Consider the following 115,343-nt stretch of genomic DNA (forward strand, 5'->3'; position numbering starts at 1 on the left):
GGCTGTGAAAGATGTGGAAGCCCAATCGTTAAACGGACATGTAGTTGTGACGACGACAGATCCGACGGCGGAAAAAATCAGTGCGAAAACAATGAGCGGATCGGTTGAAATCTACATTCCTTCCGATGCTGCCCTGTCTGGCGAAATCGTATCCAATATGGGTCGGCTGGATTTGCAGCTTAAAGATGTCAATCGGACTGTCGAACAGGAACAACTGTTGCAACGTGTTATCCGTTTTAAAAAGGATGTTGAAGGCAATACATCTCCACTTCACATTTTCGGGGAAGCGAAAACCGGAACTGTACTTGTTTGCTATAACGCGAAGCATGAATAAAATAGTGTAAATTCATAAAAATGACCGCTGCTACACCAAGGATAGGTGTGTCAGCGGCCGTTTTTATTAAATATGTTGAACAAATGGCACGCCTGTTGATTAACAGAAAGTAACCATTAAATAACTTGATTACACATTGTGCGCTATATGTATAGTATGTTTGGATTGCTTTGAATTGAACGACTTCCATACCATTACCGAGATGTCTTGATAAATAGGGATGCGACTTCGTCGCATCCCTATTTATTTTTTCGGTAATCGTATGGTGTCTGTTCATTCGTCGCTATCCAAAGACACGGCTACAAGAAGTGCCGAAGCTTTTTAGGAAGACAGAATAGCTAGCTTCTCACTTGGAGAGAAGCGGTCAAAGATACAATTTTGACCGCCAAAGCCTTCTTCTATAGTATCCCTATCTCCATTTTAAAGAAGTGCCACTTTCTTATAATGCAATACATATTATTTGCCGAAAAATAAGCAAAGAATGCAATGTACAACGTGCTAGAGTGCCCGAAATTACATTTTCGGGCACTTACAAACTTTATAGAAAGTCATCTAATCTATCCTTTTCTTTCAAAGTGACTGCATTTTTCACTTGAATATTGTAGGAACGCGGGAGGCATCCCCGAGCGCCGAAGCGGATTCAGTGGAATTCCCTCTTTCAACCTATATAGAAGAACATATGAAACTCCTATTTGCGGTGACGCCGTCATTCAAATGCAGTTATTTCTTCCCGCGGTAAATCCAGGCAGTTATCGCGAAGGCGATTGCTTTCGCACATTGTATCCGATACGTTTTTTTCATTAATAACAATGCCTCTTCCCGGTTTGTCATAAATCCGCATTCTAGTAAAACCGCGGGCATCCGGGTATCACGTAGGACAGCGTAATCCGCCTTCTTCACTCCGCGGTCAGTTCGGTTACAAGCTGAAACAAGGGAGTTTTGAATTAGGGCGGCGAGTGCATATGATTCTTTACTAGCCGTAGGATATATGAATGTTTCAATTCCATTGGCATTATTCCAATCGCCGCCGAATGCGTTTGCGTGGATGGATACAAATGCGTCCACTTTCATATTGTTGGCAAGTTTTGTCCGCGCTGCAAGTGGTACATCCTCTTGTTCTTTATGTGCGAAAATAACTGTAACTCCTTCTTCGATCAGGTATTGCTTAACAAGGTCGGCAACTGCACTGTTAAAGCTGAACTCACGCAGCGCTCCGTCTGGCGAACGTTTACCTGCGGTGTCCGGACCATGGCCGGCATCAATCATTATTTTGGTCAAATTTATCTCCTCCTTGCCCTTTATATAGTTTGAAAGAGTTGAGAAGTGGACAGTTTCGGTATGAGAAAAGTTTGTGGGTGGATAAATGAAAAATCTACAACGCCATTGATTTCCGTTCCGATTGGACGCTTTCCGCGGGCACGACCTCAGCGGCTTCCCTCTCTACCCTCAGTCTAGGGTCTTCGGCTTTTCCTGCAGATCCTGCTGTAGACGCCAATGTGCACTCCAATCAATTGGAATGCACAAGAAATCCAGTTTTTAATTGAAAATAATTATCCGTTTTATTTGTTTAATCACCATATATACAAGGAGTCACTGTTGATTGGAGAGGAAGGCGCCGACTCCTGTGGGATTAGCGGGACAGGTGAGACCCCGCAGTGGAGCGTAGCGACCGAGGAGGCTCACCGCCCGCCCCACGGAAAGCGTGCGCCTGGAGCGCAAATCAACATGATATAGCTATCATCATGAAACAAACAATTGTATGTACAAGTGAAAACTTAAAATAGGTTAGAAAAGTATCCTCTAACCTAAAATAGTACCCACAAAAACTCGACTCAATCACAGTTTCGGCACTAAATCATTTCATTTGAAAATAGGCGTGGTAAAATGAGGCATAGATGTTGGAATAGAGGAAGAGGGAGGCGCATCAAATGGCTTATGTAACAGTAAAAGATGTACAGGAAAAGTTTTTTCTTGAACTGAGCGCGGGCGGTAGAGGGATTGAGCGACAAATACATACAAGTGACATATCAAGACCGGGTCTGGAAATGGCCGGCTATTTCAATTACTATTTGGCGGACCGTGTACAACTGCTAGGTAAGACGGAATTGTCATTTTTTGCAAACCTGAACAAGGAAGAACGAACGGATCGAATGAAAAGACTTTGTTCGAAAAATACGCCAGCCATTATTGTAGCGCATGATATGGACGTGCCGATCGAATTAAAAGAGACGGCTGAAAATAGGGGGCTTACTGTATTCAGCACGGATATCCCGACTACACGATTTTCGGGTATGCTGACCAATTATCTCAGCGGCAGGCTTGCACCGATGACGGCAGTACACGGCGTACTTGTCGATGTTTATGGAATCGGAATACTGATCACGGGCAAGAGTGGCGTTGGGAAAAGTGAAACAGCGCTCGAACTTGTGAAAAGAGGCCACCGTCTCGTGGCGGATGACCTCGTTGAAATTAGACAGGTCGCTAAAAACGTGTTGATCGGGAACGCGCCGAAACTACTTGAACATATGCTTGAAATCCGTGGCGTCGGGATTGTCGACATGATGACTTTGTTCGGGGCGAGTGCTGTAAAGAGTGATAAACGAATATTGATCGTCATCGATCTTGAACTATGGGATCCGGATAAGATATATGATCGGCTTGGCATCGATGAAGAAAAGATGAAGATCGTCGATTCGGAACTGACAAAGCTCACCGTGCCAGTGCGTCCTGGCCGTAACTTATCTGTTATTATCGAAGTTGCAGCGATGGATTACCGTATGAAAAAGCTAGGCATCAATGCCGCGGAAGAATTTTCGAAAAAACTTGATGCGGAAATTTCTGGAAATCCAAATTAACTTATTGATGGAGAAAGGAAAGGTTGAGACATGTTGGAGTTATTGGCGATAAACCCGATTGCATTTTCACTTGGTCCATTCGAAGTCAGATGGTATGGAATCCTGATTGCATTTGGGATCATTCTCGCATTCTTTGTTGTTCAAAAAGAAATGGTGAAGCGCGGGATGCATCCCGATTTTTTAACGGATCTGCTCATTTGGGCTGTTCCTATTGCGATAATTAGTGCAAGAATCTATTATGTTATTTTCTCGTGGGATTATTATAAAAATCATCCGGGTCAGATCATACAAATTTGGGAGGGTGGCATCGCCATCCATGGTGCTTTGATCGGCGCCTTCATAACAACGTATGTTTACACGAAACGCCGTGGCGTTTCATTCTGGAAAGTAGTTGATATCGCGGCGGTCGGGCTTTTGATCGGTCAAATTATCGGCCGCTGGGGAAATTTCATGAATCAGGAAGCACACGGAGGACCGGTGTCGGAAAAATTCCTTGAAACGACAATCATTCCTGACTGGATCATGAATCAGATGACGATTGAAGGTGTAACCTATCATCCAACATTCCTCTATGAATCAATGTGGAACATCGTTGGACTAATCATTATTATCCTGTTGCGCAAAGTGAATTTGAAGCGCGGGGAAATGTTTCTCTTTTACCTTGTATGGTATTCAGCAGGACGTTTCTTCATCGAAGGGATGAGAACAGATAGCTTGTATGTCATCGGTGAACTTCGGGCGGCGCAGCTTGTATCGGTTATTACAATCGTCGTTGCACTAGCGGTTTTCATCGTCAGGAGATTTGTACAGAAAGTCGATGTGAACTATAAAGATAACTAAAGGGGTCGGGGGAATGGGGACGATTCAAAATGGATTGAAGGCGGGACTTCGGACGACGTGGACACTAGGGAAAATAATTTTTCCGATAACAATACTCGTTGTCATTTTGCAGCATACACCTGTGCTGCCGTGGCTGATCAAACTTGTTGCGCCGTTTATGGGGATATTCGGCCTGAGCGGTGAAGCTGCAATCCCGTTGGTACTTGGAAATGCACTGAATTTATATGCCGCGATAGCAGGTGTCTTATCGCTTGAAATGACTGTGAAAGAAGTATTTATCATTGCAGTCATGCTGTCGTTTTCACATAATATTTTCATTGAAACAGGCGTCGCACTGAAAGTCGGCGTTAAGTTGTGGATTGTTCTTGTCGTACGTTTCGGACTCGCGGCCATGTCGGGTATTATTATTAACTTGACGTGGAAAGGTGGAGGGGAGACGGCGCAATATGGCATGGCTCCGAAAGTTACAGATATACCGGACGGCTGGCTGGAAATCGGGTTGTTGGGTGTACAGAAGGCTTCATTCGGAGTGCTGCAGCTTGCCTTGATCGTCATTCCTCTGATGATTTTTGTCCAGTTTCTGAAGGACCGAAATTATTTGCAGAAGTTTTCGGAAAAACTGGCACCCTTCACGAAAGTGATCGGTGTGCAACCGAATGCATCGACAACACTTGTTTCCGGTCTTGTCATCGGACTTGCTTATGGTGCCGGCGTGATGATCCAGGCGGTGCAGGAAGACGGTGTGAGTAAAAAGGATGCAACGCTGTCCTTCATATTCCTCGTAGCCTGTCACGCAGTCATTGAAGATACTTTACTATTTATCCCGTTAGGCATCCCTATTCTGCCTTTGCTGATTATCCGGGTCGTCACAGCGTTCGTGTTGACGATCATTGTTGCGTATGTTTGGAGACGGGCTGAACAAAAGAAAGAGAAGGGAGTTCCAATTTCAGATGGCTAAACCAATTACTGCATTATTATTCGATTTTGATGGAACACTACTTGATACGAATGAATTGATCATCCAGACATTCCAGTACGTCCTGAATACTCACTACCCGGGAAAATATGAGCGAATCGATATCCTTCCATTCCTTGGACCGACACTACATGAAACATTCGATTCGGTTGATCCTGAAAAAACGGAGGAGCTCATCGAAGAGTATCGGGCGTGGAATAAATCAATGCATGATGAACTTTCAAGTGAATTTGACGGGGTTTCTGAGACTTTGAGATTGTTGAAGACGGCAGGCATGAAAATGGCGATCGTCTCTACAAAGAGAAAAGACATGGTAATGAGAGGTCTCGGACTTCTTGATGCGGAAGGCGTATTTGACGTTATCATCGGTATGGATGATGTATCGAAAACCAAACCGGATCCGGAACCGATTTTATTGGCGCTTGATCTTTTAGGGGTCAATGCGGATGAAGCCCTTATGATAGGGGACAATTATCATGATATCGTAGGCGGCCAAAACGCGGGCGTCCGCACGGCGGGAGTTGCATGGTCTGCTAAAGGGGAAGCTTTTTTACAGACATTCAATCCGGACTACATGTTGCAGCATATTTCTGATCTGCTGCAATTGGTCAATCGTGTGGAACAGTGAGACGTACTGAACGCCATCCCGCGCAAGGTGGGGCAAATTCGCTCTGGCATATTTACAAAACGGTCCCTTTTTTAAAAGTGGCAAAAAACTTTGCTGTTATCCAACTATCCAGATACACACCTTTCATCCCGATGAAAAACTTTCTGTTCCGGACTTTTTTGAAAATGGAAGTCGGTCAGAAAACATCTTTTGCCCTAATGGTAATGCCCGATGTCATGTTCCCCGAGCGGATAAAAGTAGGCGACAATTCAATCATCGGGTTCAATACGACGATTCTTGCGCATGAATATTTGATAGACGAATATCGAATTGGAGATGTCGTCATCGGAAAAAATGTGTTGATCGGCGCGAATACGACAATTCTTCCCGGCATAGAAATCGGTGACGGAGCCATTGTTTCAGCAGCTTCCCTCGTTAATCGCGATATCCCGCCTGGCGTATTTGCCGGCGGAAATCCTGTTAGAATCATCTTTACGCAAGAACAGATGAAAGAGCGGCAACAAAACTCCATTTTGGAGGGAAATAGTTGAAAACTGCTAGCATCCACATTACTTATGGTATAATAGGGAACAATACGGGAAGGAACGTACTTTGCGTTCCTTCTTATTTTTTCGGGGGAATATGATTGGATAAACTAAGTAAGAATCATGATAAAAATGTCATTTCGTTCAATCCGGACGGTGAATTTTATTATAATAAAGCACTTCAGGCGATGAAGCGTGATCGTTTTGAAGACGCACAAAGGTATTTGAAACGGGCAACAGAACTCAGCCCTGATAATCCAAGAATCCTTATGGAATATGGTGTACTTGTCATGGAAGAGGGACGTTTTGAAGAAGCGCATGAACTTCTTATGACAGCGAATTCACTCGATCCGTCAGAAGTTGAAATTATATTTTATTTGGCGGAAGTACATGCACATCTTGGTATGTTGCGTGATGCGAAAATGTATGCAGAAAAATATGTACTGCTAAGTCCGGATGGTCCTTTTGCTGATGATTCGATGGAAATCATTGATTTTGCAGAGCAGGAAGAATCGTTCAATGATGATGAAATGCCGGATGGGGAAGTGTATTTTCTCCAAGAAAAAGCACGCCGACTTATGGAGTCGGGTGATTTCAAAGCGGCGGTGGAATTACTTGAATCCATCATTGTCGATTATCCTGAATTTTGGGCGGCTTATAATAACTTGGCGCTCGCCTATTTTTACATCGGGCAGAACGGACGGGCTAGCGAGCTACTGCATGATGTATTAGACCGCAATAAAGGGAATATCCATGCCCTTTGCAATCTTGCGGTATTTTATTATTACGAGAAGAAGGAAGAAGAATTGGAATCCTTGCTTGCATTGCTCGTAAAAATCAAACCGTATCAAATTGAAAACCGTTATAAACTTGGCGCGACTTTCGCGCTTATCGGCAGACATAAGGAAGCCTATAACTGGTTGAGAAGTCTTCAGAAACGAGGGTTCGACGGAGATACGGGCTACTATTTCTGGCTTTCCCATTCCGCCTATTTTTCCGGACACGAGAAAGTGGCACGTGATGCATATGAGACACTAATCGAACTGGATCCGACGAAAGTCGGGTATGAGCCTTGGAAAGATGTCCAAGATAGCATCAAATCCGATTCACTTGAACAGGATCGGGAATTCCTGCTGAGCAAAATTACGAACACGTACAGAAGTGAACGGATGTTCGGCTTTTATCTACTAGGTAAGTCAGGTCATAAGCAGGAAATCATCTCACATCCTTCCTACATTGAAATTGAGAAATTAAGTACTTATGAACGTCTATTTCTGGCAAGTGGTCTCGATTATGAATTCATGCCGGAAACAAATTTTGATAAGTCTTTTATGCGGGCGCTTGAAACGACGGATTTGCTCTATAACAAATATTGTCCGTTGGATAAGCAAGCGACACATCTGTTTCAAATGTGGTTTACCATGTGCGAAACCGCACTTAGCCGTGACTATCCATTCCGAAATCCGGCGGCCCTTGCAGCTGCGGCTGACTACATGTTCCAGTCATCCCGTTACCCGGGCGTGACTAAAACTGCGATTGCCAAGGAGTTTGGGATAGGAGTGCCCACATTGACGAAGTATGTGGGAGAGTTGATTGAATATCTGCCGCAGTTCGATGCTTGAGGTTTAGACTTCGGGCTTGGCATCTTTCGCTTTTTCAAAAGATAAGAAGGTATAAGTTTTTGAACCTGGAGCAATGTCTAGCTCCAGCGCCTCTACCAAGGCGCTTGCGCTTTTCTTATAGGCAAAAAGGTTGAATGGAACTGGGGAATCTTATACGCTTTATTGTGTAAATGTTGTGGAGGAGGAAGTTCACATGACAACTGAAAAAATTTATGATGTCATAATTATTGGTGCCGGTCCTGCAGGGATGACGGCTGCTGTCTATACATCCCGTGGTAATCTTTCAACGCTGATGCTTGAGCGGGGGATTCCCGGTGGTCAAATGGCGAATACAGAAGAGATTGAAAACTATCCTGGATTTGAACATATATTAGGTCCGGATCTCTCTACAAAAATGTTCGATCACGCCAAAAAGTTTGGTGCAGAATATGCTTATGGTGACGTCACTGACGTCATTGACGGCGAAAGTTATAAGACAATTGTCGTCGGAGACAAACAATATAAAGCACGTGCGATCATTATTACGACAGGTGCTGAATACAAGAAGATGGGGATTCCGGGGGAAGCTGAACTTACTGGCCGCGGCGTCAGCTATTGTGCGGTTTGTGACGGTGCATTCTTCCGCAAGAAAGAACTTGTCGTTGTGGGCGGCGGCGACTCTGCCGTAGAAGAAGGAGCCTATTTAACACGTTTTGCGGATAAAGTGACGATTGTTCATCGCCGCGATGAATTGCGTGCACAAAAAATCCTTCAAGATCGTGCATTTGCAAACGACAAAATTGAATTCATCTGGAATTCATCCGTCAAAGAAGTAAATGCTGAAAACGGGAAAGTCGGTTCTGTGACACTTGTTTCAACTGTCGACGGTTCAGAAAGAGTATTTGAAACGAACGGTATGTTTGTCTACATTGGAATGGACCCGTTAACAGCTCCATTCGCCAAACTTGGTATTCTTGACGAGAACGGCTATGTCAAAACGAATGAAATCATGGAAACATCCGTGCCTGGTATTTATGCCGCAGGAGATGTGCGTGAGAAATTGTTGCGTCAAGTCGTGACGGCTACAGGAGACGGCAGTATTGCCGCACAGGCCGTACAGAAATACGTCGAGGAATTAATGGAGAAATTAAGCCAGAAAGCCTAATTGATTTTAATGTTACTTTAACGACATTGTAACAGGGATGCAACATCATTCTGTTATAGTTAACGTATCAATTGACCCCCCTTTTGATATAGCAAGCTTAAATAGGCAGTCTGCCGGTATATTCCGGCGGCCTGCCTTCTTTTTTTTGTCGTTTTACACTGATACGATGTATAATAGTAGTATGCGTTCAAGAAAAGTGGGGATGGTTACATGCAAAGAATTGTAAATTTACTTGTCGTTAAAGACAATCATGTTCTATTGTTAAAAAAACCTCGCCGTGGGTGGTATGTAGCTCCTGGGGGAAAGATGGATCCCGGTGAATCGATTTATGAAACGGCAGTCAGGGAGTTCACGGAGGAAACGGGTGCAAAGCCTGTTAAACCACAGTTAAAAGGAATTTATACGATGGTGATCACGGATGAATCTGGAGAAAGTGTAAAAGACGAGTGGATGCTACACACATTCACTGCCTTTGACTTGGACGGGACACCGTTTGAAACGACGATCGAGGGAGTGCTGGAATGGCATCCCGTCGAAAGCCTTCAAACACTTCCCATGGCGGAAGGGGACCGGACGAACTTGTTGTTTGCAGTTTCTGAGCTCGGTATCCAGTATGGAACGTTCTTTTACACCGAGGAATTTAAGCTGTTGAGAGAAGTAATCCAGAAATCTGTGGAAGGTGATGGGCAATGACGGAAATCGGGACGCCAAATAGTGATATTGAAATAGTGATCATTACAGGGATGTCTGGTGCGGGCAAGACGGTTGCGGTACAGAGCTTCGAAGATCTCGGGTTCTATTGCATCGATAATTTGCCGCCGGAACTGTTAGTCATGTTTTTGGATTTGATGATGAAATCGGGGAATCAGATGAAGCGGATAGCTGCTGTAATGGATACACGTGGAGGCGACCTGTTCGATTCGCTGATCGGTGCACTCGACAATCTATTGCAGATGAAAGGTGTTTCATCACGAATTCTGTTTCTTGATGCGGACGACGAGACGCTCGTTCGACGCTATAAGGAATCCAGACGGTCACATCCACTGTCCGCAGGCCGCCTGCCGTTAGCCGGCATAAAAAAAGAACGGCAACTACTGACTGAGATGAAAGGCCGTGCGCGTTCAATATTCAACACGTCAGGTTTAAAGCCAAGACAACTGCGTGAAAAAATAATGAACGAATTCTCCTCCAAGGACGATTTAGGCTTTACGTTAAACTTTCTCTCATTCGGGTTTAAACACGGAATGCCGATAGACGCAGACGTCGTATTTGATGTACGTTTCCTTCCGAACCCTTTTTATATCGACGATTTAAAACCGAAAACTGGACTCGAGAAAGAAGTATATGACTATGTACTGAAATGGAACGATACACAGGTACTCATTGAAAAATTAACGGATTTGTTCACGTTCCTGATTCCGCAATATAAAAATGAAGGAAAATCCCAAGTTGTCATTGCGTTCGGTTGTACCGGCGGCCAACACCGTTCTGTAACACTCGCCGAATTTTTCGGATCTCGATTCAAAGACGAGTACCGGACGTTCATCACCCATAGGGATATTGAAAAAAGAAAGGATTGACGCTATGCCGACATCGGAGAATATGAAAAAAGTCGTCGTTCTCGGTGGCGGAACCGGTTTGTCCACGTTACTACGGGGACTGAAGAGGTATTCTGTCGATTTGACTGCGATTGTAACCGTGGCCGATGACGGCGGCAGTTCGGGCAGGCTTCTCGATGAATATGACATTCCGCCCCCGGGAGATATCCGTAAAGTGATGGCAGCGCTTTCAGATGTTGAACCGCTAATTGAGGAGATGTTCGAATATCGCTTTTCAACGTCAGAGGATTTAAAAGGTCATTCACTGGGGAATCTGATGTTAGCGGCGATGACGGATATTACAGGCGATTTTGCCCGTGCTGTCGAGCAGATGAGCCGTGTACTGAACATCAAAGGGAAAGTTTTACCGGCCGCAAACCAGCGCATCACATTGCACGCGGAACTTGAAGACGGTACAATCGTGACAGGTGAATCGAAAATTCCTGTTTACGGACGTAAAATCCGGAAAGTTTATCTATCACCGCAAGAAGTCGAGCCTTTACCTGAAACGATTGAGGCGATCAATTCCGCTGATCTCATCATTATTGGTCCAGGCAGTTTATATACAAGCATCTTACCGGCACTACTCGTCCAATCAATTCGTAAAGCAGTACTATCATGCAAAGCGAAAAAGGTATATATTAGCAACTTGACGACGCAAGCGGGCGAAACATACCGCTATACGGCTTCGGAGCATGTGCAGGCATTATATGATCATGCCGGTCAACCATTCATCGATACCGTTTTGGTGAACGGAACAGAATTCCCCGAATTGCATAAAGGGGAAAAATTGACGGGGCCGCCTTGGCCGGTCGAAAATGATCTCGAAACGCTGCAAAAACTAGTACCGCAAATCGTAGTGAAAGACATTGGTTTGTTTTACAAAGGCAACATGATACATGACTCCGGAAAAGTGGCTAAATGGCTAATTGATTATATGCACAATGGGATAAAAACGGAACAGACGTGATCGTCGCCGAGAAAGGGGAAGAATCATGTCTTTTGCTTCAGAAACAAAGAAAGAAATGACACAGATAGAAGTGGAAGATTGTTGTATCAAAGCGGAAGTAGCAGCATTCATCAGGATGAATGGGGCGCTATCTTTCTCCAACAAGAAGTTGAGTCTTGACGTGCAAACGGAAAATGCGGCGATTGCCAGACGACTTTACTCAAACTTGAAACGGTTGTATCCATACAAAGTGGAGCTTCTTGTACGAAAAAAAATGCGCCTGAAGAAAAACAACGTATACATTTGCAGAATCCGGGGTGGCGCAAAAGCTCTACTCGAAGATCTGCTGATCCTGACGGGGACATTTCAATTTAAAAATGAGATTTCTAAGGAATTGGTCAAAACGAGATGTTGCCAACGCGCGTATTTGCGCGGGGCTTTTCTAGCCGGAGGTTCAGTGAACAACCCGGAAACATCTTCCTACCACCTTGAAATATTTTCGATATATAAAGAACATAGTGAGGCCCTCGTAGATCTGATGAATAAATATCATTTGAATGCAAAGTCGATTGAGCGGAAAAAAGGATATATCGCTTATCTGAAGGAAGCTGAGAAAATCTCGGATTTCATGAGTATTGTCGGTGCGCATAGATCGCTGATGAAATTTGAAGATGTGCGGATTATTCGCGATATGCGAAATAGCGTAAACCGGCTTGTAAATTGTGAAACAGCGAATTTGAATAAAACAATTGGGGCTGCACAGCGCCAAGTTGAGAATATAAAGTTCATTGAAAGAACAATCGGCCTCGCCGAATTGCCGGAAAGATTGCAAGAAATTGCAAGACTCCGGGTGGAAAACCAAGATATTACATTGAAGGAACTTGGTGAACTGGTGTCAGGCGGAACAGTTAGTAAATCCGGCGTGAACCATCGCCTACGAAAAATTGAAGAAATTGCGGAAAATCTCCGCAACGGAGGAGTCGGCAGCCGGTGAATCCGCTGTTGAACCATGAAAGGGGCTGGTACTGTTATGGCAGAACGAACAGTTGAAGTGAAAATGAAAACAGGATTGCAAGCACGGCAGGCAGCATTATTTGTCCAGGAGGCTAATCGTTTTATATCCGATCTTTTTCTAAAGAAGGATGATCGCCAAGTAAATGCGAAAAGTATTATGGGAATCATGAGTCTAGCCATCGCACGCGGCACGACCGTTACATTGATCGCAGAAGGAATTGACGAGGAACAGGCTCTCGAGTCACTCACAACTCTCGTCGGAACTGAAAATTAAGTGCAGTTTCACCGTTACCCCTGTCAAACGACAAGAGGTAACGGTTTTTTATATGGAAATGCTAGCCATAGGGAACCGTCCTGAAGTCATGGCAACCCGACAAAACCGTCACCTCACCTAAAATCTCGACAACAAAAAATATCCGCACGCTTAGTACTAAGCATGCGGATATTTTTACAGTACAAACCTTATACTGGGATATGCCCTCGGCGGGAGTCGAACCCACATTTCAAGCTTCGGAGGCTTGCGTGCTATCCATTGCACCACGAGGACGTTGAAGTACGATCTGCTTTCGCTACAGACAAGACTTAGTATACTAGCCCAGCTTCACAATTGCAATACTTTTTTTAAAAGCGTTATATTTGACCATCGTTGACCATACTATGTATGATAAAGTTACAGTTGAAACGAAATCATGTTTCAATAGACTTACAACTCTATCCAGTTTGAAGGAGGAAATGGAATGAATCTAATACCTACAGTAATTGAACAGACAAGCCGCGGTGAGCGTGCTTACGACATCTATTCCCGTCTATTGAAAGATCGTATTATCATGCTCGGAAGCGGAATCGATGACAACGTTGCGAACTCCATCGTTGCCCAACTTCTATTTTTAGAAGCTGAAGATCCGGAAAAAGATATTTCCATCTACATTAACAGCCCTGGCGGTAGTGTTACGGCTGGAATGGCAATATTCGATACGATGCAATTCATCAAACCTGACATCCAGACGATTTGTATCGGGATGGCTGCGTCAATGGGATCATTCCTGCTCGCTGCCGGTACGAAAGGAAAACGGTATGCACTTCCTAACGCGGAAGTTATGATCCACCAGCCACTCGGCGGTGCACAAGGGCAAGCGACGGAAATCGAAATTGCTGCCAAGCATATCCTATTCATTCGCGAAAAACTGAACTTGATTCTTTCCGAGCGAACTGGCCAACCGGTCGAAGTAATCGCGAAGGATACGGATCGCGACAATTTCATGACAGCTGAACGTGCAAAAGAATACGGTTTAATCGACCATATCATCACGCGCAGTGACATGAAAGCCGATACGAAATCTGAATCTAAATAATCAATATGAAAGCTGACCCCACTAGGATGGAGGTCGGCTTTTTTATTTTGGGATTAATTAAAACGCATTTGCTCCATATTATGATGAAACCTTTCCTAGGGTCATACAGTATATAGTACTGTAGCAAAAGTTTTAACATGTTGGTGAATAGGGTAATTGTAAGTAACTAACTAGTTAGGAGTGATGGCATGAAAAGGATTTTAGGACCTATTGCGGTAATTGTAATCATACTAGCGGTTTTAGCTATGATACTGGTTCCAAGCTATAACAAATTCGTTAATTTAGAGGAAGACGTGGACCAGGCGTATGCACAAGTTGAAAATCAGCTGCAACGCAGACTTGATCTGATACCGAACTTGGTGAATACGGTGAAAGGCTTTGCAAGTCATGAAAAAGGAATTATCAGTGACATTGCAGATTCCCGTGCAAGACTTGCCGGTGCAAAAGGACCTGTAGAACAAGCGGATGCAAACGCAGACTTATCGGGAGCACTCAGCCGTCTTTTAGTGGTAGTTGAAAATTACCCGGATTTAAAGGCGAATGAGAATTTTAGACAACTGATGGATGAACTTTCAGGGACTGAAAATCGACTCGGCGTTGCACGTAAAGATTATAACGACGTAGTAGCCAATTACAATAGACAAGTGAAAAGATTCCCGGGGAAAATCGTGGCATCCATTTTTGGTTATGATGAAAAGGAATACTTTAAAGCCGATGCAGCTGCAAATGAAGCGCCGAATGTCGATTTTGGAGATGACAAGGAATGATTCGCGCAGCTGTCCGCTTCCTGGCGACGGCATGTCTGATTGTTTGTACATCGTTAAACTCGGCGGTGTTTTCGGCTGATGCCGCTGTTCCGGTCATTCAGGATTCCGCGAATGTGTTATCTGCTGAGCAGAAAGCGGAACTTGAGCAATATGGGATTCAATTAAGTAATGCCACAACAGCGGAACTTGCGGTGTTGATCCTCCCGAGCATAGGTGATGAGCCGGTAGAGGAATATGCGGTAGAGAAGCTGAGGGAATTTCAATTAGGTACGAAGGGAAAAAATAATGGAGCATTACTGGTTGTCACAACCGAGAAAAATTCCAATGGTAAACGACATTTCTATCTATCGGTCGGATACGGGTTGGAAGGTGCTCTTCCGGACGGAAAAGTCGGGCGTATCATGGATGAAGTAGCTGTTCCTTATTTGGATGCGGAACAGCCTGATATGGCGATCATGGAAGCGTATAAATCATTCTACAATGAAATCGCGGCTGAATATGGCTGGGATGGTGCCGTTGCGCCTGTTTCAACATTCAGTTCCGGGTCGGGCGACTCAGGCTCCGGTATACCTTTCCCTATTATACTATTCATCGCCATTTATATTATATTCCGTATGATGAGTAACAAAGGAGGACGGGGAGGTGGCTCCGGCGGACGACGCGGCGGAGGGATGATTTTCTTCCCGGGTTCATTTGGCGGCGGAAGCGGTGGCGGTTCAGGAGGCGGTTTCGGAGGTTTCGGCGGTGGTGGTTCCGGTGGCGGAGGCGGTGCAGGCCGAAGCTGGTAAAGAGAAAATGATAACAGGCATTCTGTACGGACAACATCCTATGCAGAATGCCTGTTTTTCACGTATACTGAAGAAAATCTGGAAATGAAGAGGTGTTCGTATGCATGTGATATTTTATTCAAAGCCTGGTTGTCACCTTTGTGATGAAGCCGAAGCGATGATGAAACTTGTTCAAGAGGATCATCCCCTAACGTGGACACAAGTGAACATAGAAACGGATGATGAAAGCCACGAAAAGTATATGTTGATGATTCCGGTCATTGAAAAAGATGGAGAGCCGGTGTTGTACGGTTCAATCGGCTATATGGATATCATTGATTTATTCTGAAAACGAAGGTGTAATTGTTTGAAAAGAAAATGTGAAAAGGCTATACTGAACACAGGAATATTTTTTTGCCCTACATGGGACATATTGTGATTGTGTGGGACAATGTTTGTCCCTCTTAATTGAAGGGAGGCAACCATTGAACCTCATGATGGAAGCGCAAAGAAAACTTGTACCGGAAATGATGGAATTAATGCAGGAAAGATATCGGATATTGAAGTTTGTAAAAATGGCAGGTCCAATCGGGAGACGCCCGCTCGGTCAAATGACCGGTTTATCAGAGCGGGAAACACGAACGATGATGGATTTGCTAAGAGGACAAAATCTTATCCAGATTGCAAAAGAAGGTGCTTCAATCACAGTTGACGGTATGAATGTCTTACAGGCACTCGAAACGTCTATGGAAGATTGGTCAGGTCGTACGTCGATTGCGAAGAAAATGACGCAATTTCTCGGTATCCAATCAGTCAAAGTTGTTGCGGGTAACTGCGACAGCGATGATACGTCTAAAAACTTACTTGGAATGGAAGCGGCGAAACAGTTCTCAGCCAAAATCGGCAAAGGCAAGGTAGTCGCTGTTACCGGGGGAAGCACGATCGCTTCAATTCCCCCTCAAATCGAAAAGTTCAGTGACGCAAAAAATCTGCTGTTCATTGCCGCTAGGGGCGGAGTCGGTGACGTCATTGGATTGCAGGCGAATGTCATTGCTGCATCTTTCGCAGAGGCATCCGGCGGGACATATAGTACATTTTATTACCCTGAATCGTTAAGCGAGGAAGCACATGAGGCGTTTCGAAAAGAACCTTCCGTTTTGAAAATGCTTGAACTATACGAGGCGACAGATTGTGTGCTGCATGGAATAGGTGATGCCCAAACGATGGCAACCATGCGTAATACGCCGCCAGAAGAACAGCGTATGATCCGGGACCGTGGAGCAAAAGGCGAGGCATTTGGTTATTATTTCGACGAAAATGGAAACGTCGTCCACAGGCTAAGGACGGTCGGCATTCAAACTGAACATTTAGCAGAGATTCCGCTCATAATTTCAGTTGCAGGGGGAAGCGGGAAAGCGGAAGCAATCCTGGCCTATATGGCAAGTGCGCCAAAACAGACGATTTTAGTCACTGATGAAGGTGCTGCAACTGAAATGCTGAAAATGCTCGTTGCTAAATAAGCGTTTAAATGACTAACGCATTCCATTTCAGGGAATAAGGTTAAATGGAGATTATATTGAATGAGAAACTTACTATATAGGACGTACTAAGGAATTTCACAAAAATCCGTGCTATGTGATTGTTTGATGGTTCTCGTATGCTTTCCATTTAAGTAGCTGCAGTTGCTTGGAGTGCAAGCGCGAGACTCCTGCGGGAAAAGCGTTAGGTGAAGACCCCGCAGAAGCGTAGCGACGAGGAGGCTGAGGCAACGCCCGCGGAAAGCGAGTGCTGAAACGGAAAGCAACAGCCTTTGTCATTGGTTAAATTCTTAAATATGTACTATATATAAAATAAAAACAACTTGGAGGAATAGATTATGACAGTAAAAATTGCAATTAACGGATTCGGCCGTATTGGACGCATTGTTTTTCGTGAAGCATTGAAACAAGAGGAAATTGAAGTTGTGGCAGTGAATGATTTAACGGATGCTGCAATGCTTGCACATCTTCTGAAGTATGACTCTGTACACGGCGTATTTGACGCTGAGGTCAGCTCAGATAATGATCATCTTGTTGTCAACGGCAAAAAAGTGAGAGTGTATGCAGAGAAGGACCCAGCAGCACTTCCGTGGGGAGAATTAGAAGTCGATGTCGTCATCGATTCAACTGGCGTATTCCGCGACAAAGATGCATTGAGCAAGCATCTTGAAGCAGGCGCAAAAAAAGTGATCTTGTCTGCACCTGCAAAAGGCGAAATGACAACGCTTGTTATGGGTGTTAACCATGAGACGTATAATCCCGAAACAGATAATATCATCTCAAATGCGTCATGTACGACAAACTGTCTTGCACCGGTCGTAAAAGTGCTAAACGATCAATTCGGTGTAAAACGCGGCCTGATGACAACAGTCCATTCTTATACAAACGATCAGCATCTCCTGGACTTGCCGCATGAGGATTACAGACGTGCCCGTGCAGCTGCTGAATCAATGATCCCTACAACAACTGGTGCTGCATCCGCAGTGACAAAAGTTATTCCTGAATTGAAAGGGAAACTGGACGGCATGGCTGTGCGTGTGCCAACGCCAAACGTGTCACTTGTTGACTTTGTTGCTGAACTTGGGCAAGACGTGACGGTTGAAGAGGTAAATAGTGCATTCAAAAAGGCATCTGAGAATGAGATGAAAGGCTTCTTGGATTATAATGAAATTCCATTGGTATCAAAAGATTATAACGGAAACACTTCATCATCCACTGTAGATGGTCTTTCAACGATGGTCCTTGAAAATAACATGGTGAAAGTGATTTCTTGGTACGACAACGAATCGGCTTACTCCGCACGCTGTATCGATTTAGCGCTTTACATGTCTCAAAAAGGCTTGTAAACAGTTAAATATAGCCACAAACGATAAGACCCCTTATAATATAGTTGGGTTAGAGGAACGGGGATCCCGTTCCTCATTTTTTTTAATTACATGGAGGTGGCGGTTTTCATGGTGTCGAAAAAGACGATGAAAGATATGCAGCTCGAAGGCAAGCGGGTTTTTTGCCGGGTGGATTTCAATGTGCCGATGGAAGACGGGAAAGTAACGGATGATACAAGGATCCGTGCAGCAATCCCGACAATCGATTATATGGTGGGACAAGGTGCGAAAGTGATTCTTGCCAGCCATTTAGGTCGCCCAAAAGGTGAAGTGAATGAAGAAATGCGGCTTACTGTTGCAGGGGAAAAACTTGCGGAGCTAATTGGCAAGCCCGTGACAAAACTCGATTCTTCCATTGGGGAAGATGTGGAGAAAACCATTTCAACAATGAAAAACGGCAATATCGTTCTGCTTGAAAATGTCAGATTCCATGCAGGGGAAGAAAAGAATGATGCAGAACTGGCTAAGAGCTTTGCTGCACTTGCTGATGTGTTCGTCAATGACGCATTCGGCGCTGCACACCGTGCACATGCATCGACTGCTGGGATAGCGGAATACATACCGGCTGTATCCGGCCTCCTGCTCGAAAAAGAATTAGATATTCTAGGAAAAGCTTTATCGGAACCTGAGCGTCCATTTACAGCGATTATCGGGGGAGCCAAAGTGAAAGACAAAATTGGCGTCATTGATCATCTATTGGACAAAGTGGATAACCTGCTGATCGGAGGCGGGCTGTCGTATACATTTACAAAAGCGCAAGGACATGCAACCGGAAATTCTCTCCTAGAGGAAGATAAAATCGACCTTGCAAAATCATTCATTCAAAAAGCCAAAGAAAAAGGCGTTAATTTGTACTTACCGATCGACGTCATCATAGCGGATGAATTTTCCAAAGATGCGAATACGAAAACGGTGAACATCGATTCCATACCGGAAGGATGGATGGGTCTTGATATCGGACCAAAAACCGCTTCATTGTATGCAGATGTCATTAACGATTCGAAATTGATCATTTGGAACGGACCGATGGGTGTGTTTGAAATGGAGCCATATGCTGGGGGCACACAACAAGTCGCTAAAGCGATGGCTGAAACAAAAGCCTATACGGTCATTGGCGGAGGCGATTCAGCCGCCGCCGTCGAAAAATTTGGCGTAGCGGACAAAATGGATCATATATCTACCGGCGGAGGGGCTTCTCTTGAATTCATGGAAGGAAAAGACCTGCCGGGCGTCACTGCACTGAACGATAACTGATCGGAGGGAACTAGTTTGCGTAAACGAATTATTGCGGGTAACTGGAAAATGTATAAGACTGCCGAAGAAGCAAAAAGCTTCACTGAGGAAGTGAAAGGAAGAGTACCGGTTTCAGGAACATTGGAAGCGGTCATCTGTCCGCCTGCCCTTTACTTGTCGGAACTTGTACAGATGACAAAAGGATCGGCTCTCGGTATAGGCGCACAAACGATGCACGACACAAAAGAAGGCGCATTCACGGGTGAAGTCAGTCCGGCTATGCTCGCGGAAATCGGAGTAGGATACGTTGTCCTGGGGCATTCCGAGCGTCGCCAGTATTTTAATGAAACAGACGAATCCGTCAACAAAAAAGTCCACGCCGCGTTCGAATACAATCTAACACCGATCGTCTGCGTGGGAGAATCACTTGAAGAACGCGAAAGCGGTAAAACTGTCGAGTTAGTGGCGGGACAAGTGAAACAAGCATTCGAAGGCATCAGCGCTGATTCAGCGGAAAAAGCGGTCATTGCATATGAGCCGATCTGGGCGATCGGTACAGGGAAAACTGCAACTGCACAAGATGCGAATGAAGTGTGCGGTGCAATCCGCAAAACTATCGGTGAACTGTACAATGAAAAAGTGGCGGACCACATCCGCATTCAGTACGGAGGCAGTGTGAAACCGGATAATATCGAAGAGCTTCTTACGATGGAACACATCGACGGCGCGCTTGTCGGCGGCGCAAGTTTGGAACCTGAATCCTTCTTGAAATTGCTTGAGGCTGGTGCACATGAGTAAAAGTCCAGTAGCGCTTATCATACTTGACGGTTTCGGCCTGCGGGATGATAAGCTCGGAAATGCTGTTGCACAGGCGAATAAACCAAATTATGATTTGCTATGGAACAACTTCCCGCATTCAACGCTGACAGCATGCGGGGAAGCGGTCGGTCTTCCCGACGGACAGATGGGGAACTCCGAAGTGGGCCATCTGAATATCGGAGCCGGACGTATCGTCTATCAAAATTTGACCCGTATTAATAAATCAATCCGGGAAGCGGACTTTTTCGATAATGAAACCCTTTTGAGGGCAGTTGCTCATGCGAAAGAAAATGGCTCTGCACTCCATCTGATGGGTCTGCTGTCGGACGGCGGTGTACATAGTCATTATGAACATTTATTCGCACTTCTCCGCCTGGCAAAACTGAATGGACTCGACAAAGTGTACGTCCATGCTTTCTTGGACGGGCGGGATGTAAGTCCACAATCGGCGCTTGATTATATTGAAAAGACTGAAGAGGTTATGCGAGACCTCGGAGTCGGTAAGTTTGCGAGCGTATCGGGCCGTTACTATGCAATGGACCGGGATAAGCGCTGGGAGCGTCTAGAAAAGGTCTACGGTGCGGTTGTAGAAGGTAAAGCCCTTACGGCGGCAACACCGACGGCGGGCATCCTTGCATCGTATAAGCAAGGCGTTCATGATGAATTCGTTGTACCCTTCATCATTGAAGAACTTGGAAAGCCGGTTGCGACGATTGAAGACGGAGATGCTGTAGTGTTCTTTAATTTCCGTCCCGACCGTGCCATTCAGTTATCTAGCGCTTTAACGAATCGTACGTTTGACGAATTTGAAACTGGAACGAAAAAGTATGAAAACTTGAAGTTTGTGACGTTCACGCATTATAGTGACGAAATCGTTGCGGATGTTGTCTACAATAGTGAAAACTTGGATAATACGCTTGGCGAAGTCATTTCGCGGAACGGATTGACCCAACTCCGTATTGCGGAAACCGAAAAGTATCCGCATGTCACCTTCTTCATGAGTGGCGGACGGGAAGATGAATTCGACGGGGAAGAACGGATCTTGGTCGCCTCGCCGAAAGTTGCAACGTACGATTTGCAGCCGGAAATGAGTGCGTTTCAAGTGACAGAATCACTTATCGAAGGAATTGAAGCGGATCGCTTTGATGCAATCATCCTTAATTTCGCAAATCCCGATATGGTTGGCCATAGCGGAATGTTGGAACCGACGATCAAAGCGATTGAAACGGTCGATGTATGTTTAGGCAAGATTATCGATGCGATCCATGCCAAAGGCGGTTCAGCAATCGTCACGGCCGATCACGGCAATGCTGATGAAGTGACGACCCAGGACGGGGCACCAATGACTGCGCACACGACGAATCCTGTTCCGGTCATAATTACGAAACCGGGGATCGTGCTTCGTGAAGGCGGTATACTCGCGGACTTGGCACCAACAATGTTAAGATTGTTACAAATAGAACAACCGGCAGAAATGACCGGCACACCATTATTTTAAAAGGGGAGAATGACATGCCAATCATTACACTTATTCAGGCTAGAGAAGTACTTGATTCACGTGGAAATCCGACAGTTGAGGTTGAAGTGTTCACACAAAGCGGTGCATTCGGTCGGGCAATTGTTCCCTCCGGCGCTTCGACAGGTGAATATGAAGCGGTGGAATTACGTGATGGTGATGAAGATCGCTACCTCGGCAAAGGGGTTCTTCAAGCGGTTGACCATGTCAATGAGGTCATTTCGGAAGAATTGGAAGATGCATATTCAGTTCTCGATCAAGTAACGGTCGACAATGCACTGATTGAACTTGATGGAACTGATAATAAAGGGAAATTGGGTGCGAATGCAATTCTTGGTGTATCGATCGCCGTTGCACATGCTGCTGCCGATTATTTGGATATCCCCCTTTATCAATACTTGGGCGGTATTAACGCGAAACAATTGCCGGTACCGATGATGAATATTTTAAACGGCGGCGAGCATGCTGATAACAACGTCGATATTCAAGAGTTCATGGTTATGCCGGTCGGCGCGGATTCATTCCACGAAGGCCTTCGCATGGGTACTGAAATTTTCCATAGCTTGAAAGCTGTATTAAAAGCAAAAGGCATGAATACATCTGTTGGCGATGAAGGCGGATTCGCTCCGGATCTAGCTTCAAACGAAGAAGCGCTATCCATCATCCTCGAAGCAATTGAAAAAGCTGGCTATACGCCGGGTGAAGAAGTTCTTCTTGCAATGGACGTTGCGGCATCTGAATTTTACAATAAAGAAGATGGCACATACAATCTTGCTGGAGAAGGCATCGTTAAAACATCTGCTGAGATGGTTGATTGGTACGCGGAACTTTGCGATAAATATCCGATCATATCCATCGAAGACGGCTTGGATGAAAACGACTGGGCGGGTCACAAGCTTTTGACTGACCGCTTGGGCAAACAAGTACAACTTGTCGGTGATGACCTGTTCGTAACGAACACGGAGAAACTGGCACGCGGTATTGAAGAAGGCATTGGTAACTCAATCCTTATTAAAGTGAACCAAATCGGTACATTGACGGAAACGTTCGATGCGATTGAAATGGCGAAACGCGCTGGCTATACGGCTATCATCTCTCACCGTTCCGGTGAATCGGAAGATACGACAATTGCTGATATCGCAGTTGCAACAAATGCCGGCCAGATCAAGACAGGCGCTCCTTCACGCACGGACCGTGTTGCGAAATACAACCAACTGCTCCGTATTGAAGACCAGCTGGACGAGACGGCTTCTTACCTTGGCGTTAAGACATTCTATAACTTGAAAAAATAATGAGTGGAAGAAACCCGTTTCGGCGGGTTTTTTTCAATTTTTGCGAGGGAATTGGCGGGCAGTACGATGAATGGATTGTTGTTTGATGGCGGTTAACTCCTTTGATTATATAGACTTCTGTCTTAAAATTAGAACAATAGGTTGTAACGCCACCCTGTCTTTGGTAAAATAGAACTGTTGTGAAGTTCGAATCGGGAGGTGGAACAAAATGCATGCTTTGCTGATGACACTGCTCGTAATCGTAGCACTCTCATTGATCGTAGTCGTATTATTGCAATCTGGAAAAAGTGCAGGTCTATCAGGAGCCATCTCTGGTGGAGCTGAACAGCTATTCGGAAAACAAAAAGCGCGTGGACTTGACCTTGTACTTCAACGGGTTACTGTCGTACTTGCCGTTTTGTTTATCGTTTTGGCAATCGCCCTTGTGAAAGTATAACTTTTAGCTTGTGAAACTATAAATAGACTACTATCGCCTGACCTTCCGACTGGTCGGGCGTTTTTTATAAAAATGAGTCAATTTTATAATAGAAGTTTTTGTATTAAAATCCGAACAAGGTTGATTTCCGCTCCAGGCGGACGCTTTCCGCGGGCACGGCTTCAATCTCCTCGTCACTGCGTTCCTGCGGGGCTTTCAGCTCGCGCTGTTCCCGCTGGAGTCGCCGCCTTCCGTTACAATCAACGGAACTCATTCATACAAACGAATAACCGATTAAAAAAGTTTGTTATTGTTCGTGCTTTCATCTAATATAAGCAATTATGAAATTGAATCAAATAAGAAAGTATGAGTTTTTCACGATGGAAAAATGTCTAGCTACAGGCGCCAGACGCTCGGGTCATAAGTCGGCCCAGCTATGCGGAAAAGTTCACCGCGTCGCCGGTCCGTCTTATGCCTGTCGCGTCTAAGCGGGCGCCTTTCGCTTTTCTAGGGAAGGATGATTGTCTTGAGAATTGCACAACCTAAACCATTCTTTTTTGAAAGAGGGAAGCGTGCAGTTTTACTGCTTCACGGATTTACAGGTACTTCAGCAGACGTACGGATATTGGGACGTTTTCTCGAAAAGAAAGGCTATACAACTCTTGCGCCTCATTATAAAGGGCATGGTGTACCGCCGGAGGAATTAATACATACAGGACCAGATGAATGGTGGCAAGACGTTCTTGCCGGTTATGAACAATTGCAGGAAGCTGGATATGACGAAATTGCAGTAGCAGGATTGTCGCTTGGTGGCGTATTTTCACTCAAATTGGGGTATAACAAGCCTGTGAAGGGAATTGTCACAATGTGCGCGCCGATGACGATGAAAACGACAGATCTTATGTATGAAGGTGTTCTCAAATATGCACGTGAGTATAAGAAATATGAAGGAAAAAGCGCGGAAGAAATCGAAATAGATATTGAGGCATTACGCAGTCAAACAATGCCTTCACTCAATGATCTTCGCGAGCTAGTATACGATGTACGGGAACATGCCGATCACATTTACGCACCGCTGTTCGTCGTGCAAGGTACACTAGACGAAGTGATCGATCCAGACTCCGCGAACATCATTTATGAAAATGTTGAATCAAACAAAAAACAGATTGAATGGTATGAACAATCAGGGCATGTTATAACACTCGGACCAGAGAAAGTGAAGCTTCATGAAGATGTTTTAAGATTCTTGGAATCATTAGACTGGAATGTGTAAAGAATAGGACTAATGATCATGTTTTATACCTAGAAGGAGTGACGCAATTGGATAGTTTCGAGAAAGACATGCAACAAAAATTCCTGTCTTTGATGAGGGAAGAATCATATAAACCGTTAACCGTACAAGAAATCCAAGAATTGATGGGATTTGAGCAGGCGGCTGAGTTCAAAGAGCTTGTCAAAATGCTGAATGACCTTGAACAAAAAGGGCAGATTATCCGCTCAAAAACGAATCGTTACGGCGTTCCGGAACGTATGAACTTAATGCGCGGGAAATTTATCGGGCATGCCAAGGGATTCGGTTTCGTAGCACCGGAAACGGAAGGTATGGACGATGTTTTCATCCCGCCTCATGAAGTGAACGGTGCGATGAATGGAGATACTGTTCTCGTGCGTGTCACGAATGGTACATCTGGCGACAGACGAGAAGGAGCAATCACTCGCGTTGTCGAACGCAAAACGACAAAAGTAGTCGGGATGTATCAAGATAATAAGGGATTCGGTTTCGTAGTTCCCGATGATAAAAAATTACCGATGGATGTTTTCATCGGCAAAGGCGATTCGCTTAATGCGGTGGATGGTCATAAAGTCGTTGTTGAAATAACCGAATGGCCGAATGAGACGAAATCCGCAACGGGTATGGTTACACAAATCCTCGGTCACAGAAATGACCCTGGAGTGGACATTTTATCCATCATTCATAAACATGGGATTGAAGTCGATTTCCCTCAAGAAGTGATAAACCAAACGAACAATATTCCGGATGAAGTCCAGGAGCAAGATTTGTTCAAACGACGCGACCTTCGTGAAGAAGTTACCGTGACTATCGATGGTGCAGATGCCAAAGACTTGGATGATGCCATTTCCGTTGTGAAAAACGATGACGGTACGTATACGTTATCCGTCCACATTTCGGATGTCAGTTATTACGTAACGGAAAATTCACCGATGGATGAGGATGCCTTCGACCGCGGAACAAGTGTCTACTTAACTGACCGGGTCATTCCGATGCTGCCACATAAGTTATCAAATGGAATTTGTTCGTTAAATCCGGGTGTGGACAGACTAACTCTGTCATGTGAAATGAAGATCGACCGCAACGGTAAAGTGATAGACCATGAAATATTCGAGAGTGTCATCCGCTCGAAAGAACGCATGACGTATAACGAAGTATATAGAATAATTGAAGGCAAAGACGAAGATGAAAACAAAGAGCTACTGGCGAAATATGAACATGTCGTCCCTATGATCAATCATATGGCGGACCTTGCGGCTATTTTGAAACAAAAGCGGGAAGACCGCGGCGCAATTGATTTTAATTTCAAGGAATCGAAAATTCTTGTCGATGAAAAAGGATGGCCGACAGATGTTGTCATTATGGAACGTACCGTATCTGAACGTCTGATTGAGGAATTCATGCTTGCAGCGAACGAAACGGTGGCAGAACATTTCCACTGGCTCCAAGTTCCATTTCTATACCGAATCCACGAAGATCCAAAGGCGGAGAAGTTACAGCGCTTTTTCGAATTCCTGACGAATTTCGGGGTTGTCGTAAAAGGAACGGGCAATAAAGTTCATCCGAAAGCATTGCAGGAAATTGTCGAGTCAATCGAAGGGCTGCCTGAAGAAACAGTCATTTCAACAATGCTCCTCCGCTCGATGCAACAAGCGAAGTATTTGGATGAAAGTCTCGGTCACTTTGGGTTATCAACGGAATTCTATACGCATTTCACAGCTCCCATCCGCCGGTATCCAGACTTGATTGTCCACCGGTTAATCCGTACGTATTTGCTCGAGAAGGATGTTTCTGCTCAAACGATTGCGCATTGGAGTGCGAATTTACCCGACATTGCGACCCATACATCTGAACGGGAACGTCGTGCGGTTGAAGCGGAACGCGATACGGAGTCATTGAAAAAAGCGCAATTCATGCTCGACAAAATCGGGGAAGAATTCGATGGTGTTATTTCATCGGTTACAAACTTCGGTTTGTTCGTCGAACTGGAAAATACAATCGAAGGACTTGTCCATGTCAGTTATATGACGGATGATTATTATCGATTCGATGATAGGCAAATGATGATGATTGGTGAACATACCGGCAAGCAATTCCGACTCGGCGATGAAGTGACAGTCAAAGTGGCTGCCGTGAAACCCGAAGAATCGGCAATCGATTTTGAAATTGTCGGGATGAAACCATCATTCCACCGCACACGCAGGGAATCACCAAAAGTCATCCATGCAAGCAAAAAAGAAGGCAACAATAAGTCCGGAGACAAATCCAAAGATAAAAAGAAGAGCGGAACGTATAGTAAAAAGAAAAAGTTTTACGAAAACGTTGCGAAAAAAGGATCCGGCAAACCTAAAAAAAGAAAGTAAAACCGGGGCGGCCTAGTCCGCTCCTAGGTTTTCACAAGGGGTGAATGGAATGGCGAAAGGCCAAGGCAAGGTTGTCGCCGTCAACAAGAAGGCGAATCATGACTTTGCAATAGAAGAAACAATCGAGGCAGGAATCGTCCTGCAAGGAACAGAAATCAAAGCCATCCGAAACAGCAAAGTACAGCTGCGGGATGCATTTGTACGAATCCGTAATAATGAAGCATGGATCTCCAATATGCACATAAGTCCATACGATTTTGGAAACCAGTTCAATCATGACCCACTGCGTTCCAGAAAACTGCTTCTACATAAAAAGCAGATCAGCACATTGCTTGGACGAACCAAAGAGCAAGGGTTCGCGATTGTCCCGATTAAGATGTATTTGAAAGACGGCTTCGCGAAAGTGTTGATCGGCGTCGGTAAAGGGAAGAAAGATTATGATAAACGCCAAGATCTCAAGAAGAAAGACGCGAAACGAGAAATTGACCGAGCACTGAGAGATAGACAAAAGTATTGAAAGTAGCGTCGAAATAAGTTATACTAACTATAGTAAGTAGTTCAGAAACCTTTCATTAGGTTATCCTGACATCCCTTTTCGGGGACGTTACGGATTCGACAGGGGTGGTCTGAGCTTGAGTTGCGCGTCGGAGGGTTCGGCTCCGTCAGAAACGACACCTTATAATAACAGGCAAAACTAACAACAACCTAGCATTCGCAGCATAAGCTGTTGAATCTGCCTTGCAATTCCATCGCCCATGTGGCGTTGTAGGGCTCAACCTTTAGTGGGATACGACGACTGTTGCCTCTTGAGGCAGTCGGAAGAGACTTCCAAGATAGCGTACATGACGCCCTGATTGCCGGCATAGTGCTATGCGAATCCAAATAGACAATCTACACGCGTAGATGCTTAAGTGTTGGAGCCTCTGGACGCGGGTTCGACTCCCGCCGTCTCCATATTAGAAATTCATAGGATTTCATATGGTATCAAAACCCTTGTATATCAAGGGTTTTTTATTTTGCCCTATGTCATCTGATTTCAATGAATATCAATCGAACGTAGTCAAAAACGTAGTCAAAGCGTAGTCATCCATCTACATCTCAATATAGCTAGCGAACTTCAGTATTGCTTCTTCTTTCGCCTTTTTCGTAACGTGTGCGTAGATGTTCATTGTCGTTTGTACATCACTATGTCCTAAACGATCTTGCACTTCCTTCAAATTAGCACCCGCCTCGAATAACAATGAACAATGTGTATGGCGCAAACCATGTGTTATGATTGTTCCTAAATCGTATTTATTCTGTACATGTAAAATCCACTTACGAGTTTTTGTAGGCTGCATGTATTCGTTGTGCTCATTGCTAAATACAAGTTGCTTTGGTTGCAACGTATTAAATCCCAGTACTAAATAATCTTGCTTCTGCTTTTTCTTCCACGCTTTTAACACAGCCATTGTTTTGTCGTCCATCTTGATTGTACGAGCAACGCCTGTTTTCGTGGATTTCACATATAGCTGATTATCCTTACCACGTGAAAGGGCCTTGTTGATGCGTAGCTCGTTTGTTATGAAGTCCAAGTCATTCCACGTAAGAGCTAGTGCTTCTCCTTTACGCATACCGCTGAACGCTAGTAATCGGAATAGGGCATATGCTTTGTAGTTACTTTCTGTTTCTAAGCATGATAGGAACCTAATAAGTTGTTCACGAGTATAGAAGTTCTCCGCCTCATCCTCGTCCGTTACAATAGCCTTCTTAGAGGTGGTGACGGGCATATCTACGTGTGCAAACGGATTGGTTTGTATATAGCCACGCTTGATCGCAAAGTCTAACACCTTCGCAGCATATGCCTTTACCATGAATCAAAAACACAGCGAAGAGATAACATATCTTAAATAAGGAGTATTTATTGTGTAATGATTATTGACTGAATCGTGGCACGCTATACTTCAACTGAAATACATTAGACATAGAAAACGGCGGAACTAATAAGCAAATCAGTGAATGGATGAATCAGAAAGGTAAAAAGGATTGAGAAGTTAATGTGAAGAATTATCATAAAGGTTAGCTGCCGCTATATAGTTTTAGTAAAATCCATCGCCCATAACATCGATTATGGGCGTTTTTGTTTATCCCTATAGATAATATTAGCCAGTTTATTTTGTGTATTTAATCGTTATATAGTAAAATGTGATTAAAATACTAAATAATGGGGTGAAGTGAGATGAATAAAATATCCCAACTAAAGACAATTCACCCGATTCCTGCTTTCGTTGCAAATGGAGATCTTCCGCCTGGGATTCATGAAACTACTTGGGATGAATTTAAAGTGAGATATGGTGTAAACCACAGAAGAAAACTACAGCTAAAGGGTCTAGAGAAAGCGATTCAGGAATTTACGAAGTCGGGTTGTACAATAATTTATATAGATGGTAGCTTTGTAACAAATAAAAAAAACCCTGGTGATTTTGATGCCTTATATGATTTAGAAGAAGTTAACGATCTAATAATTGATCAGGTATTACTGGATGCATCACGCACGGGCAGAGAAAAAATGAAGAAGTATTATGAAGGGGAGTTTTTCCCAGCTTATATTAAGGCTCAACCTAATGGAACAATATATTTAGACTTTTTTCAAAAAAACAAAAAAACTAAAGAGCCTAAAGGAATAATTAAAATAAAATTGGAGTGATAATTTTGATAAAAAATGATCTTGAATTAAGTATCTCAGAGGAAAATTTAGCACATTTTTTATCAACACTTGAAGGATTGGAGAAGGATGAATCAATACAGGAACTTTCTCCAAGAAAACAAGAGATATACCGTAAAGCTATATATGGTGAAGTGGAGAATTTACAAATTCAGATTCAAGAATATAATAAATTAAAAAATGAAGGAATTAATGCCATCATTATAAAGGAACCAACAGACCTTCCTCAAACTATTATTAAGTATAGGATTGCAAAAGGTATTAGCGAGAGTACTTTAGCAACAAGGCTTGGAATTGAGGAGTCGGAATTGATTGAACATGAGGAGAATTTATTTGTTGATGCCGACAATCAACTTTTAAAGAATTTATTAAATAGCTTAAACATTGAAGTACCGCATACGTTGAGAGAATTATTGTTTAACTCCGAAAAAGTTAAAAGAGATCTTAAGACAAAATTAGGTTCAATTTTTAACAGATTGGTACCATTTGAATTAAAAGAGGAATATAACTTATTAGAAGGTTATTTGAAGTTATATTCAGCTTTACAAAGAATCTTTGGTGAACAATCAAATGCTATCCTTCTAGGAAAACAAATAGATTATAGTCCCGTGTCAGTTCGATATAAAGTTCCTAACGGCTTAAATTCAGATACTTTATATCTACATACATCATATGCTTTTCATATTTCGAAAAGGATTACAGAAATAAACGATATACCGTCAAAGATGTTGGAGACAGATCCAAATAAATTTCGTAAAGCAATTATTGAAAAATACGGTGAGTTAAACATAGAAAATTGTATTCAATATGTTTGGCATTTGGGGATACCTGTATTACCTTTAAAGTTAAAAGGGGGGTTTCACGCTGCTTGTTGGAGAATTGATGGAAGAAACGTGATTGTCTTGAAACAACAGAGTAAATCAAATGCCAGATGGTTGTTTGATTTATTACATGAATACTGGCATGCAACACAAGAGCCTCATTTATTAACGAGAGATGTAGTTGATATACAAGATGTAATGTCTGAAGGTAATAAAAATCAGGAAGAATTAGATGCCAATAACTTTGCTGCCGATGTAATTTTCGATGGTAGGCTTGAAGAATTACTAAATAAATGTGTAACCCTGTCAAATGGTAGGATACAATATTTGAAAAGAGCAGTACAATCAGTTGCAACTACTAATGGAATAGACGTGGGTGCTTTAGCAAACCAGGCGGCATACTATCTCTCTAAAAGCGGGGGAAATTGGTGGGGGGCGGCGCACAATTTACAAGATAAAGAAGACCCCTTTGGTATTGCATATAAAGTTCTAGGGGAAAGGATAAATATTAGTGAATTAGAGGATCCAATAGATAAAGAACTTTTAGAAAATGCCTTATATGAGGATGTAATGTAAAGTGGAGAATATTACTGTCTATATGGCAAAGGTAGAAGTGGGGAGTTAAAACTGAAAAAGGACAAATAAAAAAACGCCAAGTTTGAATATTTCTCACTAAATTGACGACTTAAAAGCAATATTTGGAACATATACGCTGTAGTGTGATCATATACAGTTTAGAATGTATTAAGCTTTATCAATGCTAGTATTATAGCACTTATTTGAACGGTTGGTTCGACTACGCTGCTTCTGTTCTAAAGATTGTGCAGATTGTTATTTCAATGAACAACGAAATGAATTGCAAGCACAGCGTGAACAGATTATCGAATACCGAAGACCGAAGACAGTTAGGATCGTTTTATAAAGAAGCGAAAGCTGAAAGATAATAAAGATGATTGCAAGGAACACGTAGTATCTAGTTAATAGATGCTGCGTGTTTTTATATTAGAAGTTGGAAAATATTTCGATATTTGAGTGCTGTGTGCTTTCTATCTTTTGGAGGCTTTTTCATTCTATCTCCGTGAATCGTTATAGTTTTCCCATACGTATATCTTCATGGTTACGCTTCACTCACCATGCATATCATCTCTGTTAAACAAAAAAGTGCTATTTATCCAAATTAATGAACAACAGTTGTAAGAAAGAGGCGGGTTATGAAACGGTCGGGTACCCCCTTTTGCATATAAAACTGTGGTCCTAAGAGAAACCCACTTATTTTTCCCTTTATATTGAATTTCAGTATAGTTTCTTTAAGTGAGCGGTATAACTGGTATAATCAAAGGGATAAACAATTGAATCAGTTAAAGAGTGCTAATTTGAAATTTGAAAGTAAGGTGTAATAAATGAGTACAGAATTAAAAAGCTCAAATAGTTTCATTTCATTAGTTAAAGAAATGGATGTAGCATATCGTACACAACGTGATAGAGGCACAATGTTTGAGTTGTTATCATGTACATATTTTAAAAATGAGCCAATGTATGGACGCTTATTTGATAAAGTATGGATGTTAAATGAGGTACCAGTGGAATATGAAATACCTAAAAATGATACAGGTGTTGATTTAGTTGCAAGGGAACGTGAAACAGGGAATCTTGTTGCAATTCAATGTAAATATTATTCAGAAGACACAACTATCCAAAAGCAACATATTGACTCATTCTTAAACGAAGTTGGTAAGAAATTTTATTCAAGAGGGATTATCATTGCATCTACTGATCACTGGGGGAAAAATGCTGAAGATGCATTGGCAGGTCGTGATAAGGTAATCACTCGTATTTCATTAACGCAATTAAAAGAAAGTACGATTGATTGGTCAGAGTTTAATTTTAGTGCGCCTGAAAAGGTAAAAGTACAAAACAAGAAAACACCCCGTCCTCATCAACTACCAGCTATTGAAGATGTGGTAAAAGGCTTTGAAACAGCGGATCGTGGAAAGCTTATCATGGCTCCTGGAACAGGGAAAACATACACGTCTATGGCTATTGCAGAAGAATTAGCAAAGAAAAAAGGTAGTATTTTCAGGGTTCTATATTTAGTGCCAAGCATTCAATTACTTTCTCAAACATTGAGAGGGTGGACTGCTGATACAAATTACAATATGGATGCAATTGCTGTTTGTTCGGATCGTAAAGTAACAAAACAAGAAAGTAAAAATGAGTTTGAAGATATTACAGTGGCGGATATTGGTTACCCAGCAACGACAAGTGCTGAAAAGCTTTTAGAATACCAAGAACGTATTGAAAACAATCAAGGGAAAGGCGATTTTTTAAGTGTCTTTTCAACATATCAATCCATTGATGTAATCATTGAAGCTCAGCAAAACGGATTCTATGAGTTCGATTTAGTAGTATGTGACGAAGCACATAGAACAACAGGAGCAACAGAATTAAATAAAGAAAACAGTAGTTTCACAAAAGTTCATTATGATGAAAATATTAAAACTACAAAACGTCTATACCAAACGGCAACTCCTCGTGTATATGGTGAGGCTGCTAAAGAAAAAGCAGCAGAAATGTCCGTTGTGATTGCTGATATGGATAACCCTGTGCTATACGGTGAAGAATTTTATCGTATTGGATTCGGTGATGCCATTCGTAATGGCATTTTAACAGATTATAAAGTAATGGTATTAGCTGTTGATGAAGAAATGATTGCTCGTCGCTTCCAACAAATGTTTGCTAATAAAGATTCGGAATTAGAATTTGACGATGTAACCAAAATCATTGGTTGTTGGAATGGTCTAGTACGCCGAAAAAGTAATTCAGATGAAGCTCTAGGGGCACCAATGAAACGCGCCATTGCCTTTGCAGGTACAATTCGTGAATCAAAATTAATTACAGATATGTTTGCACATGTTGTTGACCAATATTTGAATCAAGATCCTGACGATGAACATCAATATAATGTTGAAATTGACCATGCGGATGGTTCAATGAATGCACTCGAAAAGAACAAAAAGATTTCTTGGTTAAAAGGTGATGTGCCAGAAAACACATGCCGCATTTTATCAAATGCCCGTTTCTTAACAGAAGGTGTAGATATACCGGACTTAGACGCTATTATGTTCCTGAAACCACGAAAATCAAAAATTGATATTGCCCAAGCGGTAGGCCGTGTCATGCGTAAAACAGACGGTAAAGATTATGGTTATGTCATTTTGCCGATTGGTGTACCAGCAGGTAAGGACACAAACGGTGTACTGGATAACAATGAAAAATATCGTGTCGTTTGGGAAGTATTAAATGCTCTGCGTTCATTGGACGAGCGTTTTGACGCATCGATTAATAAGCTTGAATTAAATAAGAAAAAACCTGAACAGATTCAAATTATTGGTGTAGGTGAGGCTCCAGAAGATGGCGAATTAACGCCTGTTACACACCAATTAGAACTTATGCTGACAGAAGAAGATCTAACAGATTTAGAACGTGCTATCTACGGTAAGATTGTTCGTAAAGTGGGAAATGTGCGTTATTGGGAGGATTGGTCAAAAGACGTTGCTGAAATTGCTCAACAGCATATGTTACGCATTCGAGTAATGATAGAAGATACGAATAGTCAAGCCTATACAGAGTTCCAAAAGTTCGTAAAAAGTTTACGTTACAATATCAATGATTCAATTACTGATACACAAGCCATTGAAATGCTAGCACAGCATTTAATTACTAAGCCTGTATTTGAAGCGTTATTTGATTCATATAGTTTTGTTCACAATAACCCTGTTTCTAAATCAATGGAATCTATTTTAGCCATTCTAGACGAACGAGGGTTAATGAAAGAACAAGAGCGACTAAATTCGTTCTACGATAGTGTACGTGTGCGTGCTGAGGGTGTAGACAATTTAAAAGCCAAGCAAGATATTATCATTCAACTATATGATAAGTTCTTCAAAGTTGGTTTCAAAGAAACAACCGAACGACTTGGAATTGTGTTCACACCAGTTGAGGTAGTGGATTTCATTATTCATTCCGTAGATGATGTATTGAAAAAACACTTCGGCAAATCATTGGCGAGCGAAGGTGTTCATCTACTCGATCCGTTTACCGGAACGGGTACATTTATAACACGCTTATTACAAAGTGGTTTAATTCCAAAAGAAGATTTCTTGCGTAAATACACGCAAGAAATTCACGCTAATGAAATTGTGCTATTGAGCTATTACATTGCTGCCATTAATATAGAAGAAACTTTCCATAATTTACATGGCGGAGACTATGTGCCATTTGAAGGAATTGTTTTAACAGATACCTTTGAAAGTACAGAAACAAAAGACACATTTAATAGTGAGCTTTTTAATGAAAATAATGATCGCTTAAAACGTCAGCAAAAGGAATCTATTTACGCGATTATTGGTAACCCTCCATATTCAGCTAGACAAAAAAGTGAAAATGATAATAATCAAAATCAAAGTCACCCGATATTAGAAAGTAAAATTGTAGACACGTATGCAAGATATTCAAAAGCTAATGCTCTTCATACGCTTTACGATTCTTTTATAAAGGCATATAGATGGGCTACAGATAGATTAGACGGTAAAGGTGTAATTGGATTTATTACTAATAATTCATTTTTGGATAGTCAAAGCACAGATGGTTTAAGAAAATGTTGGGGAGAAGAATTTAATTACATTTATATATTTAATTTACGTGGGGATCAAAGAACCCAAGGAGAACTCTCAAGAAAAGAGGGTGGGAAAATATTTGGTTCTGGTAGTAGAGCTGGTATTGCTATAGCATTATTAGTCAAAGATGGTTCTGACAATCATCATATTTATTATAAAGAAATGGAAGATTATTTAACAAAAGAAGAAAAATTAAAAACGGTAGAGAATATTAAATCTTTGTCTAAAATTCAATGGATAGAAATTAAACCTGATAATAATTATGATTGGATTAATCAAAGAGATGAAAATTATTTGAGTTATGATTCCATGTTTGGAGATGAAAGTAGTTACTTTAAATCAAAGGCAATTGGAATTCAAAGTAAACGTGATACTTGGGTATATGGTTTTTCTAAATCTCATGTTAAGGAAAATGTTAATAGACTAGTAATGAATTATAATTCTGAAGTAGAGCGTTTAAAACATATCAAGGATAAATCAACTATTTTATCAGAAATTAACACGACGGAGTCTTTTATTAAATGGAGTGACGAGTTAAAGCGATATATAGTGAATAAAAAAGTTTTACAATTAGATGAAAGTAATTTAACAATCACATTGTATCGTCCGTTTGTAAAAAAGTGGCTTTATTATGATGATAATGTGATAGCTAGACCAGGTAAATTAAAAACCTACTTTAAAGAAGAAAATTTAGCTATTATTATTAGTGGTACAGGTGCTAAAAAGGATTTCTCAGTGTTTGTTGCAAATAATGTTGTAGATGCCAATTTGATGGAAGCTGGTGCACAAGTATATCCTTTATATTTAAATGAGATGAGTGGATTATTTAGTGGTGAAATAAATTCCAATATCTTCGAAAATATACAAAGGAAATTAAATTTAGATGATAAGAGCGTATTTTACTATGTCTATGCATTATTACATTCAGAAGAATATAAATCTATCTACTCTAATGATCTAAAAAAGGCAATTCCTAGAATTCCTCTTGTGAAGAATTTAAAAAAATATGTTGAGATTGGTGAAAAGCTGGTGAATTTACATCTTAATTATGAGATTCAACAAGCACACTCAGATATTATTGTAGAATATGTATCTTCTCCACCATCTTATAAGGTTGAAAAGATTAAATATGGTAAAGTGAGAGATTCTAGTAAAAAGTTGGTGAATGATTTAACCACTGTAATTTTTAATAAAGATATAATTATAAAAAATATTCCATTGGAAGTATACGATTATTTAATAAATGGGAAATCAGTGGTTCAATGGATAATAGAACAATATAAATTTGGTAATGATGAAAAATCAAATATTATTGATGATCCTAATAAATATTCAGAGGATCCAAAGTATATATTGAATTTACTTTTAAGTGCTATAACTGTTGCTATTGAAACTCAGAATATAATAAGGGAACTACCAAATTATGAAGTAGAATAAGAATCTATCTAATTAGTTCGTGATAAATTCAGACAAGTGTTTATGGATAAAGTTTTAAATCATAGCCCCGCAACCTATATTTTTTGTTAAAAGTAGTTAAAAGCGTATTCAAACAATTTAAATAGCAGCTATAAACCCCTAGAAACATTGGTGTCATAGCTTTTAATGAGACTGTTGGTTCGACTCCCGCCGTCTTCATAGTTTAATTTAAATGAGTTTCAATGAACGTCAAAAACCTTTATGAAGCAAGGTTTTGACGTTTTTTTATGTCATATAACTTCATAGGATTTCAAAAAACTTTGAAGGTACTTGATGTTCATCCATTTAAGGATGAACATCAAAACATCACGATGCTTGTTCGTCTAGGCAATGAAATGGATACCATCCATCGAGCGGTTCAAGGACTCATTGCGATAGAAGATTCGTTGAAAGGCGAAGGGGGAAATGCAATCCGTTCATTTTATGCGGATTGCCACTTGCCGTTCCTTCAGTTTTTCAAGCTATTTCAGAGCCGTTTTACATAGGTGCAAAATGAAGAGAAAAATCTTAAACAACTATTTGATGCAGGTTTAACAGAAACAGATATTAAAAATTTGAAAAGTGGATTGGTACCAGATGGATATCAGGTTCATCATAAACTACCTTTAGATAATGGAGGAACAAATGGTTAATGAAATTTAATATTAATTAAAAATAGTCCATATGATAAAGTTCTAACCAATTCACAAAAGGATTTAACTAAAGGCATGGAAGTTGGAGATTCAAATAATATTAAATGGCTACTCCAAAAAGGGGTTATATATCCAACAACTAAAAAGTAGAGGTGAGAACATGATTTTAGAATTGCTGTAACCGTCAAGTAGTATTGAACACTTTCTGCTCATTAATTTTGAACACTTTTCGCTTAAAATAATGTCTGTCGATGTTTGATTCTATGACTATCCCCATCCAAGTGGAGAACTTCCGAGCGATGGAGAAGGCGATCTAAGATCGCCGTGGTGATTCCCTGGTCTCCCAGTAACTCTCCCCATTCCTCCGGCCCTTTGTTGGATGTTAGTATAATCGAGCTTCGTTCGTAAAGATGATTAACGAGATGAAAAAACAGGTTGGCCTCGTTCTGATCCATCGCCATATACATCAGATCATCAATGATGACCAGGTCGGCATCTCTGATCTTTTTCATCTGTAGCTGCGATTTACGAAGGTATTCCTCCGTTTTCAGAAGGGGAATCAGTTCCCCCATTGAAATGAATAAGACGCGATAACCTTTAAGTATCGCCTCTAGCCCCAATCCGATTGCGATATGTGTTTTCCCTACGCCCGGCGGGCCTAGAAATATTAGGTTGAATGATTCCTCAAGCCACGAGAGCTCGCGAAGCTGTCGAAGCTGTCGTTCACTGATTGAAGGCTGTTCCTTTAGATCAAATTCCTCCAGGGTCTTCTGATAAGGGAATTTAGCCATTTTCAAATGCCTCTCTATCATCTTCTCTTCACGTCGTCTTTCCTCATACGTAAGTAGTTCTCTTGGAAATTCCTGGTAGGTCCATGAATTAGACTCTGCCTTTCTCAGAAACGTTGGAAGCTCCTTGGATGTTTCTGTCATCCTTAGCCGCTGAAACTGACTTTGTAAATCCTCCACAGAATAATTCATCTCACGCACCTCCCAGAATCTTTAGGTAACCATGCAGTTCCCTAACGGTGGCTTTTTCTTTGTAATATTGGGAGGCGCTCCGGGAACCGTTATCAAGACTTGGTTCCTCGCGCATCTGAATCCCCGCCAGATGTTTCGCTACGTCACGAAAATCATTCGCACTCCACAAACCTCTGTCAATGCAGATATCCAAGGCCGACGGGATATAGGGACTGAATTCTTTTACGGCCTTTTGAAGGATCTGAAGCTGATCCCTTATGTATCTCGGATAACGCTGATGAATTTTATCAAGGAACAGTTGAATCTTCTCGCCATCTTCGAAAGATTCTTTGACTGTCTCCATATATGCAGCTATCCCTTTCGATCTATCTCTACCGTGATTGGCGTTTTTTATAAGTTGGCCTTTTCCCTTAGAAAGACGATGAACAGCCAAGGGTTCTTCTCCGTGATTCTTTTCGATGATTAGCTGGTCTTCGAGAATCCGGATACGAACTGTATTGTCTCCGTTGGGTTTATACGTCCCTAAAGGGACTGAATAACGATTAGATTGGAATTTAATAATATTGTCCTTGTGCACCGTCCTTGTTATACTAGACCCATGGTTGCTTTCGAAAGAAAGCAGGGAGGAGACTTTTCGTAAGTGTGGCTTTTCCAGGGCAAACACTTCGACAGGTCTCTTTTTTATTGTATTGTGCACTTGGTAATTTCCTTTTCTCTCTAGCCAAGCCAGGCACTGCTCATTCCAAGTATCCAGCTGATGAAATACGCGATTCTTCGCAAAGTTTCCTTTAATAAATTTCACCACATTCTCAATCTTTCCCTTTGATTCCGGATCTGCACCTCGGCAAAGATAGATACGGAACCCCCTCTGTTGCCTATATGCCTGGAACTCTTCAGTATAGATAATATCACCGCCGTTTTCGCTGACAATCATAAGCTTGTCCTGGTCGTAGACGATTTCTTCAGTCATTCCTCCATAAAATTCGAACGCCTTCTCATGGCATTGAATGACATCCCTTGTAGTAAACGGACGTTCCTGCCATACGGCATACTTAAATCGCGAATGGGATAGGACGAAGGCAATAATATACAGTTTAGTGGTTTTTCCCTCGGAGGTTTTCACCTTCTTCTCTCCGAAATCTACCTGCATCTGTTTTGCTTTGGGCAACTCCTCAACGGCCTCATAACTTCGATAGCTTAGCGTTTTTGGAATGTGATATTCCTCTCGCAGCTCCCTTACATAAGTACGAACCGTACTGTCGCCGACATCCTTGAAATGACAACGCTCCTCCAGCCAATCTGAGATTTGAGAAGCTGATAGATCAGGATGCTCCTTCAACCAGCTCAGAATATTATCCCGATAGGGATCCAATTTCCGTTCCCTTGTTTTCAATTTATTCACCCATTCGTAAGCCTCTTCAAGATTCATCTCTAGATATTCGTAGACTGTTGTTCTAGATAAATTACATTTCCTCGCAATCGCAGATATTTTAAATCCTTGCTTTTTCAATTGATGCACTTCTACAATCACTTCTAACTTCAGCACCTTCCTGATCCTCCAATACACTAGTTATTCTGTACTCTATTAGTATAACTAGTAGAAGGAATTGTGGGCGGAAAGTGTTCAGTTCTATCAAGCAAAAACTGTCCATTTTAGTTTAGCAGTTACAATTGCCTGCTGATATTGAAAAAATCAATTATATTACCTGTAAACGATGAAAATATTCAAACCATAAAAGAGTGGATTTCAAGAAATATAAGTGAAAATCTATGGATAAGTGAATATGAAAATTTGCTAAAAAAAGTAAATGGGCTAGAATTTAATGGACTAGTTATCTACAATGCGAAACCTAATGATGAAAATAATGGTTTTATTGGAGCAAATGAAATTTGGCGAGATAATGAATGGGATAGTAATTATTTATTTTTTGGAGATTCAAATATTTCTTGGTATTGTCTAGACATAGACAATTATGTATTCCTTGAACTCGACAAGCCAAGAGGGAATATAGTGGATGAATTTAACAGTTTCGATGAAATGATCAATACTGCATTGAAGAGTGTTTTGTAAAACATAGTATATCATCAGGCGATTTTTTGATATCTTCAAATATGAGGGACTTTAAAAAACTTGATTAAAGTCAGGTGCTCATTAAAGTTGCATGGCAGTGAATATATGTGAAATTATACTTTTGAGTATGCTGGTAAGGGTACGGATAAAGCTGGTCAGAACGGAAAAGGTGTTTTTGAATGGATTATTGAGCCAAATGGTGACATGAGCCACAGGAGATTCATTGAAAATGGTGTAATAACGGGTAAGCCAAATCAAACTCTAAAAAAGTAGGAAGTGAATAATATGAACTTAAAAGATTTGAAAAATAGACATATTAAGTATGATTGGAAAACTGTTTTTGTAGGTGTCCAAGAAAATCATTTTAATAAAGACGTTATTTCTGACTATGCGGTAGAGTTGATGGAGATTGGTGATGAAAGTGGGTTTGTTAGTAAGCTTGCATGGGGAGTATCTAGTGAAGATTTAGAAGAAGTGATGTTAGAGATAAAAACTAATTATTTCCCTCAATTAGATGAAGAAAGCACAATATTGGTAGAGGAGAATAGAAAACTCAGATTTGTTTGTTTATCTAAAATAAAAGAAAAATATAAAGAAGATAATGAATTATTAAATAAAATTGCAGAGTTTTATGGAAATCATCACTACCCAGAAGATATGGTGAGTTTTGTTAATTATATCCCTCAAGAAGTTCCAACTACGAAAGAAGATATGGTAAATAGGTTAGATAAATTTTTAAAAATGGAGAGTGTGAGATGTAGTTAGCTATTTTACTTGATTCTACGGGCAGAGAAAGAACAACGAATTGAAGGGTACTGTGCTTGACACAAAGGAAAATAATTCAAATGATGAAGAGAGGACAGCGCTAAAATGGAAAGCGTATCAAATGTAGTTAAATTGGAATCAATAAAATCCTTCCAATCGACAATCAGTAAACTCGAAAATGCCTTGGCTACGATGACTCAGAAGGGCGCAAATACTACCTTAATAAAAAAACGACTCAGAGCTGTTTACATTGGCTTAGCCATGCTGGAAGACGTTTGGGATCAAAGACCGCATACTAACACCCGTGAAGATTTGGCAGAAGCCCGCAATGTTCTTACTGGTTTATTCCCATCAATTGAGGGCATTTATGTTAAGGCAAAGGCAGGTAGTCCTCAAAGAACGCTTTTAGAAAGAAGAATTAAAGCATTGGAACTAGCTGTTCAAGCGATTGACGATCATTCCGATGAATGATTTTTGAGTACCTGTGCGTCACACATAGACAAACAATTAACACGCCTGAATAAATATATAAAAAATCAGATATCACCAATTTGTCTGATTTTCATTTTGTCAAAGAGTTACTTTTGAGAAATGGGATAAATCCTATTTCTCTTTTTTGCTGAATGACTGTATCTACTCAAGAGTAATTCCTCAACAAATGGAAAATCCATGCTGAAAGAAGACAACAAAGGAAATTGGGGAATTCTGGGTGAAATCGAATGAAGGAATTTGGAAAGCGTTGTCTGACCCTGTTTTGTTTTGAATGTATAATTCCACTCACAATAGGCAAATTAAGAATAAATTGTTACGGCATGAATTAGCTAAGAAAAGTATTTCCATTGGGCATGTTTCATTTCCATCTCGTCCTTATACTCATCATAATGCCTGTTTATCAAGTTTATATCATGCGAGTATCCGCTGAAAAAGTTGAGCAATTCGAGAAGAGGTAAAGTGGATGACTAAAAAAGGTAAAAGTAGTAAAGAAGCTAAAAAGGGTGTAGGCTTAGGGGCTGTTTCCGCTGTTGCATGGGGAGTCGATACGGTAATCATTGGCGTTATTATCGCAAGTACTCCATTTAAAGAGGCTGTGATGATTGCTCCAATTATAGCCGCGTTCATGCACGACTTTTTCTCTTCATTATGGATCTCTTTGCTGATGATCATTAAGGGCGAATTTTTCAATGTGTTAAAGCTGTTTAAAACGAAAAGTGGAGCAATCTTAGTGTTAGCCGCATTGTCAGGTGGACCTTTGGCAATGAGCTTTTACTTTCTTGGTATTCAATATGCGGGAGTCACCTATGCGGCAAGTATTGCTTCTATATTTCCTGGAATAGGCGCCGTGCTTGCATTCTTTTTTTTGAAGGAAAAAATGAACAAAAAAACTTGGTCCGGCGTTGTATTGAGTATTATTGGAGTCATTGTTATAGCATATGTACCAACGAAGTTTGACACCGAAAGTAACTTTTTCATTGGAATATTGTTTTCGTTAGGGGCTGCTATCTTTTGGGGGCTTGAAGGTGTAATCGGTGCTTGGGGGATGAGAGGAAAAGAAGTCGTACCGCTATATGCGATTAATATTAGGCAAATTACTTCCGCTCTCAGTTATGCAATAATACTCGTCCCATTGCTGCATGGCTATCCTTTAGTATTTGAGGCGGCGACATCCAGCATCGTTTGGATCATCGTCATCGCCGGTTTTTTAGGAACTGCTAATTATTCTTTATACTATTCGTCAATTAATTTAATCGGAGCTGCTAGGGGGCAATCACTGAACAATACGTATGTATTTTGGGCGATCTTAACCGAAATTGTGTTTATTGGCACTCCGGTAAATATACAATTTGTCCTAGGCGCAATCATCGTACTTTTAGGGTCTATCCTCGTATCAGGAAGCTTAAAAAAGTAAAGGGTTGTTTAGGAAAAGACTAAGCATAATTTACTTGTATTTCAAAGGCATGGACATTTTTGTCTGTGCCTTTTTCAGCATGGCTAAAGATAATTGAAGGGTACTTACAATAGTACTACAGAGGGGGAGCGGAATAGAACAACAAAAGCGCCTCTACATCGCTATTTCGAATAGAGGCGGTACGATCAATTGACTGCTTTTGCGCACGACCGCTGGTTTTTGTCACGCGCCCGATTACGCTTCATACAAATACAGCTCATCTCCGTCCAAAAACAGTAGCACGTTCTCCCGGTTGTTCACTAATTGCGGTTCGACATTCGTACCATCCGGCTTTATCAGCTCGATTTCACGGACAGTCTTATATTCATCGCCTTCACGCTGTAGCTCAAAAAGTGAACGTCCCCATCTATCCCGATACGCAACAACCGTCTCCCCGTTCACCGCAAACGACCGGAAACCCATGCCTTCTGGAGAATAATACAATGTCTGCCCCTCTTTCCGCACTCCAATCTTCGCTTCAATGCTAAAGAAAAACCAAATTCCGCCGTCAGCCACACCATTCAGCGCCAAACATTCAAAAATGGAATATTCTCTGTCCTCTTCAAGTGAATCCATCTTACGGCCCGACGCATCCCAGCCAACGAGCCCACTGCGGCCGACAGGCTCCTCCCAGCCATAATTGCCGAAAACCCCTTCATCAAAGTACCCTGTCCAAATCTCCTGATCCTTTGTCACGTATACATGCTCAATACCGTCGCCCAAACAAAATGACCGGATCAAATGCCCATTTTTATCATACACCCGTGCGTTTTCTTCAATATTCTGCGCATCGTGGTAATACGAACGCGCACAGACAAGCAGTATATGCCCGTCATCAATTGGCTGTACATAATGATAATTCCACTTCTCTTCCGACAAATGCAGCACAGTCTTCTGCCCATCCTTCAAATGAATGACTTGATAATTGTAGCTTTTTTCAGTAACCGTTGCAGGGAACATACCGTTAATTAAAGGAGGCTGCTCTTCCGCCAGCAGGACGAGTACATCGTTATGATGGCCGATCGCAATCGAAAGCGGAGTAGCGTGTTTTAGCTCCTCGTGCAGGTTTGCTATAGGGGTTATGGGTATTTTGAGTGTTGATTTCATTTTCTTTTAGCCGCCTTTCCTGGATTGATGTACTCTGTTTTCGTAAATCACAAAAATTGGTGCTTTTTAATTCCGTTATCGCACTTGTTTTTATTACCACCATTCTAGTAGGTTTAATGATTTTAGTAATAACTTAGATTGAGTGAGTGCAAGCAAACACAGCTTAATCCGATAGACGATAGTGTAAGGAGGTAGTTTCACGTATAATGGAATATATTAGCATAAGAGAGAGGAAGATGGCGAATAATGAAGAAATTCCTTATAGTAGTCGGTGCACTATTGCTGGCGTGCAGCCTGCCTTTATCCAGCACGTTTGCCGCAAGCACAAAGCAATTCTCGGACGTACCATCATCAAAGCACTTTGCCGAAGCAGTCTATGATTTGGCAGAACGCACTATTATAGGAGGCTATCCGGACGGCACATTCAAACCTGGAAACTCCATCACGAGGGGACAGGCAGCCGCAATCATCGCGAAGCTGATTAAATTGGACACCTCTAAAGTGAAGGATCCGGGGTTTAAAGATGTATCGACAGGGAACGGCTACTACAAAGCCATCGCGGGCATGGCAGAAAAAAGCATCATCAGTGGCTATGGAGATGGACGGTTCGGTCCGAACGATCCTATTACGCGAGGACAGATGGCTTCGATACTTGTCAAAGCGTTCGATCTGCCGCGTTATGACTTCACGTCGTATAAAAGTCCATTCGAAGATGTTAAACGGGGGACAGGTCATGATCCAAACATTCTAATCATCTTTAGACTTGGTATCACGACAGGAACGTCTTCTGATAGATTCAGCCCGAATGTTACGATTACAAGAGGGCAAGCGGCCAAAATGATGAAAGCGACGGAGGAAGCGAAGTCGTCAATTGTTACGGTACGGGCAAGTGACTACAAATGGGAACAGTTTAAAATGTTTGATTCCAATCATAAGGATTCTGGTTTGTTCAATGCGGTTGTAGGAAGCGATAAACCAAATAGCCGTACTTCGGATAAGATCCACTTAGTTCCGCTCGAAGAAGGAACTGGTACATTCAGTGTCGCTCTAGTATATTCGGGAAATCCTGATAAAAAATACTACCAAAAGTATTATGTGCACATCAAAGAAGTAAACGGCAAGCTAAAGTTGACGCTAGAGGAGACAGACGATTTTCTCCCTACACCAGTAGGGCTCAATGTTAGGGAAAAAGGACAGGTCCAGAACGTTTCGCTCTCCACAATGGACGGAAAGAAGCTGTCTGACAATACAGATTTTGGAAAATGTCTCTCGTATAGTCCCACTGATTGCTACGATACTGATCAGACCGATACTGAAGGTAAGTATAATAATATCTTCATCATGATCGATAAGCCGGGTGGATATATTGCCACTGTTCGCTTCGCCGGTGGAGAAGAAGTACGGTACGGGATCGAAGCGGTAAGTTCCGCTCCGCATTTTCACTATAGCTTCCGGGTATTGGAGGAAAAGCCGACTGCGTCAGTGGATTTGGGAGCAGAATACAACATAGGAAAGCACGTTATTCCAAAAGGTGCTGAGCAGATTGCCGTAGTCACAAGAGACACGGGAACCAACTTGTTCCATGCTACTGGAAAGAAAAAAGGCTCCTTCGATATTAAGCTACCGGACCATAAAAAGACTGATCTTATAGAAATCCGTGTAAGTGTTCAGGAAATTGGCCCAATTATTAATGTCGGTATAGTTGAAATGATTGACACTCATATGTGATTGAATAAGGACAACTCAAAAAGCAGGCATGCTGTTGAAGTGCCCCCAAAAAGTTAGACACGGTTATTCATCAGGCAGCTTGCTCAAAATGAGTTCGGTATTGTACCGGACTCATTTTGATTTTTGCCTTTATCCGTTTCATATTATAATATTTGATATATTTTTCGAATTCTACTGTATAGGCTAGAGACTAAATTTCATCCTGGTAACCTTTCAGTTCCGTTGTACAAATTGAAAGATAATATACAAAAAGAGTCCTCATTCACATATGAACTGGACTCCTTACATGAAGCAATTCATAAGCAAATGAGCCTCATCTGAATTAGCAATTTTATTATTTTAGTAAGAATTCATTTAATGCTTGTTGTAAAGTACCAAAGGTTTTCGTTTCTTTATCAAAATTAATACCTAAACTAATCAACTGTCTAACAACATCTGGACGCAAGCCAGTAATGATTGTGCGACATCCCATCATGGATGTACCGTAAATAGTTTTCATAAGATGTTCAATTACATTACTTTCCATAGTTGCTATGCCAGATAAGTCAATGATTAATGTTTGAAAATGAAGTCTGTTAATCTCTTCTAAAACCTTTTCCTCTAAGATAGTAGTTCTAAATGAGTCCATTGCGCCAATTAAGGGAAGTATACATACGCTTGGCGTTATCGGAATAATGGGGACAGATAAGGTTTCAACTATTTCCCTTTGAGCCAAAATCAACGAATCTTTAAATGTTGAATAGTTAATAAAGAATGAATTTAAAAAGTCATCGATTTGATTATTAAATTGTTTTTCCAATATGAAAACCATATCAATCGTGAACTTTTGCTCTACCTTGTTATATTCTTGTATGAAATTCCAAAGAGTCCTGCGAATCGCTTGTACCCATTCCAGTTTAAAAGATAAAGGGATGGAATGTGTAGCCCATGCTATTCCTTCTTGTTTAGCAAATAACTGAAGTTCTGTAAGCATATCGCCATCAATGACATAATTAACTAGTTTGTGTGCATTGTTAATGAGGTCAATTTCCCCAAATCTTAAGATATCGTCAATTTTATCTCTTACATTTACAGCTTGACCTAATAATTGGTTTTCAAAATCTTGTTTATGATCTTTAATATACTGTTTAATATCCTCATCTATCCATACCTTTTCCAAATCTGTTCCCCCTCAGATTAATATTCCCTATATCCTTTATTCCCTTATATGTACACTTTAAACTAAAAAATTGAATGGTTGGTGAAGCAACTATCCTTTCATTGAAACCTTTGGGAGTATGGAACGTATATTTTAGATAGGGGGTGTTTCTAGATGGGATTGCTAGAAATAGCCAAATACTCATTTATGGGTATATTTTTGATTTTTTTTGCTATGGATATATTATCGAAAAAACCGTATAAAATTCACTTTTATACGTCTTTAACATTGGCAATCATTTTCTTAGTGTTAGGACAAAGTTGGTCTATAGGAATAAAGATTGGTTTTATTGTTTTGGTTGTCTTATTAACTATAAAAACAATCACTGATGAGAAAAAAAGAGTGGGCGAAAAAGATAGTGGCATAGGGGCTAGGTGATGCAGAAGTACTCATTAAAAAGGGGTTAAAACTAATGCCACAGTTCTTGAATCTACATTACCTTATTAACATTTACAGTGCGTAGCTAGTAACTAATCAGTTAAATAAAACCACCTTAAAAATTTCCAAGCCACTGAAAAAGTTCTTTTTTAGAGTAAGAACTAGTTGATTGTAGTGGAGAGCGGCGACTCCTGCGGGAACAGCGCGAGCTGAAGACCCCACAGGAACGCAGTGACGAGGAGGCTGAAGCCGTGCCCGCGGAAAGCGTCCGCTCGGAACGGAAATCAACGGGATTGAAGGTAATTGGACTTTTTCAGTGCCCTCAAAATTTCAAACGTGGTTTTATTTATTTAAGGAGGGTGAGTTATGAATCCGGAAAACATACCACTATACATAATACTTTTAATTTTAATGGTGATTAGTGTTTTCATCAGACACGTTAAGGCGAAGAAAAACAATGAAGAACTTTCTAGTCATCCAGTGTTAAGAACAATCACTACGACTGTTTTTTTTCTTGTAGGAGTATTTCTACTTATTCTGAGTTTATTAGTAGACATGAATGCTATTTTTTATTTCGGCCAAGCTCTACTATTCATTGCTGGGGTAGCTATTATGATTTCCCTTTGGAAAGTCACAAAGGCTTACACATTATTCATATTATTACTCTTGGTAGTTTTTTTCATTTATTTAAATTTATAGACCTAATCAATTTGGAAATATTCAAGGAACCCCAGATGGATTGGCTCCTTATACCTTAGTAGCGTAAAGTGAGTGCCTGTCACTTTTTTAACTTCTATCGGAAGGGTATTGAATATGAATCTATGCCGTTAAAATGCTACTATGTTAATGGTAGATTCAAATTATAAATACATAAAGAAGGAAGTAGTGAAACGTATGGCAATTGCATCGCATTCTGTAATCATTTCAGCATCTGTAGAGAACGTATGGGAATATGTTAGTCAAATTGAAAACTGGGCAATAATGGTTCCTGCCTATAAGGAGCATGAACAAATCGATGAACAAAAGTCAGTTTGGACATTCGAAGGGAATATGAAGGGATTTAAAAAGACTGTGAAAATGGAGTTAAACGTCACTGAATTTCATGAACCATCGATGATTCGGTTCGAGTTAAAAGGGTTAACGGACAACTTTACAGGTAGTGGTACGTTTACTGCTGAAGAAACGGCAGAGCAAACGACGATGACAGGGACAATTGAAGTAAATGCAGGCGGCTTAACGGGCGCTGTGTTGACACCTGTTATTAAAATGGTCTTGCCGAAAGTGACAACACACTTAACAGAGAAAATTGCACGCCAAGTTAAACAGGACAAGGTGCCAGTTCGGTAAAGAAGGTTCTGCTTATGGAGGTAACGGGCATTCATGCAATCGTGAGAGTTCGAACAAACATGTTTGTCGGAGTGCCTGTGCTTGAGGTATTGCAGGAGAAGTTGAAGTAAGTGTTACGATGGGTGAGTGGTGCCCGGCACCATTTAGCCAATACCACAAAGAAAAAGTAGGCATCAAACTACTGTAACCACGCACATTATTCCAGCTATTTCACTTTAATCCTGTGAAGTAGCTGAAATAATGTGCGTACTTTTTTGCGCCTTGGTAAAGCAATTACGGCGATTCCACTGCTATTGCTTCGACCTTTCCGCGTAAGCCAAACAATTGCGGAGTTTTTTTTGTATTACTTCCAAATCGTATACTGAGGATCTGCATTTGTTTCATTCGTTTCTGAAAAGATAAACGTCCATGGCATTGAAGTATTCCCGGCAATTTCACAAGGTAAGCTAAACATAGCATTGACCGGTTGTTTGCCTTTTTCATAATAGGAAATGGCTGTATTGTGTAAGCGGAAATTTCCTTGCTCGAAATTGTGAATGAGTACGGTAATCAGGTGTTCACCTTTATGATTGCGAGCGTTCCATAAAAATGACAAATGGACGCCGCCTTGTAGCTGTTTTGTTTGTTGTTGGAAATGATACCTAATTTTTTCACCATCAGTAGGGGCAATTGTTTTGTCCCATGCAGGTTCAAAATAGAGTTTTTGCTTCGTCGTAGTCATCCATCTACCTCTCACTATTGTTAGCGAACTTCAGTATCGCTACTACAAGATATAATTTTTATGTGGGACGCGGAACCTATCTCCGTGTCCCATGCCTGACTTAGTCTACTTCTAAAAATGGCTGGACTAAACGACGGACTTCATCCGTTGACTTTGTATCCATTAGCTGGTTTCTTAGTTCACCTGCGCCTTTAAATCCACGAATATAGATTTTGAAAAAGCGAAGAAGTTGCTTATATGGACGAGGTTCGATTTCATTTGAATATTTATCGTGAAGATCTAAATGTTTAACTAATAAATCGAGAAACTCCTTCACACTATGTTCTTTAGGTTCTTTTTCAAAAGCGAATGGATTCGTGAAAACGCCGCGACCAATCATGACGCCATCAACGCCGTATTGTTCTACTAATTTTAAGCCTGTTGCGCGGTCAGGAATATCTCCGTTAATTGTCAATAACGTATTTGGAGCAATTTCATCGCGTAATCTTTTTATTTCAGGGATTAGTTCCCAGTGTGCATCTACTTTACTCATCTCTTTTTTGGTGCGAAGGTGAATGGAAAGATTCGCAATATCTTGTTTCAATACATGTCCTAACCAATCGCGCCACTCGTCCACATTTGTGTAACCCAATCTTGTTTTAACACTAACTGGTAAGCCACCTGCTTTTGCTGCTTGAATAATTTCTGCTGCAACTTCAGGATGTCGTATTAATCCAGCCCCTTTTCCATTGGCTGCGACGTTTTGTACGGGGCATCCCATGTTTAAATCGATACCCCTAAACCCGAGTTTTTTCATATCGATACTCATCTGTTCAAAAAATGCTGGTTTATTGCCCCAAATATGAGCGACAATCGGTTGTTCATCTTCCGTGAACGTTAAACGCCCACGCACACTATCTCTTCCTTCGGGATGGCAATAACTTTCTGTATTTGTAAACTCCGTAAAAAATACGTCGGGTTTTGCTGCTTCACTAATGACGTGGCGAAATACAACGTCTGTGACATCTTCCATTGGTGCTAATATAAAAAACGGCTTCGGCAAATCAAGCCAAAAATTATGCTCGTTATTCACTCTATATCCTCCTACTGCAACATATAAAAACAATCTTTATCAATTGCAAGATGCTTTACTCCTCATACATATTAACATTTCTTGTAGTTGGATGCACTGATACTCTTCCCGAATACTCTTCCCCGTTTATAGTGTGTTATTTTTTATAAACCTAACAGTTCTACATATTTTTCTGAGACCAGCGATAAAGTGGGTAGACAATATTGGACTTTCTCTTTTGCATTCTTAGGTTATATTTTGGTGCAATGGACGATCAGATCATTTCGGAAAGACAATAAAGAGAATATCTTGCTATCTAACAATAGGGCGCGATAACTGGATTAAAACGGCATCCTTCAGACTCGGGCCATTTTCTTAAATAACACGTACTAAGGGAATTAGATATTTATGTAAACGAATAGAGGGAATTATGAAATAATTTATGTGATAATAAATTAGTAAGAGAAATAACGAATTGGGAAAAGGGGATTGAAAATGAATGTAAAATATCCAATTGGAACATTACAAGTTCCTGAAAAAGGTACTGTAGAAAATAGTCGAGAATGGCTAAAGGAAATCGAAACGTACACGATTCGATTAAGAGAAACTGTTGACCCGTTAAGTGATGAGGAGTTAAGTAGAACATATCGTGATGGTAGCTGGACAGTTCGTCAACTTGTTCATCACATTGCAGATTCTCAGTTGAACATGTATCAACGTTTGAAGCTGGCTTTAACAGATGAGAATCCAACAGTACCAGGTTTTGATGAAGAAAAGTGGGCTATTCAACCGGATACAAAGCTCCCTGTAGAAAGTTCTATTAAAATGCTAGAAGGTATAAATGAGCGCATCGTATCTTTAGGATCTAGTTTAACTGAAGAGCAATTAGATCGAGCTTTTACTCACCAGAAAAACGGTAAAATAACAGTTGCAACAAAAGTGGTAAAATTAGCTTGGCACGAAGAACACCATTTAGCCCATATAAAAATCGCATTATCAAAATAATACAATATGTAAAGAATCATTACAGAAGTTTCATTCAACTGAAGGGCGCATTTTCTGACTAAGGATTTGTGCCCTTTTAAATTTGGATCGGGTGTTTTGAAGCGATTGGTAAAAAGTGAAGATTATGAAGAAATAACGAACAGGAAAGGCTGATTCAAGAATTTACTTGATGACAAGTGAATAAACGTGTGCCAGTTATGCGAAGAATAGACATTGACACGACACCATTTAGTGACGTATTATAAAGACACTAATTGGTGTCGTATTTGTAAGGGGTGGGAGGTTATGAGCGAGAAAAAACAAGAGCGTGATGTTTATGCAGCCATCGCTGACCCGACAAGACGTAAATTGCTACGTTTGTTGGCAGATGCAGGGGAATTACCTTTGTACGAACTAACTGCCCAATTCCAAATGGGGCGTACTGCAGTTTCTAAACATTTGGCTATCCTTAAAGAAGCTGGTCTCGTTACCGTTCGAAAGGTTGGAAGGGAAACAAGGTATCGCATAAATGCGGCTCCCTTGCAAGAAATTAAAGACTGGGTATCGTTTTACGAGAATTTTTGGATGGAAAAAGTGTCACATTTGAAAAAATTATTAATGGAGGAATAGACAATGGCAGACGTAACATTAGATTTTCAATTTACAAGTTCAATTGAGCAAGTGTGGAAGGCATTAACAGATTCGGATATGCTAGCAAAATGGATATGGAATAATGACTTTAAACCAGTTGTCGGTGAAAAATTCCAATTTCGTTCTGAGCCAAATGAATGGTGGGATGGAATCGTTACTGGTGAGGTACTCGAAGTAGAAGAGCCTCAACTATTATCTTACACTTGGGCAAGTGCTGGAGAAACGACTACTATTACATGGACATTGAAAACAGATTCCGATGGTGGTACACAATTGCATTTTGAACAAACTGGTTTCAGTGAGGAAACAAAAGCAACCAAAGGAGCTATTGAGGGAGCCAAATATAGTTGGATGAATTTTGGTGAACAACTCAAAAAAATATTGGAACAATAACCGCATTTTGCTTCATCTAAAGGAATGGGTTCAAATAGTGTAAAATAAGCAACGTTAAACAGATCACTAAATGGTCCACATTGCCAATTAGTGATCTGTTTTTCGAGTTAAGGAGAATAGGATCATGAGCTTTATTCAAGATACATTATCAATATTCAAAAAGAGAGAATTATTATTTTTAGAAAGCAATAAAGAGTCTGAAGATGTATATTCCTTTCTATTTGAAAAAGAGAAGGATTTAACCTGGAAAGCAGGGCAACATGGTTTGTTTACTATTACCCATAAGAAGATAAAAAGTCCTATACGACCATTCACTATAGCATCTGCTCCCAGCGAGAATATGGTTAGACTAACAATGCGTATTAGTGATCAACCAAGTGATTTTAAGAAAGCCATGTTGGAATTAAAACAGGGGATGCACGTTAAAATGAGTGGACCAGTAGGGGGTTTTTATCTTAAAGATAACAGCCCTTCACTTCTGATTGCAGGCGGGATCGGGATAACACCATTTCGGTCGATAGTAAAACAAGTAGAGGCAGAAGAGAATGGACAGGATAATAAAATACATCTGCTTTATTTGGATAGCAATAGATCATTTATATTTAAAGACGAACTTGATGGAATTGCTGACAATACTTCAGTAGAGGTAACTTACCTTGATTCCAGGGATGAATTACATCAGGAGATAGACAAGTTTACCAACTTATATTTGAACAGTGGTAAATACTATATCGCGGGACCGAAGTCGATGGTGGATGCAATGTCTACTTACTTACTAAATAATAATATTCCAAAACGAAATATCAAAAAGGATGCCTTTTCTGGGTATTAATAAAAAATTAATACATCGGGCCAGATTAGGAATGAAAAATACGAGAGTAGTGAAGAGTACCAGATTATCTCTGAATTCCGAATTGTTTTAGAACCTTGTATTCGAAATTATTGCCGCAGAATTTACAACGTTGAGTATTTTGAAAGAAAAAGCCTATTCCCCTCCGTATATTGAGCGAGGAATTAGGCTTTTTATCTTTAACAATAGCACCGGAAGATTGAATAAATCTTTTCATCTCTCGTTATTTCTCTTGTTTCTCCCGGTGGAAAACGCAGATATCAAAACCATAAAAACAGGCAATAAACTCCATAAAAAGAATCCCCAATTATGTGTAACTAAAGATAATACGAAGAAAAAAGTCAGTGCTACAATTGAAATGTAAACAGTACGTTGTTGATATTTATTCATTTTGCACACTCCTTTTTTAATGTATTGAAAACATTTTGCGTTACATTTACCACACATTCTCCATTACAGGGCCCTAATCCTGCACAAATATATTTCGTGATTGCGTCCGTTTATCGAAATGTCTTTTAGGAATTATATCCGAAAGAAACTGCAAATACTACTGTAAATATTGATAAGACAATTAGGATCGTGCAAATTATAGTTATTATTACAAGTAAGCTTTTAGGCATTTCAGTACGCTTTTTCCAAGCAGCTAAAAGTAAAAACAAGCTCACAAATATAAAAAATATAAAAATAGAAAGAAGCATGTAACGCTCTTTAATCATAAACCACAAATCCATTTCATCTGCTCCTTTCCGTAAGATCAACATGATTGGGATTCAATTACATTTTTAGTAAGTATAACATTTTTGAATCCAAATACTATGTCAAGGATGTGGCTGTAACCAATGCACTGATGCACCTCACAAATACTTGTCTTAGAAACCGATTTTAGCTGAGAGAAGGCACTGATTTATTGGCCATAGATAACTGTAGATGTCATGGAAAAATCATTGAATTTTGGCCGTTTCAATTACCTGGTACCTATCACTAGGGCGCGATAACTGGATAAAAACTGCGTCCACCAGAATCGGTTCATTTGTGTAAAAAGGAAAGCCCGATGTTTACCATGGATTCCGCAAAAAAACGCAACTTGGGGGTTTTTGCCCATCCCCTCGAAAAGGCGGATTTAGGAATCTTACAAAACCTAAATCAATAGTTCAATGAAGGCGGGAAAAACGTTCATGTTAAAAAATGGTTGTGTTTTTCATAATTAAAAAGCCGCTGTCGTCATAGGTTGTTAGATACAACCTAAATGACGAGGGTGATTAAAAATAGAAAGAAACTTCAATCACGTAATTTCATATTTTATACAGCCCTATCGTTAGCAGTTCTTTGGTTTGTATTTTGTCTATGGCTTTCTCGATTTTGGATTGATGAATTAAGCGTATATCTTCCATTACCTCTAGCTCTTCTTTGTGTTTTTGGGATTGCTCTACTTCCAGGATTTACGAACTTTTTTTTACTGATGACACTATGGTTAGAGACATGGGACATTTCGTTACCAGAAGAGAACTTACCTAGTATTTCCATTCTTGTCGCCTGTTACAATGAAGAAAACACAATCGAAGACACAATTCGTACTGTTTTAAACTCCTACTATCCCAAACATATAGAACTTCTGGTGATTAATGATGGTTCTAATGATAACACCTCCCTCATCTTAGCGAAGTTGAAAGAGGAGTTTGAAGACCATCCCCACACTCTACGTATTTTCCATCATAAAACAAATCTAGGTAAGGCAAGTGCTTTAAATACAGGATTAGACTACGCAAGTTATGAATATCTTGTAACCATAGATGCCGACACTTTGCTTCATTCAAAAGCTTTAACTGCTATCATGAGCCGTTTTAGGAATGAAGAAAAAGACAAAAAGGTCGGAGCTGTTGCTGGGTCAATCATGGTGAAAAACTCAAACCAAAGTTGGATTACCCGATTACAAACATGGGATTACATTGTAGGTATTGCCGCAGTAAAAAGGCAACAAGGGACCTATGAAAGTACATTAGTGGCTCAGGGAGCATTTAGTGCTTATCGCAGGGAAGCAATCATGGAATTGGGAGGCTGGCAATCGGTTGTTGGAGAAGACATTGTATTATCGTGGGGTATGTTGCGTAAAAGGTACTGTGTATTTTATGAATCCACAGCACTGGCGTTTACACATGTACCTGTCACTTTTAATGCCTTTTTCCGCCAGAGAAAGAGATGGGCAAGAGGAATGTTCGAGGCTTTTCGTGCTTATCCAGATATCTTTTCTCACTGTACAGTTTCAACAAAATTATTAATCGCAATGAATCTTTTTTTTCCAATCATTGATTTCTCTTTACTGTTCTTTTTTATTCCTGGTTTGATCCTTGCATGTTTTGGAATTTATCTCATCGCAGGAATAATGACTTTACTAGTTCTTCCTTTAACACTTGGGATGACATTGACTACATTTGTGTATCAGCGAAAGGTGTATCAATCCCTTCAGGAAGAACCCCCTCGTATAAGATGGAGTTATGCAGTGTATCTGTTGACTTATGCTTTTATTCAAGCACCCATTAGCTTGGTAGGCTATCTAGAGGAATTGCTGTCTTTGAAGAAAAGGTGGTAAGGGAAGGAGATTATTTTGTCCGGGTGTTGTGCGCCAATCAATTCTTACATAAACGGGCGCGAATATTGAAGATCATAAGCCTAATTCCTCGTTCAAGAAACGGAGGAGTTAGGCTTTTTTTTCTTTCAAAATCCGTAACGTTGTAAATTTGCACTTTCTTGACGTTACCCCATGGGCAAACTCATTGGCAACGTGCGTCATTCTTATGACCGCAATCATTACCAACGTAAAGAAAAAAATGTCACCACGTTGTCCACTTTTTCGAATGAATTGTCTATATAGAGGGTGAAGGCACCTTTCATCTAGGCAAAAGACGCCGTGCTGTCGTCAAAAAACACTAGCTATCTATTCGGCACTATTTATGTGGAATGGACTAGGTGGTATATCACACTAGTATAACGAACAAATCTAGCGAAGGAGCGACAAGTGTGAGCCGAAGCAATAAGAGCGACAGTGATCTTCTGGCGGGCTTATTGCGTAAGGCCATCACCAAGCGACAAAGCGTTGTTGGAAAAAATCTATTTGTTAAGTGACGACCTTTTAGTAGGCAGAAATGTATTTGTACCGTCTAGGCGCTGAAGCCTAGACGACAAATCACTTTCTACAAACTTACTCATAGTACGAGATTTTATAATTTCCTAGGCAAAGAGAAAGGATGGCGTAACATGGTAGCAGTACAAGAAGTGTTTCAGTTGGCGATTGAAATGGACATGGTGCACATGGCACATCGGATTTTTTGGGCAATTGCCGAGGGGAAAGTGAAAGTGGAGGAAGATTCCGAGCGGCTGGATGTCATCGATTATGACGACGAGGCAATTTCGAAAATGGTTGCACGAAATCAGTTATGTATTGGCAAGATTAAGCTGTACGTTGCCGAAACAACAATGCCGGATCGATTCGCATTTTATTATAGTGAAAATGTTTTAGAGGCGCGTGAACTCCATCAGGACATGTTCCGAGAGATACCAAAACGATTGACGAATGCCTCCCATTTACTGCCGAAGCTTTTTCATTTTGATGAAACAGATGCTGCGACTATATTATACTTCCACCGCAACAAAGTTGTCGCGTATCCGTATTATTTGGGACATGCCAGGGCGGGGGAGCGGGTGTTGACACGGATGTAGGTTTGGCTGGTCGAACTCTTCAATTCCACCTCTCACTCTTCCACGTGAAGACCTGCCGGGAAGTTTCAATTGGATGATGGGCAATACCTTCTTTACACTTTCTTTATACATTTCCGGTCAAACTATTTATACTTGCCACTTATTATATACATAGCAGCAATGAAAGGATGATCGTGTATGTCAGAAACGATTCTTAAAACGACGAATGTATCAAAGGTGTATGGGAAACACAAGGTGCTCGATAAAGTATCAATCGAAATTAAACGAGGAATGATTTATGGTTTGATCGGGGAGAATGGCGCTGGGAAATCGACATTCATGCGCACGATTATGGGGTTGATAACGATTGATGAAGGAAACATCGAGCTGTTTGGAGAAACCGACACGAAGGGGTTGCAGCAGGCGAGGAGAAAAATGGGGCAATCCATTGAAACGCCGGCACTGTATCCAGAATTGACGGCCCGTCAGAATTTGCAAGTCCAAGCGGCAAATGGTGGTGTAAGTGAACGTAAGATTGATGAGTTACTTCATTTAATGAATCTTAGCCATACAGGCAAGAAGAAAGCGAAAAACTTCTCTTTAGGAATGCGTCAACGGTTAGCCATTGCTTCGACACTTATGACAAACCCTGAATTTCTAATCCTGGACGAGCCGACAAATGGTCTTGATCCGTCAGGTATTGTTGAAATGCGTGAAATCATTCAAAGACTCGTGACAGAGCGTGGAATCACCGTCTTACTTTCAAGTCACTTGTTGGATGAGCTTTCACAGATTGCGACCCACTACGGTATTTTGCATGATGGAAAAATAATTAGTGAACTTTCGAAGGAGGAGCTGGCGCGTGAAACTCGTCAATACATTGAATTGGAAACGACCGACGTGCAACAAGCAGTCGTCATACTAGATCAACTGGGAATTAAGGATTATGAAGTGATCAATGGAACCGAAATAAATATTTATGAACAATTGGACGATGTTGCCGCCATTAATCGCGCATTGGTCTTAGCGGAAGTGAACGTTTCAAGAATTGGCACATCAAGACAAAAACTCGAAGATTATTTCTTACAATTAACAGGAGGGATTCCTCATGCTGAATCTGTTAGCAGCTGAAAAAATAAAGTTGTTTCGTAGCAAAAAATTCTGGATTACCTTAAGTATTTTATGCTTACTGCCTATCATGCAAGTCGTGAACAGTCTATTTGCCGTGCGGAATGGCGAAGAGCTCGTCCAAGTGATTGATACTGTCGTCAATGGAGCTACGGGCGTTTTAATGATGGAGAAGAACGGATTAACCATTTTACTTGTCATCGGCGCTTTTAGTAGCTTCTTCATTGGAGAAGAATTCCAGAATGGAACGATTCGAAATACGTTGTCTTTAGGTCGAAGTCGTACGCACTATTATTTCTCTAAATTTGTGATAGCTGCACTGCTTTCCTTCGTCGGTGTCTTAGGGATGACTGCCATCGGAATGACCAGCTTTACAGCGGCGTTCGGCTTTGGCGGCGTCGCAGAAATTAACAATTACTTTAGTTATGCTCTAAAAACGTTCGGTACGCTTTATGTATTAATTTTGGCAAATGTATCTGTCTATGTGATGATTAGCTTTCTGACGAAAAATAGCAGTTTCGCACTCATATGGGGATTTCTGTACACGATCGGAACAGGATTTCTTCCGGGGATCTTCCAACAAACCGCGCATTTTAAACAAGTCACATATTGGTTTACGGAGTCTTTCCTGTTCTATTTAGATTTTGCGAAACCGGCGGATATCGCTTTGTATTCTGAGATGGTTTTAGTCAGCCTTGTTACGATTGTGCTATCATCAGCAGTAGGAATATTTTTATTTACACGATCAGACATAAAGTAGGTCGATAGATATGGCAACGATATTAATAATTGAAGATGATATGGCGATTCATTCACTAATCAAGGAAACATTGACCCTAAACGGATTTGATACATTAAGTGCTTACTCAGGGACGGAAGGGAAAATGTTATTTGAACAAAATCAGCTGGATGTAGTCCTTTTGGATTTGATGCTTCCAGGGATGAATGGAGAAGAATTCCTTCAGGAAATCCGGTTGAATTCAACGGTTCCGGTCATAGTGCTATCAGCAAAAAATGACCAACATTCGAAATTGGAACTTTTGTCGAATGGGGCGGATGATTACATCACAAAACCATTTGATGTAAAGGAGTTGCTTGTGCGGATCAACATCCAATTGCGTCATGCAGCAAAGGATTCATTCAGCGAAATGAAAGAAATCCATTACCAGGATATTCGAGTGAACATAGAGACGCGCGAAGTGAAGGTCAATGATCAAACTCTCCATTTAACTGGGCGTGAATACGCAATCCTCCTTCTGTTCCTGGAGAATCCAAAGAAAGTATTCAGTCGCGCCAATATTTACGAAAGTGTTTGGAATGAACCATACTTTGATGGTGACAAAACGATCAATATGCATATTAGTAATTTACGAAATAAGCTCAATTCAAATGAGACCAATTACATTAAAACAATATGGGGCATAGGCTTCAAATTTGATTAACGGAAGGAGCGTGAATGTTATGTGGGCATCGTTGTTTGCTTTTTTGACAGTTGCGCTTCTTCTTTATATTTATTTCGTAAAGCGAGAACTGCGGAAATTGAAGCAGAAGGTCAAGGAGATTACAACTCGAGCTAGTTTTGGCAGTCGGCTATCTTTTGATTTTCGGGAGAAGGAATTAATGCAATTAGTCGATGAAATGAATGTAATGATCGATGCGTTTGAAGAGAAAAATCGGCAAGCGAAACAGATGGAAGAGAATGTGAAGTTATCAATCGCAGGGCTCTCTCATGATTTGCGGACACCACTCACGTCCATCAACGGCTATGTACAACTCTTACAAGGGACTACAGATGAAACGAAGAGGGCGCACTATGGAAAAATTATCGAACAGTCTGTCAATCGTTTGATGGAAATGACCGACCATTTCTATGACTTGGCACGCATTGAAACGAACCAAAAAGAAATGGCTTTATCTTCAATTTCCCTCTCCACCGTAGTGGAAGAAATCTTCTTATCCTTTTATGAACAATTTGAAGAACAGAAAATTGAACTCCAATTTCCTGAAGAAATGCATGACCGTCACATAATTGCTGACAAGTTCATGCTGATACGGGTGCTCCAAAATATCGCTCAAAATATACTTCGCTATGCCAAAAGTAAAGCGGTCATCAGCTATGGGAATGATGGAGACTATGTGGTGTTTGTCATAAAAAATGATAGTAAATCAGATAGTAAAGTGGCGGTCGAAAAAGTATTCACTCGTTTCTATACGGAAGTCACGAGTAGAACGAATACCGAAGCAAGTGGGTTAGGCCTTTATCTCTCGAAAAAAATAGTTGAAAAAATGAATGGAAACATGGATGCCGAACTGAATGGGAATTGGTTCATACTTACAATCCGACTGCCGATCAACAGAAATCTGGTGTAGCATTCAGAATCTTTTTGGTGCCTGTACAGCGCACTCATACACTACAATTGCATTAAGTAATTGCAGAAGTCAACCATATTAATATTTGGTTGGCTTCTTTGTGTAAGTAAAAGCTTTTAGTGAATTGTCATAAATGTGTGGTGCACAGGAGCCTCGACAGCAAATCACTTTGTACAAACCTACTCATAGTACGTGCTCTTATGATTTCCTAGGCAAAGAGATGATGGCGTGAACATGGAATCTATATAAGAAGTGTTTGAGTCGCAAAAAGTTGTCGCGTATCCGGGCTTGGGTGAGAGTAGCAAGACTACCTATTTCGCTCTTTATCTATCGAGAAAGTGAAACGTTTTGTCATCTGATTCGTAGTAGAGATAACGGGTTTTACTGAAAAGGATCTTCTAGTACGAGGAGGGATTACATGAGACAGCTGTATATCAAGCAAAAGGTATTTAGTCTGAGCGGCAAGTTTTCGGTGAAGGATGCAGAAGAGAACGAAGTGTATTTTGTAGAAGGAAGCTTTATGCAAATACCGAAGACGTTTTCGATTATGGATGTGGCTAGGCAGGAAGTGGCGATGATCACGAAAAAAACATTTAGTTTCCTACCGACTTTTTTTGTCGACGTGCACGGCCAAGAAACGGTAATGATAAAAAAGGAATTTTCTTTTTTAAAAGCACGGTATTCAATAGATGCGGCAGGAATAGAAGTACAAGGGAATTGGTGGGATATGGATTTCGAAGTGTACCGAAATGGGGAACTGATTGGCGCTGTCAGCAAAAAGTGGTTCACATGGGGCGATAGCTACCAGTTGGATATTCTAGATGATGAGATGGAACCACTTCTCGTGGCGCTCGTTGTGGCAATTGACTACGCAAAAGCAGCCCAGTCTGCTGCGGGGGCTGGAGGCGGGGCGTGACACAACTAGTAACGTGTCATTGCGACAAACCCTCTGCGCGTCACGAAGTTTAGTGAAGGGTGCCAGGTTCTAATTCGATTCTGAAATTTTTAGAACCTAGTACTCGAGATTATAGAATGGATTTTTTGATTTTTTTAAACGAAGAGGGGTGTCAATATGGAAGTAGTATATTTTGCAGGTGGATGTTTATGGGGAGTACAAGCATTTATAAAAACATTACCTGGAGTTAAGTTTACAGAGGCAGGAAGAGCTAATGGAACAAGTCATACACTTGAGGGTGATTATGATGGGTACGCCGAATGTGTAAAAACAGGTTTTGATCCGACAGTTGTAACAATCAGGGAACTAATGGAATATTTATTTGAAATCATTGATCCACACAGTTTGAATAAACAAGGACAGGATGTTGGCGAGAAATACAGAACAGGAGTTTATAGTGAAAAGCCGGAACACTTGAAAGAGGCGAAGGCGTTTCTTAGTGAGAGAAATGATTATGACCTTATAGTTGTTGAAGTATTACCTCTCACAAACTATGTGAGAAGTGCAGAAGAGCATCAAGATAGATTAGCTAGATGTCCAAATGATTATTGTCATATTACAGAAGAAATAGTAAGTAGGTATAAGTAAGGGAGAATAGTAAAAGTTGGTTTCTGGGAACTACTGTTTTCAGATATGCTTTACCTAATAATAAGGGGAACAGAACTGTTTAATCATTTTCAACAATCGGGCGCAATTGTAGCATAAGCGATTGCGTCCATATCACACGAACGGGCCAGATTGTTGTACAAAAAAGGGGGGAGTCTCTAATCTTATTAAAAATAAATAAAAATTATATTTGGGTATATTTCTTTATCTTTTTTGTTCTTTGGTGTGCGAGAGAATTATGGTTAGTCCAATACTTAGGCATGATGGATTCCATACCAAGGGCTATAACATCAGCCGTTATCAAAATAGCCATTTGGGTCATTCCTGTTATATTTTTGGTTAAAGTTATGGAGAAAGGTAACCCGTTATCCTATTTAGGATTACGTTATAACCTTAAAAAGGGGTTAAAATGGGCAGGTTGGGTATCTTTAGTTTTCATATCTTATTTTATAATTTTAAATTTAACCGTTTTAAAAAGTAATATTGATTTTCAAATGGGGTTGCATGAGTGGCTTAATACAGTTCTGTTGGTGGGAATTACTGAGGAAATTGTTTTTAGAGGTTTTTTACTAAGAAAACTAATGGATTCTTATAAATTCTGGATAGCAAACACAATTACAGCCTTGCTCTTTGTATCAATTCATTTCCCGATTTGGTTTTATAAAGACCTATTCGAGTTTTCTTATCTTTTAAATGGCATAACAACGAGCTTTGTTTTAGGTATTATATTTGGATTTATATATAAAAAAAGTAACTCTCTTTGGTCAGTAATTATTGTTCACTCTTTATATAATTTGTTAGTATCACTGTTCTACTAACGGGCGCGATTCTGGAACAAGGATTTGCGGCCGTTCAACAATAGGGCCATTTTGTTGCATATTGAATCGGAATGAAGAAGTGATATGAGTAAAATGTTTGTTATCTCAGTCTTAGCTATGCGGGAGGTGGATTTGATGAACAAGGTTTTGGCTTTCTCAATTTCAGGGATGGGGTTAACTGGTGCCGTCCTAATCATCTCGGTTGCTCTGTTATTCAACACTCCAATAGGAAATGTATTGAAGATAGTTACTGTTGGTTCAACAACAGCTTTCGTTATATTTACTATTTCAGCTCTAGTGTTTCGTCGGCGATTAGGTGAAAAAATTGAGTAATATATTTATAAATAACGAATAAAGTTATATGCTGTTAATACAACAAACGGACGCGTTTGTGAAAGATCAAAAGCTTGATTCCTCGCTAAAAGAAGGAGGAATTAGGCTGAGTTTATCCTTCTTTATTTAAAATAGTACCCCATTGGTAAAAGTGCTGGCAAAGTGAATGGGGCCAGATTCTAATTCGATTCTGAATTATTTTAGAACCTGGTACTCGAAATTACGCAAAACTCGAATGTAACGCGTTGATATGTTTTGTGAAATTGGCTACAATTGTAAATGTAAACGCTCCAATTGTACGTAAAGGGAACTTGAATATGCAAATGAAGGTGCAAAGGTTATCGTTTGTGATGTGAATGCGGAAGGTTTAGCTGAAACAGAGAAACTAATTAATGATAATAATGGAACTGTACTTAGTATTGTTGCTGACGTTTCTAAAAAAGAAGATGTTCATATGATGATTAAAAAAGCTCTTGAAGCGTTTGGTACAGTTGATATTTGTGTGAATAATGCAGCTGTTTTGGCAGATTTTAAAGCATCTCTTGATATTACTGAAGAAGAATGGGATAAAATCATGGATGTAAACGTTAAAGGAGTCTATTTACTTACAAATGAGATTTTGCCACATATGCTGAAAAAAGGGAAGGGAACATTTATCAATGTTGCTTCAATTGGAGGAACAATTGCTGGTGTTGGAGACGCAGCATATATTACATCCAAGCACGCCGTTGTTGGATACACGAAACAGCTAACTTTCAATTATGCTAAAGACGGAATTCGCGCTGTTGCACTTTGTCCAGGATTAATCGATACTCCAATGGTCCAATATGCAATTGAACAAGACCGTCCTGAAGTTGTTCGACAAATAAACTCTATTCCATCTGGACATATCGGTCGCTCTGAAGAAGTTGCATATTTTTCGGTATATTTAGCAAGTGAAAAAGCAAAACATATTAACGGTGTTGAAATGAAAATTGATGGTGGACAATCCATTTCATAATTATAAATAAGTGCTAAATTACCAAAGAAGTTGTTTTAGGTCTTAGAAACATTTTGACTTGAATCAAACCGGTGAATTAAATTAATTATATCACATGGTAAATGCGTTCTATCAAAATTTTGGGGTACCTGCGCATCAAGTAAAGTCGAACAATTCACACATCCAGATAATCATACAAAAAACAGTCATTCGCCAATTCGTCTGATTTTTAATTTATTATTATACAATTGTAGTGATTTACCTGATTAGTGCCACACACAGGAACTTGAAATTTATCATGTCATAAAAAAACTTCTAGTGTAGTAGTAACCGTGATGGTTCACAATTCATACTTCACTAGAAGGTGTGTAGGATAGAAGTTCACGTTCATTTTCTACGTATTAAAACTTCTTTTGGAAATAAGGTGTTTTTTTCAACATAATACATACTGGAATCGCGATCAGTAAACCGACAACGTTTTGGATGATGTCCCCTGGAATGGATGCCATTGGTGCGATCCAGTTATTGTACATGATTCCTTGCCCGATGTAGTATACCGCCAACATCACCGGCATTGACACAACTGCTGCGAAAATGTTTAGTCCAACGTTATCGCCTCGTTGTCCCCTCGACCAAGCAATTCTCCCGACGATGAGGCCTTGTAATACACGGGCGATAATTGTAATTGGTGCCCAAATTGCCCAGCCGCCTAAGATATCGAATAAGCCCATCCCAATTGCTCCAGCAAGAGCCCCTTTTTTAGGACCGAATAAAATCGCTGCGATGAAAAGCATAGATGTCCCTAAGTGAATCAGTCCACCTTGCCCGAATGGTAACTTAATATTGATCATTGTCGCAGCGAAAATAAGTGCTGCTAAAATTGCGGTAATAACTAAATCAAAAGTTTTCGTAAGCGTTTTTGAATAGGATTGATTTTGTATATTTTGCATGTTGATCATCCTCACTATGATGAATTCTTTGATAGTTTTAACTTTAGCAAACAACTGACCATTGTAAAAGTGTCAAATTGATAAAAAAAGTAGGGGTCAGATTGTTTTACTTATTAAAAATAATTTTTAATCTCTCTACTAGAAGTTGGTGTATTTTTGCCGTTCCCTACTTATGATACGATGAAGAGAGTACGATTTAGGATTAGGTAGGTGGGAGTATGATGAAAAAGGTTGCTGTAATTCAGGACATGTCATCCTTTGGGAAATGCTCGTTAACAGCTGCGATTCCTGTGCTGTCAGTGATGGGTGTTCAGGCAGTGCCATTGCCAACTGCGATTTTTACGGCGCAAACAGGGTATTCGAGCTTTTATTGTGAGGATTTAACGTCAAAAATGGACTTCTTTGTGGATGAGTGGAGCAAGCTTGGTGCAAATTTTGATGGCATTCACACGGGCTTTGTAACGGGACAAGAGCAAATCGATAACATATTTCAATTTTTAAACGTGTTTCACTCAGATGAAACGGCGCTGCTTGTCGATCCGGTGATGGGCGATATGGGTGAAGTGTATAAAATGTTTACGGGTGATTTACTTGATCGTATGAAGGAACTCGTGAAGAGTGCAGACATTGTTACGCCAAATGTTACAGAGTGTTGCTTGCTTACAGGTTTGTCGTATGAGAAGCTACAGAGCTATCAAGATGATTCAGATTATTTTCAGAAACTAGAAGAGGCGGGCCATCAGCTACAGCAGGCAACTGGTGCGAACGTCATTATTACTGGTTTGAATCCGCCGCCAGCAGTTCCGAACAAGCGCTATGTAGGCAATATGTATGTCGATGCAGATCGTTCATTTACTAGTATCCGTGACTATAATGGCGAGAGCTATTCGGGAACTGGCGATTTGTTTGCATCTGTCATAATGGGTGGGATGATGCGCGGGCAGGATTTGGTAGAGTCGATGAAGCTTGCGGAGACGTTTTTAACCGCTGCGATTGAAGCTACGTCAAAAGAGAAAATTTCGAGCGAGGCAGGCGTGAATTTCGAACAATTTTTGCGAATGCTGCTTTAGTAATCATGCGCTTGATTTTAATGTACGAAGCCTGAAAGCTACAACTACTGGAGATCATTCAGTAATTGTGGCTTTTTTATTATGCACTTTTCTATTCGCCACTACTTATTTGGGGGGAATTAGGCGATATGACTCACCAGTATACCGAACAAGGTAGTGCGGGAGGAAAGTCCTGCTCGTTAAGCTCCGACTATATATCTCCAAAGATTTAAGTAACATAAGGTTGAATTTCATAAAAATATCCATATTCTGATATAAAAAAATAATTGCACAATTAGGAAACCCTGTGCTAAAATAAATTATCAGTCTACTTCGAGGCGAATTAAGTACATGCTGCCTCACTGGGGAGAAGTAACTGTACGTTTTTTTATACGAGATTTTAGAAAACATTACGTTTAAGGGGTAGAAAAATGAAGAATTTATTTGTCAAATGGAATCAAATAAGTCTAGTAAAAAGGATTGTTCTCGGTATTATTGTTGGTCTTATTTTAGCTTTGACGGTTCCTGCTGCGGCAAGTTGGGTAACTATTTTCGGTTCTTTATTCGTAGGTGCATTAAAGGCAGTGGCACCAGTCTTAGTATTATTTTTAGTGATGCACGCAATTGCCGTGCATAAAAGCGGTACGAAAACGAATATGAAAACGATTCTTGTTCTTTATGCGATTGGTACACTCCTAGCAGGGGCTGTCGCTGTCGCTGTGAGCTTTATGTTCCCGGTTACACTCACGTTGACAACAGGAGCAGAAGGCCTTACTCCTCCAGAAGGCATTGTTGAGGTTCTTGAAACATTACTCTTTAATGTAGTTGCGAATCCAGTTAATGCATTACTAAATGCTAACTATTTAGGTATTTTAATGTGGGCAGTTGTTCTTGGACTTGCATTGAAAAATGCCAATAAAAATACGAAAGACGTGTTAGGCAGTTTTTCAGATGCCATTACTAAAGTCGTGCAATGGGTGATCAATTTAGCACCGATTGGTATTATGGGGCTTGTTTTTGATGCGATTGTAACAACTGGTCTTTCTGCACTACTTGTATACGGTAGATTAGTTGTAATTTTAGTTGGATGTATGTTGTTTATCGCACTTGTCGTGAATCCGTTAATCGTATATGTCTATATACGCAGAAATCCTTATCCAATCGTTTTCAAGGTTTTAAAAGACAGCGGTATCACGGCATTCTTTACACGCAGTTCAGCTGCAAATATTCCGGTAAATATGAAATTATGTAAAGAACTTGGCTTAGATGAGGATACGTATGCAGTGTCAATTCCTCTAGGTGCTACGATTAATATGGCTGGTGCAGCCGTTACAATTGCTGTCCTAACTCTTGCAACTGTCCATACGCTTGGAATTGAAGTTGATTTTGTAACTGCCCTAATGCTTTCTGTTGTAGCGGCTATCTCGGCAGCAGGTGCATCAGGTGTTGCTGGCGGATCACTTTTATTGATTCCACTAGCATGTAGTCTATTCGGAGTACCAAATGATATTGCCATGCAAGTTGTTGGTGTAGGCTTCATCATCGGTGTTGTTCAAGATTCTTGTGAAACTGCACTGAATTCATCGTCAGACGTACTGTTCACAGCTGCAGCTGAATATGCTAAAGAGCGTAAAGAAGGTAAGGTAGGTAAAGTTGTTACTGTGAAGTCTTAAGAATTACGAAAAAATGAAAAGCCACGATTACCGGAGATGATTCGGTGATCGTGGCTTTTTGATTGAGCAGAAAACACTTTTTAACTCATTCGAGTTATGTTGTTTGGAGCGACGAGGAGGATGAAGCCAAGCCCGCGGAAAGCGTCCGCCTGGAGCGGAACACAACGTTATTCGGATTTTAATGCTTGTTTCCCTGTTGTGAAATTAACTCATTCGGTTCAATTTGAAACGACAATGAGCAGCCTAAAGGGAAAAACAGCTATAATGAGTATAGAGCTAGTTGAATTGCGATTTAAGGAGTGTTCGATACATGCAAAGTTTCGTTGTGATGCAGGGCCAAACGTATCAAGAAGAAAAAGAATTAGGGGTCATTTGGTCACTGCAACAAGACAGTAGTGGGAAAGAACGTCATTCACGGCTACGAATGATCGAGGTAAATGAAGGGGATCGCATATTTCATTACGTAAAAGGAAATATTGTGGCGCTTAGTGTTGCCAAAACGGGATGCCAGATAGCGAGTAATCCGTCAACTATGCAAAATCAAGAACGCTGGAATGATGATGGGTATTTAGTGGAATTAGAGTATCATGAACTTGAAGTGCCTGTAAATATACGTTCGAAATTCGATGCTATTTTGCCGCTTCTGCCAATTAAGTATTCACCTTTCCAAGCAGATGCAAATGGTAATCAAGGATATTTGTATCCTTGCAATGAGGAATTATCAATAAAATTGTTAGAGTTAATTGGTGACCTGAACATTTACCAAGTAGATGAAGAGCAGCTGGAATTAGCGATTGGTACGGTTCTTCGAACAGAGCGTGACACGTTCGTTCCAATGATTGCAGAAACGGAAGCAGAATTGAAAACAAAGATTCGATTAGGAAGGAAAAAATTTAGAGCAGGTTTACTACCGTTGTGGGATTACAAATGTGTACTTTGTGGGATTGGGTTACCCGCACTACTTCGAGCAAGCTATTCAAAGCCGTGGAAAGACAGTACGGATTTTGAAAGGGTGGATCCTTCTAACGGGATAGTTCTTTGTTGTAATCATGATGCGCTCTATAAGAACGGATTTATCGCGTTCGATGGACAAGGTAGACTGCATATTTCATCCCAGATTCCCGAAGAGGATTATGGAACATACAGTATACATCCAAAAATGAAAATCGCTCGAACTGAGGAAAACAAGCCTTATTTCAAGTGGCATAAAAGAAATTTGTTTATAGAATAAAGGATACAGAAATCGTATAAAGTGTAAGAAGTGATTTATTCCTTTTTATTCTATTTAAATGATTAGGAAGTCCGTCCTTCGATGTGTGTCAGAAGATCGTGAAAGTATAGGTAACATGCATTCGAATTCCACGAACTGCAGTATACATAAGTATTTGGTGGTCACGGCATATAGTTAACCAATAAGAATACCCTTGCCAATAGGGCAAGGGTATTCTTATTGGTGCGCCCAGAATGCGCGTAGTCTATAATTTTGTTTTCATGAAAAATCTAGATAGGAGCTTTGTAAGTGGAAATCAAAATCAGAAAACTAGAGACTGCAACCGTTCAAAAAATTAATAAATTAGCTATAGAAAACGGGCTTTCCAGACAAGAATAGTTAACTTTTTAATTGTTTATTGAACATACTCTATTTCATGAAAGTAAAGACGATAATCCTTCTGATCTTCTCCTTGGTTTGTCATTTTTAGTTTACCTTCATATAACGATTCTCCTGTTTTTAAATCGCCTATAAAAATGCTATGTCCGTTATTTGTTAAATGAATGACATATAATTTTTCATTCATCACCTTCATATAAGGAGACTCCTCATCCTTATTGTCCACTAAATCAAATGTGCGTTTTTCGTCCCATTTCTCGTTTTCAATATCATACTGGTTGACTTCTACACCATTCGCTGACTGTGATGGAATATAGATTGTAGACTTAGAAATAGCAGAGTCACCACCTATAGATCCAAGTATTTCGGCAGGAGCCACTATTTTTTTAGACTGATTATTTTCTATATCGTAAACGATGAATTCATTAGCGACGACATTCGGTTCCCCGTCGCTATGTCCCATATCATCTTCAAAAGCTTCTACTTTAATTAAAAGGTATTTATTTCGTTGAATTGAATAATAATCATTTACAATTCTTAAATCAGACCAGCCATTCTCTACCATCGGAATAGAAGCAATCGTATCATCAGTTACTAATTTTTGCTTATTCAGATCAAATGTATATACACGTAATTCATCTCCATTAGTTATCCGAGAGCTCCGTGCAATGACCTTTACTTCATCATCTATTACTTGGACATCCTCAACCTGCATCCAAAAGTAACTTTCCCTTTCTGGTACATCTAACCGGATAGACGTAACTTCTTCTGATTTTTTAGTAAGTACTTCAATATCGAAGGTTAAATCTTTCATAGGGTGTACATGGTTTTTCGCTTTAATATTGGCATATGCTATTCGATTTTCATCTTCAAAAAAATAAGTAGACGCCATATCCTTACCGCGCATAAAATTCCTGTACTGTTTTACTAAACCTTCCAACATCGGTGGAATAGTTATTCGTTCTAATTGTCGTAAAAATGGTAAATTAGTTGGATCGATTGTTTCTTCACTTGTAATTTGCAAAGGTTGATATATGTGACCTACTGAGTAATCACCGAATAGGATTAAATTTTCTACTTCACCTTCATTGCCATTTACTTTTTCAAATTCAATTTTTAAATGCTCATTTGTAGCAAAACTTGATTGTATATAAAAGGTTCCAATAACAAGTAACGTAACTAAACAAATCGAAATGATTTTCCAATAGCGTTTCATTTATGTGACCTCCTATCAAACTCTAATTTTATTCTTTATCAGAAAATTACCTGTCCAAATTGCACAACTTAATACAAGAATCCCTGCTAGTAATTCAATGAAAAACATTTCTATCAGGTAAAAGTAATTCCCTAAAATAAACTCATTAATAAATAGTGGGGCGAAAAAGAGTAAAAGGGAAACAACACAATAGAGAAAGCCATAAATAATCCCTTTAATACGAAAAGAACGTTCAAACAGGATAGCTGTAAAAATAATAAAAACAGCTGCCATTCCAGCGCCATAATAAAGTACAAACTCAATTAAAGTATTCGGAAAAAGTATAGCCAAATCATTGAAATTGGTAATTTCATTAACAGAGAGATCGGTACGAAACTCACTTGGAACCATCCACTGTAAAACTTGACTTTCAACTGGCAATAATAATAGTTGTAATGCGACGAGTCCTAATACATATAGTAAAATCGTTGTTGCCTTTGCTACATACACATTCATGCGCGCTGTAGGTAACATTAACAAACGATAACCAAATGTATTTTTACCAAGCCAATCTCGATACCAAATAAAAAAGACATAAATAAGTAAGGTAACCCCGCAAACTACAATAGGTCCTAAAAACCAAAGTGACCGAGAAATTGTTGCAAAAGACATTGTTCCATATTGTTCGATAAACTCACTCTTCAGCATTAATTCCTTGTAAATCAATTCATTTGCCCGATTTAAGTATGCTCGCGATTCAACAATAACCCCAATTATTTGCGATAGGATCGTAATTCCAATTAAAACGATATATAACTTAAAAAAACGATTAAATTCGAAATTGACTAGTTTCAAATAACGTTTCATGCTTTATACACCTCTCTCATGACATCGATTACCGATTTTCCTTCTTTTTCCCTTACTTCTTCTGCATCGAATTCTTTTAAGACAACTCCATTATCCAGTAAAACTACTTTATCAATTAAATGTTCGATATCATTTATTTCATGTGTCGTTATAATGACGCCACGGTCTTCAATTAAATGACTCGTAAATACATCGGCAATTTGTTCACGACTAAATATATCAATCCCTGAAAAAGGTTCGTCCATTAAGACATAATCGACATCCATTGCTAAACCAAGTATAAGGTTCACTTTTGCGGTATTGCCTTTTGATAGTTCAGAAATTCGATCTGTTTCCTTCAGTTTGAAAAATTGGAGAAGTTCAGTTGCACGTCCCTGGTTCCAACAGTCGTAAAAATCAGCCATAAATACGAAAGCATCGCGTATTTGCATTTGCGGCAACATCGTTATTGTATCTGGTATAAAGGTGATTTTTTCATAGCTCCCTTTATGGATTTTTTCACCATCAATGAGAATTTCACCACTATTAATAGGGGTTAATGCCATAATTGCTTTCATAATTGTTGTTTTCCCAACACCATTAATGCCAATTAAACAAGTAATTTCCCCTTTTTTAGCAGTAAAAGAAACGTCTTTTAACACTTTCTTCCTACCGAACTTTTTCGTTACATTTTTTATTTCAATCACAAAGATCCCCCCATTTAATTCATTTCCCTATCATACTTGTTCTTCACTAAATTCAAGGCCTCCTGTACAGGTACATTGATTGAGCGAACCGAATGAACAAACGTATCAACCGCCTCTAAAATCAATTCCTCTCTTACCATTTTTAGCACCTGCTCATCCTTTGTAATGCGACTCGGCAATTTTCCCTCCGTAAAAATCAACCCTTGTTCCTCCATTTCTTTATACGCCCGTTGCGCCGTATTTGGATTAATCTTCAGCTGATTAGCTAGTTCCCTTCTCGATGGAATTTCCTGTCCCGGTTCAAAGTAACCTGTTGCAATTTGTTCTTTAAATTGCCGAATCACTTGCACATAAACAGGATCACGATTATTAAACTTCACATCCATAAACCCAACTCCCAATAAACATGATGTATTTACGCCATCTCTGTATTAAGTGGATAATACAGCGATGGCAAAAAAATGTACAAAACTCCATTTACAACAACTGTATTAAGCTTATAATACAGTCTTGATAAAAGAATGCGTTTAGAAAAAACGATGTGTATTAAGTTGTTGATACACAATGTACTTTGTATTATATACTTAATACACCTTTACTGTCAAACAACACTATCATACTCAACTTTATCACTCGACCCACAATAATTTGCACAACTTCTCTGACTAGTGCTGCATCAAGATAGTTTTAATATATAAACGCCCAAAATGTTCACTACTTATATTTTCCGCATATAAAAACCTTTATAATGGAATAGGATAGGTGGTAACCGGTCTAAATCCATTTGGACAATGATTTCGTTTCTCCCATTTATCTTTAATTAGTTGATGGATGAATGAGTTCCGTTGATTGAAGCCGTGCCCGCGGAAAGCGTCCGCCTGTAGTGGAAATCAACTTTGTTCGGATTTTAATACAAAATCCTCTATTATGAAATTGACTCAACTATCAACAATTTCTATGCTAAGAGCGAAATTTTTAAATTTACTTCATGCAAAACTAGTGATAGATCAAAGAACATTGATTAGAGGTATTGAAATGTATGAATGAAGAGTTAACAAAAAATGCTGATGCACACTATCGGTTGGCTGAGCAGGAGGCTGCTCATTATTTTACATCACTTTCTGTGCAACTTATGGAAAAGACTTATGTCCCTCCCTTGATAAAAGATATACAGTACTGGAAAAAGAACCATATTCATCCGAATTCAGTTGTATCCTTTTTTTCGCGTGGAAAGGGAGGACCTGATTCCAAATGCTATCACACGTATATCCAATGGCTGGATTACACAGGTAAACTAGATAATTACTTGAATCGGAGCATTTCCTATATTTACTTACGGGACTTGGGCAAAGCATTAAACTCCCCTGATACACAATCCAGAGTTCAACGTACAGTTGATAGTTTGAAAAATCACCTAACTCATTCCAATCCGACGAATTCTGGGAGTAAATTGGAGACGTTTAGCATGGCTGGATTGTACCGGCTAGCCCAGAAGGAAGGCGTTGAATCCACAATGATCTGGGTGATAGGAAAATTAAAGACTGTATCCTCCCATATTCCAGAGGGAATGGATGCGGAGGAAGCGAAGCGAAAACTCATTAAAATCATAGCAGGGGTAATCCTACATGTGGTTGAAGAGATGGACGCTGAAATTACTCCTGTAGAACGTACCCGAAAACTTGATGAAGCGATTAGGCTTGGGTATTCCTATGGTCTGACGTATCCATTCATTGACGACCTTTTGGATGCCAACGTTTTATCAACTCAAGAGAAAAAACGATATTCCGATCTAATACGTACAACACTTATTACAGGGGCTGTTCCTGAATTGGAAGAGTGGACCGGAAAAAACGCGGAACTCATCCGATTTATCCATTCGGAACTCCGAGATGCTTTTGAGTATATTAAGGACCTTCAGCGATCAGAGACAAGAAAAAGTTTTTTCGAGCAGTCCTATGTGTTTTTTAATTCCCAGGAAGTGGATCGAGTAAAGGATTTATCCAATGCAAATTACACCAATGAAGAGCTTTATATACCTGTCATTTTAAAATCTTCTTCTTCACGTTTGATCACCCGTTCAGTAATTAGTGCTCCTGAGGATGAGGGCTTTCATAACCGAACATTCTCATATGGCATTTACAACCAGCTGGCGGATGATTTTGCAGATATGTTTGATGATATGAAGGAAGGAAGAGTAACACCTTATACCTACTATATGAAATATCATGATAAGCGCTTTGATCTCATAAATCCCTTTGAATTGTATTGGACGGTCATCTTCAATTTGATCCATAATGTGTATCACTCAGATAGCAAGACTCTAGAGGTCATACTCAATCGTGCAATAAACGGACTGAAACGATTTAAAAAACGAATGGGAACTAAAAAATACAACGAGGTTATGAGCTTATATGCTTCGGGAAATCCTACATTCAACAAAGTCATCCAACGTATGGTTCGAAAAGCGAACGATGTAGATTTCTTTGATAAACTGCTGCGCGATCATATGATTACGAATTTGAAAAGTGAACGCAAGGAGCGGGAAGACTTTATAGATACAGTCGAAACCGTACGGATTCAGATCAACGACATGTTACCTATTCCCGAGGCAGAGAGTGTTTCATTGATGGGAGAGCCCATAATCGATGCCGCAAATTACAGTCTGGCAGGTGATGGAAAGCGACTAAGGCCAATCATGACGTGGGTCATGGGTGTTAACGGATATGGGCTGAATGAGTCGTCAATCGTGCCACTTCTGAGATCATTAGAATATATGCATACTGCATCCCTAATTTTCGATGATCTGCCATCCCAAGATAATGCATCCACTCGTAGGGGGCGTCCAACCCTACATCAGGAGTATGACGTTGCCGTAGCAGAATTAACCGGTCTGTTTCTGACCCAAAAAGCGATTGAGGAACAAACGACTCTTGACCAGTTCGATTCGAAAACGGTGATAAACTTGATTCGCTATTCGTCCCGCATAGCTGGGGATATGTGCAGGGGACAGGAGATGGATTTGGATTCCAGAGGGAAACAATTGACGTTGGAACAATTGAACAGGATGTGCTTTTATAAGACTGGGATCGCATTCGAAGCTTCTCTCCTAATGCCTGCAATTCTCGCCCGTGCAGAGGAGTCGGAAATGGAAGCTTTGAAAAGATTCGCCCGTCATGCCGGCATTGCATTTCAGATTAAGGATGACCTGCTTGATGTTGAAGGTGATCAGAATGTACTCGGAAAACCCATTGGAAAAGACGTTGAGAACAACAATACGACGTTTGTCTCAATCCTAGGTGTTGTTGGTGCCAGGAAAGAGATGTGGGAACATTATTGTATTGCAATGGAAACGTTGCAAGAAGTGCCACGTAATACTGCTTTTTTGAAGCAGTTGCTACATTATATTGTGAATCGGGATCATTAGGTTTATTATCCCTGAAAATTGGATAGCATACCGAAGTCTTTTTGTCTCATAGAAAAAGACTAGAAAAAAGGAAGAGCGTATACCTCTAAAAGGTATTGTTCTTCCTTTTTTTATGCCTACGATACATAAGATGTGTAAACCGCTTCTTAATCACTATGCAAGAAGCAACCTTATACCTAATAGTTGCTCCCGAAATCTACTTTTATACCTCAATGTCCATTCACCTATCATCTAGAATGCCACAATTTAACCATGTATTAGGAGGCATTTTAAGCAATTCAAATGAAAAGTTGTTAGCATCCTTTTGCATATTGGTAAATGTTCTCACGTTACACTTGACAATGATAATCATTCTCAGCTAAGGTGGTATTTATATTCAAACTAAAAAGGAGAATCTGATAATGATTACATGCAAAACAGAAAGTACGTATTTAACTATACAGAATGAGAAAGAATCTAATGCAAAGTCTTATCCACGTCATTTTCCAATCGTTATTGAAAAAGCCAAAGGTGTCATGATAATGGATGTAGAAGGAAAAAGTTATTATGATTGTTTATCTGGTGCAGGCACACTGGCTTTAGGACACAATCCTCAAGTTGTCGTTCAAGCGATAGAAGATGTGCTAAAACAACAAATTCCATTACATACGTTAGACTTAGCAACCCCTTTAAAAATAGAATTTATGCAAGAAATATTCTCCATGTTGCCAAAAGAATTAAAGGATTCCACTAAAATACAATTCTGCGGACCGACAGGTGCGGATGGCGTTGAGGCAGCTATTAAACTAGTGAAAAATGCAACTAAGGGTAAGTCTATCTTGGCGTTTCAAGGTGGTTACCATGGATCGACGCAAGCGACTATGTCGATGAGCGGTAACCTAAGCAAAAAACAACATTTGCAAAGTTTATTGCCTGATGTTCATTTTTTACCTTTTCCTTATGAATATAGATGTCCATTTGGTATTGGCGAGGGTCAGACAGCTAGAATCAGTGCGCAATATATAGAGAATCTGCTAGATGATTGTGAAAGTGGTATTGCTTCTCCTTGCTGTATGATATTTGAAACCGTGCAAGGGGAAGGTGGAGCAATTCCCGCTGATATTGAATGGTTAAGAGAAATGAGGCGTATTACTGCCAAAAGAGGGATTCCTTTAGTGGTAGATGAAGTCCAAACAGGAATCGGAAGAACTGGTAAAATGTTTTCGTTTGAACATGCTGGCATCATCCCAGATGTCATTATTTGTTCGAAAGCGATTGGTGGAAGTCTTCCAATGTCGATTGTGATTTATAAAGAAGAACTGGATCAATGGAATCCAGGTGCACATATTGGGACATTCCGCGGCAACCAATTGGGTATGGCTACAGGGTTGGCAACTTTAAAATATATTAAAGAAAACAATATACTCGAAAATGTAAAACTACGTAGCGAGCAATTTTTCGAAAAGCTTACCGATTTACAAAGGATATATAAAGAGATTGGTGATGTTCGTGGCAGGGGATTGATGATCGGGGTTGAAATTGTAAATCCAAGAGGTTGCAAAGATAGTTTAGGACATTATCCACAATTTGAAGAGTTGGCTCTACAAATTCAAGAAAGATGTTTTAAGAATGGATTGATTATTGAAGTAGGAGGACGTCATTCAGCAGTCATGCGTTTCTTACCGCCATTGACAATTACGAAAAATGAAGCGACAGAAGTGTTACGTATTTTTGAAAAATCTGTTGTTGAAGCCATTCAAATGAGTAATAGGAATAGCTAGTACGAATGACTAAATTATACATGTTGAAAAAGCATTCTGTTTTATGTTCTGTCTTACTAGGCTCATTTACGTTAGTTTTGACGAATAGTGCTTTTAATATTTTAGTACCAAGCTTACTTCAAATGTATGATATATCCACTATATATGGTGGATGGATTATTACCATTTACCTTTTAGCAATGTTGATAACAATGCCGTTAACGGCTAGTATAGTCGATCGTCTCGGTAGAAAGAAAACATATATTATTGGAGTTAGTTTATATTGTTTGTTTTCTATTGTGGGTGGATTACTTTATCAATATGTACAAGTTCTATTGTTAGTTCGCTTTATGCATGGCATTGCCGCTGGTTTGATGATTCCTCTATCGTTAGTTTTGTTATTTGATGTGTACGGTAAAGAAGTTCGCGGAAAAGTGACCGGTTTATGGGGAATGTTGTTAACTATTGCGCCAGCTATTGGTCCAACATTTGGAGGTATCATTATTCAATTTGGTGAGTTACAACATCTATTTTGGATAAATGTTCCGATTGGTTTACTTTCATTACTGTTGTGTTGCAGCCAGATCAAAGCCGATCAACCAGCTAATAGAAAAACTGTTCGCCTTCAAAGTATACTATTAATGGTCTTGGGCATTAGTGGAGTAAGTTTAGGTATTCAGATGGCTTCAAATCCGACTATTCCAAGATGGATAATAGGTGTACTATTTTTGTTTGGCATAGTGATTTTGATTTGTTTTATTCGAAAAGAGAATTTACAAAACGAACCTTTAATTCGTTTCAAGCTATTACGTAATCCGATATTCGCAATTTCAGTCATAGTATCTGCGATACAGGCTTCCGTCATGTTTGGAGTCATCTTTATTTTTCCATTGATGTTTCAAGAAGTGTTTAATTTATCGCCTACAGTAACGGGCGCCATGTTTATTCCGACAGCCATTTGTACGAGCTTGTTTGTTTGGATTGGTGGAAACTTAATTGATACAGGCAAATCACTGCATTTTATTGCTTATGGTGTTGGTCTACTTGCAATTTCCGTATTGTTGTTTGCATTTATTTCGAAGGCTGCATCATTAATTCTCATTGTCATTTTAATGGCAATGAGAGGAATTGGTATTGGATTATCAAATATGACAGTAACGACAATTGGGCTTAATTCATTAATGGATGACGATCTACACGAAGGATCAGCATTGTCAAATACAATAAAGCGTTTAGCATCCTCATTTACAGTGATGCTATTGACCGTTTATTACGATGTTCGTTGGCAACTGATTAGTAGGTTGGGAGAGTCTGATAATGACGCGAAATGGATGGCCTTAAAAGAAGAGTGCATAGTGTTAGGGGGTGTAATGTTAGTAGCGTTACCACTAGTTTTACTACTAAATAGAAAAATAGATGTGGGTGTTGAAAATGGCAGATAATAAACAAGTTAACAGCGCGGAACAAGCAAATTTCCATACGTGTAAGACTCTATTAAATTGCTATATTAGAGAGTTTTGTAGTGGGAAATTGAATGTCTTTCCTGCTACTCCAAAAAAGAAGGCTTATTCAATCTATTTCCCAACGAGTGACATAATCATTTCAGGAATTCTAGCATTTTACTCTGAGATGGGTGAGCATGAATACGAGAATTTTTATGTTAAAGAAGATAGGCAGTTGGATTATTCTTTCTTGGTTCAATTGATTATAGAAGAGCTAAAACATGCTAACCAACTAATTACAGACGAAGGATCGGATAGCTTTTCCAGTAAAGTTGAAAATAGCTATCACAAATTAGCATTATTTTTAAATCGACCAGCTAATCAATCTGATTGGAATTACTTGTCATCAGAGCAATCTGTGTTATATGGACATCCGTTTCATCCATTCCCTAAAAATACCCAAGGATTTACAGAGGATGAAGTCGAAAAGTTCTGTCCTGAGCTCCGTACTTCATTTCCGTTATGTTATTTAGCTGTTAGAAAAGATATTTTCCATGAAGAATGGGTGTCGGAAGAAAGAAGAATAGAACTGCATGAAAGTGTTAAAAAACATGTACAACACGTACTTAAAGATAAAAAGGATGCTTATGCAATATTACCAATACACCCATGGCAATATGAACATGTGAAAATGATTAAAGAAGTACGTGATTATATTGATCAAGAAAAGATTATTCCTCTAGGTAGTTTTGGACCGATGGCGTATCCGACATCTTCGGTGCGTACAGTATTTATTCCGGAGATGAATTGTAATGTAAAGCTATCGTTAAACATTCAAATAACTAATATGATGAGAAATAATAATAAAGAACAGATGCGTAGAACGTTGGATGCGACTACTTATTTATTGCATAGAGACTGCTTCCAACAAGAAGTACATACATATATATCGTACGAGGTAGGTGTATGTACTTGTCGTTTTGAAAATGAAGATTTAACTAAATTATTTACTATTGTCTACCGTCCACTTGAATTCGATGAAGCGTCGACTTATGTTCTGTCTAGTTTAATTGAAGCTCCCGTTGAAGGAGTTCAATCCCGATTATGCTCAATGATTGGTAACCAAAATGTAGAGCAATGGTTCGTACGGTATTTAGAAATATCACTGTTGCCAATTGTTCGCTTAGCAGAAGAGAAAGGAATTCATTTCGAAGCTCATTTGCAAAATTCTTTAGTGACGATAAAGAATGGCTTGCCTGATGTATTTATTATTAGAGATTTAGAAGGTGTTAGCGTGAATATAGAAAAGGTTACAGATGATGTTGATATGACGGGGCCTCTTTTCTACCAAAAGGAAGAAACTTGGGCACGCACTTCATACTATTTTGTCGTTAATCATTTGGGATCGTTAATTCATGCACTAGCAAAAGATGTAAATGTTGCAGAGAAAAAATTCTGGGCAATCGTACGTCAAGTTCTCATGCAAGAATATGAAAGAAATGAAAATCAATTTGTTCATCATTTACTAACAACTAGAACGTTTACTGCTAAAAAAAATATGATGAGTTGCCTCCTAGGGAAAAGCGAGACACCATCTTACATTCCAGTGAAAAACGTAATGAATACAGTAGGGAGTGAAACGTATGGTAACGCTAAATTACTTGTATAAAGAGAAGTCATCACGCATGGATGAAGTAAAAGAGAGAGTTATGCGCCAAACAATGGAGGCATTACTATATGAAGAAATAATAGAAGTATCTAAAAATGAAAGAGAGTGGTCCTTTACTGGAAAAAGCGCTACAGGTGATTTCGTTACTTATTCTTGTAAAGCGGATGTGAAATGGTCTTTCGGCAGAATTAAATTAGAAAAAAATTCTATTAAAAGAAAAGGAAAGGCATGCTCTAATATATATCTATTTCTTGAAGAAATACTTCAGAATAACCTGGAAGCCCCGAATACTTCGCAGTTCATTAATGAGTTGTTAGAAACAGTAGCAAAAGATAACCAATCTAAGCAATTTCAATTGGACCAAATACCAGAACAAGATAAAAATTATGAAGCATTGGAAAGTCATATGGTGGACGGTCATCCTTATCATCCAAGCTATAAATCACGAATTGGTTTTTCTTTAGCAGATAACTTTGCCTATGGACCAGAATTTAATCAAGAAGTATCTATTTACTGGGTTGCGGTAAATGAGCAACTAGTAGATGTCAACGTATCTAAAGAGATGTCTTTTGATGAAATAGTAAAGCATCATGTGGCGGAAGAAGAGAAAAATAAGATTATGGAAATTAGTAAAGAGAAAGGGAGTACAGATAAAAAATATGTTCTCTTACCGGTGCATCCTTGGCAATTGGAGCATCAGATTCAATCTGTCTTCGCTCAGCAACTGAATGACAAGGATATTGTGATTTTAGGTACATCCATTACTCCTTATAGAGCGCAACAATCTATCCGCTCGTTATCTCATCGCGATAACGCGGAAGCACCATATATAAAATTCCCGTTAAGTATAACAAATACCTCAACCAGTCGTATTCTTGCACATCATACAACTCAAAATGCACCCCTAGTAAGTGACTGGTTACATAAAGTTATTAAAAATGACTCCTTATTATCGAAAGGGAATACGAATATTTTAAGAGAAGTGATGGGCGTTTCCTTTCGATATGACGAGCTAGATCCAATTCAATATAAGTCGGCTTATGGAACTCTCGGCGCAATTTACAGAGAAAACGTTTCAACCTATTTAGAGGATAACGAAGAGGCTTGGCCACTAAATGTCCTATCGCTTACCCAAAAAAACGGCGAGTTATTTATTCAATCAGCGATAGATCAATATGGGATTGAGGCTTGGAGTGATGCACTTATTGAAGTTGTGACACTTCCGATTATACACCTGCTGTATGCCCATGGAATAGCGCTAGAATCTCATGCCCAAAATATAATATTGGTGGTGGAAAACAATTTACCAAAACGGATTATTATAAAAGATTTGCATGATGGCGTTCGATACGCTCCCGAGCATCTCTTGAGACCGGATTTAGCACCAAAATTAAATCCAGAGCCAGAAAGTCATAAGAAATTTAATAGGTATTCGTTTATCCAAACCGAAGATGTATCAGAAGTTAGAGACTATACATATGATGCTTTTTTCTTCATTTGTATGACAGAAATTTGTTTTACGTTTGAAAAATTCGGTTTAAGTGAAAAAGATTTTTGGTGCAAATGTGTAGATACGATAACAGCGTATCAAAATGAGTATCCACAATTTAAAGACCGCTTTGACTTGTTTAATCTATTCTCGGAAAATGCATCAATAGAAGAAATGTCGAAGCGACGTATTTACGGAGATGGAAAGTTGTACTTCCGTAAAGTGAAAAATCCTTTGTTACTGGCAAAGGAGGGACGTAAATGAAACAAAATACGCTCAAAGAAAAGATAAAAAGAAAGCAACCTGTATTTGGAATGTTTGTGTCTATACCACATCCCATTATGGTTGAGTTGATTGGCTATGCGGAATTTGATTTTGTCATCATTGATTATGAACATGCCTCAACAAATATGGAAACAATTGAAAATATGATTCGCGCTGCAGAGTTGTTAGCTATTACGCCACTAGTCAGAATTTCTAAAGTGGACAGGATTGAAATATTGAAAGTTCTTGATTGTGGAGCACAAGGTATTGTCATACCTCAAGTTACATCAAAGGAAGAAGTGGAAAAAGCAATTACCTATGCCTACTATCATCCGATTGGTATGAGAAGTCTTAATAGCGGTAGACCAGGTGCTTTCGCGAAACATTCTTTAAGCGATTATATAGCTAAAGCTAATGAAGAAATTATGATAGTTCCGATGATAGAAAGTTTAGATGGTATTAATGAAAGTCATTCTATTTTATCTTCACCGCATATAAGTTTTGTTTTGGAAGGTGCAGCGGATCTTTCTCAATCACTCTCTGTACCTTGGGATACAAATCATCTTGAAGTGCAAACAAATTTAGAAAAATTATATGAAGTATCGAAGCAATATAAAGTGCCTTACGCAATTGTTTCCAGAAATCATAACAATCATGAAAAATGGGCGGAAATGGGAGTGAATATTTTTGTGCTAGGAGACGAGAGGGGTACAGCATTCCGTGCATATAGGGAAAAGTTGGCTGACTATCGAAGTTTAACTGGAGGAAATTATGAATCGTAATATAAGGAAATTGCTAACTGAAATGCACGAAAAAAATCCGGATCCAATCTGTACTTATATTTATGATTTAGCAGGAATCCAAAAACATGTAAAAAATATGTTGAAAACAATGCCTAAGCAAACTAACTTATTTTATGCGATTAAAGCAAATCCAGATAAGAAAATTATTCAGGCACTATTACCGCTAGTGAAAGGGTTTGAAATTGCATCGATAGGCGAGTTGAAAATAGTAAGAGAAGTTTCCAAAAGTGTACCTATTTTGTTCGGAGGACCATGTAAGAAAGATTATGAGCTTGAAATGGCTATCAAGGAAAATGTCTCGTATATTCATGTGGAAAGTCTTTTAGAACTTCGCAAATTGATCAGTTTAACGAAAAAAAGCGATAAGCACATACAAGTTTTATTACGAATTAATTTAAGAACAGACACATTACCTAAAACCAAGATTTTAATGGGAGGTCGCCCAAGTCAATTTGGAATAGATGAACAACTAATTGAAGAGGCTATCTCTATTTTGAGAGATGAAGAAAATACGCATGTACATTTAAGCGGTTTTCACTTCCATTCTTTATCTAATAACATGCAAGCAGAGTTACATGTTGAAATGGTTACTTATTATATTCGAAAAGTAGAACAATGGAAGGAGATTTATGGGTTAGATATTAAAGTCATTAATGCTGGGGGTGGTTTTGGCGTCTCTTATGACGATTCACCGGGATTTGACTGGCCTCTTTTTACGTCCCTTTTAGCACAAAGTCAAGAAGTGTCAAACTTAAGTGATACACAATTATTCTTTGAACCAGGAAGATTTATAGTTGCTGACTATGGCTATTATGTTGCAGAAGTAGTGGATATAAAAATGTCAGTTGGCCACTGCTATGCGTTAGTAAGAGGCGGTACACATCATAATAGACTACCTGCTTCTTGGGGGCATAATCATCCGTTTGCCGTTGAACACCTGGCAAGGTGGAATTATCCTTTTCAAAGACCTGAACTAAACAATTCGAACGTAACGATAGTTGGTGAGTTATGCACGCCAAAGGATCAACTTTATAAAGATGCAAAAGTGGAAGTTTTACGTGTTGGAGATGCCATTATTTTTGAGAAATCAGGTGCATATTGTTGGACAATATCTCATCATGACTTCTTAGGTCATCCACATCCTGCGTTTTACTACATAACGGAAGGGGATCATTATGAATCAAACAATAACACAGACTAAACGAGCTACTGCTGAACAATTAATAATGAAAGATTTAATGAATGCATTTATTGCAGAACAATTTTTTACTATTGATGAACATACATCGAAAAGTTTCACGACAGCACCAAGTGCAATTCAAAATCTTTATCTCGAATTTCAACAGCCTTTGATTTATGTAGATGAATTTTGTTTTCTCATAGAAGAAGGGCATCGTCAGGGATATCAATGGGTTGCTGATTCTTCTATTTACAGGAAGGAAAATGAGGATTGGGTGGAAATTAGTTCGCCTATGATGCTCTGTCAATTTGTTTTACGCCATACGCTATCCAAAGAAGCGTATGCACATCCAGGTGTAGCAGACTTCTTAGAAGGAGTAACGATATCTATTCAGCAATTACATTACAGTCTGGAACTTATTGAAAATCACGAATCTATTACGCCTAAGACACCTTACGATTGGTATGTTAAAGGAGAGATGATTGCATCTCTACGCGATCGACCATTTCATCCTATATCCAAAGCGAAAATAGGTTTTAATCAACAAGATTATCAAAACTATATGGCTGAGTTTGGCAAGCCTGTAACCTTGTTTTGGTCGGCTATACGTAACGATTCAATCATGCGAGGGTGCCAAGAGAATGGCATTGATAGCCTGGAAGCGTTAAACGATGAGCAAAAAGCAATCATCGAAAAAGAGCTGATACTAAGAGGAATATCGAAAGAAACATATACAATAATACCTGTTCATCCGTGGCAATTAAAAAATATTATTTTACCGAATTTCAAAAAAGAATTAGATGACAAAACGATAGTTATTCTAGATTCAGAAGTGGGTGATTTTTTAGCAACGTCTTCAGTACGTTCATTAGTATCAACTGAAGAATCAACGAAAATGTTGAAGTTACCAATTAGTGTTACATCTTTAGGTGCAGCTAGATATTTGCCAGTTGTAAAATTATTAAACGGGTTAGTCGGAGAGCAATTGTTTCGACAGGCAATAGCTTGCGATGAGACGCTTGCGGATAGAGTATTTTTATGTGAAGAAAAAAATTGGTGGGGCTATATGCCTCAAACAATGGGGCTTTTTGATGATCATCCTCGCCATTTGGCCGCCCAAGTTAGAATTTATCCACAAGAAATTATGAAAAATAATTATAAAATCATACCTATGTCTTCTTTAGGAGTGTTGATGAATGGGAAACACTTTTTGACTGAAATCTTAGGAGAAACTATAACACATCAAGATGTTCTCAACTTTTATACGGATGTAACAAAAACATTCTATGATATTATCATGAGGTTATTTAAAGTCGGAATAGTCCCTGAAATACATGGTCAAAATTGTTGTCTAGTACTGAAATATAACAAAATAGTAGGGTTGTTATTTAGAGATCATGATTCAGTGCGTCTATATCAACCGTATTTAGATAAACATCAAATCAAAGATCCTAACTACCATATTAGGCCTGGTTTTTCGAATAGTTTATACAATGAAACGATTGAAAAATTAATATACTATGTTCAATCTCTTGGAACTCAAGTGAATTTGGCCGCAATAATCGAATCGTTATCGCAGAAGTATGATATTCCGGAAAAAGTATTTTGGCAGATAACAGAAAAAGCGTTTAGAGAATCGTTAGAGAAAATTGATATTCCTGAAGCGGATAGAGAAGTACTGCACTATGAGCTATTTGAAAGTAAAGAGTGGCCTGTGAAGTTAATCATTCGGCCATTACTAGAATCTGATGGTGTACCAGGGGCAATGCCATCCGGAAAGGGTGTCGGGCACAATCCATTTTTCAAGAATCGATAGGAGGAAATCTATATGTTAACTGTTAACGACCGGAGAGAAAAATACTCGACCGATGAAATAGAGGAGTTTAAAATGCTTAGCACTTCTACGATAGGTCATTTTACCGATTTTGGCTTTCTAACAAATTATAAATGTACAATACCTGAATTCAAAGTGTTTGGGAAAGTACTAACGGTTAAATTATCTAGTGGAGATGGTTACCCCTTAACTGTGGCGCTTCAAAAAGCTAACGAAGGTGATATTTTGGTTATTGATACATCAGGAAATAAAACACATGCTTGTTGGGGAGAATTTAGGGCTAGAAAAGCAGAGGAAATCGGACTGGCTGCCGTTATAGTTGGTGGGGCGGTAACTGATTTTGACTATTTGAGAACGAGTCGTGTACCAGTATTTTATGAGTCAGTTTCTCCAAAAACGACAAGGGTTTTAAAGTTGGAGGGAGAAGTAAACACAGCAATAAGTGTAGGTGATGTCGTTTTTGAATCGGGCGATTATGTCATTGGCGATCAAGATGGAATATATAAATTTAATCATTCAAACTATAAAACATTATTAGAAGTAGCAATAGAGAAAGAAAACAACGAAAAAATTAGAAGATTGGAAAACTATCATTTACATATTGAAAATTAATGGTAGTATATGAATGATAATGAGAATCGTTATCAACGATGATGAAAAGGAGTGTATGGAATGTTTTGTAATAAAAAGTTACGATCTCTACTGTTTTTCGTTATGACACTAATGTTACTTGTAGCGGGCTGTAGCAAAGAGGCGACGACAGATAAGAAGGTGGAGAAGGAAGAACCTTCATCTCAAGAGGAACGCATTGTTAAGCATGCTGCTGGAGAAACAGCGATAAAAGGGTCACCTATTAGAATTGTTACCTTATATCAAGGAGCTAATGACACTGCCGTGGCGCTTGGTGTGACGCCTGTTGGCATCGTGGAATCATGGGACCAACAACCGATTTATGACTATTTAAGACCTGATTTAGAAGGTGCAACAATTGTAGGTCAAGAGTTACAACCTAATTTGGAAGAGATTTCGAAATTAAAACCTGATTTAATTATTGCATCGATCTATCGACATGAGAAAATTTATCCTCAACTATCTAAAATTGCTCCAACTGTTATGGATGATACAGTTTATGAATGGAAAGATACGTTGAATTTAATGGCGGATGCATTACATAAACAAGATAAAGCAGCAGAACTATTAGTTGAGTGGGATGGCCGCGTAGAGGATTTTAAATCAAAAATGGGTGACGGATTGCCGGCTAAAGCGGCTATTACTAACTTCCGATCGGATCATATGCGTGTTTACTACAATAGTTATGCCGGATCAATTTTGAAAGAATTAGGGTTTACAGGACTTGATCGTCCGGCGGGTACGAAGGGGGAAGATTGGGGAGAAAAAATCACTTCTAAGGAACGGATTCCCGATTTGGATGCCGATATAATCTTTAACTTCAATGCCTCTAAAGATTCTGACCTTGTGGAGAAAAACTACGAAGAGTGGACAAATCATCCGCTTTGGCAGGAGCTCGATGTTGTGAAAAATAAACAGGTTTTTCAGGTGAATGAAATATACTGGAGTGCAGGTGCAGGTTATAAATCTGCGAATCTAATGCTAGATAGTTTATATGAGATTTACGGATTGAACGATAAATGATAGTAGTATGACAATAATGAACCTGCTAAGAATTGGACAATCCATGTTCATCATTGAAGCAGGTTTTCTTCAATGGTAGATGAAAATTAAAAAGTGAATGGTGATTGAATGGTGCAACACGTAATGCAAAATAAAGGGAAGATGTTCGGCCTAGTTTTTTTACTGATTTTATTAGCCGTTTGTATGCTATCGAGTTTGATGTTCGGTATTACACATTATTCACTTGCTGATATTTATAGCATGGTAACGTCGTTTAATGGACAAGATGTAACGCATATCATTATTTGGAATGAACGCTTCCCACGGATGGTGATTGCAGTCGTTACCGGGGCATCACTGGCGGTTGCAGGTGTTATAAGTCAGTTGTTGACGCGCAATCCGTTAGGCTCTCCTAGTGTGCTAGGGGTTAATGCAGGTTCGATTTTCTTTATTGTTGTTTTTATTGTTTTATTTAAAGTATCGGATTTACACATTATTGTTTACTTCGCTTTTTTAGGAGCGTTGGTGGCGGCTATTATAGTCTTTCTGCTAGGTTCTTTAAGTAAAACAGGGACTACTTCAGTAAAGATTATTTTAGCTGGCATTGCTGTTAATGCAATGTTTGTCTCATTTACGCAAATCATTTTGTTAATGAATCAAAAAGGAATGAGTGACGTTCTGTTTTGGATGGCAGGAACGATTAGCGGACGGACGTTAGACATGATTTTAGCTGTTTTGCCATTCTTACTTATATCACTCATTGCAACGTGTTTTTTAGGGAAATCTATGAACATTTATGCATCTGGTGAAAGTATTGCCAAAGGGTTAGGACAGAACGTGATGGTAATGAAACTGGGGTTGCTCTTTTTAATGGTTATGCTTGCGGGTGGTTCATTGGCGGTAATTGGGAACGTTGCATTTGTCGGTTTGATTATTCCACATGTAGCTAAATCACTTGTGGGTCATAGTTATGCATGGTCGACGCCTTATTCTATGTTATTGGGAAGTATCTTTTTACTGGTTGCGGATATTAGTACGCGGTTGATTAATCCTCCAGCGGAAATTCCTTTAGGTGTTATTACTGCATTTATCGGTGCGCCGTTCTTTATATATATCGCATTTAAAGGAGGACGCGCGCGTGGCTAATCGATGGATAGTTCGATCGAAAAATGAAAAAATATCATTTTTTTTAATAAAGAAAGATATTTATAAAACGGTAGCGGTATTGGGTAGTTTATTGCTAGTTGTTTTGTTAGGGCTGATGGTTGGTATCGACATTATACCGCTTCATGAAGTGATAAATTACACATTTAATGTAGCGCCGATCGAGAATGAATTTGCGCTAGGTGAATTAAGGATGCCGCGTGTTTTGTCGGGGATGATTGTCGGTGCATCGCTCGCTATATCTGGATTACTTGTACAAGGGATTATTCGAAATCCGCTTGCTTCACCGGATGTCATTGGTGTCACAGGCGGTGCTTCTGTAAGTGCAGTCTTATTTTTAACTTACTTTAGTGATTCACTAGGTATTCAATGGATGCCGATTTTCGCTATCATAGGTGCAATTATTACGTTCTTCATTATTTATCTCTTTTCTTTGCATCCATCGATTACTGCAAATCGAATCGTGTTGATTGGAATCGGTTTAGCTGCGCTTGCAAATGCCATCGTTATGTATATTCTAGTGACGTCGGCTTCATTTTCATCTGAACAAGCATATTTATGGCTGACAGGGAGCTTATATGGCGTCAATTGGTTGCAAACATTATCCATTCTCGTGTCGTTTGTTATCCTGTTTATATTTATTATCTGGCTGAGGCGAACGTTTGAACTGTACAGTTATGGCGATGCAGTTGCCGAGCAGTTAGGTTTAAATTTGAAACGGTTTAGAATATCATTTTTGTTCCTTAGTGCACTGCTTTGTGGATTAGCAGTTTCAGTAGCTGGAGGCATTGGCTTTATCGGCTTACTTTCACCCCATATCTCAAGAAGAATTGTGCGTCATCATACGTCACTGCTCTTCATTACGACAGCTGGCGTTGGTGCTATATTAGTCGTACTTGCAGATTGGATAGCACGGATAGCCTTCCAACCGTTGGATATTCCAGTAGGTGTCTTTACGTCAGGTATCGGTGCACCGTTCTTCATTTATTTACTAATTAAAAAAAGACATTCATTTTAAGGATGATGAAAATGAGTACTATTGTTATGAACGAACTGAAAAATTTCGATATACATTTGGAACATGAGGGGCCAAGTGGTATTACGATAACGGAATTGCTAATTGAGGAAAAGTGTTTATCGTTTCTGCAAAAACAAATGATAGAGATAAAAGCGCCGAACTTATCGGTCACGGCTTCAATGCTTTCGAAAAGGTATGCATATCTCGTCGTTTCTTCGACTTTATATAGTATGGTCGAATTCAACTGTGCCCTCCATTTGCCGGTAAAAGCATGCGCTTTAACTAAAGAACGTAAATTATGTATCCAAGCAAGTATGTGCAATTGGCAGGAAATAAAGAGCATGGACAGGGAACCATGGCGTGAAAACGTGCTAAGAGCCCTTTTTTCATCTCATATTACACCAGTTTTAGAGATATTGAAAAAAACGTCTCGCGTTCCGTCATCAATCTTATGGGAAAATGTAGCCATTCGAATTAACTCGATTTACCGAAAAACATTAGCGAAAGAAGTAGACTTGGTTAAAATTGAACGGCTAAACAGCGACTTTAATTTCTTGAAAAATGCAAGTGGCGACTTGTTCAATTTGAGAGAAAATCCAATTAAAGAATATTTGAAAATTGGAGAGGAACATAAAGTAAACCCATGTAGGAAAACATGCTGCTTGTATTATAAATTAGAAGAAGATCGTGAAGGAATCGGTTATTGTGGCAATTGCCCTATCAGAAGTAAGAAGGAAAAAAGAGGGGAATTGTTGCAATGAGAGAGGCAAAGATAACTGTTAAAGATTTAACTTTAGCATATGGTGAAACAACAATAATTAACTCATTACATTTAGCAATCCCTAAAGGGAAAATCACTGTCTTCATTGGTCGAAACGGGTGTGGGAAATCGACTTTGTTACACGCTATTGCCCGTTTACTAAAACCACAAATAGGTAGCATTTTTCTTGATGACCAGGATATTATGAAAATGAAATCAAAAGAAGTCGCTAAAAAGCTAGCTTTTTTGCCACAGTCACCTATCGCACCCGATGGCGTATCAGTGGAACAATTAGTAAAACAAGGCCGCTATCCTTACCAACGTACATTCAGCCAGTGGACAAAGAAGGATGAACTAGCTGTTAGCCATGCTTTAACTGTAACAAACATGGGGGAATTACAAAATAGACAGGTTCATGAATTATCTGGCGGACAGCGTCAAAGAGCTTGGATTGCCCATATTCTTGCCCAAGATGCGGATACCATTCTATTAGATGAACCAACAACATATTTGGACGTAAAGCACCAAATCGAAATCTTGGACCTGCTGTATGATGTAAATAGAGATGAGGGCAGGACAATCATCATTGTGTTGCACGATATTAATTTAGCTTGCCGTTATGCGGATCATCTTGTAGCGATAAAAGATCAAAAGGTTTTTATTCAAGGTGCTCCTGAAAAAGTGATAACGAGCGGAAACGTCGAAGCTATTTTTGGACTGAAATGTCGTGTCGATGTAGATTGGCAATTCGGTACGCCAATCTGTTTCGCGGAAGGAAAAGGGAGATTGTTAAAATAAATAATGTTGATGTGGATGGATGTAAATCGTTTCAATTGATCAAAAGTGTTTTGTCAGTAAATGTTGATATCACTGACACTAGTAGCAAAATAGACTTTTAATTTATACAGTTGGGAATTAAAGGTTTAAATTACAGGATATGTGGTAATGATACTTGGAAGGCGATTTCATTTATTTATAGATGGGGTCGTCTTTTTATTGCCAAAAATTATAACAACAGATGAAATAGAGTACTGACTAAATAACCGAAAAGAATGTAGCCACAGAAAGATTTGACCGGTACAACTTTTAGGTTATGCATGATGAATTCGGTGATGCTTGTAGCTGCAATGAGTCCAATGGAAGTTCCCATTAGTACTCCTTGTGCTTTTGTAGACAGATTCATGTATTGTCCAATCCAAATAAATAAACTAAAGAATACAGATAAGCCGAGGAAACAAAAAAATAACGTCCATGCTTTTTTTCCTTGCGAAACAAATGCAGTTGTAAGTGCAAAGCCTTCCGGAAGATGATGCAAAATGACTGAAGCTGTAATTGTGATTCCAACTATCGAATTCCCCATCAAGCTGCCGATGGCCATGCTTAGGGGAATCGTATGGATTAGTAAGGCAATCATTAGTAAGTATACGGATGAGTTTTGAGAGCTGGATGGATGGGTCATGCTGCGAAGCATTATGAAAAAGAGAACCCCGGCTAGTACGCCAATAAGGATTCCGAAAGGCTTGTACATCTTCAGCACGCTTGGAATGATATCGAGAGCCAATAATCCAACTAAAAATCCGCCGCATAGGAGTGATAATCCGGCGGTTGAATGTTGGAATAGCTTAGATACGAGCCAAGCGATTCCTCCTCCGATGCTTATACTGAAAAATAGAAGTCCGCCAAGTATCATTGCGCTCAATTTCATCATTCCCCGCCTCATTCACATCATAAAACCTCTCTACAAACTATATGCAATTCGCTGGTTTGTATGAAAGTGCCATTGGTAAAAATGAAACCCGTAGTGGGCGCTTTACTTTCTGGAGGAACATCAACAAAAAAAGCCAAGGTTGAGCACGCGGCCCAATCTTGGCTTTTCCTTGTACCTATTTTTTCTTTTTGGAATACGGTCTCACCATCAGCCCCATCTCTATACGTTCTTTGTTAAGGGCTTTATAGAACGAAATCATCATCAAGATGATAACGAAGGAGAAGGGGAGCGCGGCGATGATCAATGCATTCTGCAGTGCCGTCAGTCCGTTGGCGGAGAGAAGTATTGTTGCGACTGCCGCTTGAGCGATACCCCATGTTAATTTTACGATATTTGATGGATTAAGCGATCCGTATGTCGTTTGCATTCCGAGGACGAATGTAGCTGAATCCGCGGATGTGATGAAAAAGATTGCAATGAGTATGATGGCCACGATTGATAGTAGCATCGATAATGGCATCTCATTGAAAACGGCGAAAAGTGTTTCTTCGGTTTTCAGTCCCGATAGGTCGATACCTTTCATTTGGACGTCCATTGCTGTGGCTCCGAAAACGGAAAACCAGAAGAAGCTAAGGACTGTCGGCAATAACAAAACACCGACCAGGAATTCGCGGATAGTTCGCCCACGCGAGACTCGGGCAATGAATATGCCGACAAATGGTGCCCAAGAAATCCACCATGCCCAATAAAAGATTGTCCAATCATTAATCCAAGCACGATTGCTATCGTTAAGTGGTGCGGCCCGGAAACTCATACGAGGCAAGTTTTGCACGTAGGATCCTATTGAGTCTGTAAATGTATTGAAGATTAACAAAGTAGGCCCGAGAACGATGACAAGAACGAGTAATATGACCGCGAGTACCATATTGATATTAGATAAATATTTAATCCCTTTCCCTATGCCTGACCAAGCAGATGCAACAAATAAAATTGTAACGACTACGATAATGACTATTTGTACGGGGAAACTGATGGGCAAATTGAACAGATACGCTAATCCGCCGTTTATTTGAATCGCACCGAATCCTAAAGTTGTTGCGACTCCCACCACTGTCGCAAATGCGGCGAGTACATTAATCAACGTACCAAGCGGACCATTCATCCGGTCGCCAAAAAGTGGCTTTAACGTCGAGGAAATCAAACCGGGCTCTCCTTTACGAAATTGGAAATAAGCAAGAGCCATGGCGACGACAGCGTAAATCGCCCAGGCATGGATGCCCCAATGAAAGAATGTATAGCGCATCGATTCAATGAAGGCGGCATCGGTTTCAGGATTTGCCGTTGCCGGGTTTATGGCAAAGTGGGACAAAGGTTCCGCCGCACCCCAAAAGACGAGCCCAATCCCCATGCCTGCTGAAAAAAGCATCGAGAACCAGCTCATCCGGGAATACTCAGGTTTTTCATCCGGCTTACCAAGTGTGATTTGTCCCATTGGGCTTACGATGAAGTACAGGGTGAATAAAACGATTCCGGTGACAACGAGTAAATAATACCAACCGAACGATGATGTTATAAAGTCCTTCATGTTGTTTGTTACATTTTCAAAGCTTTCGGGCGCGAAAGCCCCATACGAAACAGCTAGTACGACTAGTACTAGCGTAATCCAAAAAACGTTTGATATTTTTTTCATATAATCACCTATTTTTCTTATGAGATAATGACACACACCAGTTAAAGTAATCTTATCCAATATACTTCATCGCCATGCACGAGCATTTAATTACATTCCCTATTGCTATCAATAGTAAACAAATGAAAAAATCGATTCCACTTAACGATGGAATCGATTTTTTCATTGTGTGAGTACAAATAATATCATATAAAGTTATTTAAAAACAGGAGAACCTATCGATTTGGTTAAGATCGATACCCATGTATTCCCATCTTCTTTGTCTACTGCGCCATCTGTAGCCGGCAACTGAAGTCCGCCCTACGAAGACGGGAAAGAACCAGAAACCTTGTCTTCTCGACAGCCAAACAAATGTATAGCGATAGAGACAACCGCGGATAGCTCCAGGGTCTACAGCAAACAACTGTGTACTCGGATAGGCCGGTGTTGTGGTCGGCGGCGGACCAGATGGACCTCGCTGACCAGGCTGTTGTCCCGGAAAGCCTCCTCCTGGTGGAAATCGTGGTGGTCCCTGTCCTGGAAAGCCTCCTCCTGGCGGAAACCCTGGTGGTCCCTGCCCTGGAAATCCTCCTCCTGGCGAGAATCCTGGTGGCCCCTGTCCCGGAAATCCTGGCATTCCGCGACCCGGCATCCCTTGCCCCGGTGGGAAACCTTGCACATAGTATCCTGACATATCTTGCCCTGACGAGAAACCTTGCATATCATAATGTGGCATCCCTTGCCCTTGCGAAAAATCGGGCATACCCATCCCAGGCGACCATCCTTCGTTCCCATACCCTGGCATACTTTGCGCCGGGTTTCCTTCATATCCTTCAGGTAATCTCGGGAACCATTGCTGTTCCCCTTGACCACCTGGTTGCATGTTAACCATCCGTCCACTCCTTCCAAGTGATTCCCCATATTCTATGCGACAATAAATGAAATGCCTGGACTGTTAGAATAAGAAATTTTTCTCGGATTATCAGGTCTAATGTAATAAGAGAGGTTTTGACCGAGATAGTGGTAGCGGAAAATTTGGCATCAGTCGTACAGAACCGAGGCTGTCGTAGAGTTTCTCCATTCCGTCGTACAGTTCGTTGAATCAGTCGTACAGAATCGCGGCTGTCGTAGAGTTTCCCCATTCCGTCGTACAGTTCGTTGAATCAGTCGAACAGAATCGCCGCTGTCGTAGAGTTTCTTCATTCCGTCGTACAGTTCGTTGAATCAGTCGTACAGAAACGCGGCTGTCGTAGAGTTTCTCCATTCCGTCGTACAGTTCGTTGAATCAGTCGTACAGAAACGCGGCTGTCGTAGAGTTTCTTCATTCCGTCGTACAGTTCGATCATCAGATTATCTACTTGTATAGACTCCAACGCTTTACTCCACTACAACAGCACCATATTAGCACAGACTAAATTTTCGGATAATTGGTCATTAAAGTGTTTTCATCGTGTACGATAGTACTAGATTAGTAAGGAGGGGTTCGGAATGGGGGAAGCATCTGAACGGGTTATCCGTTACCGGGGGACTGAACTGAATACGAAGGGGTGGCAGCAGGAAGCGGCCCTTCGCATGCTGATGAATAACTTGGATGCAGAAGTAGCGGAGCATCCAGATGATCTTGTCGTTTACGGTGGCATTGGAAAGGCGGCGCGAAATTGGGAGTCGTTTGACGCAATTGTCCGCTCGTTGAAAGAACTGGAAAATGATGAAACGCTACTTGTGCAATCGGGGAAACCGGTGGCGATATTCAAGTCACATACAGACGCACCGAAAGTGTTGATTGCGAACTCAAATCTTGTTCCTGCCTATGCCAACTGGGAGCATTTTCATGAGCTCGATAAAAAGGGACTCATGATGTACGGACAAATGACGGCGGGAAGCTGGATTTATATCGGTTCGCAAGGAATCGTGCAGGGGACATACGAAACGTTCGCGGAATTGGCGAAGCAGCATTTCGGGGAGTCACTGAAAGGGACGATTACACTGACTGCCGGACTTGGTGGCATGGGTGCCGCACAACCGCTTGCGGTAACGATGGCTGGCGGCGTTTGTATCGGTGTTGAAGTGGATGAAACACGGATAGATCGCCGGATTGAAACGCGATATACCGATGTAAAGACAGATTCACTTGACGAGGCGATCCGTCTTGCGGAAGCAGCGAAAAAAGATGGCCGTGCACTGTCAATCGGCTTGCTGGGCAATGCGGCGGAAATTCTACCTGCAATGATTGCAATCGGCTTTAATCCAGACGTGCTAACTGATCAGACATCTGCGCATGATCCGCTGAACGGTTATATTCCAGCAGGTATGTCACTCAGCGATGCTGCAAAACTACGCTCGGATAACCCGGAGGAGTATGTAAGACGCTCCAAAGCAGCGATGGCAAAACATGTTGAAGCAATGATCGACATGATGGATAAAGGTGCAATCACGTTCGACTATGGAAACAATATCCGCCAAGTGGCTAAAGATGAAGGCGTTACACGTGCATTCGATTTCCCAGGATTCGTACCTGCTTATATCCGTCCGCAGTTTTGCGAAGGGAAAGGACCTTTCCGGTGGGTGGCATTGTCAGGAGACCCTGAAGATATTTACAAAACGGATGAAGTCATTTTACGTGAATTCAGTGCCAACAAACATTTGTGCAACTGGATCCGGATGGCGCAGGACAAAATTGAATTCCAAGGATTGCCGTCGAGGATTTGCTGGCTGGGCTACGGTGAACGTGCTCGGTTCGGAAAAATCATTAATGACATGGTCGCTTCGGGTGAATTAAAAGCGCCGATTGTAATTGGGCGGGACCACCTCGATTCCGGATCCGTCGCTTCGCCAAACCGTGAGACGGAAGCGATGAAAGATGGCTCGGATGCTGTGGCAGACTGGCCCCTATTGAACGCGATGATCAATGCGGTCGGCGGAGCGACCTGGGTTTCCATTCATCACGGGGGCGGCGTAGGCATGGGCTACTCGATACACGCAGGTATGGTCATCGTTGCGGATGGGACGAAAGAGGCGGAAGCCCGGATCGAGCGCGTCTTAACAACAGACCCAGGTATGGGCATTGTCCGTCACGTAGATGCGGGCTATGACCTTGCAGTGAAAACAGCACGGGAAAAAGGGGTCAACATCCCGATGATGGCAAAAGAGGTGATTGAAGAATGACTACTATCGTTTGGATTAAACACGCAGCGCAGCTCGCAACACTAGCGCAAGCAGGCACGGCTCCGCGGATAAAAGAAGCGATGAATGACTTGTCAATTATAGAAGACGGTAGTATTTGGATAGAAGATGGAATCATTCAAGCGGTCGGAACAACTGAAGAATTGGAAGAGCAATTCAAAGACCGCGTTCATGAAGCTGACATTACAGACGCAACTGGCCATCTTGTCACTCCAGGCCTTGTCGATCCGCATACGCACGTCGCATATGGCGGCAGTCGCGAACGTGAATTTGAAATGCGGCTTGAAGGCGCGACCTATATGGAAATCATGAATGCGGGCGGCGGTATTCACGCGACAACAAGAATGACACGTGAAGCGACAGAGGATGAACTTGTCGAGCAGTCGAAGAGACGTCTCGATTCATTTCTGAAACATGGTGTCACGACTGTCGAAGGGAAAAGCGGTTACGGCTTGGATTTAGAAACGGAACTGAAACAGCTTCGCGTCATGAAACGCTTGCAGGAAGAACATGCGGTTGACCTGGTGCCAACATTCATGGGTGCACATGCGGTCCCGTCAGAATTCAAAGGTCGGGAAGACGATTATATCGATTTCGTCGTCAATGAAATGCTGCCTGCTTTCTCCGATGAAAAACTTGCGGTCTTCAACGATGTGTTTTGCGAAGTCGGCGTATTCACCCCTGAACAATCGGAACGGATTTTAGAAGCCGGCAAAACATATGGCTTGATACCGAAAATCCACGCAGATGAAATTGAACCATATGGCGGTGCAGAATTGGCAGCGAAAGTCGGAGCGATTTCCGCGGAGCATTTATTGAAAGCATCTGATGAAGGGATCAAAGCGATGGCTGATACCGGGACAATCGCTTGTTTATTGCCAGCGACTGCTTTATTCCTCAGGGAAAGGGCGGCGGAAGGGCGCAAGATGATTGACGCCGGAGTGCCGGTCGCCATCTCGACAGATTGCAATCCGGGATCTTCGCCGACGACATCGATGCCACTTGTCATGAACTTGGCGTGCATATCGATGCGACTTACACCGGCAGAAGCCTTGACCGCGGCGACATACAATGCGGCATGCGCCATCAAAATGGAAAACGAGACAGGATCGCTAGCGCCGGGTAAACAAGGCGATGTCGTGTTATGGGCTGTTTCAAACTACCAAGAACTCCAATACTTGTTCGGCGTGAACCACGTCAAATCTGTCTGGAAAAAGGGCGTAAAAGTCGTTGGATAAGTCACTTTGACTAAAGGATGGTTGCCATGATTGAATTAACAGGTTCATCTCTTCGCCTGAGTCAGATGCAAGAAATACTATATGGGAAATCCGGGGTTTCATTGAACAAAGAAGCTTTGGAACGTGTCAATAAGAGCCGTGCCGCAGTCGAAAAAATTGTTCGGGAGGACAGGACAGTATACGGTATCAATACGGGCTTCGGTAAATTCAGTGACGTGAAAATCGATGAGAAAGATACGAAAGCTTTGCAATTACACTTGATCCGGTCTCATTCATGCGGTGTCGGAGAAGCATTTCCTGAAACCGTTTCACGTGCGATGGTCGTTCTCAGATTGAATGCTTTGCTGAAAGGATTCTCAGGGATTCGTTCCGAAGTATTGGAACGGTTCGCTTATATGGTGAATCATCACATACACCCCGTCATTCCGCAGCAAGGTTCGCTCGGTGCTTCGGGCGACCTGGCGCCATTATCCCATCTGGCACTCGTATTGCTAGGCGAAGGATTTGTGTGGAAGGACGGATTGCATGTACCTTCAGCGGATGTTTGGGCAAATCATGGCATGTCGCCTATTGTGCTCGAAGCGAAAGAAGGACTCGCGCTCATTAATGGAACGCAAGCGATGACTGCACAAGGCGTCGTCAATTATTTGGAGGCGGAATCGCTCGCATATGATAGTGAATGGATAGCTGCAATGACGATGGAAGCATTGCACGGAATTACAGACGCTTTTCATCCGTCGATCCATGAAGCACGCGGCTACCCCGAACAAGTGGATGTGGCGGCGAGGATGCTGGATTGGCTAGAAGGAAGTCAGCTTACGACCATCCAGGGGGAAAAGCGTGTTCAAGATGCCTATTCCATCCGCTGTATTCCACAAGTGCACGGCGCGAGCTGGCAAGTGCTTGGTTATGTAAAAGAAAAGCTAGAGATCGAGATGAATGCTGCGACCGACAATCCGCTTATTTTCGACGATGGCGATACAGTCGTATCTGGCGGGAATTTCCACGGTCAGCCGATTGCGTTTGCGATGGATTTCTTGAAGCTGGGCGTGGCAGAACTTGCAAGTATATCGGAGCGTCGTATCGAGCGGCTTGTCAATCCCCATTTGAATGAAGGACTGCCGCCGTTCCTCAGTCCGGAACCCGGATTGCAATCAGGCGCGATGATCTTGCAATATTCAGCAGCTAGCCTCGTTTCTGAGAATAAAACACTCGCACACCCCGCATCCGTCGATTCAATTCCTTCCTCCGGCAATCAGGAAGACCACGTCTCAATGGGGACTATCGGCGCAAGGCATGCACATGCCATCATTAAAAACGCGAGACATGTACTCGCAATCGAAGCCCTCTGCGCGTTGACCGGCTGTCACATCCGGGGAGCAGAACAGATGGCTCCCAAAACCCGTGACAAGTTCGCTCAACTTGGTGAAATTGTCGGGCCGATTGAAGAGGATCGTATTTTCACACCCGATATTGAAAAAATTGCTCGATTTCTCGTTGGGTGAACTAGTAAAGCCGAAACCGAATATACCTAACCCGTTCAGTTGAGTGGTACAAAAATTTAAATACCGCCTCAAATAACACGAAATTATAGTACAAATTAGCATTGCTTTCTAGCAGTGCTTTTTAAATGTTTATCGTATTATTCCAGTACTAAAAGGAAACTAATTTTTAATGTGGAATGACTATTGAAAGAGGTAGGGCTAAAATTCTCACTTGTAGTGAACTGTTATTCAATTAACGGAGTAGTATAGTTCATTGATTGAATATTGGAACTGTTGATGAGATATGAAGGGGGTATACTAAATGTTACAATATGTACAGTACAATCAAGAAAATATAGGGAAAACCATCATCGCTATACCAGCACTTGGTGAACGGAAGGAAATTTTTGAAGCATTAGCAAAAAGTTTACCAGAATTTCGTTTTGTGGCAATTGATTTACCAGGGCATAATAACTATACTTTCCATGAAGATTATTCAATCGAAAAATATGTAGTTGATATAGATAATCTATTAGATCAATTATCAATTTCAAAAGCTCATTTTATAGGCAATTCAATTGGGGCGTGGATTATACAAAACTATTATAAAAACTATCCTAAATCTGTTCATACTTTAACATTGATGGACGGTGGTTATTATTTTATTGGAGACTACGAAGAAATTGAAATAGGAGAAATTGAACTACCTATCATAGAAAAACTTGAGGATTTACAGGAGGCTATTAATCAACAAGTTGATTCAATGGATAAGCTACCATCAAGCAGTAAAGAATTGTTTGAAAATTATTTACTCAAAAACTTTACTCAAAAAGATGGAGTTTTTGTTCATCATAGTAACGTGAATGCATTAAATACGCTTTCAAAAGCTGTTGTGGAAAAAAACTATTGTATTCAGCAAACCCAGGAATTACCTGTTTTATTGTTACTAGCTGACCAAGGGAAAGATAACAAGGAAGAAGAAAAAATAAATAGTTTTCTAATATCAAATAATTATGCGACTGTAGAACGTATTCCCGATAGTTATCATTTTTTACCTATTACCAATACAAATGATGTGTCAAAACACTTTAAAAAACTGACATTCTTATTGAACTAAAGGGGCAGGTTAGTTGAGTAAATATATGGTATATTTATTTATAGAGGGGTTCTTTAGTGAAAATTTATGGGCTACCTAGGTAAGCTCTTTTCCTTCTTGAACTAACGGGCCAGATTGTGATAAACAAATGATGGAGGAGAAGAAAATGGATGTTAAAAGAAAATTCGGAGCACTAATTTTAACGAGTGTTATTGTAGTGTCTGTGGTATTTTGGTACACGCAACAAAAGCTATATAGTACAGAGCAGGTTATGAACTCATTGTGGGATAAGTATGAAGTACAAAGTTATCAAATTGGTGATACTGATCCGGTTATATCGATAGATGTATATGAAAAAAATGATATACCTGAAGTTGAAAAGTATTTAAAAGCCAAATTGTCTAAAGATGATTTAGAACACTATGAAATCGAGGTATTTTCTCGGTGGTCGTGAATTCTTCGGTGAGACGACAATAAACCATTTTCCACAATCGGCTGCCTTTACATGGCAGTTTTTCTTATTGAGTAATGTAGTAAAGTGCTTCCGTGAACGGGTGTTATGTCTACTAAGGTGCATGCAGCATACAACCTTGTTCAACTAACGAAGCAGGTTAGTTGAAAAGTGTTGCTTAACTTGTGTTCAACTATCGAGCCAAATTACTACATAAACTACGGGAGGAGAAGTAATGAAAAAAATATATAAAGCTACCCAAGTACTCTTAGTGATATTATTTATTGCGATAGTTATGGTTAGCAGCTATTCTACAACGGCAGTAAATGTATTAGGGATAATAGGTATAGCGGTTTCTTCGTTTTATATTTATTTACATAGAAAACTTAAAAGGGATTACGTTCAAGATTAAGTCAGCAATAGGGCGCGATTGTTATATAAGCGTCGCTGTTCTTCTTCAACTAACGAGGTGCTTTACTTCAAGATGGAGTAAAGCCTTTTTTCCTTGTTGAACTAAAGGGGCAGTTTAGTACAATAAGCAGAAATGGATTTTGTTAATTTCGGCTGGAAGATTTCCTGAAATTCGGAACCTCTATACGGTTCAAACGTATTAAAGTAAAGGGCATATTAGTGAATGAAAAACTAAACTTATATTGGGGGAGAATTAATTGAAGATTGACCATTTAGTTGTAAATGTTGATAGTTATGTACAAGAAGATGAAAATTTTATTAAGAAAGTTCACTCTATAGGTCTTCCGTATGAACCGAAATGGGGAAAGGGTACAAAAGGATTTAAGGTATCAAATATATGGATTGGGAATGAATATTTTGAATTGATTAAAATCAAAACAAAAGATGGTGGGGGTTGGATAGAAAGCTGGACTGAGGACTATCATAGTGGGCATAGAGGACTTATTGGTTTTGCATTAGAAGTAGATGATATTGAAGCAACATATCTGAATCTCATTAGACAGAACATTCGAGTATCAACGCCAGAACCTTTAAAATTCCAATGGTTCTTTAAACTATTAAGTAAGACAATGCCTTGGAAAAATTCATATTTACCTAAATTTGAAGGAATGCCTTTTCAATTTTTCTTACAACAGCTTAATGATGAAAAAAGCAAAGTATTTATGCAAAAATATATGGTGCCGAATAGTAGGGAAAAGAACATTAATGGAATATTAGAAGTAAAGGTTTATGGCACATTGACAGAACAAGATAAAAATATAATAAAAGCACTTTTTCAAGATTATAAAATAAATGATAGTACAATCACTGTTTCCCTTGGAAGACAAATCATTTCTTTTATAGAATCTAAAAAACATTCAGTTGAAGTAATATTGGACTGTGAGAATGAAAAGAAATCAACTAAACAACTTGAAATAGGAAACAACTTAATAATTAAAACTGGTTGATTTCATACATATGTCTTATTCAACTAACGGGTGCTTTACTGAAACAACAACAACAACAATGCTTTTCTCATTGTGCTAACGGGACAGATTTTGGAGGGATAGAAATGGCAAGGTTTATTGACGATTTAGCTGGAGCTATCTACGATTTCTTTACGTTTATTTTTACGAGTATTTGTTATCTTGTCGCTGGGATGTTAATTGTCGGAGTCCCACTCTATCTAATTGCCTTAGTATTTAGTATGTTGAACTAACGGGTAGTTTAGTTCAACAAGGCTTTTGGTTTAAATGGTAAAATATGTTTGGAAGGGGTTTTCTAAAACGACATTAGCCATTTTTATCATATTAGCGAATAGAGGGAGTTAAATGACTAATTTTTTCTTAATACTTATGAGCTTTTTTATTGTAATTGCAAATATTATTGGATTTATATCTTACAAAAAAAAGAAAAATTTATATTTTGCTGCTTTTATAATATTGTTATTAGCAGTTTTATTTGGGGCAATCGGTGGAGCATTAGCAGTATTTATTATTCGTGATGCTTTTGCAATATTTTATGGTTTGCAACTAGGACAATATCTAATAGTAAATAGTGTCATCGTTTTTTTTATTGCAATTTTAGTAACTGTAATAAAGAAATTTAGGAACTGAAGAATGTAATTCACGATTATATTCAATTAACAGGGCAGTTTAGCTTATTAAGGATTAGTAATAAAATGAAAGAAAAACGAGGTATTAATATGTTTCTTAATGATTATATGAGTGAGAAGTTCCCTAATTTAAAACTAAAACCACCACTTTTTTATAATTGGGATACAGGTATTCGATTTGAGTTGGGCAATCCTGATGATAATGATGAAGTAAGTTATATGAAGACTGTCTATCATCGTTCTTTATCTATTTTCAAAAGCCTTCATTCTGTTGATGATGAAATAGTTATAGTAGCAAACGTACATCATGATGACGAACAAAATTTATTAAAAAGAAGAAAACTAAAGATATTTAACCATTATATAAAGTCTAAAAATGTCTTATATAGACTGCAACATAAGGTTATTCCATATGTCTTTGAAGATGAGTACGACATCTACGACTTTGAAACGCATAGATACACACTTCAATGTAATGTATCGGACGTAAAGTACATTAACTTCATAAAAGCAATTTGTAATCACGACATGGATATTAAACCTAAAATATATCATGATGTATTTATTATCAATAAAACCAAAAATACAATTTTTCATATTTACGATGACAGAGGTTGTGATGTTTTATCCTTAGACAAAGAGTCTTTAGGTCATTTATATAAAAAATACAACGATTGGATTTTAGATTATGACAGGAGTGCAATTGATAAAACATTTCAATAATCGACGTAATTCCTCAACTAAAGGGGCGGGTTAGTTGAAGAGTGTAGTTTAACTTGTGTCCATACATCTATACTAGCTCCACTGGCATGAGGCTAATTCAGTTTATGTATATCGTGTTTCTATGGGGGCTGCCCATTCTGTTTACTTGGCGTTCTTTCAGCAAAATGGAAAAAGAGAAACGGCGCGAGATTAGTAAAGAAATTAAAGCTCCTTTATTTATTTTAGGAGTTGCACCTATAATTATTGGTTTGCTTGTGATTCTTACTGGTTCTGTTTCGGCACCAGGAATAAAAGTCTTACAACATTCGGGAATTGGTTTAGTGTTTTTTGGTTGGTGTGTAGTGTGGGTGGAAGGATTGGTAAACAGAAATAAAAGTACGGCGAAAAGTATTGCTATGATCGTAATGTGGATAATTGACATAGTTACTTATATTTATCTGTTTTAAACATTCGGACACGAGTGTGTAAAAAGCAAGTTCCCTTTTCACATCATAAATTTAGAACGTTAACGCTTTTTCTTCTTGTACTTGGATTAGCTTAATAGCTAATCCTTTTTTTATTGAAATAAGGTGTTTACCTTTTGGAAGGTTAATCGTTATCTAAGTAGGAGGGGGATTATGGATGAAGAATTAGGGCTTTATTTAGAAAGGAAATTAAAAGGCGTCTATTATGTCTTACTGAAAATGGGCGCAAAAAAAGAAGATGCCGAAGATATTTTACAGGAGACAGCATATCGTTTTGTCCAGCTATTAGATGGTGTTGATGAAAGGTATATGGATGCATGGCTTTATCGAGTAGCTATCAATTTATTTTATGATGGCTTGAAGAAACAGAAGACATTGGGTCGTTATCTAGCGCTTTTTGAAACTGATGATTTACTTGATTTATATACTCCCGAGCAATCCTTGATTGATGGAGAGTTTGAAAAACAAATGAAAATAGCCATGACTAAACTAAGACCAAAAGATACTGAAATTCTGCTTTTGAAGTATAGTGCAGGATTTTCATTAAAAGACATAGCTCATTTATTAGAAACAACAGATAAATCAATAAAGACTCAGTTGGCAAGGGCAAAAAAACGATTACGAAAAATAATTGAGGAGGATACTTATTTTGAGTGAAAAATCTATTTTTGATCCAAAGGATACATATCAACCAACAATAAAAAAAGCAAAGAAAAAGTCTTTGAAACGGACAATTTTGGTTTCAATAGCTGTGACATTAACTACAGTAATAGTAGGAGTAGTTATTTTTTTAGCAGCGCATCTTTACATGCAAAAAACGATGACCGATTATTATAATTTGCAAGTGAGTAAATCAATAGTACGTGGAGCAAATATTACTTTAGATAATGGTGGAGCAAGCAGCTATGGTATTGAATCGGCGATTACACAAGATCAGTATAGAAAAAACATTGACGGCATCCCGTATACTTGGTATAACGAACAAACTCTTTATAAAATTTATGACAAACCGACTACATTACTTGATACAAGAATAACATCGTTTGATGGTGAGCAATATTATCGGAATGGTCAACGAGTGATGAACTTCTTATATCCTCGAATGAAAAGTTCAAATGATGACATTGCCCTGCTAACCTCGCTAGATAGTAAAGACAAAATCGAAGTAGCGATTTCTTTCAAAGAAGAACTACCTGTAGATAAGATGTTGGAAGTTTTCCCAACAGCACAGTGGGCTTGGGTTATTGATCCGATGAATAGAGATTCATTCGACAGCTCGTTGAAAGAAATAGGTTCTGATTATGTTAGCTATGTTATTAGCGAATATGCTTATGGTTTTTCAATTCAGCCAGAAAGCACAATTGAACAAAACGTGGAAGAATTTAAACAAGGATTGCAAAGATTATCCGAAGAACAAAATAACGAAGAGCGATTGTTAGAAAAAATACAAGGTGAGCTACAAGTGGGAGGAATTGTTATAACAGGTACCGTGGAAGAAATATTACCAATGATGGAACAAGAACAAGTTAATTATGTAAGTGTTGGTGTTATTATTCCTCAATAATGAATGAAGCTTTATTCTTATTCAACTAACGGGGCAGTTTAGTTGAGTAAAAAAAATGAATTGGAGGTCGAACAGATATGAAACGAGAGGGAATTGTTAAATGGTTTAAAGAAGAAAAGGGTTATGGTCGTATTATGCTTGACGGTGAGGATGGAAATCATGTTTTTGTTCATTTCAGTTCGATTTTACCTGATAAAGAAAGATTTCCGAATGGATTCATATTCCTTAAACAAGGTCAAAAAGTATCCTTTGATTTAATTGAAAACCCAAATTCTACTGACCAAAAGCAAGTTGCAGAAAATGTAATCATTATCTCTGACTAAAAAATTCTTCTTCAACTAAAGGTGCAGGTTAGTTGAAGAGTGTTGTTTAACTTTAGTTCAACAATCGGGCCATTTAATTGAATAAGATTACACAAAAAGTCGATTTCCCAACGTATAGGAAATCGACTTTTTTAGATTAAATTTTTGCCCAATTATAAAAGCTTAACTTTAAGTTCCTTCGATGAATTTAAAAAATACCGTTGACTATTCAGTTGAACTGTATTACATTGTTACAAAGTCAAACTATATAGTTGAACTGAATAAGGGGTGAGAATATGAAACATAAATTATTGCCGTTGTCTGAAACCATGCATTATATTTTATTAGCCCTACGTGAACCACTCCATGGCTATGCTGTAATGCAGAAGATAGAAAAAATAAGTAATGGTACTGTTATTTTAGCTGCTGGTACATTATACGGTGCTATTGAAAACTTGAATAAACATGGTTGGATTGAACCTGTTGGAAATTCGGGTCGGAGAAAAATTTATATGATAACTACAGAAGGAAGCGCCATTTTGAAAATGGAACAAGAAAGGCTATCGCATATTTTATCATTGTACGAAGGGAGTGAATCAAATGAAGAAGTTTAACGTATTTTTTAATTTTGAAAAAGAAGAGCAATGGCTGAACGAGCAATTACAAAAAGGCTATCGCTGTACAAATATTAGTGGATTAGGAATATACACTTTCAAAAAAACTGACAAAAGATTTGTTATGCGACTTGATTATCAAGATTATTTACCAAAGAAAAAGTTCGAGGAATATAAAGGGATTTATGAAGATTTTGGTTGGATCTATATAAAAGGGTACTGGCTGGGTGGAATACGGTATTGGCAAAAAGAAGAGGATGATCAAAATGAAATCTTTTCGGATCGCCAATCAAAGGGTAATTATTATAAAAGATTAATGGGTTATTCATTTGCGTTGGGTATGCTGTGTTTGGTTTATTCTTATATGCTCTACAAAGATCATTCGGGATTATATTTTGAAGGTCTTTGGAGTATGAAAGGTGCATTATTTTGGAAAGCATTCTTATTTGAAACTCCATTTGTCCTTTTGAAGTTGCTTCCCGCCTTACTGGTTGTGTTCTTTGGTAGCAGTTTTTATAAAGCTTATCGAAAGTATTCAATGTTAAAAGAAAAATAATATGTTAGGGAGTTAAGTATGAACTTTTTTAATCCAAAGAAGTAATTGAGGATAATGTATCTACCACAATCGGGTGCTTTAGTGAAAATTCGGCTGCTCCTTCCATGGCAGCTTTTTCTTTTTGAATTAAAGCACCCTATCGTTGAATAAGAAAGTATAGTAGACTAAATTAACTGAACAATCCATTTTTTGATAACCGATTAAATTTATGGGTTTTAAGGAGAGAGTAAGATGAAAATAGCAACAATATCGCAAGTAAGTTTATCAACGTCAAGATGTATAGGTGTAAGCTTCTTATTACTCTCAGCCTTACTCGTATCTATTAGCCAGGTATATTATGCAAATCAAGTTCAGGGCGTACATCCCTTTTTATTCACAGGTGTAAGCTTTTTTATTACAGCAATAATTTTCAATGTGATTGCATTGAAACAACGAGGAGGACGGTTCAATATTTCGGTGCAGAAATACTCTAATGATTTAGTAAAGTTGAATGTTAGTTCTGTTTTGGCGTTCATGGGATTTTATTATGCATTGAAATTTATCGAACCTGCAATCGTAAGTTCGCTTGAGATGGGGGTCGGCCCCTTTTTTGTAATTGTTGTAACCGCAATAATTACAAAGAAAAAGATACGAGCGACACGAGCACAGTGGATAATTACAATCGGCACGTTCGCAGCCAGTTTATTGTTAATGATGACAGCATTGCTTGGGCTATCTGGTGTGAAGGTAACAAATAATACTGACTTTGTTTATGGTATCACTGCCTCCGTTTTATGTGGATTAGGTGCCGTGTTATGTACGATTTATTCGAAAAGATTAAGTAATGCAGGTTGGACAAGCTCGTCTATTTTAGCGCATCGTTTTTACGGTATTGTCGTTATTTCATTTTTGATGACGTACGATATTTTGCCAACGTATTTGATGGCAAATATAGATTGGATTATACTTGTAACAATTTTCGGTGTAGCGATTCCAACATTTTTGTTGCAAAAAGGTATTCAATATTGTGAACCGTTTGTTGTCATGATGTCCATCTGTTTTATACCTGCTTTCACATTTGTTTTCCAACTTGCCGATCCGCGTATAGAGTGGTCTACAACTTCATTGATTGGTGTTTTAATGCTATTTACATTAGGCGTTGCGAGTATTTTTTCGGAAAACAAATCGCAGTAATATTCGATAGTTAACTGGTGTCATGTATACCTGTTGTATATGGAGTGATTCGGCTGCCTTTCATGACAGCTTTTTCTTCCTGAACTAAAGGGGCAGGTTAGTTGAAGAAGGAAAATATGTTTAATAAGGCGGACTAATTCAATATAGAAAGCGGGTGATACTAATGATTATTTGGATAAATGGAGCATTTGGTTCTGGGAAAACTCAGGCTTCATACGAATTAAAAAGAAGGATTCCCAATTCCCTTGTCTATGATCCAGAAAATATAGGTTTTTTTATTAACAGGAATATACCCAAAGAAATTAGAAAAGGTGATTTCCAAGATTATAGTATCTGGCGAGAGTTAAATTACATTACTTTAAAATACATAGATAGTGAATATGACGGGGTTATCATTGTTCCAATGACCTTGGTGAATCCACAGTATTTTGAAGAAATTGTAGGGAAATTAAGAGATGATGGAGTGATTGTCAATCATTTTGTACTTTGGGCTTCTAAAGGAACATTACAAAAGAGGTTACGAAGCAGAGGGGAGAGAAAAAATTCATGGGGTGAAAAACAAATAGAGAGATGTATTCAAGGGTTATCAAAGAATATATTTAAACATCGAATAGAAACTGATAAATTGACAGTGGAAAGTGTAGTGGAAACAATTGCATCCATGTTAGACATTCAGTTACTCGATGACAACAGAAATAAATTCAAGAAGAGATTGGACAGAATTAAAACACAAATAAAACAGATACGATTTATAAATTAAATAGGTAACTTTCTTCAATTAACAAGTGCTTGAGTCAAGGAGAGCAATGTCCTTTAAGACGTTGCTCCTTTACATTTAAAAGTACTTCTGATAATACTCAATCCTTAGCCTTCCGCTTAATTGAGCGTATATCCTCGCACTATCACAAATCGGTTTCTAGTGTTTGAATAAAATCCTCAATATCAGTTAACTCGATTCCTTTGGTCTGATATTTCTCAAGCATTTTATTCAACAGGTCTTTTTTTACGGAAAATATGGAATCATCCAATACAATAACGCGATAACCTCTGTTTATGCCGCCCAAAGCTGTTTTGTAAACACAACTACTGGCATCTGCACCAACAATGTAAAGGGTATCAATCTCGTTTTTTATGAGATGATTTTCAAAAAATTCTACAGAAAAAGCATCAGTGCGGAGCTTGCTAAAAATGTTACCCGATTGAATGGATAATTCATTATATAAGTCTGCTCCATCACTATCGGCCTGATACATACCATTAGTAATCAATGAATCCAAAGGGTTTCCCGTAAACTCTTGCTTGGTGTAAATAATCTCCATTTTAGAGTCATTGGCATATTCGATAGCTGTATTGATGTTAGCCATTAACGGTTCCGTGTTGCCGTATTCGGAGATGCCCAAAGTGTCATTTTGGATATCTAATACCAGAAGTGCGCTTTGGGGGCTATCATATTTGGCGATTGAATCCCCCTTTGTAGCACTCGACAAATATACCAATCGTAAGGTAATAATTCCGAAACAAAGTACCAATATTCCACTAATGCTAATGAGTATCATACGAAAATTGCTCCCCTTATTCTTTGTTTTCATAACAGTCACCTCTTATTTATTTATCGTTTGGGGGTGTAATAATAGTTGCGAGAATATGCATACTTTGTTCCTCGACCAAAGCGTTTCTTGTTTGATAAGGAGCAATTATTTCTTTCAATTTATTTCCGATACCTACCATTTCTTCGACAGTTGCATAGATTGGAATTGCGCTGAAACCCGAACCATCCTCAACAATATTAATAGAAGACTTTTCAGCATAATTTTGAAACTCTTTCATCAATACAATGATAAAGTTCGTAAACAACTTAAAGTATGCTTCACCATCATTCTGCTCAACGATAGATTGGTTGACATTAAGAAAGCTCTCATTCAATGCGTAAACTTTCTCCTTTACGGCACGGACTTTATTTTCTGCAATAATCTTTAAAACCCCGCTTTCTACCAAACGATTTAATGTGCGATAGAGCGTGGCCTGAGGGATATCGTATTGTGATGCTAATAAATCTTTTGCTGTACACTCACCTTTTTCTTGAATAGAAAGTATGATTTGACTTTTAACTGGGTTGACAATGCAGTCCATTATTTCTTTAATGCTAATATCCATTTCGATAATCACCTCCCACTATTATCTATATGATTACATTCTCGTGTTGATAATATAAAAGTGAATAGTTTTTTACTTAGACATAACTTTCCATGGGGAGTAACGGGTTTAACGTTCTTTTGGTGAATTATTTTAACTAACAAGACAGGTTAGTGTGAGAAGGGAAATTTCTGAAACCTTTAATAAATTATTAACGACTAATAAGAAAAGTAGGTGAAAAATATATGAAGTTGAAGTTTTTATATTTAGCAATAACTGCATTTTTGATAATGTTAGTTGTCGGTTGTTCGACTAATCAACATGTAGGGGATCTCGCTAATACAGATAGTTATGAAAAGGTTGGAAAAATTGCTTGGGAGTTTATCGCAGAAAAAGGTTGGAATGACACAGCTAAAGATGGCTGGCAAAGTGCGATAGTTAAGAAAGAAATTGCTGATAATCGCTATGAATTGTTGGATAAAACTTATGAAGGAAAAGAGATATTATCCGTTTCATTTGAAGACAAAGAGAATGTTCTAGTCGGTACACCTATAATACTTGTTGACCCTGGTACCAACGAAGTGGTTGGCTATATGGCTGGTGAATAAATACAGTATTACTAAGCAAACGGGTACTTTACTTGAAGATTGTTGAGCTGCTTAGATGGCTCTTTTTCTTGTTCAATTAAAGGGCAGGTTAGTTGAACAAGAAATATATGGATTATTATAGTAAAGTATTTAAGAGTTTAAGAGACAATAGATGAAAACCAAATGATTGTAACGAATATGTTCAATCGATAAAGGTAACAGAACGTTATATTTTGAAGGGAGATAGAAGTATGAGGATATTATTTTATATTAGCATTTTTATTTCTGGACTAATTACTGCCTTTACGTTTTTCTTTGCACATAAATTAACTGTTCCATTTGACCCAGCAAAAGATTTATTAGGTGGTGGTAATGGTAATCCAGCTCTGTTTTTTGTTCTTGCTCCAGGTCTAGTTAGTTTCTATTTCTATTTTTCTTTGATTTTTGTATTCGAGAAACTTCATAAAAGTTTTTCTTTAACAAAGCAGAAATGGTTCAAGTATAGTTACTTACTCGTTTTCCTTTTTATTGGGGTGACTACGTTTTATAGAGCAATAATATACCGAAATTATATTAATACAAATCACCCATATATGGAGGTAGGGCTGCTTAGTCAATTTTCAAACCATATCTTCTTTAATATATGGACATTTATAGCATTGTTATCCTTTATAGGTTTTATATCATTTTGGACTAAGAAAAATTGATTAAGGAGGTCGATGAATGAAAATAAGTGTAATCGAAAAAATCTCGAATAGTTTTGTTAAACCGGGTAACTGTTATTCAACTAACGGGGCAGGTTAATTGAACAAGAAATTTGACTAAAATAAGGTGAAAACTTAAAGGGGTTATGGAAGCTGATGAGTATAGTTAATTATCTTGGTTGTAATTTTGATTTGCCTTACAGCGATGAAAGCAGTAATGAAAAAGTTTTAATTGATAACTTTTCGGATTACGAATTAGTCAAGAAACACTTCACAACTAAGAGGATATATGAGGTTTATACTGATCGATATGTAGGTATGTCATTTGATGCTGACAACAAAGACCTTTACTTAAGACAAAGTTACAAAGAAGCAAAGGAGAGTTTTCTTACATTATGTGATCTTTTAAATGGATACCTTGAAGAAGGAGATTATTGCGAGTTATATACTTGTTGGGTTGGACAAGAGGAAGAAGAAAGAAATTATGATTTTGACCAAACTATCAACCTTAATAACATTGACATCAACAACATCTCAATATTCGAGAAAACACTATTGGTAATAAGAAGATAATATTCGACTAACGGGGCAAGTTAGTGGAAGAGTGTTTTACAAAAAACTTCATTGCATCATGGATTTATTGTTATGTCACACAGGGAGGAGGAAAAGATATGAAGAAGAAAAATATATGGTTTGCTATAGGCTTAATCATACTCATTATCGTGGCGATTCCTTTTGGTTTCTTTTATCTGCTAAACAACGGAAACCCTTATACAAACTATATAGCAGATAAAAAGGTTCCAGTATATTTAGAGGAAAAGGGATACACGGAAAACGATGTAGAAGAATCGCATTATGTAGAGCCGAAACACATCATAAATAATGACTTTTATCAAGGTCATTATATGGTTATCTTTCAGGACGAATCAAATGTGACGTATTACTATGGTATAAGAAAAAAGGGAAAACAGGTTAAGCAATTTTGTGAAAAAGAAGTATTATCATCTGATGGTGTTACAGACATAGTTGAAATTGAAACAAAATATAGTGAAAAAAATTGTGTTAATTCTCTCGATAATCGAAATTAAGTCTTAAAGCGAATTCGTTAGATCCTTCGTGGTTCCTTATTTAAGAATAGGGCGCAATTGTTTAATAAGCGTCTCTGTTCTTATTAAACTAACGGCCAGGTTAGTGTAATAAGGTTTTGGGGAATGAAAATATGCGATGAATTTACTGAAATTATAATTCCGGAACTTTAATTTTATTAATAATTACTGCATTAAAGCCAGTAACTGACTTCCAATATTCGCAGTAATCAGTAGGCGGTTTTTCGGGTGAATCTGTTGGTCATTTCAATGAAAATAGAATTGTAGTAGTAGGCAGGACAAACGTATATAAGAACTAGGAAGAAGGTGTTTTTATGACGAATCCAGTTTTTTTATTTTCATATGACGTGGAACGGCCTAGCGATGAATGACGTATTTGAAAAGCTTTATATATTGCTTGCGAATGATCGTAAATAAAGTATGATAGTATAATGCTATTGTTGAAAAGAGAATTCTTAATTTCATAGGCAAAAGAATATTTTATATGAGATTCGGATAATCTATGTGATTATCCAACTTTTCAATTAAAAAAGATGAGGAAGTACCGGTCTGTATGAAAAATCGCAAAATAAAACTAATCCTAGTATTATCTACTGCCTTGTTATTGTTGTTTACAAGTTTAAATGTCTTTACCTCTTACGTGAAGATGAAAAAGACGGTTGAAGATTCAATCGCCAATCAAAGTCTTGTAGCAGCAGAATCCATTGCGTCTGCAATAGATAAAGAAACGTATCGGAAATTTTTGGAATATCCCGCGAAAAACGAACATTATTGGGAATTAACAAACTACTTAATTGATGCAAAAGAAAAACTGGGTGCACTATTTGTGTATACTTTGAAAATTGATAATCCAAAAGTATCGAACATAATGATTGGCGGATTACCCAAGGAATTAGACGAGAGCTATAGCATTGGAGTGGTTTGTACAGTACCCGAAGAGCAGGTCAAAAGAGCCTTTGAAGGAAATACATATGTTACAAATGTAATTGAGGATACCGATTTTGGCTCTTATCTTTCTGTTGGAGTACCGATTAAGGATGAAGCAGGAAAGATCATGGGATACTTAGGTATCGATATTAGTGTTGATACACTTAATGATATTAAAGGGACAGTACTGAAAAATAATATCTTTCTCTTCGTCTTTAATGGTGTCTTTATTTTGGTCGTAATCGGATCTTTCTTATTATTGCAAAGATGGTACCAAAAAGAAGTGGCAAAGGAAGTCGGGTATACAGAAGATACATACCAAGCTGAACTTAAAACGTTAATCACTTCCATAACTTCTTTAAGACATGATTTCACCAATCATATTCAGGTTTTACATGGATTACTTCAACTAGGGGAATCTAAGCAGGCTCAGCAATACGTATCATCTTTGTCTAAAGAAGTTCTGGCGATAGAATCTCTAAAGTTAAATATAGATCATCCTGGTCTTTCAATCCTATTGCAAACGAAGAAACTGGCTGCACAAAACAATCATATTGATATGAATTT

At 39.5% G+C, this 115,343-nt stretch carries 111 protein-coding genes, 1 tRNA gene, 1 other RNA gene and 3 pseudogenes (2 of these 116 cut by a window edge); 95 read left to right on the plus strand and 21 right to left on the minus strand.

Going from position 1 to position 115,343, the window contains the following annotated elements:
- Nucleotides 1–334: the 3' portion of a DUF4097 family beta strand repeat-containing protein gene (locus HDC33_RS14095; RefSeq protein WP_179393206.1), read on the plus strand. Its footprint begins 869 nt before the window's first position; 334 of the gene's 1,203 nt are visible here — the last part of the coding sequence; its start codon lies beyond the left edge, outside the window; it ends in the stop codon at nt 332–334.
- Nucleotides 335–1,054: 720 nt separating this feature from the next.
- On the opposite strand, the gene HDC33_RS14100 is transcribed toward HDC33_RS14095, so the two are convergent.
- Nucleotides 1,055–1,612 carry an N-acetylmuramoyl-L-alanine amidase gene (locus tag HDC33_RS14100; protein WP_255457439.1) on the minus strand — a complete coding sequence of 186 codons (558 nt, stop codon included), beginning with the start codon at nt 1,610–1,612 and terminating at the stop codon, nt 1,055–1,057.
- A gap of 650 nt (nt 1,613–2,262) precedes the next feature.
- Here HDC33_RS14100 and hprK point away from each other — a divergent pair.
- From hprK to HDC33_RS14160, 12 genes are all read left to right on the plus strand, one after another.
- Nucleotides 2,263–3,189: an HPr(Ser) kinase/phosphatase gene (gene hprK, locus HDC33_RS14105; RefSeq protein WP_179393207.1), complete on the plus strand. Its 927-nt coding sequence runs from the start codon at nt 2,263–2,265 to the stop codon at nt 3,187–3,189.
- A 30-nt stretch (nt 3,190–3,219) separates the two neighbouring features.
- Nucleotides 3,220–4,029: a prolipoprotein diacylglyceryl transferase gene (gene lgt / locus HDC33_RS14110; RefSeq protein WP_179393208.1), complete on the plus strand. Its 810-nt coding sequence runs from the start codon at nt 3,220–3,222 to the stop codon at nt 4,027–4,029.
- 13 nt (nt 4,030–4,042) lie between these two features.
- On the plus strand, nt 4,043–4,987 hold the full coding sequence (locus HDC33_RS14115; RefSeq protein WP_179393209.1) for a nucleoside recognition domain-containing protein: 945 nt from the start codon (nt 4,043–4,045) through the stop codon (nt 4,985–4,987).
- Nucleotides 4,980–5,633, plus strand: a complete 654-nt coding sequence (ppaX, locus tag HDC33_RS14120; protein WP_179393210.1) for a pyrophosphatase PpaX — start codon at nt 4,980–4,982, stop codon at nt 5,631–5,633. The genes HDC33_RS14115 and ppaX overlap by 8 nt, the downstream gene beginning before the upstream one ends.
- Complete coding sequence (locus HDC33_RS14125) at nt 5,630–6,163, plus strand: acyltransferase (protein ID WP_179393211.1); 534 nt, start codon at nt 5,630–5,632, stop codon at nt 6,161–6,163. The genes ppaX and HDC33_RS14125 overlap by 4 nt, the downstream gene beginning before the upstream one ends.
- Before the next feature lie 95 nt (nt 6,164–6,258).
- Nucleotides 6,259–7,779 (plus strand): tetratricopeptide repeat protein, encoded by a 1,521-nt coding sequence (locus HDC33_RS14130; protein ID WP_255457441.1) that lies wholly within the window; start codon nt 6,259–6,261, stop codon nt 7,777–7,779.
- Between the two features lie 193 nt (nt 7,780–7,972).
- Nucleotides 7,973–8,923 carry a thioredoxin-disulfide reductase gene (gene trxB, locus HDC33_RS14135; RefSeq protein WP_179393212.1) on the plus strand — a complete coding sequence of 317 codons (951 nt, stop codon included), beginning with the start codon at nt 7,973–7,975 and terminating at the stop codon, nt 8,921–8,923.
- Between the two features lie 210 nt (nt 8,924–9,133).
- Complete coding sequence (locus HDC33_RS14140; protein ID WP_179393213.1) at nt 9,134–9,616, plus strand: NUDIX hydrolase; 483 nt, start codon at nt 9,134–9,136, stop codon at nt 9,614–9,616.
- Complete coding sequence (gene rapZ / locus HDC33_RS14145; RefSeq protein WP_179393214.1) at nt 9,613–10,503, plus strand: RNase adapter RapZ; 891 nt, start codon at nt 9,613–9,615, stop codon at nt 10,501–10,503. Before HDC33_RS14140 ends, rapZ begins: the two co-directional genes overlap by 4 nt.
- A gap of 4 nt (nt 10,504–10,507) precedes the next feature.
- Nucleotides 10,508–11,491, plus strand: coding sequence for a gluconeogenesis factor YvcK family protein (locus HDC33_RS14150; RefSeq protein ID WP_179393215.1), 984 nt, complete (start codon nt 10,508–10,510; stop codon nt 11,489–11,491).
- A gap of 25 nt (nt 11,492–11,516) precedes the next feature.
- A complete protein-coding gene (gene whiA / locus HDC33_RS14155; RefSeq protein WP_179393216.1) occupies nt 11,517–12,464 on the plus strand; it encodes a DNA-binding protein WhiA in 948 nt (315 codons plus the stop codon).
- Nucleotides 12,465–12,500: 36 nt separating this feature from the next.
- Nucleotides 12,501–12,758, plus strand: a complete 258-nt coding sequence (locus HDC33_RS14160; protein ID WP_179393217.1) for an HPr family phosphocarrier protein — start codon at nt 12,501–12,503, stop codon at nt 12,756–12,758.
- 201 nt (nt 12,759–12,959) lie between these two features.
- Here HDC33_RS14160 and HDC33_RS14165 read toward each other — a convergent pair.
- Nucleotides 12,960–13,031: transfer RNA gene (locus HDC33_RS14165), tRNA-Arg, on the minus strand.
- Nucleotides 13,032–13,221: 190 nt separating this feature from the next.
- Between HDC33_RS14165 and clpP the strand changes: the two genes are divergently transcribed.
- The 15 genes from clpP (at nt 13,222) to ssrA (ending at nt 28,179) form a co-directional block, all read left to right on the plus strand.
- The gene (gene clpP / locus HDC33_RS14170) at nt 13,222–13,836 is read left to right on the plus strand and encodes an ATP-dependent Clp endopeptidase proteolytic subunit ClpP (protein ID WP_179393218.1); all 615 of its coding nucleotides are present in this window, start codon (nt 13,222–13,224) and stop codon (nt 13,834–13,836) included.
- Between the two features lie 188 nt (nt 13,837–14,024).
- On the plus strand, nt 14,025–14,603 hold the full coding sequence (locus HDC33_RS14175) for a LemA family protein (RefSeq protein WP_179393219.1): 579 nt from the start codon (nt 14,025–14,027) through the stop codon (nt 14,601–14,603).
- Nucleotides 14,600–15,391: a TPM domain-containing protein gene (locus HDC33_RS14180; protein WP_179393220.1), complete on the plus strand. Its 792-nt coding sequence runs from the start codon at nt 14,600–14,602 to the stop codon at nt 15,389–15,391. Before HDC33_RS14175 ends, HDC33_RS14180 begins: the two co-directional genes overlap by 4 nt.
- 100 nt (nt 15,392–15,491) lie before the next feature.
- A complete protein-coding gene (locus HDC33_RS14185) occupies nt 15,492–15,719 on the plus strand; it encodes a glutaredoxin family protein (protein WP_179393221.1) in 228 nt (75 codons plus the stop codon).
- A gap of 145 nt (nt 15,720–15,864) precedes the next feature.
- Nucleotides 15,865–16,890, plus strand: coding sequence for a sugar-binding transcriptional regulator (locus HDC33_RS14190; protein ID WP_255457449.1), 1,026 nt, complete (start codon nt 15,865–15,867; stop codon nt 16,888–16,890).
- A 356-nt stretch (nt 16,891–17,246) separates the two neighbouring features.
- Nucleotides 17,247–18,254 (plus strand): type I glyceraldehyde-3-phosphate dehydrogenase, encoded by a 1,008-nt coding sequence (gap, locus tag HDC33_RS14195; protein WP_179393223.1) that lies wholly within the window; start codon nt 17,247–17,249, stop codon nt 18,252–18,254.
- Nucleotides 18,255–18,365: 111 nt separating this feature from the next.
- A complete protein-coding gene (locus tag HDC33_RS14200) occupies nt 18,366–19,547 on the plus strand; it encodes a phosphoglycerate kinase (RefSeq protein ID WP_179393388.1) in 1,182 nt (393 codons plus the stop codon).
- A 15-nt stretch (nt 19,548–19,562) separates the two neighbouring features.
- Nucleotides 19,563–20,324 carry a triose-phosphate isomerase gene (gene tpiA, locus HDC33_RS14205; RefSeq protein WP_179393224.1) on the plus strand — a complete coding sequence of 254 codons (762 nt, stop codon included), beginning with the start codon at nt 19,563–19,565 and terminating at the stop codon, nt 20,322–20,324.
- Nucleotides 20,317–21,843, plus strand: coding sequence for a 2,3-bisphosphoglycerate-independent phosphoglycerate mutase (gpmI, locus tag HDC33_RS14210; protein WP_179393225.1), 1,527 nt, complete (start codon nt 20,317–20,319; stop codon nt 21,841–21,843). Before tpiA ends, gpmI begins: the two co-directional genes overlap by 8 nt.
- 14 nt (nt 21,844–21,857) lie before the next feature.
- Nucleotides 21,858–23,153: a phosphopyruvate hydratase gene (gene eno / locus HDC33_RS14215; protein ID WP_179393226.1), complete on the plus strand. Its 1,296-nt coding sequence runs from the start codon at nt 21,858–21,860 to the stop codon at nt 23,151–23,153.
- A 208-nt stretch (nt 23,154–23,361) separates the two neighbouring features.
- Nucleotides 23,362–23,589, plus strand: a complete 228-nt coding sequence (secG, locus tag HDC33_RS14220) for a preprotein translocase subunit SecG (RefSeq protein ID WP_179393227.1) — start codon at nt 23,362–23,364, stop codon at nt 23,587–23,589.
- A 496-nt stretch (nt 23,590–24,085) separates the two neighbouring features.
- Nucleotides 24,086–24,841, plus strand: a complete 756-nt coding sequence (locus HDC33_RS14225; RefSeq protein WP_304625757.1) for an alpha/beta hydrolase — start codon at nt 24,086–24,088, stop codon at nt 24,839–24,841.
- 68 nt (nt 24,842–24,909) lie between these two features.
- On the plus strand, nt 24,910–27,222 hold the full coding sequence (gene rnr / locus HDC33_RS14230) for a ribonuclease R (protein WP_179393389.1): 2,313 nt from the start codon (nt 24,910–24,912) through the stop codon (nt 27,220–27,222).
- Between the two features lie 49 nt (nt 27,223–27,271).
- Nucleotides 27,272–27,739, plus strand: coding sequence for an SsrA-binding protein SmpB (smpB, locus tag HDC33_RS14235; RefSeq protein WP_179393229.1), 468 nt, complete (start codon nt 27,272–27,274; stop codon nt 27,737–27,739).
- Between the two features lie 80 nt (nt 27,740–27,819).
- Nucleotides 27,820–28,179, plus strand: a transfer-messenger RNA (tmRNA) gene (gene ssrA, locus HDC33_RS14240).
- 134 nt (nt 28,180–28,313) lie between these two features.
- Here the strand turns inward: ssrA and HDC33_RS14245 are convergent.
- A pseudogene (locus HDC33_RS14245) lies at nt 28,314–29,072 on the minus strand (tyrosine-type recombinase/integrase); the annotation flags it as partial.
- A gap of 368 nt (nt 29,073–29,440) precedes the next feature.
- Here HDC33_RS14245 and HDC33_RS14250 point away from each other — a divergent pair.
- The 4 genes from HDC33_RS14250 to HDC33_RS14265 all read left to right on the plus strand — a co-directional run bounded on the left by HDC33_RS14250 (nt 29,441) and on the right by HDC33_RS14265 (nt 37,384).
- Entirely contained in the window at nt 29,441–29,908 is a 468-nt protein-coding gene (locus HDC33_RS14250) for a DUF6932 family protein (protein WP_179393230.1), read from the plus strand.
- A gap of 5 nt (nt 29,909–29,913) precedes the next feature.
- Complete coding sequence (locus HDC33_RS14255; protein ID WP_179393231.1) at nt 29,914–31,323, plus strand: hypothetical protein; 1,410 nt, start codon at nt 29,914–29,916, stop codon at nt 31,321–31,323.
- 824 nt (nt 31,324–32,147) lie between these two features.
- The gene (locus HDC33_RS14260) at nt 32,148–36,860 is read left to right on the plus strand and encodes a DEAD/DEAH box helicase (protein WP_179393232.1); all 4,713 of its coding nucleotides are present in this window, start codon (nt 32,148–32,150) and stop codon (nt 36,858–36,860) included.
- A gap of 299 nt (nt 36,861–37,159) precedes the next feature.
- Nucleotides 37,160–37,384, plus strand: coding sequence for a T7SS effector LXG polymorphic toxin (locus HDC33_RS14265; RefSeq protein ID WP_179393233.1), 225 nt, complete (start codon nt 37,160–37,162; stop codon nt 37,382–37,384).
- Nucleotides 37,385–37,764: 380 nt separating this feature from the next.
- On the opposite strand, the gene istB is transcribed toward HDC33_RS14265, so the two are convergent.
- Nucleotides 37,765–38,511 carry an IS21-like element helper ATPase IstB gene (gene istB, locus HDC33_RS14275; RefSeq protein ID WP_179393234.1) on the minus strand — a complete coding sequence of 249 codons (747 nt, stop codon included), beginning with the start codon at nt 38,509–38,511 and terminating at the stop codon, nt 37,765–37,767.
- A gap of 1 nt (nt 38,512) precedes the next feature.
- Complete coding sequence (istA, locus tag HDC33_RS14280) at nt 38,513–40,057, minus strand: IS21 family transposase (protein ID WP_179393235.1); 1,545 nt, start codon at nt 40,055–40,057, stop codon at nt 38,513–38,515.
- Nucleotides 40,058–40,195: 138 nt separating this feature from the next.
- Here istA and HDC33_RS14285 point away from each other — a divergent pair, with 138 nt between their 5' ends.
- From HDC33_RS14285 to HDC33_RS14300, 4 genes are all read left to right on the plus strand, one after another.
- Nucleotides 40,196–40,582 (plus strand): YrhA family protein, encoded by a 387-nt coding sequence (locus tag HDC33_RS14285; RefSeq protein WP_255457443.1) that lies wholly within the window; start codon nt 40,196–40,198, stop codon nt 40,580–40,582.
- Nucleotides 40,583–40,867: 285 nt separating this feature from the next.
- Entirely contained in the window at nt 40,868–41,347 is a 480-nt protein-coding gene (locus HDC33_RS14290) for a DUF2247 family protein (RefSeq protein WP_179393236.1), read from the plus strand.
- 105 nt (nt 41,348–41,452) lie between these two features.
- Entirely contained in the window at nt 41,453–41,818 is a 366-nt protein-coding gene (locus tag HDC33_RS14295; protein ID WP_179393237.1) for a hypothetical protein, read from the plus strand.
- Nucleotides 41,819–42,302: 484 nt separating this feature from the next.
- Complete coding sequence (locus tag HDC33_RS14300) at nt 42,303–43,253, plus strand: DMT family transporter (protein WP_179393238.1); 951 nt, start codon at nt 42,303–42,305, stop codon at nt 43,251–43,253.
- 234 nt (nt 43,254–43,487) lie between these two features.
- Here the strand turns inward: HDC33_RS14300 and HDC33_RS14305 are convergent, their stop codons facing one another.
- Nucleotides 43,488–44,399 carry a hypothetical protein gene (locus tag HDC33_RS14305; protein ID WP_179393239.1) on the minus strand — a complete coding sequence of 304 codons (912 nt, stop codon included), beginning with the start codon at nt 44,397–44,399 and terminating at the stop codon, nt 43,488–43,490.
- Nucleotides 44,400–44,645: 246 nt separating this feature from the next.
- Here HDC33_RS14305 and HDC33_RS14310 point away from each other — a divergent pair, with 246 nt between their 5' ends.
- Nucleotides 44,646–46,127 (plus strand): S-layer homology domain-containing protein, encoded by a 1,482-nt coding sequence (locus HDC33_RS14310; RefSeq protein ID WP_218843291.1) that lies wholly within the window; start codon nt 44,646–44,648, stop codon nt 46,125–46,127.
- A gap of 70 nt (nt 46,128–46,197) precedes the next feature.
- Here HDC33_RS14310 and HDC33_RS14315 read toward each other — a convergent pair.
- Together HDC33_RS14315 and HDC33_RS14320 are read right to left on the minus strand one after the other, a co-directional pair.
- A pseudogene (locus HDC33_RS14315) lies at nt 46,198–46,308 on the minus strand (IS3 family transposase); the annotation flags it as partial.
- A gap of 153 nt (nt 46,309–46,461) precedes the next feature.
- Nucleotides 46,462–47,286, minus strand: coding sequence for an STAS domain-containing protein (locus tag HDC33_RS14320; RefSeq protein WP_179393240.1), 825 nt, complete (start codon nt 47,284–47,286; stop codon nt 46,462–46,464).
- Between the two features lie 153 nt (nt 47,287–47,439).
- Between HDC33_RS14320 and HDC33_RS14325 the strand changes: the two genes are divergently transcribed.
- The 3 genes from HDC33_RS14325 (at nt 47,440) to HDC33_RS14335 (ending at nt 49,050) form a co-directional block, all read left to right on the plus strand.
- On the plus strand, nt 47,440–47,703 hold the full coding sequence (locus HDC33_RS14325) for a hypothetical protein (protein WP_179393241.1): 264 nt from the start codon (nt 47,440–47,442) through the stop codon (nt 47,701–47,703).
- 366 nt (nt 47,704–48,069) lie between these two features.
- Nucleotides 48,070–48,402 (plus strand): hypothetical protein, encoded by a 333-nt coding sequence (locus HDC33_RS14330; protein WP_179393242.1) that lies wholly within the window; start codon nt 48,070–48,072, stop codon nt 48,400–48,402.
- A gap of 195 nt (nt 48,403–48,597) precedes the next feature.
- Nucleotides 48,598–49,050 (plus strand): SRPBCC family protein, encoded by a 453-nt coding sequence (locus tag HDC33_RS14335; protein ID WP_179393243.1) that lies wholly within the window; start codon nt 48,598–48,600, stop codon nt 49,048–49,050.
- A 343-nt stretch (nt 49,051–49,393) separates the two neighbouring features.
- Here HDC33_RS14335 and HDC33_RS14340 read toward each other — a convergent pair whose 3' ends face one another.
- Together HDC33_RS14340 and HDC33_RS14345 are read right to left on the minus strand one after the other, a co-directional pair.
- Nucleotides 49,394–49,771 carry an SLAP domain-containing protein gene (locus tag HDC33_RS14340; protein ID WP_179393244.1) on the minus strand — a complete coding sequence of 126 codons (378 nt, stop codon included), beginning with the start codon at nt 49,769–49,771 and terminating at the stop codon, nt 49,394–49,396.
- 100 nt (nt 49,772–49,871) lie between these two features.
- Entirely contained in the window at nt 49,872–50,783 is a 912-nt protein-coding gene (locus HDC33_RS14345) for a tRNA dihydrouridine synthase (RefSeq protein ID WP_179393392.1), read from the minus strand.
- Nucleotides 50,784–51,317: 534 nt separating this feature from the next.
- Between HDC33_RS14345 and HDC33_RS14350 the strand changes: the two genes are divergently transcribed.
- From HDC33_RS14350 to HDC33_RS14420, 15 genes and pseudogenes are all read left to right on the plus strand, one after another.
- A complete protein-coding gene (locus HDC33_RS14350) occupies nt 51,318–51,827 on the plus strand; it encodes a YfiT family bacillithiol transferase (RefSeq protein WP_179393245.1) in 510 nt (169 codons plus the stop codon).
- A gap of 285 nt (nt 51,828–52,112) precedes the next feature.
- Nucleotides 52,113–52,436 carry an ArsR/SmtB family transcription factor gene (locus HDC33_RS14355; protein WP_179393246.1) on the plus strand — a complete coding sequence of 108 codons (324 nt, stop codon included), beginning with the start codon at nt 52,113–52,115 and terminating at the stop codon, nt 52,434–52,436.
- 3 nt (nt 52,437–52,439) lie between these two features.
- Nucleotides 52,440–52,850: an SRPBCC family protein gene (locus tag HDC33_RS14360; RefSeq protein ID WP_179393247.1), complete on the plus strand. Its 411-nt coding sequence runs from the start codon at nt 52,440–52,442 to the stop codon at nt 52,848–52,850.
- Between the two features lie 124 nt (nt 52,851–52,974).
- Nucleotides 52,975–53,682, plus strand: a complete 708-nt coding sequence (locus HDC33_RS14365; protein ID WP_179393248.1) for an FAD-dependent oxidoreductase — start codon at nt 52,975–52,977, stop codon at nt 53,680–53,682.
- Nucleotides 53,683–54,946: 1,264 nt separating this feature from the next.
- Nucleotides 54,947–56,287 (plus strand): glycosyltransferase family 2 protein, encoded by a 1,341-nt coding sequence (locus HDC33_RS14370; RefSeq protein WP_179393249.1) that lies wholly within the window; start codon nt 54,947–54,949, stop codon nt 56,285–56,287.
- 665 nt (nt 56,288–56,952) lie between these two features.
- On the plus strand, nt 56,953–57,414 hold the full coding sequence (locus tag HDC33_RS14375) for an immunoglobulin domain-containing protein (RefSeq protein ID WP_179393250.1): 462 nt from the start codon (nt 56,953–56,955) through the stop codon (nt 57,412–57,414).
- Nucleotides 57,415–57,591: 177 nt separating this feature from the next.
- Nucleotides 57,592–58,524, plus strand: coding sequence for an ATP-binding cassette domain-containing protein (locus HDC33_RS14380; protein ID WP_179393251.1), 933 nt, complete (start codon nt 57,592–57,594; stop codon nt 58,522–58,524).
- A complete protein-coding gene (locus HDC33_RS14385) occupies nt 58,502–59,281 on the plus strand; it encodes an ABC transporter permease (protein ID WP_179393252.1) in 780 nt (259 codons plus the stop codon). The genes HDC33_RS14380 and HDC33_RS14385 overlap by 23 nt, the downstream gene beginning before the upstream one ends.
- A 10-nt stretch (nt 59,282–59,291) precedes the next feature.
- Nucleotides 59,292–59,963, plus strand: a complete 672-nt coding sequence (locus tag HDC33_RS14390; RefSeq protein ID WP_179393253.1) for a response regulator transcription factor — start codon at nt 59,292–59,294, stop codon at nt 59,961–59,963.
- A 19-nt stretch (nt 59,964–59,982) separates the two neighbouring features.
- On the plus strand, nt 59,983–60,891 hold the full coding sequence (locus tag HDC33_RS14395) for a sensor histidine kinase (protein ID WP_179393254.1): 909 nt from the start codon (nt 59,983–59,985) through the stop codon (nt 60,889–60,891).
- Nucleotides 60,892–61,309: 418 nt separating this feature from the next.
- Nucleotides 61,310–61,807, plus strand: a complete 498-nt coding sequence (locus tag HDC33_RS14400) for an LURP-one-related/scramblase family protein (RefSeq protein WP_179393255.1) — start codon at nt 61,310–61,312, stop codon at nt 61,805–61,807.
- 156 nt (nt 61,808–61,963) lie between these two features.
- Nucleotides 61,964–62,434, plus strand: a complete 471-nt coding sequence (locus HDC33_RS14405) for a peptide-methionine (S)-S-oxide reductase (protein WP_179393256.1) — start codon at nt 61,964–61,966, stop codon at nt 62,432–62,434.
- Nucleotides 62,435–62,799: 365 nt separating this feature from the next.
- Nucleotides 62,800–63,270 (plus strand): CPBP family intramembrane glutamic endopeptidase, encoded by a 471-nt coding sequence (locus HDC33_RS14410; protein ID WP_179393257.1) that lies wholly within the window; start codon nt 62,800–62,802, stop codon nt 63,268–63,270.
- 135 nt (nt 63,271–63,405) lie between these two features.
- Nucleotides 63,406–63,603 carry a hypothetical protein gene (locus HDC33_RS14415; protein ID WP_179393258.1) on the plus strand — a complete coding sequence of 66 codons (198 nt, stop codon included), beginning with the start codon at nt 63,406–63,408 and terminating at the stop codon, nt 63,601–63,603.
- A 325-nt stretch (nt 63,604–63,928) separates the two neighbouring features.
- Nucleotides 63,929–64,603, plus strand: a pseudogene (locus HDC33_RS14420) (SDR family NAD(P)-dependent oxidoreductase); the annotation flags it as partial.
- A gap of 380 nt (nt 64,604–64,983) precedes the next feature.
- Here HDC33_RS14420 and HDC33_RS14425 read toward each other — a convergent pair.
- Entirely contained in the window at nt 64,984–65,532 is a 549-nt protein-coding gene (locus HDC33_RS14425) for an ECF transporter S component (protein ID WP_179393260.1), read from the minus strand.
- A 221-nt stretch (nt 65,533–65,753) separates the two neighbouring features.
- Here HDC33_RS14425 and HDC33_RS14430 point away from each other — a divergent pair, with 221 nt between their 5' ends.
- The 3 genes from HDC33_RS14430 (at nt 65,754) to HDC33_RS14440 (ending at nt 69,485) form a co-directional block, all read left to right on the plus strand.
- Nucleotides 65,754–66,602: a pyridoxamine kinase gene (locus tag HDC33_RS14430; protein WP_179393261.1), complete on the plus strand. Its 849-nt coding sequence runs from the start codon at nt 65,754–65,756 to the stop codon at nt 66,600–66,602.
- A 410-nt stretch (nt 66,603–67,012) separates the two neighbouring features.
- Nucleotides 67,013–68,254, plus strand: coding sequence for a serine/threonine transporter SstT (gene sstT, locus HDC33_RS14435; RefSeq protein ID WP_179393262.1), 1,242 nt, complete (start codon nt 67,013–67,015; stop codon nt 68,252–68,254).
- Between the two features lie 310 nt (nt 68,255–68,564).
- Nucleotides 68,565–69,485: an HNH endonuclease gene (locus HDC33_RS14440; protein WP_179393263.1), complete on the plus strand. Its 921-nt coding sequence runs from the start codon at nt 68,565–68,567 to the stop codon at nt 69,483–69,485.
- 394 nt (nt 69,486–69,879) lie between these two features.
- Here the strand turns inward: HDC33_RS14440 and HDC33_RS14445 are convergent, their stop codons facing one another.
- Genes HDC33_RS14445 through HDC33_RS14460 form a run of 4 tightly spaced genes read right to left on the minus strand, consistent with a single transcriptional unit; the run spans nt 69,880 to nt 72,997 of the window.
- Nucleotides 69,880–71,079: a hypothetical protein gene (locus HDC33_RS14445; RefSeq protein ID WP_179393264.1), complete on the minus strand. Its 1,200-nt coding sequence runs from the start codon at nt 71,077–71,079 to the stop codon at nt 69,880–69,882.
- A 15-nt stretch (nt 71,080–71,094) separates the two neighbouring features.
- Nucleotides 71,095–71,925, minus strand: a complete 831-nt coding sequence (locus HDC33_RS14450) for a hypothetical protein (protein ID WP_179393265.1) — start codon at nt 71,923–71,925, stop codon at nt 71,095–71,097.
- On the minus strand, nt 71,922–72,611 hold the full coding sequence (locus tag HDC33_RS14455; RefSeq protein ID WP_179393266.1) for an ABC transporter ATP-binding protein: 690 nt from the start codon (nt 72,609–72,611) through the stop codon (nt 71,922–71,924). The genes HDC33_RS14450 and HDC33_RS14455 overlap by 4 nt, the downstream gene beginning before the upstream one ends.
- 14 nt (nt 72,612–72,625) lie before the next feature.
- On the minus strand, nt 72,626–72,997 hold the full coding sequence (locus tag HDC33_RS14460; RefSeq protein ID WP_179393267.1) for a GntR family transcriptional regulator: 372 nt from the start codon (nt 72,995–72,997) through the stop codon (nt 72,626–72,628).
- Nucleotides 72,998–73,650: 653 nt separating this feature from the next.
- Between HDC33_RS14460 and HDC33_RS14465 the strand changes: the two genes are divergently transcribed.
- From HDC33_RS14465 to HDC33_RS14530, 14 genes are all read left to right on the plus strand, one after another.
- Entirely contained in the window at nt 73,651–76,035 is a 2,385-nt protein-coding gene (locus HDC33_RS14465; RefSeq protein WP_179393268.1) for a polyprenyl synthetase family protein, read from the plus strand.
- Nucleotides 76,036–76,436: 401 nt separating this feature from the next.
- On the plus strand, nt 76,437–77,795 hold the full coding sequence (locus HDC33_RS14470; RefSeq protein WP_179393269.1) for a diaminobutyrate--2-oxoglutarate transaminase: 1,359 nt from the start codon (nt 76,437–76,439) through the stop codon (nt 77,793–77,795).
- Nucleotides 77,796–77,800: 5 nt separating this feature from the next.
- Complete coding sequence (locus HDC33_RS14475; protein WP_179393270.1) at nt 77,801–79,216, plus strand: MFS transporter; 1,416 nt, start codon at nt 77,801–77,803, stop codon at nt 79,214–79,216.
- Nucleotides 79,206–80,885 carry an IucA/IucC family protein gene (locus HDC33_RS14480; RefSeq protein WP_179393271.1) on the plus strand — a complete coding sequence of 560 codons (1,680 nt, stop codon included), beginning with the start codon at nt 79,206–79,208 and terminating at the stop codon, nt 80,883–80,885. Before HDC33_RS14475 ends, HDC33_RS14480 begins: the two co-directional genes overlap by 11 nt.
- Nucleotides 80,860–82,638, plus strand: coding sequence for an IucA/IucC family protein (locus HDC33_RS14485; protein ID WP_179393272.1), 1,779 nt, complete (start codon nt 80,860–80,862; stop codon nt 82,636–82,638). Before HDC33_RS14480 ends, HDC33_RS14485 begins: the two co-directional genes overlap by 26 nt.
- On the plus strand, nt 82,635–83,420 hold the full coding sequence (locus HDC33_RS14490) for an HpcH/HpaI aldolase family protein (RefSeq protein WP_179393273.1): 786 nt from the start codon (nt 82,635–82,637) through the stop codon (nt 83,418–83,420). Before HDC33_RS14485 ends, HDC33_RS14490 begins: the two co-directional genes overlap by 4 nt.
- A complete protein-coding gene (locus HDC33_RS14495; protein ID WP_179393274.1) occupies nt 83,410–84,642 on the plus strand; it encodes a type III PLP-dependent enzyme in 1,233 nt (410 codons plus the stop codon). Before HDC33_RS14490 ends, HDC33_RS14495 begins: the two co-directional genes overlap by 11 nt.
- Nucleotides 84,617–86,437 (plus strand): IucA/IucC family protein, encoded by a 1,821-nt coding sequence (locus tag HDC33_RS14500; protein ID WP_179393275.1) that lies wholly within the window; start codon nt 84,617–84,619, stop codon nt 86,435–86,437. The genes HDC33_RS14495 and HDC33_RS14500 overlap by 26 nt, the downstream gene beginning before the upstream one ends.
- Before the next feature lie 12 nt (nt 86,438–86,449).
- Nucleotides 86,450–87,067: an RraA family protein gene (locus tag HDC33_RS14505; RefSeq protein ID WP_179393276.1), complete on the plus strand. Its 618-nt coding sequence runs from the start codon at nt 86,450–86,452 to the stop codon at nt 87,065–87,067.
- A 60-nt stretch (nt 87,068–87,127) separates the two neighbouring features.
- Nucleotides 87,128–88,108: an ABC transporter substrate-binding protein gene (locus tag HDC33_RS14510; protein WP_179393277.1), complete on the plus strand. Its 981-nt coding sequence runs from the start codon at nt 87,128–87,130 to the stop codon at nt 88,106–88,108.
- A gap of 108 nt (nt 88,109–88,216) precedes the next feature.
- Nucleotides 88,217–89,233, plus strand: a complete 1,017-nt coding sequence (locus HDC33_RS14515) for a FecCD family ABC transporter permease (protein WP_179393278.1) — start codon at nt 88,217–88,219, stop codon at nt 89,231–89,233.
- Nucleotides 89,226–90,269 carry a FecCD family ABC transporter permease gene (locus HDC33_RS14520; RefSeq protein WP_179393279.1) on the plus strand — a complete coding sequence of 348 codons (1,044 nt, stop codon included), beginning with the start codon at nt 89,226–89,228 and terminating at the stop codon, nt 90,267–90,269. The genes HDC33_RS14515 and HDC33_RS14520 overlap by 8 nt, the downstream gene beginning before the upstream one ends.
- 11 nt (nt 90,270–90,280) lie before the next feature.
- Nucleotides 90,281–91,030 carry an IucA/IucC family C-terminal-domain containing protein gene (locus tag HDC33_RS14525; RefSeq protein WP_179393280.1) on the plus strand — a complete coding sequence of 250 codons (750 nt, stop codon included), beginning with the start codon at nt 90,281–90,283 and terminating at the stop codon, nt 91,028–91,030.
- Nucleotides 91,027–91,827: an ABC transporter ATP-binding protein gene (locus tag HDC33_RS14530; RefSeq protein WP_179393281.1), complete on the plus strand. Its 801-nt coding sequence runs from the start codon at nt 91,027–91,029 to the stop codon at nt 91,825–91,827. The genes HDC33_RS14525 and HDC33_RS14530 overlap by 4 nt, the downstream gene beginning before the upstream one ends.
- 208 nt (nt 91,828–92,035) lie before the next feature.
- Here HDC33_RS14530 and HDC33_RS14535 read toward each other — a convergent pair whose 3' ends face one another.
- From HDC33_RS14535 to HDC33_RS14550, 4 genes are all read right to left on the minus strand, one after another.
- Nucleotides 92,036–92,737: a ZIP family metal transporter gene (locus HDC33_RS14535; RefSeq protein ID WP_255457447.1), complete on the minus strand. Its 702-nt coding sequence runs from the start codon at nt 92,735–92,737 to the stop codon at nt 92,036–92,038.
- 175 nt (nt 92,738–92,912) lie between these two features.
- Nucleotides 92,913–94,427 (minus strand): glycine betaine uptake BCCT transporter, encoded by a 1,515-nt coding sequence (locus tag HDC33_RS14540; RefSeq protein ID WP_179393283.1) that lies wholly within the window; start codon nt 94,425–94,427, stop codon nt 92,913–92,915.
- 199 nt (nt 94,428–94,626) lie between these two features.
- Complete coding sequence (locus tag HDC33_RS14545) at nt 94,627–95,298, minus strand: hypothetical protein (RefSeq protein ID WP_370457482.1); 672 nt, start codon at nt 95,296–95,298, stop codon at nt 94,627–94,629.
- A gap of 307 nt (nt 95,299–95,605) precedes the next feature.
- Entirely contained in the window at nt 95,606–95,779 is a 174-nt protein-coding gene (locus tag HDC33_RS14550; RefSeq protein ID WP_179393284.1) for a hypothetical protein, read from the minus strand.
- Nucleotides 95,780–95,894: 115 nt separating this feature from the next.
- Here HDC33_RS14550 and hutU point away from each other — a divergent pair, with 115 nt between their 5' ends.
- The 18 genes from hutU (at nt 95,895) to HDC33_RS14640 (ending at nt 110,079) form a co-directional block, all read left to right on the plus strand.
- Nucleotides 95,895–97,571, plus strand: a complete 1,677-nt coding sequence (gene hutU / locus HDC33_RS14555) for a urocanate hydratase (protein WP_179393285.1) — start codon at nt 95,895–95,897, stop codon at nt 97,569–97,571.
- Nucleotides 97,568–98,827, plus strand: coding sequence for an imidazolonepropionase (hutI, locus tag HDC33_RS14560; protein ID WP_179393286.1), 1,260 nt, complete (start codon nt 97,568–97,570; stop codon nt 98,825–98,827). The genes hutU and hutI overlap by 4 nt, the downstream gene beginning before the upstream one ends.
- A 26-nt stretch (nt 98,828–98,853) precedes the next feature.
- Nucleotides 98,854–100,332 (plus strand): histidine ammonia-lyase, encoded by a 1,479-nt coding sequence (hutH, locus tag HDC33_RS14565; protein WP_179393287.1) that lies wholly within the window; start codon nt 98,854–98,856, stop codon nt 100,330–100,332.
- 301 nt (nt 100,333–100,633) lie between these two features.
- On the plus strand, nt 100,634–101,428 hold the full coding sequence (locus tag HDC33_RS14570) for an alpha/beta hydrolase (protein WP_179393288.1): 795 nt from the start codon (nt 100,634–100,636) through the stop codon (nt 101,426–101,428).
- A gap of 145 nt (nt 101,429–101,573) precedes the next feature.
- Nucleotides 101,574–101,861 (plus strand): YolC/YozM family protein, encoded by a 288-nt coding sequence (locus tag HDC33_RS14575; protein ID WP_179393289.1) that lies wholly within the window; start codon nt 101,574–101,576, stop codon nt 101,859–101,861.
- A gap of 232 nt (nt 101,862–102,093) precedes the next feature.
- Nucleotides 102,094–102,270, plus strand: coding sequence for a hypothetical protein (locus HDC33_RS14580; protein ID WP_179393290.1), 177 nt, complete (start codon nt 102,094–102,096; stop codon nt 102,268–102,270).
- Between the two features lie 256 nt (nt 102,271–102,526).
- Nucleotides 102,527–103,276, plus strand: a complete 750-nt coding sequence (locus tag HDC33_RS14585; protein WP_179393291.1) for a VOC family protein — start codon at nt 102,527–102,529, stop codon at nt 103,274–103,276.
- Between the two features lie 104 nt (nt 103,277–103,380).
- Complete coding sequence (locus HDC33_RS14590; protein ID WP_179393292.1) at nt 103,381–103,527, plus strand: hypothetical protein; 147 nt, start codon at nt 103,381–103,383, stop codon at nt 103,525–103,527.
- Between the two features lie 112 nt (nt 103,528–103,639).
- Complete coding sequence (locus tag HDC33_RS14595) at nt 103,640–103,924, plus strand: 3-isopropylmalate dehydrogenase (RefSeq protein ID WP_179393293.1); 285 nt, start codon at nt 103,640–103,642, stop codon at nt 103,922–103,924.
- A gap of 65 nt (nt 103,925–103,989) precedes the next feature.
- Entirely contained in the window at nt 103,990–104,646 is a 657-nt protein-coding gene (locus tag HDC33_RS14600) for a DUF3885 domain-containing protein (protein ID WP_179393294.1), read from the plus strand.
- A 164-nt stretch (nt 104,647–104,810) separates the two neighbouring features.
- Nucleotides 104,811–105,092 (plus strand): hypothetical protein, encoded by a 282-nt coding sequence (locus HDC33_RS14605; protein ID WP_179393295.1) that lies wholly within the window; start codon nt 104,811–104,813, stop codon nt 105,090–105,092.
- Nucleotides 105,093–105,263: 171 nt separating this feature from the next.
- The gene (locus HDC33_RS14610; protein ID WP_179393296.1) at nt 105,264–105,767 is read left to right on the plus strand and encodes an RNA polymerase sigma factor; all 504 of its coding nucleotides are present in this window, start codon (nt 105,264–105,266) and stop codon (nt 105,765–105,767) included.
- Complete coding sequence (locus HDC33_RS14615; protein ID WP_179393297.1) at nt 105,760–106,674, plus strand: anti sigma factor C-terminal domain-containing protein; 915 nt, start codon at nt 105,760–105,762, stop codon at nt 106,672–106,674. The genes HDC33_RS14610 and HDC33_RS14615 overlap by 8 nt, the downstream gene beginning before the upstream one ends.
- Nucleotides 106,675–106,751: 77 nt before the next feature.
- Nucleotides 106,752–106,997, plus strand: a complete 246-nt coding sequence (locus HDC33_RS14620) for a cold-shock protein (RefSeq protein WP_179393298.1) — start codon at nt 106,752–106,754, stop codon at nt 106,995–106,997.
- Between the two features lie 275 nt (nt 106,998–107,272).
- Nucleotides 107,273–107,590 carry a PadR family transcriptional regulator gene (locus HDC33_RS14625; RefSeq protein WP_179393299.1) on the plus strand — a complete coding sequence of 106 codons (318 nt, stop codon included), beginning with the start codon at nt 107,273–107,275 and terminating at the stop codon, nt 107,588–107,590.
- Entirely contained in the window at nt 107,577–108,146 is a 570-nt protein-coding gene (locus HDC33_RS14630; RefSeq protein WP_179393300.1) for a DUF2812 domain-containing protein, read from the plus strand. The genes HDC33_RS14625 and HDC33_RS14630 overlap by 14 nt, the downstream gene beginning before the upstream one ends.
- Before the next feature lie 231 nt (nt 108,147–108,377).
- The gene (locus HDC33_RS14635; RefSeq protein WP_179393301.1) at nt 108,378–109,319 is read left to right on the plus strand and encodes a DMT family transporter; all 942 of its coding nucleotides are present in this window, start codon (nt 108,378–108,380) and stop codon (nt 109,317–109,319) included.
- Between the two features lie 163 nt (nt 109,320–109,482).
- Nucleotides 109,483–110,079 carry an AAA family ATPase gene (locus HDC33_RS14640; RefSeq protein ID WP_179393302.1) on the plus strand — a complete coding sequence of 199 codons (597 nt, stop codon included), beginning with the start codon at nt 109,483–109,485 and terminating at the stop codon, nt 110,077–110,079.
- A gap of 142 nt (nt 110,080–110,221) precedes the next feature.
- Here the strand turns inward: HDC33_RS14640 and HDC33_RS14645 are convergent, their stop codons facing one another.
- Nucleotides 110,222–110,908 carry a cysteine hydrolase family protein gene (locus HDC33_RS14645; RefSeq protein ID WP_179393303.1) on the minus strand — a complete coding sequence of 229 codons (687 nt, stop codon included), beginning with the start codon at nt 110,906–110,908 and terminating at the stop codon, nt 110,222–110,224.
- 16 nt (nt 110,909–110,924) lie between these two features.
- Nucleotides 110,925–111,473: a helix-turn-helix domain-containing protein gene (locus HDC33_RS14650; RefSeq protein WP_179393304.1), complete on the minus strand. Its 549-nt coding sequence runs from the start codon at nt 111,471–111,473 to the stop codon at nt 110,925–110,927.
- Nucleotides 111,474–111,697: 224 nt separating this feature from the next.
- On the opposite strand from HDC33_RS14650, the gene HDC33_RS14655 reads away from it, so the two are divergent.
- From HDC33_RS14655 to HDC33_RS14675, 5 genes are all read left to right on the plus strand, one after another.
- Nucleotides 111,698–112,060 carry a hypothetical protein gene (locus tag HDC33_RS14655; RefSeq protein ID WP_179393305.1) on the plus strand — a complete coding sequence of 121 codons (363 nt, stop codon included), beginning with the start codon at nt 111,698–111,700 and terminating at the stop codon, nt 112,058–112,060.
- Between the two features lie 230 nt (nt 112,061–112,290).
- Nucleotides 112,291–112,746 (plus strand): hypothetical protein, encoded by a 456-nt coding sequence (locus HDC33_RS14660; protein ID WP_179393306.1) that lies wholly within the window; start codon nt 112,291–112,293, stop codon nt 112,744–112,746.
- Between the two features lie 153 nt (nt 112,747–112,899).
- Nucleotides 112,900–113,316 carry a hypothetical protein gene (locus tag HDC33_RS14665; RefSeq protein WP_179393307.1) on the plus strand — a complete coding sequence of 139 codons (417 nt, stop codon included), beginning with the start codon at nt 112,900–112,902 and terminating at the stop codon, nt 113,314–113,316.
- Nucleotides 113,317–113,414: 98 nt separating this feature from the next.
- A complete protein-coding gene (locus tag HDC33_RS14670) occupies nt 113,415–113,831 on the plus strand; it encodes a DUF3139 domain-containing protein (protein WP_179393308.1) in 417 nt (138 codons plus the stop codon).
- A 571-nt stretch (nt 113,832–114,402) separates the two neighbouring features.
- Nucleotides 114,403–115,343: the 5' portion of a GHKL domain-containing protein gene (locus tag HDC33_RS14675; protein ID WP_179393309.1), read on the plus strand. The gene runs 367 nt beyond the window's last position; 941 of the gene's 1,308 nt are visible here — the first part of the coding sequence; the start codon lies at nt 114,403–114,405; the stop codon falls past the right edge of the window.

Origin of the sequence: Sporosarcina sp. JAI121 (assembly GCF_013408665.1) — a bacterium.
GTDB lineage: Bacteria > Bacillota > Bacilli > Bacillales_A > Planococcaceae > Sporosarcina.

Coding starts and splice junctions, on each gene's coding strand:
- HDC33_RS14140 (WP_179393213.1), top strand. CDS start 9,134: ATGCAAAGAATTGTAAATTTACTTGTCGTTAAAGACAATCATGTTCTA.
- eno (WP_179393226.1), top strand. CDS start 21,858: ATGCCAATCATTACACTTATTCAGGCTAGAGAAGTACTTGATTCACGT.
- HDC33_RS14115 (WP_179393209.1), top strand. CDS start 4,043: ATGGGGACGATTCAAAATGGATTGAAGGCGGGACTTCGGACGACGTGG.
- HDC33_RS14345 (WP_179393392.1), bottom strand. CDS start 50,783: ATGGAAGATGTCACAGACGTTGTATTTCGCCACGTCATTAGTGAAGCA.
- sstT (WP_179393262.1), top strand. CDS start 67,013: ATGAAGAATTTATTTGTCAAATGGAATCAAATAAGTCTAGTAAAAAGG.
- hprK (WP_179393207.1), top strand. CDS start 2,263: ATGGCTTATGTAACAGTAAAAGATGTACAGGAAAAGTTTTTTCTTGAA.
- HDC33_RS14570 (WP_179393288.1), top strand. CDS start 100,634: ATGTTACAATATGTACAGTACAATCAAGAAAATATAGGGAAAACCATC.
- HDC33_RS14310 (WP_218843291.1), top strand. CDS start 44,646: ATGAAGAAATTCCTTATAGTAGTCGGTGCACTATTGCTGGCGTGCAGC.
- HDC33_RS14385 (WP_179393252.1), top strand. CDS start 58,502: ATGCTGAATCTGTTAGCAGCTGAAAAAATAAAGTTGTTTCGTAGCAAA.
- HDC33_RS14460 (WP_179393267.1), bottom strand. CDS start 72,997: ATGGATGTGAAGTTTAATAATCGTGATCCTGTTTATGTGCAAGTGATT.
- HDC33_RS14475 (WP_179393270.1), top strand. CDS start 77,801: ATGACTAAATTATACATGTTGAAAAAGCATTCTGTTTTATGTTCTGTC.
- HDC33_RS14395 (WP_179393254.1), top strand. CDS start 59,983: ATGTGGGCATCGTTGTTTGCTTTTTTGACAGTTGCGCTTCTTCTTTAT.
- HDC33_RS14295 (WP_179393237.1), top strand. CDS start 41,453: ATGGAAAGCGTATCAAATGTAGTTAAATTGGAATCAATAAAATCCTTC.
- rnr (WP_179393389.1), top strand. CDS start 24,910: ATGCAACAAAAATTCCTGTCTTTGATGAGGGAAGAATCATATAAACCG.
- HDC33_RS14630 (WP_179393300.1), top strand. CDS start 107,577: ATGAAGAAGTTTAACGTATTTTTTAATTTTGAAAAAGAAGAGCAATGG.
- gpmI (WP_179393225.1), top strand. CDS start 20,317: ATGAGTAAAAGTCCAGTAGCGCTTATCATACTTGACGGTTTCGGCCTG.
- lgt (WP_179393208.1), top strand. CDS start 3,220: ATGTTGGAGTTATTGGCGATAAACCCGATTGCATTTTCACTTGGTCCA.
- HDC33_RS14340 (WP_179393244.1), bottom strand. CDS start 49,771: ATGACTACGACGAAGCAAAAACTCTATTTTGAACCTGCATGGGACAAA.
- HDC33_RS14635 (WP_179393301.1), top strand. CDS start 108,378: ATGAAAATAGCAACAATATCGCAAGTAAGTTTATCAACGTCAAGATGT.
- HDC33_RS14160 (WP_179393217.1), top strand. CDS start 12,501: ATGGCAGAACGAACAGTTGAAGTGAAAATGAAAACAGGATTGCAAGCA.
- HDC33_RS14535 (WP_255457447.1), bottom strand. CDS start 92,737: ATGATGAAATTGAGCGCAATGATACTTGGCGGACTTCTATTTTTCAGT.
- smpB (WP_179393229.1), top strand. CDS start 27,272: ATGGCGAAAGGCCAAGGCAAGGTTGTCGCCGTCAACAAGAAGGCGAAT.
- gap (WP_179393223.1), top strand. CDS start 17,247: ATGACAGTAAAAATTGCAATTAACGGATTCGGCCGTATTGGACGCATT.
- HDC33_RS14445 (WP_179393264.1), bottom strand. CDS start 71,079: ATGAAACGCTATTGGAAAATCATTTCGATTTGTTTAGTTACGTTACTT.
- HDC33_RS14485 (WP_179393272.1), top strand. CDS start 80,860: ATGGTAACGCTAAATTACTTGTATAAAGAGAAGTCATCACGCATGGAT.
- HDC33_RS14305 (WP_179393239.1), bottom strand. CDS start 44,399: ATGAAATCAACACTCAAAATACCCATAACCCCTATAGCAAACCTGCAC.
- HDC33_RS14330 (WP_179393242.1), top strand. CDS start 48,070: ATGAATCCGGAAAACATACCACTATACATAATACTTTTAATTTTAATG.
- hutU (WP_179393285.1), top strand. CDS start 95,895: ATGGGGGAAGCATCTGAACGGGTTATCCGTTACCGGGGGACTGAACTG.
- HDC33_RS14415 (WP_179393258.1), top strand. CDS start 63,406: ATGAACAAGGTTTTGGCTTTCTCAATTTCAGGGATGGGGTTAACTGGT.
- HDC33_RS14410 (WP_179393257.1), top strand. CDS start 62,800: ATGGAGAAAGGTAACCCGTTATCCTATTTAGGATTACGTTATAACCTT.
- HDC33_RS14525 (WP_179393280.1), top strand. CDS start 90,281: ATGAGTACTATTGTTATGAACGAACTGAAAAATTTCGATATACATTTG.
- secG (WP_179393227.1), top strand. CDS start 23,362: ATGCATGCTTTGCTGATGACACTGCTCGTAATCGTAGCACTCTCATTG.
- HDC33_RS14175 (WP_179393219.1), top strand. CDS start 14,025: ATGAAAAGGATTTTAGGACCTATTGCGGTAATTGTAATCATACTAGCG.
- HDC33_RS14260 (WP_179393232.1), top strand. CDS start 32,148: ATGAGTACAGAATTAAAAAGCTCAAATAGTTTCATTTCATTAGTTAAA.
- HDC33_RS14300 (WP_179393238.1), top strand. CDS start 42,303: ATGACTAAAAAAGGTAAAAGTAGTAAAGAAGCTAAAAAGGGTGTAGGC.
- HDC33_RS14670 (WP_179393308.1), top strand. CDS start 113,415: ATGAAGAAGAAAAATATATGGTTTGCTATAGGCTTAATCATACTCATT.
- HDC33_RS14495 (WP_179393274.1), top strand. CDS start 83,410: ATGAATCGTAATATAAGGAAATTGCTAACTGAAATGCACGAAAAAAAT.
- HDC33_RS14290 (WP_179393236.1), top strand. CDS start 40,868: ATGAACTTAAAAGATTTGAAAAATAGACATATTAAGTATGATTGGAAA.
- HDC33_RS14605 (WP_179393295.1), top strand. CDS start 104,811: ATGGAAAAAGAGAAACGGCGCGAGATTAGTAAAGAAATTAAAGCTCCT.
- HDC33_RS14335 (WP_179393243.1), top strand. CDS start 48,598: ATGGCAATTGCATCGCATTCTGTAATCATTTCAGCATCTGTAGAGAAC.
- HDC33_RS14540 (WP_179393283.1), bottom strand. CDS start 94,427: ATGAAAAAAATATCAAACGTTTTTTGGATTACGCTAGTACTAGTCGTA.
- HDC33_RS14360 (WP_179393247.1), top strand. CDS start 52,440: ATGGCAGACGTAACATTAGATTTTCAATTTACAAGTTCAATTGAGCAA.
- HDC33_RS14425 (WP_179393260.1), bottom strand. CDS start 65,532: ATGCAAAATATACAAAATCAATCCTATTCAAAAACGCTTACGAAAACT.
- HDC33_RS14600 (WP_179393294.1), top strand. CDS start 103,990: ATGAAAGAAAAACGAGGTATTAATATGTTTCTTAATGATTATATGAGT.
- HDC33_RS14620 (WP_179393298.1), top strand. CDS start 106,752: ATGAAACGAGAGGGAATTGTTAAATGGTTTAAAGAAGAAAAGGGTTAT.
- HDC33_RS14190 (WP_255457449.1), top strand. CDS start 15,865: ATGATGGAAGCGCAAAGAAAACTTGTACCGGAAATGATGGAATTAATG.
- HDC33_RS14390 (WP_179393253.1), top strand. CDS start 59,292: ATGGCAACGATATTAATAATTGAAGATGATATGGCGATTCATTCACTA.
- HDC33_RS14325 (WP_179393241.1), top strand. CDS start 47,440: ATGGGATTGCTAGAAATAGCCAAATACTCATTTATGGGTATATTTTTG.
- HDC33_RS14545 (WP_370457482.1), bottom strand. CDS start 95,298: ATGGTTAACATGCAACCAGGTGGTCAAGGGGAACAGCAATGGTTCCCG.
- HDC33_RS14465 (WP_179393268.1), top strand. CDS start 73,651: ATGAATGAAGAGTTAACAAAAAATGCTGATGCACACTATCGGTTGGCT.
- HDC33_RS14510 (WP_179393277.1), top strand. CDS start 87,128: ATGTTTTGTAATAAAAAGTTACGATCTCTACTGTTTTTCGTTATGACA.
- clpP (WP_179393218.1), top strand. CDS start 13,222: ATGAATCTAATACCTACAGTAATTGAACAGACAAGCCGCGGTGAGCGT.
- HDC33_RS14580 (WP_179393290.1), top strand. CDS start 102,094: ATGAAAAAAATATATAAAGCTACCCAAGTACTCTTAGTGATATTATTT.
- HDC33_RS14440 (WP_179393263.1), top strand. CDS start 68,565: ATGCAAAGTTTCGTTGTGATGCAGGGCCAAACGTATCAAGAAGAAAAA.
- HDC33_RS14355 (WP_179393246.1), top strand. CDS start 52,113: ATGAGCGAGAAAAAACAAGAGCGTGATGTTTATGCAGCCATCGCTGAC.
- HDC33_RS14655 (WP_179393305.1), top strand. CDS start 111,698: ATGAAGTTGAAGTTTTTATATTTAGCAATAACTGCATTTTTGATAATG.
- HDC33_RS14450 (WP_179393265.1), bottom strand. CDS start 71,925: ATGAAACGTTATTTGAAACTAGTCAATTTCGAATTTAATCGTTTTTTT.
- HDC33_RS14405 (WP_179393256.1), top strand. CDS start 61,964: ATGGAAGTAGTATATTTTGCAGGTGGATGTTTATGGGGAGTACAAGCA.
- HDC33_RS14590 (WP_179393292.1), top strand. CDS start 103,381: ATGGCAAGGTTTATTGACGATTTAGCTGGAGCTATCTACGATTTCTTT.
- hutI (WP_179393286.1), top strand. CDS start 97,568: ATGACTACTATCGTTTGGATTAAACACGCAGCGCAGCTCGCAACACTA.
- HDC33_RS14470 (WP_179393269.1), top strand. CDS start 76,437: ATGATTACATGCAAAACAGAAAGTACGTATTTAACTATACAGAATGAG.
- istB (WP_179393234.1), bottom strand. CDS start 38,511: ATGAATTATTCTGTGGAGGATTTACAAAGTCAGTTTCAGCGGCTAAGG.
- HDC33_RS14380 (WP_179393251.1), top strand. CDS start 57,592: ATGTCAGAAACGATTCTTAAAACGACGAATGTATCAAAGGTGTATGGG.
- HDC33_RS14500 (WP_179393275.1), top strand. CDS start 84,617: ATGAATCAAACAATAACACAGACTAAACGAGCTACTGCTGAACAATTA.
- HDC33_RS14610 (WP_179393296.1), top strand. CDS start 105,264: ATGGATGAAGAATTAGGGCTTTATTTAGAAAGGAAATTAAAAGGCGTC.
- HDC33_RS14515 (WP_179393278.1), top strand. CDS start 88,217: ATGGTGCAACACGTAATGCAAAATAAAGGGAAGATGTTCGGCCTAGTT.
- HDC33_RS14150 (WP_179393215.1), top strand. CDS start 10,508: ATGCCGACATCGGAGAATATGAAAAAAGTCGTCGTTCTCGGTGGCGGA.
- HDC33_RS14180 (WP_179393220.1), top strand. CDS start 14,600: ATGATTCGCGCAGCTGTCCGCTTCCTGGCGACGGCATGTCTGATTGTT.
- HDC33_RS14575 (WP_179393289.1), top strand. CDS start 101,574: ATGGATGTTAAAAGAAAATTCGGAGCACTAATTTTAACGAGTGTTATT.
- HDC33_RS14430 (WP_179393261.1), top strand. CDS start 65,754: ATGAAAAAGGTTGCTGTAATTCAGGACATGTCATCCTTTGGGAAATGC.
- hutH (WP_179393287.1), top strand. CDS start 98,854: ATGATTGAATTAACAGGTTCATCTCTTCGCCTGAGTCAGATGCAAGAA.
- HDC33_RS14650 (WP_179393304.1), bottom strand. CDS start 111,473: ATGGATATTAGCATTAAAGAAATAATGGACTGCATTGTCAACCCAGTT.
- HDC33_RS14225 (WP_304625757.1), top strand. CDS start 24,086: ATGATTGTCTTGAGAATTGCACAACCTAAACCATTCTTTTTTGAAAGA.
- HDC33_RS14665 (WP_179393307.1), top strand. CDS start 112,900: ATGAGTATAGTTAATTATCTTGGTTGTAATTTTGATTTGCCTTACAGC.
- HDC33_RS14660 (WP_179393306.1), top strand. CDS start 112,291: ATGAGGATATTATTTTATATTAGCATTTTTATTTCTGGACTAATTACT.
- HDC33_RS14640 (WP_179393302.1), top strand. CDS start 109,483: ATGATTATTTGGATAAATGGAGCATTTGGTTCTGGGAAAACTCAGGCT.
- HDC33_RS14375 (WP_179393250.1), top strand. CDS start 56,953: ATGGTAGCAGTACAAGAAGTGTTTCAGTTGGCGATTGAAATGGACATG.
- HDC33_RS14480 (WP_179393271.1), top strand. CDS start 79,206: ATGGCAGATAATAAACAAGTTAACAGCGCGGAACAAGCAAATTTCCAT.
- HDC33_RS14645 (WP_179393303.1), bottom strand. CDS start 110,908: ATGAAAACAAAGAATAAGGGGAGCAATTTTCGTATGATACTCATTAGC.
- HDC33_RS14350 (WP_179393245.1), top strand. CDS start 51,318: ATGAATGTAAAATATCCAATTGGAACATTACAAGTTCCTGAAAAAGGT.
- HDC33_RS14505 (WP_179393276.1), top strand. CDS start 86,450: ATGTTAACTGTTAACGACCGGAGAGAAAAATACTCGACCGATGAAATA.
- rapZ (WP_179393214.1), top strand. CDS start 9,613: ATGACGGAAATCGGGACGCCAAATAGTGATATTGAAATAGTGATCATT.
- HDC33_RS14400 (WP_179393255.1), top strand. CDS start 61,310: ATGAGACAGCTGTATATCAAGCAAAAGGTATTTAGTCTGAGCGGCAAG.
- HDC33_RS14490 (WP_179393273.1), top strand. CDS start 82,635: ATGAAACAAAATACGCTCAAAGAAAAGATAAAAAGAAAGCAACCTGTA.
- ppaX (WP_179393210.1), top strand. CDS start 4,980: ATGGCTAAACCAATTACTGCATTATTATTCGATTTTGATGGAACACTA.
- whiA (WP_179393216.1), top strand. CDS start 11,517: ATGTCTTTTGCTTCAGAAACAAAGAAAGAAATGACACAGATAGAAGTG.
- HDC33_RS14625 (WP_179393299.1), top strand. CDS start 107,273: ATGAAACATAAATTATTGCCGTTGTCTGAAACCATGCATTATATTTTA.
- HDC33_RS14595 (WP_179393293.1), top strand. CDS start 103,640: ATGACTAATTTTTTCTTAATACTTATGAGCTTTTTTATTGTAATTGCA.
- HDC33_RS14250 (WP_179393230.1), top strand. CDS start 29,441: ATGAATAAAATATCCCAACTAAAGACAATTCACCCGATTCCTGCTTTC.
- HDC33_RS14370 (WP_179393249.1), top strand. CDS start 54,947: ATGACGAGGGTGATTAAAAATAGAAAGAAACTTCAATCACGTAATTTC.
- trxB (WP_179393212.1), top strand. CDS start 7,973: ATGACAACTGAAAAAATTTATGATGTCATAATTATTGGTGCCGGTCCT.
- HDC33_RS14365 (WP_179393248.1), top strand. CDS start 52,975: ATGAGCTTTATTCAAGATACATTATCAATATTCAAAAAGAGAGAATTA.
- HDC33_RS14185 (WP_179393221.1), top strand. CDS start 15,492: ATGCATGTGATATTTTATTCAAAGCCTGGTTGTCACCTTTGTGATGAA.
- HDC33_RS14530 (WP_179393281.1), top strand. CDS start 91,027: ATGAGAGAGGCAAAGATAACTGTTAAAGATTTAACTTTAGCATATGGT.